The 114747-nt window shown below is 67.5% G+C and carries 96 protein-coding genes and 3 tRNA genes (1 of these 99 only partly in view); 70 read left to right on the plus strand and 29 right to left on the minus strand.

Features of this window, described 5'->3' with window-relative positions:
• The first annotated feature begins 300 nt into the window (after nt 1-300).
• On the plus strand, nt 301-1254 hold the full coding sequence (accA, locus tag DFP85_RS07365) for an acetyl-CoA carboxylase carboxyl transferase subunit alpha (RefSeq protein ID WP_133635664.1): 954 nt from the start codon (nt 301-303) through the stop codon (nt 1252-1254).
• Between the two features lie 9 nt (nt 1255-1263).
• Nucleotides 1264-2592, plus strand: a complete 1329-nt coding sequence (gene tilS / locus DFP85_RS07370) for a tRNA lysidine(34) synthetase TilS (RefSeq protein ID WP_133635665.1) — start codon at nt 1264-1266, stop codon at nt 2590-2592.
• Here the strand turns inward: tilS and ppx are convergent.
• Nucleotides 2525-4066 (minus strand): exopolyphosphatase, encoded by a 1542-nt coding sequence (ppx, locus tag DFP85_RS07375; protein WP_133635666.1) that lies wholly within the window; start codon nt 4064-4066, stop codon nt 2525-2527. The two genes, tilS and ppx, sit on opposite strands and share 68 nt — an antisense overlap.
• Before the next feature lie 458 nt (nt 4067-4524).
• Here ppx and rho point away from each other — a divergent pair, with 458 nt between their 5' ends.
• From rho to DFP85_RS07410, 9 genes are all read left to right on the plus strand, one after another.
• A complete protein-coding gene (gene rho / locus DFP85_RS07380; protein ID WP_133635667.1) occupies nt 4525-5784 on the plus strand; it encodes a transcription termination factor Rho in 1260 nt (419 codons plus the stop codon).
• Between the two features lie 214 nt (nt 5785-5998).
• Complete coding sequence (ubiD, locus tag DFP85_RS07385; RefSeq protein WP_133635668.1) at nt 5999-7486, plus strand: 4-hydroxy-3-polyprenylbenzoate decarboxylase; 1488 nt, start codon at nt 5999-6001, stop codon at nt 7484-7486.
• A gap of 18 nt (nt 7487-7504) precedes the next feature.
• Nucleotides 7505-8284 carry an NAD(P)H-flavin reductase gene (locus DFP85_RS07390; protein WP_133635669.1) on the plus strand — a complete coding sequence of 260 codons (780 nt, stop codon included), beginning with the start codon at nt 7505-7507 and terminating at the stop codon, nt 8282-8284.
• The gene (gene folM / locus DFP85_RS07395; RefSeq protein ID WP_133635670.1) at nt 8281-8994 is read left to right on the plus strand and encodes a dihydromonapterin reductase; all 714 of its coding nucleotides are present in this window, start codon (nt 8281-8283) and stop codon (nt 8992-8994) included. The genes DFP85_RS07390 and folM overlap by 4 nt, the downstream gene beginning before the upstream one ends.
• A gap of 97 nt (nt 8995-9091) precedes the next feature.
• Entirely contained in the window at nt 9092-9220 is a 129-nt protein-coding gene (locus DFP85_RS19195; RefSeq protein ID WP_278031879.1) for a hypothetical protein, read from the plus strand.
• A 64-nt stretch (nt 9221-9284) separates the two neighbouring features.
• Nucleotides 9285-9410 carry a hypothetical protein gene (locus tag DFP85_RS19200; RefSeq protein WP_279512924.1) on the plus strand — a complete coding sequence of 42 codons (126 nt, stop codon included), beginning with the start codon at nt 9285-9287 and terminating at the stop codon, nt 9408-9410.
• Between the two features lie 301 nt (nt 9411-9711).
• Nucleotides 9712-10776 carry a 3-deoxy-7-phosphoheptulonate synthase gene (locus DFP85_RS07400; RefSeq protein WP_133635671.1) on the plus strand — a complete coding sequence of 355 codons (1065 nt, stop codon included), beginning with the start codon at nt 9712-9714 and terminating at the stop codon, nt 10774-10776.
• A 76-nt stretch (nt 10777-10852) separates the two neighbouring features.
• On the plus strand, nt 10853-11365 hold the full coding sequence (locus DFP85_RS07405; RefSeq protein WP_133635821.1) for a DUF3087 family protein: 513 nt from the start codon (nt 10853-10855) through the stop codon (nt 11363-11365).
• Between the two features lie 146 nt (nt 11366-11511).
• Nucleotides 11512-13623, plus strand: coding sequence for a PhoX family protein (locus tag DFP85_RS07410; protein WP_133635672.1), 2112 nt, complete (start codon nt 11512-11514; stop codon nt 13621-13623).
• A 111-nt stretch (nt 13624-13734) separates the two neighbouring features.
• Here the strand turns inward: DFP85_RS07410 and ppk1 are convergent, their stop codons facing one another.
• Together ppk1 and hemB are read right to left on the minus strand one after the other, a co-directional pair.
• Complete coding sequence (gene ppk1 / locus DFP85_RS07415; RefSeq protein WP_133635673.1) at nt 13735-15927, minus strand: polyphosphate kinase 1; 2193 nt, start codon at nt 15925-15927, stop codon at nt 13735-13737.
• 46 nt (nt 15928-15973) lie between these two features.
• Nucleotides 15974-16975 carry a porphobilinogen synthase gene (gene hemB / locus DFP85_RS07420; protein ID WP_424955086.1) on the minus strand — a complete coding sequence of 334 codons (1002 nt, stop codon included), beginning with the start codon at nt 16973-16975 and terminating at the stop codon, nt 15974-15976.
• A 226-nt stretch (nt 16976-17201) separates the two neighbouring features.
• Here hemB and elbB point away from each other — a divergent pair, with 226 nt between their 5' ends.
• Entirely contained in the window at nt 17202-17864 is a 663-nt protein-coding gene (gene elbB / locus DFP85_RS07425; protein WP_133635675.1) for an isoprenoid biosynthesis glyoxalase ElbB, read from the plus strand.
• A 160-nt stretch (nt 17865-18024) separates the two neighbouring features.
• Here the strand turns inward: elbB and tatC are convergent, their stop codons facing one another.
• The 13 genes from tatC to DFP85_RS07490 all read right to left on the minus strand — a co-directional run bounded on the left by tatC (nt 18025) and on the right by DFP85_RS07490 (nt 30489).
• On the minus strand, nt 18025-18792 hold the full coding sequence (gene tatC / locus DFP85_RS07430; protein ID WP_133635676.1) for a twin-arginine translocase subunit TatC: 768 nt from the start codon (nt 18790-18792) through the stop codon (nt 18025-18027).
• Nucleotides 18789-19220 (minus strand): Sec-independent protein translocase protein TatB, encoded by a 432-nt coding sequence (tatB, locus tag DFP85_RS07435; protein ID WP_133635677.1) that lies wholly within the window; start codon nt 19218-19220, stop codon nt 18789-18791. Before tatB ends, tatC begins: the two co-directional genes overlap by 4 nt.
• Before the next feature lie 6 nt (nt 19221-19226).
• Nucleotides 19227-19505, minus strand: a complete 279-nt coding sequence (tatA, locus tag DFP85_RS07440; protein WP_133635678.1) for a Sec-independent protein translocase subunit TatA — start codon at nt 19503-19505, stop codon at nt 19227-19229.
• A gap of 52 nt (nt 19506-19557) precedes the next feature.
• Nucleotides 19558-19893 carry a phosphoribosyl-ATP diphosphatase gene (locus DFP85_RS07445; RefSeq protein WP_133635679.1) on the minus strand — a complete coding sequence of 112 codons (336 nt, stop codon included), beginning with the start codon at nt 19891-19893 and terminating at the stop codon, nt 19558-19560.
• A 43-nt stretch (nt 19894-19936) separates the two neighbouring features.
• Nucleotides 19937-21559, minus strand: coding sequence for a ubiquinone biosynthesis regulatory protein kinase UbiB (ubiB, locus tag DFP85_RS07450; RefSeq protein ID WP_133635680.1), 1623 nt, complete (start codon nt 21557-21559; stop codon nt 19937-19939).
• Nucleotides 21556-22212, minus strand: coding sequence for a ubiquinone biosynthesis accessory factor UbiJ (locus tag DFP85_RS07455; protein WP_133635681.1), 657 nt, complete (start codon nt 22210-22212; stop codon nt 21556-21558). Before DFP85_RS07455 ends, ubiB begins: the two co-directional genes overlap by 4 nt.
• Before the next feature lie 7 nt (nt 22213-22219).
• A complete protein-coding gene (gene ubiE, locus DFP85_RS07460; RefSeq protein ID WP_133635682.1) occupies nt 22220-22975 on the minus strand; it encodes a bifunctional demethylmenaquinone methyltransferase/2-methoxy-6-polyprenyl-1,4-benzoquinol methylase UbiE in 756 nt (251 codons plus the stop codon).
• Nucleotides 22976-23225: 250 nt separating this feature from the next.
• Complete coding sequence (locus DFP85_RS07465) at nt 23226-23609, minus strand: gamma-butyrobetaine hydroxylase family protein (RefSeq protein ID WP_133635683.1); 384 nt, start codon at nt 23607-23609, stop codon at nt 23226-23228.
• 123 nt (nt 23610-23732) lie between these two features.
• On the minus strand, nt 23733-25055 hold the full coding sequence (hslU, locus tag DFP85_RS07470) for an ATP-dependent protease ATPase subunit HslU (protein WP_133635684.1): 1323 nt from the start codon (nt 25053-25055) through the stop codon (nt 23733-23735).
• Between the two features lie 2 nt (nt 25056-25057).
• Nucleotides 25058-25576, minus strand: a complete 519-nt coding sequence (hslV, locus tag DFP85_RS07475) for an ATP-dependent protease subunit HslV (RefSeq protein WP_133635685.1) — start codon at nt 25574-25576, stop codon at nt 25058-25060.
• A 150-nt stretch (nt 25577-25726) separates the two neighbouring features.
• The gene (locus tag DFP85_RS07480; protein ID WP_133635686.1) at nt 25727-26455 is read right to left on the minus strand and encodes an SPOR domain-containing protein; all 729 of its coding nucleotides are present in this window, start codon (nt 26453-26455) and stop codon (nt 25727-25729) included.
• A gap of 3 nt (nt 26456-26458) precedes the next feature.
• On the minus strand, nt 26459-28144 hold the full coding sequence (argS, locus tag DFP85_RS07485) for an arginine--tRNA ligase (protein ID WP_133635687.1): 1686 nt from the start codon (nt 28142-28144) through the stop codon (nt 26459-26461).
• A gap of 101 nt (nt 28145-28245) precedes the next feature.
• Nucleotides 28246-30489: a primosomal protein N' gene (locus tag DFP85_RS07490; RefSeq protein WP_243737235.1), complete on the minus strand. Its 2244-nt coding sequence runs from the start codon at nt 30487-30489 to the stop codon at nt 28246-28248.
• Between the two features lie 159 nt (nt 30490-30648).
• Here DFP85_RS07490 and rpmE point away from each other — a divergent pair, with 159 nt between their 5' ends.
• Complete coding sequence (gene rpmE, locus DFP85_RS07495; protein ID WP_040185115.1) at nt 30649-30861, plus strand: 50S ribosomal protein L31; 213 nt, start codon at nt 30649-30651, stop codon at nt 30859-30861.
• A 263-nt stretch (nt 30862-31124) separates the two neighbouring features.
• Nucleotides 31125-32396: a malic enzyme-like NAD(P)-binding protein gene (locus DFP85_RS07500; RefSeq protein ID WP_133635689.1), complete on the plus strand. Its 1272-nt coding sequence runs from the start codon at nt 31125-31127 to the stop codon at nt 32394-32396.
• Nucleotides 32397-32476: 80 nt separating this feature from the next.
• On the opposite strand, the gene DFP85_RS07505 is transcribed toward DFP85_RS07500, so the two are convergent.
• Nucleotides 32477-33241, minus strand: a complete 765-nt coding sequence (locus DFP85_RS07505) for a DUF481 domain-containing protein (protein WP_424955085.1) — start codon at nt 33239-33241, stop codon at nt 32477-32479.
• A 108-nt stretch (nt 33242-33349) separates the two neighbouring features.
• Nucleotides 33350-35878, minus strand: a complete 2529-nt coding sequence (locus DFP85_RS07510) for a penicillin-binding protein 1A (protein ID WP_133635690.1) — start codon at nt 35876-35878, stop codon at nt 33350-33352.
• 265 nt (nt 35879-36143) lie between these two features.
• Between DFP85_RS07510 and pilM the strand changes: the two genes are divergently transcribed.
• The 12 genes from pilM to eno all read left to right on the plus strand — a co-directional run bounded on the left by pilM (nt 36144) and on the right by eno (nt 53302).
• Nucleotides 36144-37205 (plus strand): type IV pilus assembly protein PilM, encoded by a 1062-nt coding sequence (gene pilM / locus DFP85_RS07515; RefSeq protein ID WP_133635691.1) that lies wholly within the window; start codon nt 36144-36146, stop codon nt 37203-37205.
• On the plus strand, nt 37202-37762 hold the full coding sequence (locus DFP85_RS07520; RefSeq protein ID WP_133635692.1) for a PilN domain-containing protein: 561 nt from the start codon (nt 37202-37204) through the stop codon (nt 37760-37762). Before pilM ends, DFP85_RS07520 begins: the two co-directional genes overlap by 4 nt.
• Complete coding sequence (locus DFP85_RS07525; protein ID WP_133635693.1) at nt 37759-38391, plus strand: type IV pilus inner membrane component PilO; 633 nt, start codon at nt 37759-37761, stop codon at nt 38389-38391. Before DFP85_RS07520 ends, DFP85_RS07525 begins: the two co-directional genes overlap by 4 nt.
• Nucleotides 38388-38918: a pilus assembly protein PilP gene (locus DFP85_RS07530; RefSeq protein ID WP_133635694.1), complete on the plus strand. Its 531-nt coding sequence runs from the start codon at nt 38388-38390 to the stop codon at nt 38916-38918. The genes DFP85_RS07525 and DFP85_RS07530 overlap by 4 nt, the downstream gene beginning before the upstream one ends.
• A gap of 61 nt (nt 38919-38979) precedes the next feature.
• Entirely contained in the window at nt 38980-41064 is a 2085-nt protein-coding gene (locus DFP85_RS07535; protein ID WP_133635695.1) for a type IV pilus secretin PilQ, read from the plus strand.
• Nucleotides 41064-41606: a shikimate kinase AroK gene (gene aroK / locus DFP85_RS07540; RefSeq protein ID WP_133635696.1), complete on the plus strand. Its 543-nt coding sequence runs from the start codon at nt 41064-41066 to the stop codon at nt 41604-41606. The genes DFP85_RS07535 and aroK overlap by 1 nt, the downstream gene beginning before the upstream one ends.
• Before the next feature lie 4 nt (nt 41607-41610).
• Nucleotides 41611-42717 carry a 3-dehydroquinate synthase gene (gene aroB / locus DFP85_RS07545; protein WP_133635697.1) on the plus strand — a complete coding sequence of 369 codons (1107 nt, stop codon included), beginning with the start codon at nt 41611-41613 and terminating at the stop codon, nt 42715-42717.
• Between the two features lie 447 nt (nt 42718-43164).
• Nucleotides 43165-47613: a glutamate synthase large subunit gene (gene gltB, locus DFP85_RS07550; RefSeq protein WP_133635698.1), complete on the plus strand. Its 4449-nt coding sequence runs from the start codon at nt 43165-43167 to the stop codon at nt 47611-47613.
• A 50-nt stretch (nt 47614-47663) separates the two neighbouring features.
• Nucleotides 47664-49085: an FAD-dependent oxidoreductase gene (locus DFP85_RS07555; protein ID WP_133635699.1), complete on the plus strand. Its 1422-nt coding sequence runs from the start codon at nt 47664-47666 to the stop codon at nt 49083-49085.
• Nucleotides 49086-49374: 289 nt separating this feature from the next.
• Nucleotides 49375-51030 (plus strand): CTP synthase, encoded by a 1656-nt coding sequence (locus tag DFP85_RS07560; RefSeq protein WP_133635700.1) that lies wholly within the window; start codon nt 49375-49377, stop codon nt 51028-51030.
• A 14-nt stretch (nt 51031-51044) separates the two neighbouring features.
• Complete coding sequence (kdsA, locus tag DFP85_RS07565; protein WP_133635823.1) at nt 51045-51917, plus strand: 3-deoxy-8-phosphooctulonate synthase; 873 nt, start codon at nt 51045-51047, stop codon at nt 51915-51917.
• Between the two features lie 92 nt (nt 51918-52009).
• Entirely contained in the window at nt 52010-53302 is a 1293-nt protein-coding gene (gene eno, locus DFP85_RS07570) for a phosphopyruvate hydratase (protein ID WP_133635701.1), read from the plus strand.
• 499 nt (nt 53303-53801) lie between these two features.
• On the opposite strand, the gene fdxA is transcribed toward eno, so the two are convergent.
• Together fdxA and mutS are read right to left on the minus strand one after the other, a co-directional pair.
• Entirely contained in the window at nt 53802-54125 is a 324-nt protein-coding gene (gene fdxA, locus DFP85_RS07575; protein WP_133635702.1) for a ferredoxin FdxA, read from the minus strand.
• 163 nt (nt 54126-54288) lie between these two features.
• Complete coding sequence (mutS, locus tag DFP85_RS07580; protein ID WP_133635703.1) at nt 54289-56877, minus strand: DNA mismatch repair protein MutS; 2589 nt, start codon at nt 56875-56877, stop codon at nt 54289-54291.
• 144 nt (nt 56878-57021) lie between these two features.
• Between mutS and DFP85_RS07585 the strand changes: the two genes are divergently transcribed.
• From DFP85_RS07585 to DFP85_RS07625, 9 genes are all read left to right on the plus strand, one after another.
• Nucleotides 57022-57534 carry a CinA family protein gene (locus DFP85_RS07585; RefSeq protein WP_133635704.1) on the plus strand — a complete coding sequence of 171 codons (513 nt, stop codon included), beginning with the start codon at nt 57022-57024 and terminating at the stop codon, nt 57532-57534.
• Between the two features lie 177 nt (nt 57535-57711).
• A complete protein-coding gene (gene recA, locus DFP85_RS07590) occupies nt 57712-58779 on the plus strand; it encodes a recombinase RecA (RefSeq protein ID WP_133635705.1) in 1068 nt (355 codons plus the stop codon).
• Between the two features lie 3 nt (nt 58780-58782).
• On the plus strand, nt 58783-59271 hold the full coding sequence (locus DFP85_RS07595; RefSeq protein ID WP_133635706.1) for a regulatory protein RecX: 489 nt from the start codon (nt 58783-58785) through the stop codon (nt 59269-59271).
• Between the two features lie 210 nt (nt 59272-59481).
• Nucleotides 59482-62091, plus strand: coding sequence for an alanine--tRNA ligase (alaS, locus tag DFP85_RS07600; protein WP_133635707.1), 2610 nt, complete (start codon nt 59482-59484; stop codon nt 62089-62091).
• 105 nt (nt 62092-62196) lie between these two features.
• Nucleotides 62197-63447 (plus strand): aspartate kinase, encoded by a 1251-nt coding sequence (locus DFP85_RS07605; RefSeq protein ID WP_106230498.1) that lies wholly within the window; start codon nt 62197-62199, stop codon nt 63445-63447.
• A 199-nt stretch (nt 63448-63646) separates the two neighbouring features.
• Nucleotides 63647-63841 carry a carbon storage regulator CsrA gene (gene csrA / locus DFP85_RS07610; protein WP_089712664.1) on the plus strand — a complete coding sequence of 65 codons (195 nt, stop codon included), beginning with the start codon at nt 63647-63649 and terminating at the stop codon, nt 63839-63841.
• Nucleotides 63842-63953: 112 nt separating this feature from the next.
• Nucleotides 63954-64046, plus strand: a tRNA-Ser gene (locus DFP85_RS07615).
• 21 nt (nt 64047-64067) lie between these two features.
• Nucleotides 64068-64144: transfer RNA gene (locus tag DFP85_RS07620), tRNA-Arg, on the plus strand.
• A gap of 70 nt (nt 64145-64214) precedes the next feature.
• A tRNA-Arg gene (locus DFP85_RS07625) sits at nt 64215-64291 on the plus strand.
• Nucleotides 64292-64479: 188 nt separating this feature from the next.
• Here the strand turns inward: DFP85_RS07625 and DFP85_RS07630 are convergent.
• Nucleotides 64480-65466: a tRNA dihydrouridine synthase gene (locus DFP85_RS07630; protein WP_133635708.1), complete on the minus strand. Its 987-nt coding sequence runs from the start codon at nt 65464-65466 to the stop codon at nt 64480-64482.
• Between the two features lie 171 nt (nt 65467-65637).
• On the opposite strand from DFP85_RS07630, the gene DFP85_RS07635 reads away from it, so the two are divergent.
• The 3 genes from DFP85_RS07635 to DFP85_RS07645 are packed head-to-tail and all read left to right on the plus strand — an operon-like array spanning nt 65638 to nt 69122.
• Nucleotides 65638-65889, plus strand: coding sequence for an OadG family protein (locus tag DFP85_RS07635; protein WP_133635709.1), 252 nt, complete (start codon nt 65638-65640; stop codon nt 65887-65889).
• Between the two features lie 51 nt (nt 65890-65940).
• On the plus strand, nt 65941-67785 hold the full coding sequence (gene oadA, locus DFP85_RS07640; protein ID WP_133635710.1) for a sodium-extruding oxaloacetate decarboxylase subunit alpha: 1845 nt from the start codon (nt 65941-65943) through the stop codon (nt 67783-67785).
• Nucleotides 67786-67796: 11 nt separating this feature from the next.
• Nucleotides 67797-69122: a sodium ion-translocating decarboxylase subunit beta gene (locus DFP85_RS07645; protein ID WP_133635711.1), complete on the plus strand. Its 1326-nt coding sequence runs from the start codon at nt 67797-67799 to the stop codon at nt 69120-69122.
• 81 nt (nt 69123-69203) lie between these two features.
• On the opposite strand, the gene DFP85_RS07650 is transcribed toward DFP85_RS07645, so the two are convergent.
• The gene (locus DFP85_RS07650) at nt 69204-69824 is read right to left on the minus strand and encodes an IMPACT family protein (RefSeq protein WP_133635712.1); all 621 of its coding nucleotides are present in this window, start codon (nt 69822-69824) and stop codon (nt 69204-69206) included.
• The gene (lexA, locus tag DFP85_RS07655) at nt 69824-70294 is read right to left on the minus strand and encodes a transcriptional repressor LexA (protein ID WP_133635713.1); all 471 of its coding nucleotides are present in this window, start codon (nt 70292-70294) and stop codon (nt 69824-69826) included. Before lexA ends, DFP85_RS07650 begins: the two co-directional genes overlap by 1 nt.
• Before the next feature lie 205 nt (nt 70295-70499).
• On the opposite strand from lexA, the gene ccmA reads away from it, so the two are divergent.
• The 13 genes from ccmA to DFP85_RS07720 all read left to right on the plus strand — a co-directional run bounded on the left by ccmA (nt 70500) and on the right by DFP85_RS07720 (nt 85336).
• A complete protein-coding gene (gene ccmA / locus DFP85_RS07660; protein ID WP_133635714.1) occupies nt 70500-71144 on the plus strand; it encodes a cytochrome c biogenesis heme-transporting ATPase CcmA in 645 nt (214 codons plus the stop codon).
• Between the two features lie 28 nt (nt 71145-71172).
• Entirely contained in the window at nt 71173-71874 is a 702-nt protein-coding gene (gene ccmB, locus DFP85_RS07665) for a heme exporter protein CcmB (protein ID WP_106230490.1), read from the plus strand.
• Nucleotides 71875-71888: 14 nt separating this feature from the next.
• Nucleotides 71889-72629 (plus strand): heme ABC transporter permease, encoded by a 741-nt coding sequence (locus DFP85_RS07670; RefSeq protein WP_133635715.1) that lies wholly within the window; start codon nt 71889-71891, stop codon nt 72627-72629.
• The gene (gene ccmD / locus DFP85_RS07675) at nt 72629-72865 is read left to right on the plus strand and encodes a heme exporter protein CcmD (RefSeq protein WP_133635716.1); all 237 of its coding nucleotides are present in this window, start codon (nt 72629-72631) and stop codon (nt 72863-72865) included. The genes DFP85_RS07670 and ccmD overlap by 1 nt, the downstream gene beginning before the upstream one ends.
• Nucleotides 72855-73361 (plus strand): cytochrome c maturation protein CcmE, encoded by a 507-nt coding sequence (ccmE, locus tag DFP85_RS07680; RefSeq protein WP_133635717.1) that lies wholly within the window; start codon nt 72855-72857, stop codon nt 73359-73361. Before ccmD ends, ccmE begins: the two co-directional genes overlap by 11 nt.
• Nucleotides 73362-73385: 24 nt before the next feature.
• Nucleotides 73386-75377 (plus strand): heme lyase CcmF/NrfE family subunit, encoded by a 1992-nt coding sequence (locus DFP85_RS07685; RefSeq protein WP_166644622.1) that lies wholly within the window; start codon nt 73386-73388, stop codon nt 75375-75377.
• Nucleotides 75374-75901 (plus strand): DsbE family thiol:disulfide interchange protein, encoded by a 528-nt coding sequence (locus tag DFP85_RS07690; protein ID WP_133635719.1) that lies wholly within the window; start codon nt 75374-75376, stop codon nt 75899-75901. Before DFP85_RS07685 ends, DFP85_RS07690 begins: the two co-directional genes overlap by 4 nt.
• Nucleotides 75892-76359, plus strand: a complete 468-nt coding sequence (locus DFP85_RS07695; RefSeq protein WP_133635720.1) for a cytochrome c-type biogenesis protein — start codon at nt 75892-75894, stop codon at nt 76357-76359. The genes DFP85_RS07690 and DFP85_RS07695 overlap by 10 nt, the downstream gene beginning before the upstream one ends.
• Nucleotides 76356-77600 (plus strand): c-type cytochrome biogenesis protein CcmI, encoded by a 1245-nt coding sequence (gene ccmI, locus DFP85_RS07700; RefSeq protein ID WP_133635721.1) that lies wholly within the window; start codon nt 76356-76358, stop codon nt 77598-77600. The genes DFP85_RS07695 and ccmI overlap by 4 nt, the downstream gene beginning before the upstream one ends.
• A 4-nt stretch (nt 77601-77604) precedes the next feature.
• Complete coding sequence (smc, locus tag DFP85_RS07705) at nt 77605-81099, plus strand: chromosome segregation protein SMC (RefSeq protein WP_133635722.1); 3495 nt, start codon at nt 77605-77607, stop codon at nt 81097-81099.
• A 226-nt stretch (nt 81100-81325) separates the two neighbouring features.
• Entirely contained in the window at nt 81326-82897 is a 1572-nt protein-coding gene (zipA, locus tag DFP85_RS07710; protein WP_133635723.1) for a cell division protein ZipA, read from the plus strand.
• 124 nt (nt 82898-83021) lie between these two features.
• Nucleotides 83022-85067: an NAD-dependent DNA ligase LigA gene (gene ligA, locus DFP85_RS07715; protein ID WP_133635724.1), complete on the plus strand. Its 2046-nt coding sequence runs from the start codon at nt 83022-83024 to the stop codon at nt 85065-85067.
• Entirely contained in the window at nt 85064-85336 is a 273-nt protein-coding gene (locus DFP85_RS07720; protein ID WP_133635725.1) for a YheU family protein, read from the plus strand. Before ligA ends, DFP85_RS07720 begins: the two co-directional genes overlap by 4 nt.
• 8 nt (nt 85337-85344) lie before the next feature.
• On the opposite strand, the gene mnmC is transcribed toward DFP85_RS07720, so the two are convergent.
• Nucleotides 85345-87399, minus strand: a complete 2055-nt coding sequence (mnmC, locus tag DFP85_RS07725; RefSeq protein WP_133635726.1) for a bifunctional tRNA (5-methylaminomethyl-2-thiouridine)(34)-methyltransferase MnmC2/FAD-dependent 5-carboxymethylaminomethyl-2-thiouridine(34) oxidoreductase MnmC1 — start codon at nt 87397-87399, stop codon at nt 85345-85347.
• A gap of 179 nt (nt 87400-87578) precedes the next feature.
• Complete coding sequence (locus DFP85_RS07730; protein ID WP_106230478.1) at nt 87579-87878, minus strand: YciI family protein; 300 nt, start codon at nt 87876-87878, stop codon at nt 87579-87581.
• Between the two features lie 121 nt (nt 87879-87999).
• Between DFP85_RS07730 and DFP85_RS07735 the strand changes: the two genes are divergently transcribed.
• Nucleotides 88000-88902, plus strand: coding sequence for a PHP domain-containing protein (locus DFP85_RS07735; RefSeq protein ID WP_133635727.1), 903 nt, complete (start codon nt 88000-88002; stop codon nt 88900-88902).
• 70 nt (nt 88903-88972) lie between these two features.
• Nucleotides 88973-89596, plus strand: coding sequence for an L-threonylcarbamoyladenylate synthase (locus tag DFP85_RS07740; protein ID WP_133635728.1), 624 nt, complete (start codon nt 88973-88975; stop codon nt 89594-89596).
• 18 nt (nt 89597-89614) lie between these two features.
• On the opposite strand, the gene DFP85_RS07745 is transcribed toward DFP85_RS07740, so the two are convergent.
• Together DFP85_RS07745 and DFP85_RS07750 are read right to left on the minus strand one after the other, a co-directional pair.
• The gene (locus tag DFP85_RS07745; RefSeq protein WP_133635729.1) at nt 89615-90547 is read right to left on the minus strand and encodes an ion transporter; all 933 of its coding nucleotides are present in this window, start codon (nt 90545-90547) and stop codon (nt 89615-89617) included.
• Between the two features lie 29 nt (nt 90548-90576).
• The gene (locus tag DFP85_RS07750) at nt 90577-91461 is read right to left on the minus strand and encodes a CYTH domain-containing protein (RefSeq protein ID WP_133635730.1); all 885 of its coding nucleotides are present in this window, start codon (nt 91459-91461) and stop codon (nt 90577-90579) included.
• Between the two features lie 104 nt (nt 91462-91565).
• Between DFP85_RS07750 and DFP85_RS07755 the strand changes: the two genes are divergently transcribed.
• The 6 genes from DFP85_RS07755 (at nt 91566) to glrR (ending at nt 99414) form a co-directional block, all read left to right on the plus strand.
• Complete coding sequence (locus DFP85_RS07755) at nt 91566-92246, plus strand: TIGR00153 family protein (protein WP_106230474.1); 681 nt, start codon at nt 91566-91568, stop codon at nt 92244-92246.
• 73 nt (nt 92247-92319) lie between these two features.
• Nucleotides 92320-93585 carry an inorganic phosphate transporter gene (locus DFP85_RS07760; protein ID WP_133635731.1) on the plus strand — a complete coding sequence of 422 codons (1266 nt, stop codon included), beginning with the start codon at nt 92320-92322 and terminating at the stop codon, nt 93583-93585.
• A gap of 175 nt (nt 93586-93760) precedes the next feature.
• Entirely contained in the window at nt 93761-95074 is a 1314-nt protein-coding gene (gene argA / locus DFP85_RS07765; protein ID WP_133635732.1) for an amino-acid N-acetyltransferase, read from the plus strand.
• A gap of 852 nt (nt 95075-95926) precedes the next feature.
• On the plus strand, nt 95927-97432 hold the full coding sequence (locus tag DFP85_RS07770) for a sensor histidine kinase (RefSeq protein WP_133635733.1): 1506 nt from the start codon (nt 95927-95929) through the stop codon (nt 97430-97432).
• On the plus strand, nt 97429-98004 hold the full coding sequence (locus DFP85_RS07775; RefSeq protein WP_133635734.1) for a hypothetical protein: 576 nt from the start codon (nt 97429-97431) through the stop codon (nt 98002-98004). Before DFP85_RS07770 ends, DFP85_RS07775 begins: the two co-directional genes overlap by 4 nt.
• 15 nt (nt 98005-98019) lie before the next feature.
• Complete coding sequence (gene glrR / locus DFP85_RS07780) at nt 98020-99414, plus strand: two-component system response regulator GlrR (RefSeq protein WP_133635735.1); 1395 nt, start codon at nt 98020-98022, stop codon at nt 99412-99414.
• A gap of 81 nt (nt 99415-99495) precedes the next feature.
• Here the strand turns inward: glrR and DFP85_RS07785 are convergent, their stop codons facing one another.
• Both DFP85_RS07785 and xseA read right to left on the minus strand, forming a co-directional pair.
• The gene (locus DFP85_RS07785; RefSeq protein WP_133635736.1) at nt 99496-100149 is read right to left on the minus strand and encodes a peroxiredoxin; all 654 of its coding nucleotides are present in this window, start codon (nt 100147-100149) and stop codon (nt 99496-99498) included.
• Nucleotides 100150-100321: 172 nt separating this feature from the next.
• Nucleotides 100322-101698 (minus strand): exodeoxyribonuclease VII large subunit, encoded by a 1377-nt coding sequence (xseA, locus tag DFP85_RS07790; RefSeq protein WP_133635737.1) that lies wholly within the window; start codon nt 101696-101698, stop codon nt 100322-100324.
• Nucleotides 101699-101880: 182 nt separating this feature from the next.
• On the opposite strand from xseA, the gene guaB reads away from it, so the two are divergent.
• The 11 genes from guaB to DFP85_RS07845 all read left to right on the plus strand — a co-directional run.
• Nucleotides 101881-103350, plus strand: a complete 1470-nt coding sequence (guaB, locus tag DFP85_RS07795) for an IMP dehydrogenase (protein WP_133635738.1) — start codon at nt 101881-101883, stop codon at nt 103348-103350.
• A gap of 95 nt (nt 103351-103445) precedes the next feature.
• Nucleotides 103446-105023, plus strand: a complete 1578-nt coding sequence (gene guaA, locus DFP85_RS07800) for a glutamine-hydrolyzing GMP synthase (RefSeq protein WP_133635739.1) — start codon at nt 103446-103448, stop codon at nt 105021-105023.
• A 222-nt stretch (nt 105024-105245) separates the two neighbouring features.
• The gene (locus DFP85_RS07805) at nt 105246-108560 is read left to right on the plus strand and encodes an ATP-binding protein (RefSeq protein WP_133635740.1); all 3315 of its coding nucleotides are present in this window, start codon (nt 105246-105248) and stop codon (nt 108558-108560) included.
• A complete protein-coding gene (locus DFP85_RS07810) occupies nt 108553-109011 on the plus strand; it encodes a response regulator transcription factor (RefSeq protein WP_133635741.1) in 459 nt (152 codons plus the stop codon). Before DFP85_RS07805 ends, DFP85_RS07810 begins: the two co-directional genes overlap by 8 nt.
• Nucleotides 109008-110174 (plus strand): response regulator, encoded by a 1167-nt coding sequence (locus tag DFP85_RS07815; protein ID WP_133635742.1) that lies wholly within the window; start codon nt 109008-109010, stop codon nt 110172-110174. The genes DFP85_RS07810 and DFP85_RS07815 overlap by 4 nt, the downstream gene beginning before the upstream one ends.
• 175 nt (nt 110175-110349) lie before the next feature.
• On the plus strand, nt 110350-110607 hold the full coding sequence (locus DFP85_RS07820; RefSeq protein ID WP_133635743.1) for a VOC family protein: 258 nt from the start codon (nt 110350-110352) through the stop codon (nt 110605-110607).
• 471 nt (nt 110608-111078) lie between these two features.
• Nucleotides 111079-112392, plus strand: coding sequence for a carbohydrate porin (locus DFP85_RS07825; protein ID WP_133635744.1), 1314 nt, complete (start codon nt 111079-111081; stop codon nt 112390-112392).
• A 232-nt stretch (nt 112393-112624) separates the two neighbouring features.
• Nucleotides 112625-113047 (plus strand): VOC family protein, encoded by a 423-nt coding sequence (locus tag DFP85_RS07830; RefSeq protein ID WP_133635745.1) that lies wholly within the window; start codon nt 112625-112627, stop codon nt 113045-113047.
• 113 nt (nt 113048-113160) lie between these two features.
• Entirely contained in the window at nt 113161-113607 is a 447-nt protein-coding gene (locus tag DFP85_RS07835) for a DUF6789 family protein (protein WP_133635746.1), read from the plus strand.
• Between the two features lie 207 nt (nt 113608-113814).
• A complete protein-coding gene (locus tag DFP85_RS07840; protein WP_133635747.1) occupies nt 113815-114570 on the plus strand; it encodes a TIGR01458 family HAD-type hydrolase in 756 nt (251 codons plus the stop codon).
• A gap of 122 nt (nt 114571-114692) precedes the next feature.
• Nucleotides 114693-114747, plus strand: partial view of a phosphate-starvation-inducible PsiE family protein gene (locus DFP85_RS07845; RefSeq protein WP_208108467.1) — the 5' end (the start) only. The gene runs 416 nt beyond the window's last position; the window shows 55 of its 471 coding nt (coding positions 1-55); the start codon lies at nt 114693-114695; the stop codon falls past the right edge of the window.

A 114747-nucleotide genomic window follows, 5' to 3' on the forward strand; every position in this document is an offset into this window, starting at 1 on the left:
GGCTCGAGGCCATTCGGTCCTACTCGGGATACACCCAGGCTGTGAGCGGTGGTAGCTAATCACCCCTCACTGGAGAGACACAAGGTCCTACGCCAGGGATGGCGTCGGTAGCGCCCAGGGAGGGGTTCACAGCGCCTCCTCGAAGGCCTTCCCCCGGATCAGCCCCGAGCAGTTGCCAGCAGTCGATGTGCCGCCTTGCGTGGCGCGTTGAGGGTGCGATAATGCCAGCCACTTCACATTTTTCGCGCCGCGCCTGGCCTCGACGGGCAGGGCGGTGAAACACCACAAGGCCGCCCGCCAATGAATCCGAACTATCTCGACTTCGAACAGCCCATCGCCGAGCTCCAGGCCAAGATCGAGGAGCTGCGGCTGGTCGGCAACGACAGCCAGGTCAACCTGAGCGACGAGATCGGCCGACTCGAGGAGAAGAGCCGCAAGCTCACCGAGTCGATCTTCAAGGACCTCAGTCCCTGGCAGGTCTCGCAGCTCTCGCGCCATCCCCAGCGCCCCTACACCCTGGACTACCTGGAGCACGTCTTCAGCGACTTCGACGAGCTGCACGGCGATCGCAAGTTCGCCGACGATGCCGCCATCGTCGGCGGCGTGGCGCGCCTCGACGACCGGCCGGTGATGGTGATCGGCCACCAGAAGGGGCGCGACGTCCACGAGAAGGTGCGCCGCAACTTCGGCATGCCGCGCCCCGAGGGCTACCGCAAGGCCTGCCGCCTGATGGAGATGGCCGAGCGCTTCAAGATGCCGGTGCTGACCTTCATCGACACCCCGGGGGCCTATCCCGGCATCGACGCCGAGGAGCGCGGTCAGTCCGAGGCCATCGCCTACAACCTGGCGGTGATGTCGCGCCTGCGCACGCCGATCGTCGCCACCGTGGTCGGCGAGGGCGGATCCGGCGGGGCGCTGGCCATCGGCGTCTGCGACGAGCTGGCCATGCTGCAGTACTCCACCTACTCGGTGATCTCCCCCGAGGGCTGCGCCTCCATCCTCTGGAAGAGCGCCGAGAAGGCTTCCGATGCCGCCCAGGCCATGGGCATCACCGCCGAGCGCCTCAAGGAGCTGGGGCTGGTCGATACCCTGATTCCCGAGCCCCTCGGCGGCGCCCACCGCCACCCGGTGACCACCGCCGAGCGGATCAAGGCCTCGCTGCAGGCAAGCCTCGACCGCCTGGAGGCGCTGGACACGGACCAGATGCTGGCGCGTCGCTACGAGCGCCTGATGAGCTACGGGGCACCTGCCTAAGGGGAAACCATGCCCCTGCAACGCCGTATCGATCGCGCCCTGGCGGCTACCCCGCCGGGGCGCTGCGTCTGGGTGGCCCTCTCCGGGGGGCTCGACTCCTCGCTGCTGCTGGCGCTCACCGCGGAGGCCTGTCGGCGCCATCCGCGCCCCCTGCGCGCCCTGCATGTCCACCATGGGCTGCAGCCCGCCGCCGATGGCTTCGAGCGACACTGCCGGCGGCTCTGTTCGCGCCTCGGTGTGCCGCTGTTCGTGGAAGGTGTCGCCGTCGACCGGGCCGCCGGACAGGGCCTGGAAGGGGCGGCCCGGGAGGCGCGCTATGTCGCCTTCGCCCGGCGCGTGACGCCCGGCGAGAGCCTCTGGCTGGCCCAGCATCGGGATGACCAGGCCGAGACCTTCCTGCTGGCCGCCCTGCGCGGCAGCGGGGTGCGCGGCCTGGCCGGGATGGCGGCGTGTCGCGACTGGCGGGACCGGCGGCTCGAGCGCCCGTTGCTCGGTGTCGCACGCTCGACCCTCGAGGCCGAGGCGGGGCGCCGGGGCCTGGCCTGGGTGGAGGACCCCTCCAACGACGACCAGAGCCTCGATCGCAACTTCCTGCGCCATGGCGTGCTGCCACTGCTGGCGTCCCGCTGGCCCCATGCCGGCGCGGCCCTCTCCCGCAGCGCGGCGCTGGCCGGCGAGGCCGACGCCCTGCTCGACGACCTCGCCGAACTCGATCTCGAGCGCCTGGGCGGCGAGGCGGCGTGCCTGCCGGTTCCGGGCCTGGCAGCGTTCTCCGGCCCTCGACGACGCCTGCTGGTGCGCCACTGCTGCGCGCGGCTTGGCCTGGCGCGGCCGCCGTCGAGGCGTCTCGAGACGCTGCTGGCCCAGCTGGGTGCCGGGGAGGATGCCGAGGTGCGGGTGGCCTGGTCCGGTGCCGAGGCCAGGGTCTGGCGAGGGCGGCTCCACCTGCTCGTGCCCCCTGACGTCCTGCCGGCCGACTGGCAGACGGAGTGGGATGGCCATTCGCCGCTGGTGACGCCGCTCGGCGAGGTGCGGGTCGCGCTGGGCCGGGCCGACGGTGCAGCGGCGCGCCTGCGGATGGTGCCGCGGCAGGGAGGCGAGCGACTGCGGCTGCCCGGCCGTGGCCGGCGCGACCTCAAGCGGCTGCTGCAGGAACTCGGCGTGCCGCCCTGGGTGCGCGAGCGGCTGCTGGTGGCCCGGGCGGGCGACGCGCCGGTGGCGGTACTCGATCCGGTGGAGCAGGCGTGGCTGGCGCTCGCCGAGGGCTGGATCAGCCGCGCAGCACCAGGGGGAAGTCCGCGGCCTGCTGGTAGGCCGCTTCCTGCTCCAGGTCGTTGAGCAGCAGCGCCGGGGGCTCCTCGCCGGCCAGCGTCAGCGTCAGCGTCTCGCCCTCGGCCTCGAGCCGGGGCACGGCGGGGGGCTGCTCGGGCCGGGAGTGGTTGAGGATCACCGCCAGCCGAAGCAGCCGCGCCAGGCGGGCGTGGGGACGGCGTTCCGACTCGGGCAGGGCCTGCCACTCCTTGACCGGGAACTTGCGGCGGTGGGCGCGTACCAGGAAGGCCAGCAGGCGCTGCTCGGGACGCGAGAAGCCGGCCAGGTCGGAGTACTCCAGCAGGTAGGCACCATGGCGGTGGAACTGGCTGTGCGAGATGGCCAGGCCGATCTCGTGCAGGCGGCTGCCCCAGTCGAGGAAGCGCGCCTGGTCGTCGTCGAGCCCCCAGGCCCCGCGGACCTGCTCGAGCAGGGCACCGGCGGTGGCCGCCACGTTGTCGGCCTGGCGGCCGTCCACCTGGTAGTTGCGGGCCAGGCCGTCCAGGGTCTTGAGGCGCGAGTCCTCGGGACTGTTGCGCCCCACCATGTCGTAGAGCACCCCCTCGCGCAGGGCGCCGTCGGCATAGCGCATCCGCTCCAGCTCGAAGGCCTCAAAGATCGCACCGAGGATCGCCACCCCGGCCGGGAAGACCCGCGAGCGGTCGGCCTTGAGACCCTCCATGGCGACCTTGTCCAGCTTCTTGCACTTGATCAGGCGCTTGCGCAGGGCGGCCAGGCCGTCGCGGGTGATCACCCCCTCCGGGGCATCGCCGGCGGCCGCGATCACCGCGGCTGCCGCCTTGATGGTGCCGCTGGACCCGACTGGATCCGCCCAGCCCAGGCGCTGGTAGGGGCGCTGGATGTTGGCCAACTCCGAGAGGGCGGCGAGCTCCGCCTTGCGCATGCGCTTCTCGCTGATCTCGCCCCCCTCGAAGAAGCGACGGGTGAAGGTCACGCAGCCCATGCGCAGGCTCTCCAGCGCCAGGGGCTCGAAGCGCTCGCCGATGATGAACTCCGTGGAGCCGCCACCGATGTCGACGATCAGCCGGCGGCCGTCCTCGGCCAGGGCGTGGGCCGCGCCCAGGTAGATCAGGCGGGCCTCCTCGCGGCCGGCAATGATCTCGATGCGGTGGCCGAGCAGGGCCTCGGCGCGCTCGATCAGCACCTGGCTGTTGGTCGCGTCGCGCAGCGCGTTGGTGCCCACCACCCGCAGATGGCCCGGGGTGATGTCCTCGAGGAAGGGGGCGAAGCGGGCCAGGCAGTCCAGGGCGCGCTGCATGGCCGCCTCGCCGAGGTGGCCGTCGTCGTCGAGGCCGGCGGCCAGCTGGACCTTCTCGCCGAGGCGGGCCACCACCTGCAGGCGGTCGTCCTGGTAGTTGGCCACCAGCAGGTGGAAGCTGTTGGAGCCGAGGTCGATGGCGGCGAGCCGGGTGGGATCGCCGGCCACGGCAGCCGGAAGTGGGGCGGCAGCGGAGGGCGCCGGGTCCTGTGGCGAGGTCATGGCAGTTCCTTCGGATCGGTCAGGGGCAAGGGTGCGCGGCGCTCCCGGTCGTGTCAATTGTCGCCGGTCCCGGGGCTTGCGTTCGCCCGCCGCCTTGACTAGTATCGGGTCGTTCGCCTGTTCCGAATGCTTCCCGACCGTCTCGCGGCGATCCCGTCACGGTCAGTTTCCAAGTCGTCAGACAGCCCACTGCTTCAGCCCGCGATCCCGGCCGCCTGGCCCGGACCCGCAGGTCAGGCGAAAACGAACCTGCTTCCTCGCTTCCGATATCGGCCCGGCAACCCCAGAGTGCGGTCGCTAGCCCATGGCCATTCGATGCAGCATGACGAGAGGTAGCCTGTCCGGGCTCTGAACGCATCCACAGGGCGTCATCGTCTCGCCTCCTGTCTTTCCTCACGGCGCACTGCCCTCACGGCGCACTGCCGCCCGGCTTCCACGAGCGAATTCTGAACACACCGATGAATCTTACCGAACTCAAGCAAAAGCCAGTGCCGGAGCTTCTGGAGACTGCCCGCGAGATGGGCATCGACAACCTGGCACGCTCCCGCAAGCAGGACATCATCTTCGCCATCCTCAAGAAGCACGCCAAGAGCGGCGAGCCGATCTTCGGCGATGGTGTGCTGGAGATCCTGCAGGATGGATTCGGCTTCCTGCGCAGCGCCGACAGCTCCTACCTGGCCGGCCCCGACGACATCTACGTCTCGCCCTCCCAGATCCGGCGCTTCAACCTGCGCAAGGGCGACTCCATCTCCGGCAAGATTCGCCCGCCGAAGGAAGGGGAGCGCTACTTCGCGCTGCTCAAGGTCAGCGAGATCAACTTCGACAAGCCGGAGAACGCCAAGCACAAGATCCTCTTCGAGAACCTCACGCCGCTGTTCCCCCAGGAACGGCTGCGCATGGAGATCGGTAACGGCTCCACCGAGGACCTCACGGCGCGGATCATCGACCTGGTGGCGCCCATCGGCAAGGGCCAGCGCGGCCTGCTGGTCTCCCCGCCCAAGGCGGGCAAGACCCTGATGCTGCAGAACATCGCCACCTCGATCACCCGCAACAATCCCGAGTGCCACCTGATCGTGCTGCTGATCGACGAGCGGCCGGAGGAGGTGACCGAGATGTCGCGTACGGTGCGCGGCGAGGTGGTGGCCTCGACCTTCGACGAGCCGCCGGCCCGCCACGTGCAGGTCGCCGAGATGGTGATCGAGAAGGCCAAGCGCCTGGTGGAGCACAAGAAGGACGTGGTGATCCTGCTCGATTCCATCACCCGCCTGGCGCGGGCCTACAACACCGTGGTGCCGAGCTCCGGCAAGGTGCTGACCGGCGGCGTCGATGCCCACGCCCTGGAGAAGCCCAAGCGCTTCTTCGGTGCGGCGCGCAACATCGAGGAGGGCGGCAGCCTGACCATCATCGCCACGGCGCTGGTCGACACCGGCTCCAAGATGGACGAGGTGATCTTCGAGGAGTTCAAGGGCACCGGCAACATGGAGGCGCACCTGGACCGCAAGCTGGCCGAGCGTCGCGTCTACCCGGCGATCAACATCCGCCGCTCCGGCACCCGCCGCGAGGACCTGATCGCCTCCGAGGACGAGATGCAGCGCATGTGGATCCTGCGCAAGCTGCTCAACCCCATGGAGGACACCGCGGCCACCGAGTTCCTGATCGACCGCCTGAAGGATACCAAGACCAACCTCGAGTTCTTCGAGGCCATGAAGCGGCGCTGATCGCGATCGCCGGGAATGCCACACCGCGGCTTGCCCGGCGACAGGCCTGCGAGGGGGCGCTGTAAACCCGTCCCTGGGCGCTACCGATGCCATCCCTGGCATAGGACCCCCTCTTCGGCCTGTCCCCGGCGCCGCTCACCATGGCGATCCAGCAGACGTATTCAAGGGGCATGCTATGCTGCCCCTTTCGTCATTCCGGAACCGGGAAATCCGAATGAAGTACAAGGACCTGCGCGAGTTCATCGCGGTGCTCGAGGCCCAGGGCGAGCTCAAGCGCATCACCGCCGAGGTCGACCCCTACCTCGAGATCACCGAGATCTGCGACCGGACCCTGCGCGCCGGGGGCCCGGCGCTGCTGTTCGAGAACGTCAAGGGCCACACCATGCCGCTGCTCGGCAACCTGTTCGGCACCCCGAAGCGGGTGGCCATGGGCATGGGCCAGGACTCGGTCGCCGCCCTGCGCGAGGTGGGGGAGCTGCTCGCCTTCCTCAAGGAGCCCGACCCCCCCAAGGGCTTTCGCGACGCCTGGAGCAAGCTGCCGATCTTCCGGCAGGTGATGAGCATGGGGCCGAAGACGGTGCGCTCGGCGCCGGTGCAGGCGCTGGCCTTTGATGGCGACGAGGTCGACCTCGACCGCCTGCCGATCCAGCACTGCTGGCCTGGCGACGCCGCGCCGCTGGTCACCTGGCCGCTGGTGATCACCAAGGGGCCCCACAAGACCCGCCAGAACCTCGGCATCTACCGCCAGCAGAAGCTCGGCCGCAACCGCCTGATCATGCGCTGGCTCTCCCATCGTGGCGGGGCACTCGACTTCCAGGAGTTCCAGCAGGCCCACCCCGGCGAGCCCTTCCCGGTGGCGGTGGCGCTGGGCGCCGACCCGGCCACCATCCTCGGCGCGGTGACGCCGGTGCCCGACAGCCTCTCCGAGTACGCCTTCGCGGGGCTCTTGAGAGGCTCGCGCACCGAGCTGGTCAAGTGTGGTCATGCCGATCTGGAGGTACCTGCATCAGCAGAAATCATTCTGGAAGGCTTTATCTATCCCGACGACATGGCGCCCGAGGGCCCCTACGGCGACCATACCGGCTACTACAACGAGGTCGAGCAGTTCCCGGTGTTCACGGTGACGCGCATGACCATGCGCGAGAACGCCATCTACCACTCCACCTACACCGGTCGCCCGCCCGACGAGCCGGCGATCCTGGGGCTGGCGCTGAACGAGGTGTTCGTGCCCATCCTGCGCCGCCAGTTCCCCGAGATCGTCGACTTCTACCTGCCGCCTGAGGGCTGCTCCTACCGCATGGCGGTGGTGACCATGAAGAAGCAGTACCCGGGCCACGCCAAGCGGGTGATGATGGGGGTGTGGAGCTTCCTGCGCCAGTTCATGTACACCAAGTTCGTGGTGGTGCTCGACGACGACGTCTGTGCCCGGGACTGGAAGGACGTGATCTGGGCCATCACCACGCGCATGGACCCCGCCCGGGATACCGTGATGGTGGAGAACACCCCCATCGACTACCTGGACTTCGCCTCCCCCGTGGCGGGGCTCGGCTCCAAGATGGGCCTGGACGCCACCAGCAAGTGGCCCGGCGAGACCGACCGCGAGTGGGGCACGCCCATCGTCATGGACGAGGCCGTCAAGGCCCGCGTCAGCGAGCGCTGGAACGAGCTGGGCATCGACTCCCCGGACAACACGACATTCTGACAACTTCATGAGGCTTTCATGACGCCAAGGACCCTGACCTGCCTGGTCACCGAGGTCGAGGATCTCACCCCGGACGTCTTCCGCGTCCAGCTGGAGGGCCGGCCCGAGGCCGTGGCCCATGAGCCCGGCCAGTACCTGGAACTGAAGCTGGAGGAGGGCCTCTGGGTGCCGTTCTCCATCGCCAATGCCCACGGCGGCGATGGCGGGATCGAGCTGCACATCCAGCACTGGCCGGAGCGGGAGAACTCCGCCCGGCTGCGCGAGCTGATGCAGGTGGCCGAGCGGCTGACCCTGCGCCTGCCCGGCGGCGACTGCATCCTCGACCCGGACAGCACGCGCCCCCTGCTGCTGGTCGCGGCCGGCACCGGCTTTGCGCAGATGAAGGCGATCGTCGAGGCGGCGCTGCATGCCGACCCGGCACGCGAGATCGACCTCTGGTGGGCGGCTCGCGAGCGTCGCGACCTCTACCTGGAGCGCCTGCCCCGGGAGTGGGCCGAGGGCCATCCCAATGTCCGCTTCCATGCCGTGACCGAGGTCGCGCCCGAGGAGGCCCTGACGGGAGAGCGCGTCATCGGCCACCGCGGCCGCATCGACCACGCCCTGGCGACGGCCCTCGATGACATCTCGGGGCATGACGTCTATGTCTCCGGCTCGCCGGGCATGGTCTACGCCTGCGTGGACGTGCTCGCCTCGCTGGGGCTTTCGCCCTCACGAGTCTTCTCGGATGTCTTCGCCTATGCGCCGCGGGACCCCATCGTGCCCACCGCGGGCAGCCTGCGCCGGGAGTCCGGCCCATGAGCGCCTCGCCGATTCTGATCACCGGCGGCGCCCAGCGCCTGGGACGCCACTGTGCCGAGCGCCTGCGTGACGACGGCCATCCGGTGATCATCAGCTATCGCCGCGAGCGCCCCGAGCTGGACGCGCTGCGTGAGCGGGGCATCGTCACCCTGCCGGCCGACTTCGCGACGGAGGCGGGCATCCTCGATTTCCTCGCCCGGCTCAGGGCCGAGACGCCATCGCTGCGGGCCATCGTCCACAACGCCAGCGACTGGGCGCCCGACTCCAGCGGCCCCGAGGCGGGAGCCACCTTCGAGCGGCTGTTTCGCATCCACATGCTGGCGCCCTACCTGATCAACCTGCACGCTCGGGCGCTGCTCGAGGCGTGCAGCGAGCCCCAGCGCGACATCGTGCACATGACCGACTACGTGGTGCAGAAGGGCTCGCGAAAGCACGCCGCCTACGCCGCCACCAAGGCGGGGCTGGACAACCTGACGCTCTCCTTCGCCGCCATGTACGCCCCTGAGATCCAGGTCAATGCCATCGCCCCGGCGATGATCATGCTCAACGAGGGTGACGACGAGGCCTACGCCGAGAAGGCCCGCGCCAAGTCGGCGATGGAGATGATTCCCGGCCCCGGGGTGATCTATCAGAGCCTGCGCTACCTGCTCGACAATCGCTACGTCACCGGCGTCACCCTGCCGGTGGACGGCGGGCGCCACCTGCGCTGAGCCTGCGACCATCGGTGCCGTGCCGGAGGCGGCGATCTTCGCTAGAATGCAGCCCTAACCTGACAAGATAGCCTGACACGATAGTAAGGAGTGACACATGGCGGGACACGACACGAACTTCAAGGACGACAGCGGCCTGCTCTCCGTGGTGCTCGGCCTGGTGGTACTGGTGGCCATGAGCTGCCTGCCGGCCACCATCGGCTGGTACCAGCTGTTCGCCGGCTGAGCGGGCGGCCCTTGCCAGCCATGCCGCAATGCGGCAGGATGTGACGAGACCTCAGGAGCGCCCCATGACCATGCCCCGCCGTGCCCAGCCCACCTCTCGCGTTGCCTACCATGGCAAGGTGTCGTTCGCGGTGCGCGGCGACTGGCATGGCTATTGGTTTACCCCCGGGGTGCCCGTGGCCATGTCCTGAGCGCAAGACGCGACATCGCCGGGAGGCACCCCCCCACCAGGGCCGCCTCCGCCAGAACCCCCGGACGGCCGCCCCGCCCGGGGGTTCTGCGTTTCGGGGAGCGTGAACCACCAGATGACATCAAGGAGAGAGACCATGACTGCAGCCATCGCCATCCGCCAGACCCGGGGCTTCGCGGGCTATTACGGCTACTGGCGATTTAGCGAGCTGCGGTCGGCCCACTCCGCCATGCCCGGCCGTAGCGAGATCGATGGCACCCGACCGACACGATGTATGACCGCTACCCGGAGCTGATGACGCCATGAACGCTTCCCTTGCCGCCGCCCTCCCGACCGAGCCCCTGCACCGCGCCGCCGCCCCGGCCAGGCCGCTGCCCACCCCCGGCGAGCTGCGCCGCGAGCTGCCGCTCTCCCCGGCGCTGGCGGCCCGGATCGAGGCCCAGCGCCACGCCATCCACGAGATCCTTGCTGGCCGCGACGACCGACTGCTGGTGGTGGTCGGCCCCTGCTCCATCCACGATCCCGAGGCGGCCCTGGAGTATGCCCGCCGCCTGGCCGAGCTGGCCCCGTGCATCTCGGACCGGCTGCTGACGGTGATGCGGGTCTACGTGGAGAAGCCGCGCACCACCGTGGGCTGGAAGGGGCTGGCCTACGATCCCGATCTCGACGGCTCAGGCGACATGGCCCGTGGCCTGGCGGTCTCGCGGCGGCTGATGCGCGAGGTGGCCGAGCTGGGGCTGCCGGTGGCCACCGAGCTGCTGCAGCCGATGCTCTCTCCCTACCTGGAGGACCTGCTCTCCTGGGTGGCCATCGGGGCCCGCACCACCGAGTCGCAGCTGCACCGCGAGCTGGCCAGCGGCCTGGAGGCGGCGGTGGGCTTCAAGAACGCCACCAGCGGCGACATCGGCGTGGCGCTGGATGCCATGCGTGCCGCAGCGCACCCCCACAGCCACTTCGCCATGGATCCCGAGGGCCGCCCGGCGATCCGCGACACCGCGGGCAATCCCCATACTCAGCTGGTGCTGCGCGGCGGCCATGGCGAGCCCAACTACCAGGCCCCCCACGTCCATGCGGCGCGCCGCGCCCTGGAGGACGCCGGCCTGTCCCCGCGGCTGATGGTCGACTGCAGCCACGCCAATGCGCGCAAGGACCACCGCCGCCAGAGCGAGGTACTGCTCGACGTGCTGGCCCAGCGCCAGGCCGGCGAGACGGCGCTGGCGGGGCTGATGCTCGAGAGCCATCTCCACGAGGGAAAGCAGCCGCTGCAACCGGGCCGGCTGCGCCACGGGGTCTCGGTCACCGATGCCTGCCTTGGCTGGGAGACCACCGAGCACCTGCTGCTCACGGCCGCCGAGCGGCTGCGCTAGCCCTGTACCGCGGGGGGCGATGTCGGGATAATGCCGTCGATTGCCGATTCGCTACCCGGAGCTCCCCATGTCGTCCATGCCGTTCCAGTTCGAGGACCACGACCCCGAGACCTACCGCCGCAAGGGCCGTTTCATCAGCCTGGCCATGGCCGGCCAACTGGTCGTCTTCGGGCTGGTGTTCGTCCAGCTGCTGCAGGCCACCTTCAACGGCGGCTTCTGGCTCAACGTGCTGGGCGTGCTGCTGGGGCTGGTCGCGACCAGCCTGGTGTTCGCGGTACTGCGCGAGCGCCCCTGGATGGCCGAGGTGCGCTATGTCTGGCAGCTCAAGCACCAGCTCTCCCGGGTCAGCGGCTACCTGCCGGCGCTGCGCCGCGGCATGGCAGAGGGCAACGACACCGCAATGGCGGTGCTCGCCTTCTACCACCAGGGCATGGCCCAGCTCGCCGAGCTCAACGGCCGCACCCTGGATGACGATGCCGAGTTGCTCGCCGAGCGCGAGGTGGTGCGTGCCGCTCGTCGTGAGCGCGGCCTGCCCGAGCGCGTGGCCGGCCTCGACCCCCATGACCTCGATGCGTTCCGCAAGGGATAGGGAGCGGCCCCCTGTCCCCGACGAGCCCTTTGGCCCCGATGGCGGGCTGATCCCGGTGCTTCATCGCACTGTCACCTTCCTTGCCTAGGCTTTCCTCGTTCCTGAAGGCGTCCCGCACGTCTCGCCCAGCCGACGAGGAAACCCGCATGAGCAAGGAAATCGAGGATCACCGCGTCCTGAACCCCGGCACCAACGAGCCCTTCGCCTCCGTTCTCGAACGCCACGTCTCCCGGCGCAGCGTGATGCGCGGCGGCCTGGGGCTGGCGGCCGCCTCGATGCTGGGCTTCGGCGGCGCCGCCCAGGCGCTGGCCTCCGGGGCCATGCAGAAGACGCCGCTGAGCCTGGCCTTCGAGTCGGTCGCCGGGTCGCGCACCGACGCCGTGGTGGTGCCGTCGGGCTACACCGCCCAGGTGCTGGTGCCCTGGGGCACGCCGCTTTCGGGCGAGGCGCCAGCGTGGGGCGACGAGTTGGCCATGACCGCGGAACGCCAGGCAGCCAGCGTGGGCATGCATCACGACGGCATGCACGGCTTCCCTCTGGACGCGGAGAACGCCTCGCGGCGCTTCGTGCTGGCGCTGAACAACGAGTACATCGACCAGCAGGCGCTGTGGGCGCCCCAGGGTGGCCCCACCAATGCCGAGGCGGGCGCCCGCCCCGCCGAGGAGTCGCGCACCGAGATCAACGCCCACGGCGTGACCCTGGTGGGGGTGAGAAAGGGCGACGATGGTCGCTGGGCCCATGTGCCGGGCTCGCCCTACAACCGTCGCTTCACCAGCGCCACCGAGATGGAGCTCGCCGGCCCGGTGGCCGGCAGCGGCTACGTGAGGACCCGATTCTCGCCGGAGGGACGGCTGGCCCGCGGTACCAACAACAACTGCGGCAACGGCCTCACCCCCTGGGGCACCTACCTGGCCTGCGAGGAGAACTGGCCCAACATCTTCGTCAACACCGGCGAGCGCTTCCCCGATGATGCCCGCATCGGCATTCCCACCGAGCGCGGCCGCTACGGCTGGGAGACCTCGGCGGGCGACCCCTCCGAGAAGAACGACGAGTTTGCCCGCTTCGATATCACGCCGCGCGGCGCCGATGCCGGCGAGGATTACCGCAACGAGGCGCGCACCTTCGGCTACCAGGTGGAGATCGATCCCTACGATGGCAGTCGCCGCGCCGTGAAGCGCACCGCCCTGGGCCGCTTCCGCCACGAGGGGTGCTGGCTGGGCAAGCTCGAGCCGGGCAAGCCAGTGGTCTTCTATTCGGGCCACGATGCCCGCAACGAGTACATCTACAAGTTCGTCTCCGCCGCCGCCTGGGATCCGGCCGATGCCAACCGTCCCGGTGCGGCCTATGACCGCCTGGAGATCGGTGCCAAGTACCTGGATCAAGGTGTGCTCTACGCCGCCCGCTTCGATGCCGATGGCAGCGGCGAGTGGCTGGCGCTGACGCCGGATGCGCGGACCCGAGATGGCCGTCGCCTCCACGCGGCCCTGGGCCTGGCCGCCGACGACCTGGCCGGCATCATCATCAATACCTGCGACGCTGCCGACCTGATGGGGGCCACGCCCATGGACCGCCCCGAGTGGGCCAGCGTCGACCCCGCCTCCGGCGAGGTCTACATCACCCTGACCAACAACAGCCAGCGCACCGAAGCCGGCAGCGAGGCGACCTATACCAACGAGGGGAGCGCCATTGATGAACACGGAGTGGGCTTTGCCACCGCGCCGGTCAACGAAGCCAACCCACGCTCCGACAATGGCGCCGGGCATATCATCCGCTGGCGTGAAGGCAGCAATGGAACTCGCTTCGCGTGGGAGGTGTTCGTGTTCGGCGCCGCCGCCGCGGACGGCGACAACCGCTCCGGGCTGACCGCGGCTAACCAGTTCGCGAGCCCCGATGGCCTGTGGTACGACGACCGTGGCGATGGCCAGGGCATCCTGTGGATCCAGACCGACAACGGCTATGAAGGCGTCGCCGAGCACACCAACGACCAGCTGCTGGCGGTGGTGCCGGGCGCCCTGGAGGGCGGGGTAGTCACGGCAGAGAACCAGCAGCACCTCAAGCGCTTCGCCGTGGGTCCCAATGGCTGCGAGGTCACCGGGATCTTCGCCACGCCGGACAGGACCGCGCTGTTCATCAACATCCAGCACCCGGGCAACTGGCCGGCCTCGGAGGATGCCACCGAGGTCACCCAGGGGGACGTGCGCCCGCGGGCGTCCACCGTGGTGATCCAGAAGGAGGATGGCGGACAGGTCGGTGTCTGAGCCCTTCTTTGTCGGCAGCGTCAAGCCACAAGCTTGACGCTGCAATAAACATCGCCTCCGCGGCAAGCGCCGCGGAGGCGATGTCGTCAAGGCTTGGGCTTGCGTCGAACGTCAGGCCCTGGCGGCGTAGGCGAAGAGCAGGGTCTCCTGGGCGCTGATCGGTGCCGCGCCGCCGGGCTGCTGCTTGACATAGAGGCCGTCGCTGCGCAGCAGCCAGCTCTGGCAATTGTCCACCAGGTAGGTCTCGAGGTCCTTGCGGACCCGGGCGGCCAGCTTCCTGTCCAGCAGCGGGAAGCAGGTCTCCACCCGGTGGAACATGTTTCGCGCCATGAAGTCGGCGCTGGAGCCCCAGGTCTCCGGCTTGCCGTCGTTGTGGAAGTGGAACACCCGGGTGTGCTCCAGGAAGCGGCCGATGATCGAGCGCACCCGGATGTTCTCGGAGATGCCGGGAATTCCCGGCCGCAGGCAGCACATGCCGCGGATGATCAGGTCGCACTCCACCCCGGCCCGCGAAGCCCGGTAGAGGGCCTGGATCAGCTTCGGTTCCGTGAGCGAGTTGCACTTGATGATCAGGTGGGCGCGCTTGCCCTTGCGGGCATGCTCGGCCTCGCGGTCGATCCTGGCCACCATCTGCTCGTGCAGGGTGAAGGGGGCGTGGAGCAACTTCTCGATGTGCCGGGCCCGGCCCATGCCGGAGAGCTGCTGGAAGACCTTGTGCACGTCGGCGCAGAGTACCGGGTCGGCGGTCAGCAGGCTGTAGTCGGTGTAGAGCTTGGCGGTCCGCGAGTGGTAGTTGCCGGTGCCCAGGTGGGCATAGTGGCGCAGCTTGCCCCGTTCCCGGCGCACGATGTGCATCATCTTGGCGTGGGTCTTGTAGGCCATCACCCCGTAGATGACGATCGCCCCGGCCTCCTGCAGGCGCGAGGCCAGCGCCAGGTTATCGGCCTCGTCGAAGCGCGCCCTAAGCTCGATCACCACCGTGACCTCCTTGCCGTTGCCGGCGGCCTCGACCAGGGCATTGACGATGGGCGAGTCGGCACCGGTGCGGTAGAGGGTCTGCTTGATGGCCAGCACATCCGGGTCCCGCGCGGCCTCGCCAAGCATCTCCTCCACCGGCGAGAAGGATTGGAAGGGGTGGTGGAGCAGGATGTCGCCATCGGCGATCGCTGCCAGCACGCTGTCGGCCTTGCGCAGTGACTTGGGCAGGCCAGGCGTGAAGGGGCGGTAGAGCAGCTCGGGACGCTCCACGTCGCCCAGTACCGACATCATGCGGGTCAGGTTCACCGGACCGTTGACCCGGAAGAGGTCCGCCTCCTCGAGCTGGAACTGCCGGAGCAGGAACTCGGCCAGCTCGTCCGGGCAGTTGTCGGCCACCTCCAGGCGGACCCCGCTGCCGTAGCGCCGCGACAGCAGCTCGCCGCGCAGCGCCGAGGCGAGGTCGGAGACCTCCTCGGGGTCCACGGAGAGGTCGGCGTTGCGGGTCAGCCGGAACTGGTAGCAGCCGAGCACCGTCATGCCGGGAAAGACCTCTTCGGCATGGGCATGGATCATCGAGGAGAGGAAGACGTACTCGCTGAAGCCCGCCTCGCAGAGCGCCTCGGGCAGGGCGATCACCCTCGGCAGCGAGCGGGGGGCCGGCAGGATGGCCAGGCCTCCCTCGCGGCCGAAGGCATCCTTGCCTTCCAGCTGGACGATGAAGTTGAGGCTCTTGTTGACCAGGCGCGGGAAGGGGTGGGACGGGTCCAGGCCGATGGGGCTGATCACCGGCATGATCTCGGTCTCGAAGTAGTCGCGCACCCAGGCACCCTGGGCCTCGGACCAGTCCCCGCGGCGGCGGAAGCGCAGCCGCTGGGCCTCCAGGGCAGGAATCAGGACCTCGTTGAGGATCTGGTACTGACGCGCCACCTGGGCATGGGCGATCTGGGCGATCTCGGCCAGCACCGAGCGGGGCGAGCGGCCGTCGGCGCCGGTAGCGTCATCGCCGAGCAGGACCTGGTTCTTGAGGCCCGCCACGCGGATCTCGAAGAACTCGTCCATGTTGGACGAGAAGATCAGCAGGAACATCAGCCGGTTGAGCAGTGGATGGGCCTCGTCCAGGGCCTGTTCCAGCACCCGGACGTTGAACTGCAGGTGGGAGAGCTCGCGGTTGAAGTAGAGCCCGGGGTCGGCCAGGTCCGCCTCCGGGTCCGGCAGCGCCTTGGGCTTGATGCCGGTGCGGGTCTGGTTCAGCCGCGGGGCGGGAGGCTCGGGAGGCTCGCCGCCCTGGGGCGGGGAGGGCAGGTCGGGACCGCGTGTCTCTTCCATGGGAGTTCCCTGTCGTCGGGCGGAAGGGCGCTGTCCCTCCCGTCGTCTATGGCGTCGCGAGCAGCCGGGCCGCCCGCTTGGCGAAGTAGGTCAGCACGCCGTCGGCGCCGGCACGCTTGAAGCAGAGCAGCGACTCGAGGATCACCGCGTCCGCCTCCAGCCAGCCGTTCTCGAAGGCGGCCATGTGCATGGCGTACTCGCCGCTCACCTGGTAGGCGAAGGTGGGTACCCTCAGCTCATCCTTCACCCGGCGCACCACGTCCAGGTAGGGCATCCCGGGCTTGATCATCACCATGTCGGCGCCCTCGGCCAGGTCCAGGGCCACCTCGTGGAGCGCCTCGTCGCCGTTGCCCGGATCCATCTGGTAGGTGGTCTTGTCCGCCTTGCCCAGGTTGCCGGCGGAGCCCACGGCGTCGCGGAAGGGGCCGTAGTAGCGCGAGGCGTACTTGGCGCTATAGGCCATGATCCGGGTGTTGACCAGCTGCTCCTGCTCCAGCACGTGGCGGATCGAGCCGATGCGCCCGTCCATCATGTCCGAGGGCGCCACCACGTCGGCTCCCGCCTCGGCGTGGGAGAGTGCCTGCTTGAGCAGGGTCTCCACGGTGCGGTCATTGTGGACATAGCCCGCCTCGTCGAGGATGCCGTCCTGGCCGTGGCTGGTGTAGGGGTCGAGCGCCACGTCGGTGATGATGCCGAGCCCCGGGATCGCCTCCTTGAGGGCGCGCACGCTGCGCTGGACGAGACCCGAGGCGTTGTAGGCCTCCTCGGCCAGTTCGCTCTTCAGCTCCGTGCCCACCACCGGGAAGAGGGCGATGGCCGGAATCCCGAGGGTGAAGGCCTCCCGGGCCTCCTCGATCAGCAGGTCGAGCGACAGCCGCTCGACGCCCGGCATGGAGGGCACCGCCTCGCGCTGGCCCTCGCCCTCTAGCACGAACACCGGCCAGATCAGGTCGGCCGCGGTCAGGGTGTGCTCGCGCATCAGGCGGCGCGAGAAGTCGTCGCGGCGCATGCGGCGCAGGCGCGAGGTCGGGAACTGGCGTGTGGTCATGAAGCTCAAGGCGTCTCTCCGCATAGGGGGATCGGGACCGCCGTCCCGTCATTGTGGCGATGCAGGATGACGGATTGATGACAGCGGCAGTCGAATGCCTCGAGTATATCAGTGTCGCCCGGTGTCGAAAGCCGCGCCTTGTCGCACCCGGACCGACTCTCTAAAGTGAAGGCTTCCGGATTTCAGGGCCTGGCTTCGCCGGGCGCCTACCTTCAAGGAGAAAGGCATGAGCAAACAGGTGGCGGTCATCCTCTCGGGATGTGGGGTGCAGGACGGTGCCGAGATCTACGAGACCACCCTGACCCTGCTGCGCCTCGACCAGCTGGGCCTGGGCTATCGCTGCTTTGCCCCCGATATCGAGCAGCACCACGTCGTCGACCATCGTCGCGGCGAGGTGGCCGAGGGTGAGCGTCGCAACGTGCTGACGGAGTCGGCGCGCCTGGCCCGCGGCGAGATCTCGCCCCTCGACGAGCTCGAGGCGGACGACTTCGATGCGGTCATCCTCCCCGGCGGCTTCGGTGTCGCCAAGAACCTCTCTGACTTCGCCGAGGCGGGGGATGGCATGCAGGTGCTCGACGCGCTCAGCGAGGCGCTGTCCGGCTTCCACGAGGCGCGCAAGCCGATCGGCCTGATGTGCATCAGCCCGGTGCTGGTGCCGCGCCTGCTCGGCCCCGGCATTGCCGTGACCGTGGGGCATGACCCGGGCGTCGCCGGGGCGATCAGCGCCATGGGCGGCCTGCATCGCAGCTGCGGGGTCGAGGACATCGTGGTGGATTTCGAGAACCGCGTGGTGACCACCCCGGCCTACATGCTGGCCACGCGCATCAGCGAGGCCGCCACCGGCATCTTCAAGCTGGTCGATCGCGTCGACGAGCTGATGGATCTGTAAGCTACAAGCGCCGAGCTACAAGCAAACCCCCGAAGGCCGAGACCTTCGGGGGTTTGCTTTTGCTGGCTCGGGTCTTAATCCTGCTGGCCGCTTGGCCGCTTGGCCGCTTGGCCGCTTGGCCGCTTGGCCGCTTGGCCGCTTGGCCGCTTGGCCGCTGGCGCTATTGCTCCGCGTCCTCCTCGTCCTTCTCCCGCTTGCGGCGGACCAGGCGACCGAACAGCAGGCCGACCTCGTAGAGCAGGTACATCGGCACCGCCAGCAGGCTCTGGGAGACGACGTCGGGGGGGGTGAGCAGCATGCCGATCACGAAGCAGCCCAGCACCACGTAGGGACGCTTCCTCGACAGGCTCTCCACCGTGGTGGCGCCCGAGAGGATCAGCAGGAAGGTGGCGATGGGGATCTCGAAGGCGACCCCGAAGGCGAAGAACAGCTTGAGGACGAAGTTCAGGTACTGGTTGATGTCGGTCATCACCGCGACGTTCTCCGGCCCGGTCTGGGTGAAGAACTGGAACAGCAGCGGGAAGACCACGTAGTAGGCGAAGGCGGCGCCGCCGTAGAACAGCGCCACGCTGGAGGCCAGGATCGGCAGGGCCAGCGCCTTCTCGTTGTCGTAGAGCCCCGGGGCCACGAAGGCCCAGGCCTGGTGCAGCACATAGGGGATGGCGGCGAACACCGCCACCACCAGGGTCAGCTTGAAGGGCGCGAGGAAGGGCGAGGCCACCTCGGTGGCGATCATCTGCGAGCCTTCGGGCAGCAGCGCCATCAGCGGCTGGGCGACGAAGGAGTAGATGTCGTTGGCAAAGGCATAGAGGCCCAGGAAGATCACCAGGATCGCGATCACCGCACGCATCAGTCGCGAGCGCAGCTCGATCAGATGCTCGATCAGCGGGGCCTGGTTCTGCTCCTGGGGATCACCGGTCTTGCTCATCGGGGGGCAGAATCCTTGTCGGCGGTAGAGGCATCGGCGGAGCCCTTGGAATCATCGCCCTCGCTGCCCGTGCGGGCCCTGGCGAGGGCGTCGTCGAGCCGCTTCTCGGGCGGGGCAGTGGGCGGGGCCTCGCCGGCGTCGTCACCCGCCGAGCGCTTGCCGCTCTCCTCCTCGGCGATGCTCTCCACGCCGCGCTTGACCTGCTGGACGCCCTCGTCGAGCTTCTTCTGCTGCTCGTTGAGCTTCTGGCGCAGCTCCTCCGCCTCGAGCTGGGCACTGATCTCGCGCTGCATGCCCGAGACGGTGCGCTTGATCTTGCCGATCCACAGCCCCAGGGTGCGCGCGGCCTTGGGCAGGCGCTCGGGTCCCAGCACCAGCAGGCCCACCACGCCGATGAGCATCAGTTCGAGAAAGCCCATATCGAACATGGCGGGTTACTTGCGCTCTTCCTGGTGCTCTTCCTGGTCATGGGCCTTCTTCTCGGCCTTGACGTCGTAGGTGTTGACCTCCTCGTCATGGCTGACGCGGGCCTGGGGATCGTCCGCCTTCTCGCCCTCGTCCTTCTCCTTGTCTTCCTCGTGCATGGCCTTCTTGAAGCCCTTCACGGCGCCGCCCAGGTCGCCGCCGACGTTGCGCAGCTTCTTGGTGCCGAAGATCAGGATGATGATGCCGAGAACGATCAGCAGCTGCCAGATACTGATACCACCTAACATAGTTGCTTCCTCAGGTTGGGGCTCCGGGAGGTCCCGGAAGGGCCAGTTGACGCTAGGGTTGCCGTGCGGCCTTCTCGTCGTGTCCGGAGACACCGAAGCGGCGGGCCAGCTCATCCAGGACCAGGCGGTGGTCGAGGCCCAGGTGCGAGAGCATTACCAGGCTATGAAACCACAGGTCGGCCGTTTCGGCGATCAACGCTTGACGTGACGACGCGTCGCCATGCTCGGCGTCCTTGGCGGCCAGCAGGGTCTCGGTGGCTTCCTCGCCGACCTTCTCGAGTATCTTGTTCAGTCCCTTGTGATGCAAGGCCGCCACATAGGAATCCTGTGGCGCCGCGTGGCGGCGTTCTTCGAGCACAACGTGAAGATGGTCGAGGATGTCGCTCATGGGTGAAGGTTCCGTTGCAGTGGGTGGAAGGACGGGGCGACCCTCAGTGCCAGGCCATCAGCAGCACGCCGAGGGCGGCGGCGGCGAGGGCCGGCCAGGGCTGGCCCGCGGCCCACTCGCTGAGCGGCTGCCAGGCGAGCGCGCCCGCCAGCAGCAGCAGGCCCAGGCGCAGGCGTCGCTGGCTCCTGCCCCGTTGGCTCAGCGCTCGGGAGATACCGCCCATGGCGTCGACCTGGCGGCGCCGCTGGCGGTGCTCCAGCTCGGTGCGGGTGAGGACCTGGTGGGCGAGCACCGGCAGCTCGGGTAGCTGGCGGGAGAGCTCCGGGGCCTGCCGCTTGAGCGACTCCCAGAGGCCGCTGGCGCCGGCGCGCTCCTTCATCCAGCGCTCCAGGTAGGGCTTGGCGGTGCTCCAAAGGTCCAGGTCGGGGTAGAGCTGGCGGCCCAGCCCTTCGATGTTGAGCAGCGTCTTCTGCAGCAGCACCAGCTGTGGCTGGACCTCCATGTTGAAGCGCCGCGCGGTCTGGAACAGGCCCAGCAGCACCTGGCCGAAGGAGATGTCCTTGAGCGGCTTCTCGAGGATCGGCTCGCACACGGTGCGGATCGCCGCGGCAAACTCGTTGGCGCGGGTCCCCTCACCCACCCAGCCGGACTCGATGTGCAGCGCGGCCACCTCATAGTAGTCCTGGTGGAAGAAGGCCAGCAGGTTGCGCGCCAGGTAGTCCTGGTCCTCGCGGGTCAGGCTGCCGACGATGCCGCAGTCGATAGCGATGTACTGCGGGTCCTGGGGATGCTCGAAGGAGACGAAGATGTTGCCCGGGTGCATGTCGGCATGGAAGAAGTTGTCGCGGAACACCTGGGTGAAGAAGATCTCCACGCCGCGTTCGGCCAGCTTCTTGAGGTCGGTACCCTGGGCGAGCAGCGCCGCGGTGTCGGCCACCGGGACCCCGTAGATCCGCTCCTGCACCATCACCCGGCGGTGCGTCAGCCCCCAGTGGATGGCCGGGACGTAGAGCAGCGGCGAGCCCTTGAAGTTGCGCTTGAGCTGGGAGGTGTTGGCGGCCTCCTTGGTGAGGTCGAGCTCGTCGAACAGCGTGGCCTCGTAGTCGCGGACCACCTCCACCGGGCGCAGCCGGCGGGCCTCGGGAATCCGTGCCAGCACGCTGGCGAAGCGATACATCAGCGCCATGTCCTGGCGCATCACGCGCTCTATCCCCGGGCGGATGATCTTGACCACCACGGCCTCGCCCCCGTGCAGCCGGGCGGCATGCACCTGGGCGACGGAGGCCGAGGCCAGGGGCTCGGGCTCGAAGCCGGCGAAGGCCTCCTCCAGCGACATCGCCAGCTCTTCCTCGACCAGGGCCATGGCCTGGTGGCCGGGAAAGGGCGGCACCCGATCCTGGAGCCGCTGCAGCTCGTCGGCGATATCCTCGGGCAGCAGGTCGCGGCGGGTCGAGAGCATCTGGCCGAACTTGACGAAGATCGGCCCCAGTGACTCCAGCGCCAGGCGCAGGCGCTCGCCCCGGGAGCGTTCGCCGATGGGCACCAGGCGCAGCGGGGAGAGCGTGAACAGGCCGCGCAGCCACCAGGGCATCCGCTCCAGCGGCAGCAGGGTGTCGAGCCGGTAGCGGGTGATCACCCAGAAGATGCGCGTGAGCCGCAGGATCATGGGGTCGTCTCCGGCGCCGCCAGGCGGCGTCGCAGCCGCGCCAGGCGCGCCTCGAGGCGGTCGGTGGCGATCTCCATCTCGGTCAGGTGGTCGCGCAGCGCCTCGAGCTGGTGGCGCCCCGGCAGCAGCCGCGCCTCCTCGAAGACGTACTCGCCCACGTCGGCGCAGAACTCCTGGCGAGTGCGCAGGCCCCAGCGGGAGAGGCTGCGCAGCCCCTCGGCCAGGCTATGGGCCGGGATGTCGCCGAGCCAGCGGGCGAGTTCCGCCTCCCAGTCCAGGTCGAGGTCGAGCAGCAGGTCGCGGGTCGCTTCCAGCAGGTGGGTGCGCCCCCGCACGGCGAGCTTGCCCTGGAACATCAGGCGCTCGACGGAGGCCCCGCCCAGCAGTTCGCCGAGGGTCTCGGCATCCAGCTCGACCACCGCGTCGAAGCCCTTCTCGGCGAAGGCTGTCTCATCGGTCAGGTCGGGGCGCAACAGGTCGAGGCCGGCCGGATGGAAGTGGATGGCCAGCGCCAGGGCGGGGCGCTCCAGGCGCAGCAGGATGCGGTGACCGGCCAGCCGGGCCAGGCGCGACGGGGCCGCCGGGTCACGGGCGAGCAGGGCGTTCAGGGTGCGTTCCAGGCCGGCCAGCAGCAGGGTGGGAGACAGCGCCATCATGCCCTCACAGCTTGATGCCGCGGTGCAGGGCGACGATGCCCCCGGTGAGGTTGGTGTACTCGACCCGCTCCAGCCCGGCGGCCTCCATCATCGCCTTGAGGGTCTCCTGGTCGGGGTGCATGCGGATCGACTCGGCCAGGTAGCGGTAGCTGTCGGCGTCGCTTGCCACCAGTTCGCCGATCTTCGGCAGCAGGCGGAAGGAGTACTCGTCGTAGGCCCTGGAGAACAGCGGGTTGCCCGGCTTGGAGAACTCCAGCACCAGCAGCCGGCCGCCGGGCTTGAGCACCCGGGTCATGGAGCGCAGCGCGGCGTCCTTGTCGGTGACGTTGCGCAGCCCGAAGGCGATGGTGATGCAGTCGAAGGTGTTGTCGGGGAAGGGCAGGCACTCGGCGTTGGCCTGGACGTACTCGACGTTGCCGCCGACGCCGCTGTCGAGCAGCTTGTCGCGGCCGACCCGCAGCATGGACTCGTTGATGTCGGCCAGCACCACCCGTCCGCGAGGGCCCACCATGCGCGAGAACTTCCGCGTCAGGTCGCCGGTGCCCCCGGCGATGTCGAGCACGCTGTGGCCCGGGCGCACGCCGGAGCGCTCGATGGTCAGCCGCTTCCAAAGCCGGTGGATGCCCATCGACATCAGGTCGTTCATGACATCGTAGCGGGCCGCCACCGAGTGGAAGACATGGGCCACGCGTGAGGCCTTCTCCTCGACCGGGACTTCCTGGTAGCCGAAGTGGGTGGTGTGCTTGTCACTGGCGCTCATGCCGTGGGGCTCCCGAATCGCTGCAATGGGGGGAGGCCTGGCGGCCTCGCGATGGGCGCCATTGTAGCCTTCCCCGACGGCGATTGTCTTGACGCAGGGAATCACATGAACTGACTCCCGAAGGCGCCGGGGACAGGTCGTAGAGGGGGTCCTATGCCAGGGATGGCATCGGTAGCGCCCAAGGAAGGGTTCACAGCGCCCCCTCGGAGGCCTGTCGCCGGATCAGCCGAGGGGCAGGCTGGTTTTGCTTTCAGAGCTGTTTGATTTCGATGCCCAGTGGCTCCCGGGAGGCGCCGGCCTCTTCCAGGCGGCGCAGGTAGTCGGCCCAGTTGGCCTCGCGCCGCCGGATCAGATCAAAGAGGTAGTCCCAGCTGAAGAGCCCGCTGTCGTGGCCGTCGTCGAAGTGCAGCTTGAGGGCGTAGCGGCCGGTCTGGGTGATGTTCTTCAGGCCCACATGCTTCTTGCCCACCTGCAGGGTGGCGGTATCGGGACCATGGCCGCGCACCTCGGCGGAAGGTGAGAAGACCCGCAGGTACTCCACCGGCAGCCGGTAGCTCTCGCCGCCCTCGTAGGTGAGCTCGAGCTCACGCTCCTTGCGGTGGTAGTGCACTCGGGTGGGAATCGGGGCTGTCATAAGCACCTCCGGTGAGAGGTAAGTCGGAAGAGAGAAGAAGAAAGGCAAGCAGGCTGTGCTCATGCCTTCCCTCTTCAAGGCGCGAAGCGCCGCTCTTCCTCCTTGCAGCGGCGCAGCCGCGCCTTACAAGATATACCGCGACAGGTCCTCGTCCATCGCCAGCTCGCCGAGCTGGGAGTCGACGTAGGCGGCATCGATTGACAGCGGGCTGCCGAAGTCGCCGCCCAGGTAGGAGGCCTCCTCGAGCAGGCGCTCCATCACGGTATGCAGGCGCCGGGCGCCGATGTTCTCGGTGCCCTCGTTGACCTTCCAGGCGATCTCGGCGATGCGCGCGATGCCATCCTCGGTGAAGGCGACCTCGAGCCCCTCGGTGGCGAGCAGCGCCTGGTACTGCTTGGTCAGCGCGGCGGAGGGCTCGGTGAGGATGCGCTTGAAGTCCTCCGGCGTCAGGGCATTGAGCTCGACGCGGATCGGCAACCGGCCCTGCAGCTCGGGGATCAGGTCCGACGGGCGCGACAGGTGGAAGGCACCGGAGGCGATGAACAGGATGTGGTCGGTGCGCACCATGCCGTACTTGGTGGAGACCGTGGAGCCCTCGATCAGCGGCAGCAGGTCGCGCTGGACGCCCTCGCGGGAGACCTCGCCGCCGCTGGACTGGCCGCTGCCCTTGCACACCTTGTCGATCTCGTCGAGGAAGACGATGCCGTTCTGCTCGACCGCCTCGACGGCTCGGCTCTTGATGTCGTCCTCGTTGACCAGCTTGCCGGCCTCCTCGTCGCGCAGCAGGCCGAAGGCATCCTTCACCGCCACCCGGCGGGTCTCGCTCTTCTGCTTGCCCATGCCGGCGAAGAGGTTCTGCAGCTGGCTGGTCATCTCCTCCATGCCCGGCGGGGTCATGATATCGACGCCGGAGCCCTGGGGGGTGACCTCGATGTCGATCTCCTTGTCGTCGAGCTGTCCCTCGCGCAGCTTCTTGCGGAAGATCTGGCGAGTCGAGCTGTCCTGGCGGGGCGCGTCCTCCTGGCCGCGGGGCGGCGGCAGCAGGGCGTCGAGGATGCGCTCCTCGGCGGCGTCCTCCGCGCGGTGGCCCACCTCGGCCTTGGCCTGCTCGCGCACCAGCTTGATGGCGGCCTCGGTCAGGTCGCGGATGATCGACTCGACGTCGCGGCCCACATAGCCCACCTCGGTGAACTTGGTGGCCTCGACCTTGATGAAGGGGGCGCCGGCGAGCTTGGCCAGGCGGCGTGCGATCTCGGTCTTGCCCACGCCGGTGGGGCCGATCATCAGGATGTTCTTGGGCGTCACCTCCTGGCGCAGCTCGCCGTCGAGCTGCATGCGACGCCAGCGGTTGCGCAGGGCGACGGCCACGGCGCGCTTGGCGTCCTGCTGGCCGACGATGTACTGGTCCAGGGCGTGGACGATCTCGCGGGGGGTCATCCGGGTCATGGTCAGAGCTCTTCCAGGGTGACGTTGTGGTTGGTGAACACGCAGATGTCACCGGCGATGGACAGCGACTTCTCGGTGATATCGCGGGCACCGAGGTCGGTGTTCTCGAGTAGTGCTCGGGCGGCGGCCAGGGCGTAGTTGCCGCCGGAGCCGATGGCGATGATGCCGCCCTCGGGCTCCACCACGTCACCGTTGCCGGTGATGATCAGCGAGGCGTCCTTGTTGGCCACGGCGAGCAGCGCCTCGAGGCGGCGCAGGGCGCGGTCGGTGCGCCAGTCCTTGGCCAGCTCCACGGCGGCCTTGACCAGGTTGCCCTGGTACTTCTCCAGCTGCGCCTCGAAACGCTCGAAGAGGGTGAAGGCATCGGCGGTGCCGCCGGCGAAGCCGGCCAGGACCTGGCCGTGGTAGAGGCGGCGCACCTTGCTGGCGTTGCCCTTCATCACGGTGTTGCCCAGCGAGACCTGGCCGTCGCCGGCCAGCGCCACCTGGTCACCGCGGCGCACGGAAACGATCGTGGTCATGGAGGGGACTCCTTGGGGGAGCACAGGGCTCCCGATGACTGGCGGCGCCGCGGACAGGGCCGGGGCGCCGTGGATGAACTCAGCAAGTGAAGTGCGGGCGGGGGGCGAGGAATTCAACCTTGGTCGCGTCTACCTCGCCGGTCGGGCGGGTCAGTTCTGCAGCTGGATCAGCAGCGGCTCGATGCCCTGGGTGACCATCAGGTCCTGGGCGCGGGTGAGCTCGCGCCGGTCGCTGTAGGGGCCGACCTGGACCCGGTGCCAGGTGTCGCCGCCGCCGGCCTTCACCTCGCTGATCTTGGCGAGCAGGCCGAAGTCGCGCAGCCGGCCCGCCAGCCTGCTGGCATCCCCCGCCTCGCGGAAGGAGGCGGCCTGCAGCATGAAGCGGGCATCGGCCGGCGGCTCGTCCGTCGCCTGGGGGGGCGGGCGGTCCTCCTGCGCCGCTGCGTCGGTCTCCAGGTTGGCGGCGATCACCTGGGCGATGGGGTCGTCGTCGGTCGTTGCCGGCGGCGTCTCGGGACGCTCCGGCGGAGTGGCCGTGGAGGCCGGCACCTTGCCGCCCGGGGCGATCACCTCGGATTCCGGCAACAGGGTGTAGAACTCGAAGGTCGGCATCGGCGGCTCCTCGGGCGTGGCGGCCGGCTCGCCTTCCCGGGGCTCCTGAGGGGGAGCGGGCTTGGTCAGCACCGTGGCCAGCGGCGAGTCGCTGCCCTCCTGCCAGGGGGCGATACCCTGCTGGTGCTGGGCCAGCAGGAAGCCCGCCACCATGCCGACCAGCCCCCACAGCCAGCCCGGGATGCCGCGGCGCGGGGGTGGCGCGGCGCGGCGCCGCGGGGTGCTGGTGGCGCCGCGCTTCTTCGCTGGCTGCTTGCGGGTGGCCATGGCTTACATCTCCTCGGGCGCGCCGACACCCATCAGGTCGAGGCCGTTGCGCAGGACCTGGCGCGTGGCCAGCCCCAGCGCCAGCCGGGCGTTGCGCAGGGCGTCATCGTCGACCATCACCTTCACCGCGTTGTAGCAGGTGTGGAAGTCGGCGGCGAGGTCGAGCAGGTACTGGGCGATCTGCTGGGGCTCGTGGGCGGCGGCGGCGTGCTGGACCACCTCGGGATAGCGGGCCAGGCGGTTGAGCAGCGCCTTCTCCTGGTCGGCCTCCAGCAGGGCCAGGCTCTGCACGGCCAGGGCGTGGTCGAACGGCTTCTCCTCGGCCTCGGCCTTGCGCAGCATGCTGCACACCCGGGCGTGGGCGTACTGCACGTAGTAGACCGGGTTGTCGTTGGACTGGGAGCGCGCCAGGTCGATGTCGAAGGTGAGCTGGGAATCCGCCCGGCGCGCGGCCAGGAAGAAGCGGGTGGCGTCGTGGCCCACCTCGTCGATCAGGTCGCGCACCGTGACGTAGCTGCCGGCGCGCTTGGAGAGCTTCACCTCGACCCCGGAGCGGGTGACCATCACCATCTGGTGCAATACGTAGTCGGGCCAGCCCTGGGGGATGCCGGCCTCGAGGGCCTGGAGCCCGGCGCGCACCCGGGTCACGGTGGAGTGGTGGTCGGCCCCCTGCTCGTTGATCACCGTCTCGAAGCCGCGCTGCCACTTGTCCAGGTGGTAGGCGACGTCGGGCAGGAAGTAGGTGTAGTGGCCATCGGACTTGCGCATCACCCGGTCCTTGTCGTCGCCGAAGTCGGTGGTGCGCAGCCACAGGGCGCCGTCCTGCTCGTAGGTATGGCCCTGCTTGATGAGACGCTGGACCGTGGCCTCGACCTTGCCCTGCTCGTAGAGCGAGGACTCCAGGAAGTAGACGTCGAAGGTCACGCCGAAGGCCTTGAGGTCGAGGTCCTGCTCGCGGCGCAGGTAGGCCACGGCGAAGTCGCGGATGGCGTCCAGGTCCTCCGGGTCGCCTGCCGCCGTGACGTGCCGGTCATCGGCATGCACCGTCTCCCCGGCCAGGTAGGCGTTGGCCACGTCGATGATGTAGCCGCCGCGGTAGCCGTCCTCTGGCCAGCCCGGGTCGCCGGGGTCGATGCCCTTGACCCGCGCCTGCACCGAGCGAGCCAGGTTGCTGATCTGGGCGCCGGCGTCGTTGTAGTAGAACTCGCGGGTCACCTCATGGCCGGTGGCCTCGAGCAGGCGGCTGATGCTGTCGCCGATCGCCGCGCCGCGGCCGTGGCCCACGTGCAGCGGCCCGGTGGGATTGGCGGAGACGAACTCCACCTGCACCTTCCGGCCCTGGCCGGTGAGGTTGCGGCCATAGGCGTCGCCGGCCTCGAGCACCTGGCGCACCACCTGGGCGGCGGCGTCGGTGGCGGCGAAGAAGTTGACGAAGCCAGGGCCGGCGATCTCCACCCTCTGCACGGCATCGCTTGCCGGCAGGGCCGCGACCAGCGCCTCGGCCAGCTCGCGAGGCTTCCTGCCGGCCGGCTTGGCCAGCATCAGCGCCAGGTTGGTGGCGTAGTCGCCGTGGGCCTTGTCGCGGGTCGGGTCGACCTTGATGGTTGGCGCGAGTTCGGCGGGCAGCACGCCCTGCTGCCGGAGGTTGTCCAGGGCGCCCTCGAGCAGCGCGATGATGGTCTCTTTCATGGAAGTGTCCGGTGTCCTGTGGCGTGGGCGGTGCGAGCGACCGCCGGGCGAGTCTGGGGCGCCATTATCGGCAATCGGCGCCGGGCTTTAAAGGTGTGTGGTCAGGCCAGGGTCTGCGGGTCGATATCCAGCGACCAGCGTACCCGTCGCGCCTCGGGACGGCCCTCGAGCCAGGCGACCAGCCAGGCGCCGGCCTCGTGCAGCTGGCTGCGGCGGTCGGCGGCCAGCATCAGCTGCAGGTGGTAGCGGTTCTGGCGCCGTTCCATGGGGGCCGGGACCGGCCCCAGGCAGTCGACGGCGAGTCCACGCTCGCCGATCCGCTGACGCAGCGCCTCGGCGGCCAGGCCGCCCAGGGCGACCACGGCCGTCTCGTCGGGGGCCTCGAGGCGCAGCAGGGCGAGGAAGCGGAAGGGCGGCAGCCGGGCGGCCCGCCGCTCCTCCAGCAGCTGGCCGGCGAGGGCGTCGTAGCCCCGCTCGGCCAGCAGGCGCAGGTGCGGGTCGTCGGTGTGCAGGGTCTGCACCAGCACCCGGCCGGGATGGGCGGCGCGGCCGGCGCGGCCCGCCACCTGCTCGAGCAACTGGGCGCTGTGTTCCAGGGCCCGGAAGTCGCTGGCATAGAGCCCGGCATCGGCATTGACCACCACCACCAGGGTGACATGGGGCAGGTGGTGCCCCTTGGCCAGCATCTGGGTCCCCACCAGCAGGCAAGGATCGCCGCGGCGCACCTCGGCCAGCATCTGCTCGAGGGCGTCGCGGCGCCGGGTGCTGTCGCGGTCGATGCGGTGTACCGGCACCTCGGGGAACAGCGACGCCAGGGTCTCCTCGGTGCGCTCGGTGCCGCTGCCCAGCGGGCGCAGGTCGACGCTGCCGCACTCGGGGCAGGCGTCGGGGAGGGCGCGGCGCCGGTCGCAGTGGTGGCAGGCCAGCAGCGGCGGCTGCCGGTGCAGGGTCATGCGCGCATCGCAGTGGTCGCACTCGGCCATCCAGCCGCAGGCGTGGCAGGCCAGGGTGGGGGCGAAGCCGCGTCGGTTGATGAAGACCAGCACCTGGTGGCCGGCGGCCAGGGTCTCGCGCACCGTCTCGATCACTGGTGGGATCAGCCCGCCCTGTCGGCGCCGGCCGCGCAGGTCGACGAGCTCGAGGCGGGCCGGGGCATGGCGGCTCGCCCGGCGGGTCAGTCGCAGGTGGCGGTAGTCGCCGTGCTGCGCTCGCTGCAGCGACTCCAGCGATGGCGTGGCGCTGCCCAGCAGCAGCGGGATGCGGTGGTGGTGGGCGCGGGCCACGGCCAGGTCGCGGGCATGGTAGCGCAGGCCATCCTGTTGCTTGTAGGAGCCGTCGTGCTCCTCGTCGACGATTATCACGCCGGGGCGGGCCAGGGGGGTGAAGATGGCCGAGCGGGTGCCCAGCACGATGGGCGCCCGGCCGCTGGCGGCGGCCTCCCAGGCATCGAGGCGCTCGTGGTCGGTGAGCCCCGAGTGCAGCGCCACCACCGGTGCCCGGAAGCGGCGACGGAAGCGGGCGAGGGTCTGGGGCGTCAGGCCGATCTCGGGGACCAGCACCAGGGCCTGGCGATGGCGGGCGATGACCGCCTCGATCAGCTGCAGGTAGACCTCGGTCTTGCCGCTGCCGGTGACGCCATGCAGCAGGCAGGGGTGGAAGCCGTCGAGCCGCTCGTGCACGGCGGCCAGCGCCACGGCCTGCTCGCGATTGAGGGGCAGGGCGGGTTCGGCGAGCCCCGCGTCGCCCTCGGCCGCCGGCGAGGCCGCCAGGGGTTCCTCGTGACGCGCCACCAGGCCCTTGTCGGCTAGGGCGCGCAGCTGGTCGCGGCTGAACGACTGGGCGAGGATCGCCTGGCTGACCAGCCCGTGGGGATGCTGGCGCAGCATGCTCAGCAGCTCCGCCTGGCGGGGGGCCCGGGCCAGGCCCGGCGGGGCCTCCTGGCGGCCGGCGGCGGTGACGCTCCAGCGCTCGCGGGTACGGGCCTCGAGCGCCCGGCCCTGGCGCAGCAGCCCCGGCATCGCCTGGTGCAGGGTGTCGCCGAGGGCATGCTGGTAGTAGCGGGCGGCGAAGCGGCACAGCCACAGCCAGTCGGCCGGCAGCGGGGCGTCGTCCAGGCAGCCCGCCACCGGCCTGAGGCGCGACAGCGGCAGCTCGCTCTCGTCCCGGCACTCCGCCACCACGCCGACCACCTCCCGGCGGCCGAAGGGCACCGTCACCCGCAGGCCAGGCTGCCAGCCCCCCGGGGGTGACTCGCGGCAGGGGCGGTAGTCGAACAGCCGGCGCAGCGGCGAGGGTACGGCAACGCCCAGTACGCGTGGCACGGGCGGGCAGGGGGAATCGGGCAATTGGCCTCCGGCGTCGGCTCTGCTAGAATGCTTCGCCGCTGCGGACACCCTGGCCCTGTACAAGGGAGCGTGGCGGCAACCGGTTCGCATCTACAGACAACCCGTATGCGGTGCCTGGCAGAAGATCAGGTGGCGGCATACAGCTTCATGAGGCTCAAGATGAAACAAGGTATCCACCCGGATTACAAGACGGTCAACGCGACCTGTTCCTGCGGCGCCACCTTCGAGGTCGGCACCACCGCCGGTCACGACTTCTCCCTGGACGTCTGCTCACAGTGCCACCCCTTCTATACCGGCAAGCAGAAGCAGGCGACCACCGGTGGTCGCGTCGAACGCTTCAACAAGCGCTTCGGTGCCGCCATCAAGCGCTGAGCCGCCCGGCACGACGCACCATCGAGAAACCCGCCCATCGTGGCGGGTTTCTTTATGCCCGCTCGTCGGAGTGCCACCCGTCCCGTTGCCGGCCGCGAGGATAAGCAAAGCGTTATGGCTGGCGGGGTCAGCCATAAGTGTCGGCAAATGGCCGGCAACGTCTTCAAACGAGCGTACAACAGGGCGGATGTCTGGCGAGTTGAGCGCGACAGGCTTTTTGTATACGCTAGCCGACCTCCCACTGTTTACCGGATCCTCTCAGCATGACTGACGCGAAGAAGAAGGCGGCGCTGGATTACCACGCGAAACCCATCCCCGGAAAGCTGTCGGTGGAGCTCACCAAGCCCACCGCCACCGCCCGGGACCTCTCCCTGGCCTACAGCCCGGGCGTGGCGGAGCCTGTTCGCGAGATCGCCAGTGACCCGGAGAACGCCTACCTCTACACCGGCAAGGGCAACCTGGTGGCAGTGATTTCCGACGGCAGCGCCATTCTCGGCCTTGGCAACCTGGGCCCACTGGCGAGCAAGCCGGTGATGGAAGGCAAGGGGGTGCTGTTCAAGCGCTTCGCCGGCATCAACTCGGTGGACATCGAGGTCAATGCCGAGAGCCCGCAGGCCTTCATCGACACCGTGGCGCGCATCGCCGATACCTGGGGCGGCATCAACCTCGAGGACATCAAGGCCCCGGAGTGCTTCGAGATCGAGCAGGCGCTGATCGAGCAGTGCAGCATCCCGGTGTTCCACGACGACCAGCACGGCACGGCCATCGTCACCGCCGCGGGCATGCTCAATGCCCTGGAGATCGCCGGCAAGTCGCTGGACAGCGCCCGCATCGTCTGCCTGGGGGCCGGTGCCGCGGCCATTGCCTGCATGAAGCTGCTGGTCTCCTGCGGTGCGCATCCCGAGAACATCGTGATGCTCGACCGCAAGGGCGTGATCCACAGCGGCCGCGAGGACCTGAACCAGTACAAGGCGATGTTCGCCGTGGAGACCGACAAGCGCACCCTGGCCGACGCCATCGAGGGCGCCGACGTCTTCGTCGGCCTCTCCGGGCCGGGACTGATGAGTGCCGACCACATCCGCAGCATGGCCCCCAACCCGGTGGTCTTCGCCTGCACCAATCCCGACCCGGAGATTCATCCCGACCTGGCCCGGGAGACGCGCCCGGACGTGATCATGGCGACCGGCCGCTCCGACTACCCCAACCAGGTCAACAACGTGCTGGGCTTTCCCTTCATCTTCCGCGGGGCCCTCGACGTGCGCGCCACCCGCATCAACGAGGAGATGAAGGTCGCCGCCGTTCACGCCCTCAAGGACCTCGCCCGCGAGCCGGTGCCGCAGGAGGTGCTGGAGGCCTACGAGATGGACGAGATGACGTTCGGGCCGGAGTACATCATCCCCACCCCCGTGGATATCCGCCTGCTCGACCGGATCTCCTCGGCGGTGGCCCAGGCCGCGGTGGACTCCGGGGTGGCGCGCAAGCCCTATCCGTCCCACTACCCGTTGAAGACCGTGGATGACGTCTACGGCGGCTGAGCCCCGAAGACCTCCTCTGCCCCGCGACGACGCCGGCTCTCGAGCCGGCGTCATCGTCTGTGGCGAGGAGGGCTCGGGGCCTACCAGTCGTAGAGGAGGGAGGCGCTGGTGGTATGGTCGGTGCGGGCCTCGGCGCCCTGCGGAGGGCGGGAGTTGTCCCGGATCTCGTGGGAGAGCCGCAGGGCCAGGTGAGCGTTGAGCCGCGCGGTGAGCGAGGTCAGCGAGCGCGAGGTGGTGTTGTCGTCGGTCGCCTCCACCGAGAGTTCCTGTGCCAGGCTGGAGGTCTCCGAGAAGGCCCATTCGTAGGCCAGCGCCCCGTAGGCCACGCCCAGGGTGGCGTTCTCCTCCCCCTCGATGCGGTCATAGCGGTAGCCAGGTCCCGCCTCCAGCGAGAGCTTGTGCCTTTCGCCGTCGAGCAGGTCGCGGCCGTAGCCGCCGATGGTGGTGAACTGCTGGTCGTAGCCGCCGAAGCGGTCCTTCTCCCAGCGGGCAAAGCCGAACACGTAGTGGGGGCCGTCGAGCTCGTAGCGCTCTCGGCCGGCCACCAGGTACTGCTCGGCGCTGGTGTCGCCGTTGCGCGAGACGTTGCGTACCTCGCCGCGCAGGGTATGGGTCCAGTCGCCGACCACCCAGGTGAGCCGGCCCTTGCCGATCAGGGTCTGGCTGTCGGTGTTGCCCGAGAGGTGGGTGTAGCCCAGCTCGGCGCTGCCGCCGAAGCCCTGGTCATCCTCCTCGGGCGGCGGCGGGGCATAGAAGGGGCCGGCCTGGGTGCCGCCGGCGATCGTCAGCAGGCCGCAGAGGGCCGCCCATCGAGTCATCGAAGGGAGTGTCGCGGGATGCGGCATGGTGGTTCTCCCCGGGTTGCCGGATGTCGATAGCTGCCCGAAGCGGCGTGCGAGGTTGCGCTGCCCGGGCGGCGTCCCTGCCGCCCGGTGCAGGAGTCGGGTGTCGGCCTAGAAGATGGCCTCGTAGGCGCCGGTGCCCTGGGAGCCGCTCTCGCGCTCGACCTCACGCTCGACGCGACGCGGCTGGAAGTCCGGCAGGTGGTCGGCCATGAACAGCTCCTCGATGCCGCCGCCCTGTCCCTCACGCAGCAGGCGGCCGGTGTCGGGGTCGACCCGCTCGGTGACCACCTGCTCCGGCCGCTCGGGCCAGCGCTCGGGCTGGCCCTCCAGGGCCTGGCCCATGAAGTCCATCCAGATCGGCAGGGCGGCCTGGGCGCCGTACTCGGCGGTGGAGGAGTTGTCGTCCTTGCCCACCCAGGCGGTGGTCACCAGGTCGCTGTTGAAGCCGGCGAACCAGGCATCGCGCTGGTCGTTGGTGGTGCCGGTCTTGCCGACGATGTCGCTGCGGCCGAGCTCCAGGGCCTTGCGCGCGGTGCCGCGCTCGACCACGTCGCGCAGCATGTCGCGCAGGATGTAGACGGCGGCGGGGTCGGCGACCCGGGGAGCGACCTCGAAGGTCTCGCCGTCGCGCTCGACGGTCTGCTGGCCATCGCGGCAGTCGCGACAGGCGACGCGCGGGCTGGCCTCCTCGACGACGGTAGTGTCATCGCCGCGGGTCACCCGCTCGATGAACCAGGGCGACACCTGGAAGCCGCCGTTGGCCAGCACCGCATAGGCGTTGGTCATCTCCAGCGGGGTGAGGCTCGCGCTGCCGAGGGCCAGGGAGAGGCCGCGCGGCAGCTGGTCGGCGGCGAAGCCGAAGCCCTGCAGGAACTCGATGGTGCGATCCAGCCCCAGGGACTGCAGCACGCGGATGGTGACCAGGTTGCGCGAGCGGGCCAGGGCATCGCGCAGCCGGATCGGGCCGAGGAAGTCGCCGCTGGAGTTCGCCGGGCGCCACAGCTCGTCGCTACCGTCCTGCATCACCACCGGGGCATCGTTGACCACGCTGGCGGGGTTCATCTCGCCGCTGTCCAGCGCCGCCAGGTAGACGAAGGGCTTGAAGATCGAGCCGGACTGGCGACGGGCCTGGGTGGCGCGGTTGAACTTGCTGGCATCGAAGTCGAAGCCACCCTGCAGGGCCAGGATGGCCCCGGTGTCGGGGGCCATCGCCACCAGCGAGCCCTCGGCGTCGGGGCGCTGGGAGAGGCGCCAGCTGCCGTCCTCCCGCTGCAGGATGCGCACCAGGTCGCCGCTGCTGGCGATCTCGCTCGCCGAGCCCGGGGCGGCGCCCCGGCTCCTGGCGCTGCGATAGGGGCGCGCCCACTCCAGGCCGGCCCAGTCGAGGGAGTGCAGCTCGCCGCCGCGGGCCAGCACCCGCATCTCGCGGCCCTCGCTTTCCACCACGATGGCCGGCTTCAGGGGGCCGTAGGCCGGGGTGCGCTCGAGCACCTGCAGCCAGTTGCTGACGTCGCCCTCGATGCCCTCGACCTCGGTCTGGCTGCGCTCGGCGGCGCGCCGGGCGGTCTGCATGATCTCGGGCGACTCGGCGAGCTCCTCCTCCAGGCCCTCGCGTCCGGTCTGCTCCTGGGCCTCGGCCAGGCTGCGCGGGATGTCGGTCTGTTCGGGCCCGCGCCAGCCGTGCCGGGTGTCATAGGTGATCAGGCCGCCGGCCAGGGCCTGGCCCGCCAGCGGCTGGAGCTCGCTGTCCAGGGTGGTATGGATGCGATATCCCCCGGTGTAGGCCTGGTCGCCGTAGCGCTCCACCGCGAACTGCCGGGCCATCTCGGCGACGTAATCGGCCTCCACTTCCAGCTGGGCGAGGTGGCGGCTTGCGGTGACCGGGGCCTGCACGGCTTCCTCGTAGGCCGCCTGGTCGATGATCTCCAGCTCCCGCATGCGGAACAGGATCCAGTTGCGGCGGATCAGCGCCCGTTCGGCGTTGGCCAGCGGATTGAAGGCGGAAGGCGCCTTGGGCAGGCCGGCGATCATGGCCGTCTCGGCCAGGGTCAGCTCGGCCAGCGGCCGGTCATAGTAGACCTCCGCGGCGGCGGCGATGCCGTAGGCGCGGTTGCCCAGGTAGATCTTGTTGACGTAGAGCTCGAGGATCTCCTCCTTGGAGAGGATCTGCTCCATCTGCAGCGCCAGCAGGATCTCGCGGATCTTGCGGGTGAAGGTCCGATCCAGGGTGAGCAGGTAGTTGCGCGCCACCTGCATGGTGATGGTCGAACCCCCGGACTGGATGTCGCCGCCGCTGGCCACCAGTTCCACGGCGGCACGCGCCAGGCCCTTGGGATCGACGCCGCGGTGGTCGAAGTAGGTGGCATCCTCGGCGGCCAGCAGGGCCCCGATGAGCGCCTGGGGGATCTCCTCATACTCCACCGGCGTGCGGCGCTCCTCGCCGAACTCGCCGATCAGCTTGCCGTCGCGGGTGAAGATGCGCAGCGGGGTCTGCAGCTCGAAGTCCTGCAACTGGCGCACATCGGGCAGGCCGGGGGCGAAGTAGAGCGCGGCACCCACCACGCCCAGTACTCCGGCGGCGGAGAGCGAGACCAGCAGCCAGAGGACGGAGACAACCAGGGTTCTGAGTAACTTCATGAAAACGCGGTATCCATGCTGGGAACGGGGGCGGAGTGGTGGCGATGAGCGTGGCCTCCCCTTGCGGCGGCCATTATAGGAAGCCGAGGGGGTGGTCACCAGCGTTGACGCCTGGCGACACCGTCATTCGTGTGAGATCCGGAAATATCATGTAACCTTCGATTACGGATCGGGTATGATGAGTTTCATCTGTTCCGCCCCGGTTCGGAGTGGATAATCATAATGAGCGGCACGCCGCATGGATCAGGCAGGGGCATGACTCAAGATGCGACTGAGAGCATCCGGCAAGGGACTGGTCGGTGTCGACATCACCTCGGCAACCGTCAAGGTCATCGAACTCAAGCGCGCTGGTAGCCACTACCAGGTCGAAAGCTACGCCGTCCGGCCCCTGCGCGAGGGCGCCGTGATCGAGCGACGGATCCGCGACATGTCGGCCGTGGTGGACGCCCTGAAGCGTGCCGTGGACCATGCCCGGCCGGGCTCGCGCAACGCCGCGGTGGCCGTGCCGGCCAGCGCCGCCATCACCAAGACCCTCACCCTGCCCGCCTCGCTCGATGACGACGAGATCGAGGCGCGCATCCAGCTCGAGTCAGACAAGCACATCCCGTTTCCGTTCAGCGAGGTCGCCTTCGACTTCCAGCGGCTGGGGCTCAACTCGCGCTACGGCGACCAGCAGGACGTGCTGCTGGTCGCCTGCCGCCAGCAGGACGTCAACCAGCTGACCGAGGCCGTGCTGCAGGCCGGGCTGACCCCGGCGGCCGTGGACGTCGAGACCTTCGCCATGGAGCGCGCCTTCCAGGAGCTTCGCCACCAGCTGCCCGCGGACGAGGGCGAGCAGGAGTGCGTGGCCCTGGTGGATATCGGCGCCACCATGAACGCCTTCCATGTGCTGCGCGAGGGGCGCGTCACTTACAGCCGCGACACCGTGTTCGGTGGCCGCCAGCTGACCGACGAGATCCGCAACCGCTACGGGCTGAGCCTCGAGGAGGCGGGCCTGGCCAAGAAGCGCGGCGGCCTGCCCGATGACTACCAGCGCAGCGTGCTCGACCCCTTCCTCGACACCCTGGTCCAGCAGGTGGGCCGCTCGCTGCAGCTCTACTATACCGCCGGGCGCAAGCAGGAGGTGCGGCGGATGATCCTGACCGGCGGCACCAGCGTGCTCCCGGGGCTGGCCGAGCGCCTGGCCGAGGAGAGCGGCATGGAGGTGGTGATCGCCAACCCCTTCCGGCGCATGAAGGTGAACCCCCGCATCGACGTCCCGACCCTGGCCGGTGATGCGCCGGCCATGCTCACGGCCTGCGGCCTGGCGATGAGGGTAGGCAAATGACCATCGAGATCAACCTGCTCCCCTGGCGGGAGGAAGTGCGTGCCCGGCGCAGCAAACGCTTCTACCTGGCGCTGGCGCTGATGGCAGTGATCGGCCTCGGCGGCGGCTACGGCATGACCTGGTACTACGAGCAGCGGCTGGCCGACCAGCAGCAGCGCCATCAGCTGATCAGTGCCCGCACCGCCGAGCTGGATCGCGATATCCGCGCGGTGAGCCAGTACGAGGAGCAGGTCGCCTCGCTGAAGCGCCAGATCGAGGTCTTCGAGCAGCTGCAGATGGGGCGTCCACAGACGGTCCATGTCCTCAATGCCCTGGCGGCGAGCCTGGAGGAGGGCGTCTACTACTCGGGGCTCAACCGCCAGGGCAGCCAGCTGCGGCTCGCCGGCCTGGCCGAGGACAATCGGCGGGTCTCAGACCAGCTGCGCCAGCTGGAGGCCTCTCCGGTCTTCGACGTGCCGGTGCTCTCGGAGGTGGAGTCCACCGACGGCGAGATGCGCCGCTTCAACCTCAGCGTGAACCAGCAGATGCCCGACGCGGAAGGCACGGAGGCGCCATGAATCTGTCCACGGAAGTTCGTCGACTGCGCGACATGGACTGGGGGGAGCTGGACATCAAGGAGTCCGGCGGCTGGCCCTTCCTGCTGCAGCTGATCTGCTGCGTGCTGGTGCTGGGCCTGACCCTCGCCGGCATGTACTGGTACCTCGCCGCGCCCAAGGTCGAGGAGCTCGAGCAGGCCCAGCGCGAGGAGCAGCGCCTGCTGCGCGACTACCGCAGCAAGTCGGCCCAGGCGGCCAACCTGCCGGCACTGCGGGAGCAGGTCGAGGAGCTCGACCAGCGCCTGTCGGCACTGGTGGCCATGCTCCCGGGCGGCCCCGAGATCCCGTCGCTGATCGACGACATCAGCGAGACGGCGCTGGACAACCAGCTCTCCATCGACTTCATTCGCCTGCGCAGCCCGGCGCTGCAGGAATTCTACACCGAGCGTCCCTTCGATATCCGGGTGAGGGGCGACTACCACCGCATCGGCTCCTTCATCGCCGGCGTCGCCGACCTGCCACGCATCGTCACCCAGCACGACTTCAGCCTGGAGCCGGTCGACGGCGGCAACCGCTTGCAGCTCTCGATGCTGGCCAAGACCTACAGCTATCGCCCGCCCCAGGTCACCGCCGAGGAGGGAACGCCATGACGCACTGGCTGACCAGAGGCGCCCTGATGGCACTGCTGCTGACCCTGGGCGCCTGCCGCGACGCGGACTTGCCCGGCCTCGAGCGGGAACTGGAGGCGATGCGGGTCGACCCCGGCCAGGTGGACCTGGAGCCGGTACCGCCCATGCCGACCTACACCTCGGTGGACTATGACTTCGCCGACGAGCGCAGTCCCTTCCAGGCCCGCCTGCCGGAACCCGAGGAGCTGCCCGGCGGCGGGGCCGACAGTGACCTGTCACCGGATGAGTCGCGCCCCAAGGAGCCGCTGGAGGCCTATGACCTGAGCCAGCTCGAGCTGGTGGGCACCCTCACGGTGGGCGGTCAGCCCTCGGCCCTGGTCCAAGCGCCGGACGGTCAGGTGCACCGCCTGCGCACCGGCAACCATCTGGGGTCCGACTTCGGGCGCATCGTCAGTATCACCGGGGCCTCGGTCCAGCTGGTGGAGATCGTGCCCACCGGACGGGGCGGCTGGACCGAGCGCAGCACCCGGCTGACACTCGACGACTAGACAACATGACGCCATGCCGCCGGGCTGTAGGCGGCAGAGGCCAGCAGGGGGAAAGGGAACAATGCAACCGATGATTCGTGGTCTCGCAATCGTGGCACTGCTGGCGGTCTCCGCGGCCGCCACGGCGGCCTCCACTCTCACCGACCTGGCGTTCCGCCAGGGCAGTGACGGGGCGCTGGAAGTCGATCTCGACTTCCGGGGCCCGGTACCCGAGGTGCGCGGCTATCGCCTCGACGACCCGGCCCGGCTGACCATCGACCTGATGGAGACCGACAGCGCCCTGGAGCGCCGCCGCGAGGAGCTCGGCATCGGCGGGGTCGAGCGGGTCACGGCCCTGGAGGCCGGTTCGCGCACGCGCCTGGTCTTCGAGCTCGAGGGCCCCCTGCCCTACGATACCCGTCAGCAGGGCGACCGCCTGCGTCTCTCCATCGGCGGCGGGGCTGGCCAGCCGCCGGCGGCCATGACCGCCTCGACCACGGCCTCCTCTGCTACCGCCGCCCCGGCGAGCCCGAGCCGCGACACCGCTTCGGCCTACGATGAGCCGAGCATCCAGGACATCGACTTCCGCCGCGGCGACGGCGGGGCCGGGCGACTGGTGGTGACCTTCGACCGCACCGGGGTGGATGCCCGGGTGCGCGAGAGCGGACGCAACCGCATCGTCGCCGAGCTGCGCGGGGTCGAGCTGCCGGCCTCCCTGGACCAGGTCTACGACGTCAGCGACTTTGGCACGCCGCTCGACCGTGTCACGCCGAGGGTGGGGCGCGATGGCGTCACCCTGGACATCGAGGGCAGCGGCGACTTCGCCATGGTCTCCACCCAGAGCGGCCGCCAGCTGACCATCGAGGCCCAGCCGGTCACCCGGGAGGAGCGCGAGGAGCGCGTCCGCGAGCAGTTCCCCTACACCGGCGAGCGCATCACGCTGAACTTCCAGGATATCGAGGTGCGCTCGGTGCTGGCGATCATCGCCGACTTCACCGGCCTCAACCTGGTGGCCAGCGACAGCGTGACCGGCCGCGTCACCCTCAACCTGCAGGACGTGCCCTGGGACCAGGCCCTTGACCTGGTGCTCAAGAGCCACGGCCTGGCGAGCCGCCAGCAGGGCAACGTCATCGTGGTGGCCCCGGCCAGCGAACTGGCCAATCTGGAGCGCCAGGAGCTGGAATCCCGCGAGCAGCTCGAGACGCTGGCCCCGCTGGAGACCGAATACATCCAGGTGAAGTATGCCAAGGCCGATGACATGGCCCGCCTGCTGCGTGGCGAGAGCGGCTTCGGCCTGCTGACCGAGCGCGGCCGGGTGGCCGTCGACCCCCGCACCAATACCCTGCTGGTGCAGGATACCGCCGACCAGATCGATGCCATCCTGGCCACCCTGGAGCGCCTGGATATCGCCGTGCGCCAGGTGCAGATCGAGGCGCGCATCGTCATCGCCCGGGACAGCGCCACCCGCGAACTCGGGGTGAACTGGGGGCTTTCCAATAATGAAATTGGCTTGCCTGGTGGCGGCGGGACGCCCAATGGCCTCAATGCTCAGGGGGCGTCCGACGGCATTGCAGAAAACGGCGGCCTGGCGGTGGATATGGGCAGCTCCGATGTGGTGAACACCGCCTTCAGCTTCGGCTATCTCTCCGGCGATATCCTGCTCGACCTGGAGCTGCGTGCCCTGGAGAGCGAGGGCAAGAGCCAGACCATCTCCCAGCCGCGGGTGATTACCGCCAACCAGCGCACCGCGGTGATCAAGCAGGGTACCCAGATCCCCTACCAGGAGGGGACCTCCAGTGGTGCCACCAACGTCGAGTTCGAGGAGGCGGTGCTGGCGCTGGAGGTCACGCCGCAGATCACCCCGGACAACCGCATCATCATGGACCTGGTGATCAACAACGACACGGTAGGGGAGCTCTTCAACGGCGTGCCCTCCATCGACACTAACGAGATCGAGACCCAGGTGCTGGTGGACAACGGCGAGACCGTGGTGCTGGGCGGGATCCTCACCACCGAGGAGGTGCGCAGCCTGTTCAAGACTCCCTTCCTGGGCGACGTGCCGGTGCTGGGGAACCTCTTCCGCTATACCGAGGACACCAATGATAAGGTAGAGTTGCTGGTATTCATCACGCCCCGAATACTGGACGACAACCTGGCCATTCGCTGATGCAGGCACTTCCCAACCTGATACTGATCGGCCCCATGGGGGCCGGCAAGAGCACCATCGGCCGCCTACTGGCGGCCGAACTGTCACGCGAGTTCTACGACAGCGACCACGAGATCCAGGCGCGCTGTGGCGCGGACATCCCGTGGATCTTCGACGTCGAGGGCGAGTCGGGCTTCCGCGACCGCGAGACCCAGATGATCCGCGAGCTGACCCGCCACGAGGGCGTGGTCATCGCCACCGGTGGCGGTGCCGTGCTGCGCGAGGAGAACCGCCGGGTGCTGCGCGAGAGCGGTACCGTCATCTACCTGCTCACCACCGTGGAGCAGCAGCTCAGGCGCACCGCCAAGGACCGCAACCGCCCGCTGCTGCAGCGCGGCGACCGCGAGCAGCTGCTGCGCGAGATGTTCGCGCTGCGTGACCCCCTCTACCGTGCCACCGCCGATGTGGTGGTACGCACCGACCGGCGCGGCCCGCGTGCCGTGGTCAACGAGATCGTGCGGCGCGTCACGCGCCTGGTCGATCCCCTGCAATGCAAGGCCTGACGCCATGAGCGATTCCCGCAATGCCCCCAGCACCCTCGAGGTGGCGCTGGGCAGCCGCAGCTATCCCATCCACATCGGTCCCGGGCTGCTGGGCGATCCCCGCTGGTTGGCCCCCCACCTGGCGGGGCGTCAGGTCATGGTGGTGACCAACGAGACGGTGGCGCCGCTCTATCTGGAACGCCTCCGGCAGGGGCTTGGCGATGACCTCGACGTGCGCGAGCTGGTCCTGTCGGACGGCGAGGCCACCAAGACGCTGGCCAGCGTCGAGCGGATCTGGGATGCCCTATTGGCGGCCGGCTTCAATCGTCGCTGCACCCTCATCGCCCTGGGCGGCGGGGTGATCGGCGACATGGTCGGCTTCGCCGCGGCCTGCTACCAGCGCGGCGTGGCCTTCGTGCAGGTGCCGACCACGCTGCTCGCCCAGGTCGACTCCTCGGTGGGCGGCAAGACGGGGGTCAACCACCCGCGGGGCAAGAACATGATCGGCGCCTTCTGGCAGCCGCGGGCGGTGCTGGTGGATACCGACACCCTGGCGACGCTGCCGCCGCGGGAGCTCTCCGCGGGGCTCGCCGAGGTGATCAAGTACGGCCTGATCCGCGATGCCGACTTCCTGGCCTGGCTGGAAGCGGAGATGGAGGCGCTGCGCGGCCTCGACGCCGCCGCCCTGACCCGGGCCATCGAGCGCAGCTGTGCGCTCAAGGCCGAGATCGTTGCCGAGGACGAGACCGAGCAGGGGGTGAGGGCGCTGCTCAACCTGGGGCATACCTTCGGTCATGCCATCGAGGCCCACCAGGGCTACGGCAACTGGCTGCATGGCGAGGCCGTGGGCACCGGCATGCTGATGGCGGCCGAGCTCTCCCGACAACTGGGCTGGCTGAGCGACGCGGAGGTGGCGCGTACCCGGGCGATCATCGAGGCCGCGGGCCTGCCCCTGGCCGCCCCGGCCAGCATGGGCGTGGAGGACTTCCTCGCCATCATGCGCCTCGACAAGAAGAACCTCGACAGCCGCCTTCGCCTGATCCTGCTGCGCACCCTGGGCGAGGCCTGCATCCATGACGCGACGCCCCCCGAGACCCTGGCCGACCTGCTCGAGGCGTTTCCTCGTCGCTGACGCCTTCCTGCGTCGCCCTTCCTTCGTGCCGCCGACGCCCGCCCCGTGCGGGCGTCGTCATGTCTGGAGGAGGGAGGAGAGGGTGGTCGGCGGCCTCATCCTCAAGCATCTGCATGGCGTATGCCGCATCGGCATGGGGGAGTGGCGGCAATATAGACCAAAGTCTAGTGCGTTATCCGGCGCGTTGAAGCAGCGTGGTTGGTCCTTGCAAGCCCTTGAGTTAGCGGGTTTTTTCGGAATGTTGTTGGTGCAAGTCGCGGATTTGTCGATGGTTTTCCGGGGCGTGCCCGGGGCGGAATATTGCGCAGTGGGGGTGGCTCTGGCTATGCTGGTCGGCCTTTTGCCGAGCAGTCGTGCGCCCGATTCGGGGGCGGCATGAAAAAAACAAAACCGATTAAAATAGCATGTAATGACTGCCAAAGAAACCCTTCAACCCGAGGCACGCCCATGAACAGAGGTCTTCACCAGCCCGGCGAGTTCCGCGACAACTGCGGGTTCGGCCTGATCGCCCATATGGAGGGCCAGGCCAGTCACGACCTGCTCAAGACGGCCATCGAGTCCCTGACCTGCATGACCCACCGTGGCGGCATCGCGGCCGACGGGAAGACCGGCGATGGCTGCGGGCTGCTGCTGCAGATGCCCGATGCCTTCATGCGCGAGGCGGCCCGCGAGGCGCTGGGCGTCGCCCTGGGCGAGCACTACGCGGTGGGTGTGGTCTTCCTGCCCGACGACGACGCCCGCGAGGCTCGTGGCCGCGAGACCCTGGTCGCCGAACTCGAGGCGCGTGGCCTGCGGGTGGCCGGCTGGCGCGACGTGCCGGTGGATGCCAGCGTCTGCGGGCCCATGGCACTCGACTGCCTGCCCCGGATTCGCCAGCTGTTCGTCGAGCCGGGCAACGACGAGGCCGGCCACTTCGATGTGGACCTGTTCATGGCGCGGCGCTGCGCCGAGGAGAAGTTGCGCGACGACGAGGACTTCTATGTCTGCTCGCTCTCCCGCGAGGTGGTCTCCTACAAGGGGCTGATGATGCCGGTGGACCTGCCGGCCTTCTACCCCGACCTGGGCGACGAGCGCCTGGAGACCGCGATCTGCGTCTTCCACCAGCGCTTCTCCACCAACACCGCGCCGCGCTGGCCGCTGGCCCAGCCGTTCCGCCTGCTGGCCCATAATGGCGAGATCAACACCGTGGAGGCCAACCGGGGCTGGGCCAACTCGCGCAAGGAGAACTTCGTCAACGAGCGGCTTCCGGATATCGCCGGGCTCGACGAGATCGTCAACACCTCCGGGTCGGACTCCTCGAGCATGGACAACATGCTCGAGGTGCTGCTCACCGGGGGCATGGAGCTGCATCGCGCGGTGCGCATGATGGTGCCGCCGGCCTGGCAGAACGTGGAGCTGATGGACGGCGATCTGCGCGCCTTCTATGAATACAACTCCATGCACATGGAGCCCTGGGACGGCCCCGCCGGGGTGGTAATGACCGATGGTCGCCAGGCGGTCTGCATGCTCGACCGCAACGGGTTGCGCCCGGCCCGCTGGGTGATCACCCGCAATGGCTACATCACCCTGGCCTCGGAGATCGGTACCTACGGCTACAAGCCCGAGGACGTGGTGGCCAAGGGGCGTGTCGGCCCGGGCCAGATACTGGCCGTGGATACCGAGACCGGCGAGGTGCTGCATACCTCGGACATCGACGAGCGCCTCAAGTCCGCCTATCCCTACAAGCGCTGGCTGAAGCAGGAGGCCCAGTACCTGGAGTCGGCGCTGACCGAGCTCGCCAGCTTCCAGAACATGGATCCCGAGGCGCTGCTCACCCAGCAGAAGATGTTCCAGGTCAGTTTCGAGGAGCGCGACCAGGTGCTGCGCCCGCTGGCCGAGAGCGGCCAGGAGGCCGTGGGCTCCATGGGCGACGACACGCCCATGGCGGTGCTCTCCGGCAAGCAGCGCCTGCTCACCGACTACTTCCGCCAGAAGTTCGCCCAGGTCACCAATCCGGCCATCGACCCGCTGCGCGAGGCAATCGTGATGTCGCTGGAGACTTGCATCGGCGCCGAGCTCAACGTCTTCAAGGCGACCCCGGAGCACGCCCATCGCATCATCCTGACCACGCCGATCCTCTCGCCGCGCAAGTTCGCCGCCCTGGTGAACCAGGACGATCCGGCCTTCGCCAGCCACACCCTGTCACTGGGCTATGATCCCGAGGAGATCGGCCTCAAGGGCGCGATCCATGAGCTCTGCCGCCAGGCCGAGGAGGCGGTCAACGACGGCAAGGTGATCCTGGTGCTCTCCGACACCGAGCTGGGCAAGGGGCTGCTGCCCATCCATGCGGCGCTGGCGGTGGGCGCGGTGCACCACCACCTGGGCCGCCTGGCCCTGCGCCCGCGCTGCAACATCGTGGTGGAGACCGGCTATGCCCGGGACGCCCACCAGATGGCGGTGCTGTTCGGGGTGGGGGCCACCGCGGTATTCCCGTGGCTTGCCTACCAGGTCATGGCCGACATGCACCACACCGGCGAGCTGGTCGGCAACCCCGCCGATGCCCGGGAGAACTACCGCAAGGGCCTGCAGAAGGGGCTGTTCAAGATCCTCTCCAAGATGGGCATCTCGACGCTCGCTTCCTACCGTGGTTCGCAGCTGTTCGAGGCGGTGGGCCTCTCCTCGGAGGTGGTCGAGCTGTGCTTCACCGGTATGGCCTCGCGCATCGAGGGCACCGGCTTCAGCGAGCTGCAGCTGCAGCAGGAGCTGCTGGGGCGCGAGGCCTGGACGCCGCGCAAGGGGGTCGCCCAGGGCGGCCTGATGAAGTACGTCCACGGCCACGAGTATCACGCCTACAACCCCGATGTGGTCATGGCGCTGCAGGAGGCGGTCCAGGAGGGCGACTACGCCAAGTGGAAGAAGTTTGCCCGGCTGGTCAACGAGCGCTCCCCGGCTACCCTGCGTGACCTGCTCAGGCTCCGGCCCGCCGCCGAGCCGCTGCCGATGGAGGAGGTCGAGGCGGTCGAGGACCTGCTGCCGCGCTTCGACAGCGCCGGCATGAGTCTCGGCGCCCTGTCGCCCGAGGCCCACGAGGCGCTGGCCCAGGCCATGAACGAGGCCGGCGGGCGCTCCAACTCCGGCGAGGGGGGCGAGGACCCGGCCCGCTACGGCACCATCCGCTCCTCCAAGATCAAGCAGATCGCCTCCGGGCGTTTCGGCGTCACGCCGGCCTACCTGGTCAATGCCGAGGTGCTGCAGATCAAGGTGGCCCAGGGCGCCAAGCCCGGCGAGGGCGGGCAGCTGCCCGGCGGCAAGGTCAACGAGCTGATCGCCCGGCTGCGCTACTCGGTGCCCGGCGTGACCCTGATCTCGCCGCCGCCGCACCACGACATCTACTCCATCGAGGACCTGGCGCAGCTGATCTTCGATCTCAAGCAGGTCAATCCCGATGCCCAGGTCTCGGTGAAGCTGGTCTCCGAGCCCGGCATCGGCACCATCGCCACCGGCGTGGCCAAGGCTTACGCCGACCTGATCACCGTCTCCGGCTACGACGGCGGTACCGCGGCGAGCCCGCTGACCTCGATCAAGCACGCCGGCAGCCCCTGGGAACTGGGCCTGCCCGAGGTGCACCAGGCGCTGCGCATCAACGGCCTGCGCGACAAGATCCGCCTGCAGACCGATGGCGGCCTGAAGACCGGCCTCGACGTGGTGAAGGCGGCGATCCTCGGCGCCGAGAGCTTCGGCTTCGGCACCGCGCCGATGGTGGCGCTGGGCTGCAAGTACCTGCGCATCTGCCACCTCAACAACTGCGCCACCGGCGTGGCCACCCAGATGCAGTACCTGCGCGACGAGCACTTCCGCGGCACCGTGGACATGGTCAAGCACTACTTCCGCTTCATCGCCGAGGAGGTGCGCGAGCTGATGGCCCTGCTGGGGGTGCGTCAGTTGACCGACCTGATCGGCCGCACCGACCTGCTCGAGGTGCTGGAGGGCGTCACCGCCTCCCAGCGCAAGCTCGACCTGACGGGACTGCTGGGCAACGACTTCGTGCCGCAAGACGCGCCGCAGTTCTGTGCCGTCAGCCGCAACGTCCCCCATGACCCGGGCGCCAAGAACCAGGAGGTGCTCGAGGCCCTCGCGGATGCCATCGAGGCGAAGTCCGGCGGTGAGTTCGATTTCGCCATCACCAACTGCGACCGCAGCGTCGGGGCGCTGACCTCCGGGGCCATCGCCAAGCGCTACGGCGAGGCGGGGCTCGAGGACGCGCCGGTCACCGCGCGCTTCACCGGCGTGGCCGGCCAGAGCTTCGGTGTCTGGAACGCCCGCGGCCTCAACCTCTACCTGGAGGGCGATGCCAACGACTATGTCGGCAAGGGCATGAACGGCGGCAAGGTGGTGATCGTGCCGCCCGCCGGGAGCGCCTTCGAGAGCCACCGCACCGCCATCATCGGCAATACCTGCCTGTACGGCGCCACCGGCGGCAAGCTGTTCGCCGCGGGTACCGCCGGTGAGCGCTTCGGGGTGCGTAACTCCGGTGCCCATGCGGTCATCGAGGGCGCCGGCGACCACTGCTGCGAGTACATGACCGGTGGCCTGGTCTGCGTGCTCGGCGAGGTGGGCGTCAACTTCGGCGCGGGCATGACCGGCGGCTTCGCCTATGTGCTCGACGAGGACCGCACCTTCGTCGACAAGTACAACCATGAACTGGTGGAGATCCACCGGGTGAACACCGAGGCCATGGAGGCCCATCGGCGTCATCTGCGGGAGATCATCGAGGAGTACGTGGCCGAGACCGGCTCCGCGCGTGGCCACGCGATCCTCGAGGACTTCAGCGACTTCGTCCGTCACTTCTGGCTGGTGAAGCCCAAGGCCGCGAGCCTGGGCAGCCTGCTGGCTGAATCCCGGCGTCGGCCGGAATAAGTGACTGTCGAGACGACGATATCGCCACGCAGAGACCAGGAGAAGAGACCATGGCTAACCGCTTGAGCAACGATTTCCAGTTCATCGACGTGGGCCGCCAGGACCCGCAGAAGAAGGACGCCCGCACCCGCGCGCGGGAGTTCGCCGAGATCTACGAGCCCTTCAAGCCCCAGGAGGCGGCCAGCCAGGCGCATCGCTGCCTGCATTGCGGCAATCCCTACTGCGAGTGGAAGTGCCCGGTGCACAACTACATCCCCAACTGGCTGCAGCTGGTCAGCGAGGGCAACATCCTCGAGGCGGTGGAGCTGTGCCACAAGACCAACTCCTTGCCCGAGGTGTGCGGGCGGGTCTGTCCCCAGGACCGGCTCTGCGAGGGCGACTGTACCCTCAACGACGGCTTCGGTGCGGTGACCATCGGTTCGGTGGAGAAGTACATCACCGACACCGCCTTCGCCATGGGCTGGCGTCCGGACCTCTCCCGCGTCACCCAGACCGGCCGCAAGGTGGCGGTGATCGGTGCCGGCCCCGCGGGACTGGGCTGCGCCGACATCCTGGTGCGCAATGGCGTCAAGCCGGTGGTGTTCGACAAGTACCCGGAGATCGGCGGGCTGCTGACCTTCGGCATCCCCGAGTTCAAGCTCGACAAGACGGTGATGGAGCGTCGTCGGGCCGTGTTCGAGGAGATGGGCATGGAGTTCCGCCTCGGCGTCGAGGTAGGCAAGGACGTCGAGTTTGACCGCCTGCTCGAGGAGTACGACGCCGTCTTCCTGGGCATGGGCACCTACAAGTACATGGAGGGCGGTTTCCCCGGCGAGGACCTGCCCGGCGTGCACAAGGCCCTCGACTACCTGATCGCCAACGTCAACCACTGCCTGGGCTTCGAGAAGGACCCCCGGGAGTTCACCTCGCTGAAGGGCCAGCGCGTGGTGGTGCTGGGCGGCGGCGATACCGCCATGGACTGCAACCGCACGGCCATCCGCCAGGGTGCCACCAGCGTGACCTGCGCCTATCGCCGTGACGAGGAGAACATGCCCGGCTCCAAGCGCGAGGTGGCCAATGCCCGCGAGGAGGGGGTGGAGTTCCTGTTCAACCGCCAGCCGGTGGCGGTGGTCGGCGAGGGCAAGGTCGAGGGTGTCAAGGTGGTGCGCACCCGGCTGGGCGAGCCCGACGAGAACGGCCGGCAGCGCCCGGAAGTGGTGCCTGGCTCCGAGGAGATCATCCCCGCCGACGCGGTGGTGGTGGCCTTCGGCTTCCAGCCGAGCCCGGCGCCCTGGTTCGAGACGGTGGGCATCGAGCTCGACGAGCGCGGCCGGGTGAAGGCGCCGGAGGAGGGGGGCACCCATGCCTTCCAGACCACCAACGAGAAGATCTTCGCCGGCGGCGACATGGTGCGCGGCTCCGACCTGGTGGTCACCGCCATCTACGAGGGCCGCCAGGCCGGCGAGGGCATCCTCGACTATCTGGGAGTGTGAGCGCCGAGCCACAAGCGCCGAGCCGCCAAGGGGCGTGGCCAGCAGCCAGTAAAAGTGGCAAGTCAAAAGTAGCAAGAGGCGATGTGGCTCTAGCTACTTTCCACTTTTGACTTGAACCTCCGCTTGGTCGCTTGGTCGCTTGGTCGCTTGGTCGCTTGGTCGCATGGCCGCATGGCCGCATGGCCGCATGGCGCTGAAATTGAGCCTTTGGTCGTATTCTGCTAGTCTGTCGTCCCATCCTGGCGCGGCTTCCTGCCGTGCCTACCGATCACGTTTCGACAGGTTCTCCATGACACGATATATCTTCGTGACCGGCGGCGTTGTGTCCTCACTCGGCAAGGGCATCGCGTCGGCCTCGCTGGCGGCGATTCTCGAGGCGCGCGGCCTCAAGGTCACCATGCTCAAGCTCGATCCCTACATCAACGTGGATCCGGGCACCATGAGCCCCTTCCAGCACGGCGAGGTGTTCGTCACCGAGGATGGCGCCGAGACCGACCTGGACCTGGGCCACTACGAGCGCTTCATCCGCACGAAGATGACCCAGGCCAACAACTTCACCACCGGTCGCGTCTACGAGCACGTGCTGCGCAAGGAGCGCCGCGGCGACTACCTGGGCGGCACCGTGCAGGTGATCCCGCACATCACCGACGAGATCAAGCGCCGCGTCTATGCCGGCGGCGAGGGCTTCGACGTGGCGCTGGTCGAGATCGGCGGCACCGTGGGCGACATCGAGTCGCTGCCCTTCCTGGAGTCGATCCGCCAGATCAGGAGCGAACTGGGCGCGAGCCGGGCGATCTTCATGCACCTGACGCTGGTGCCCTATATCAAGACGGCGGGGGAGACCAAGACCAAGCCGACCCAGCACAGCGTCAAGGAGCTGCGCTCCATCGGCATCCAGCCGGACATCCTGATCTGTCGCAGCGAGGTGGAGCTCGAGGAGAGCGAGCGGCGCAAGATCGCGCTGTTCACCAACGTCGAGGAGCGGGCCGTCATCCCGCTGCAGGACGCCGACACCATCTATCGCATCCCGCTGATGCTCCACGAGCAGGGCCTCGACGATATCGTCTGCGACAAGCTGCGCCTCGAGGCGCACGAGGCCGATCTCGGCGAGTGGGTGAAGGTGCTCGATGCCAAGCTCAACCCGCTCAAGTCGATCAACATCGCCATGGTCGGCAAGTACATGGAGCTGCTCGACGCCTACAAGTCCCTGAACGAGGCGCTGATCCATGCCGGTATCCAGACCCGCGTGAAGGTCAATGTCGACTATATCGACTCCGAGGACATCGAGCGCCACGGCACCGAACGCCTGGCCGGCAAGGACGCCATCCTGGTGCCCGGCGGCTTCGGCGAGCGCGGCGTGGAAGGCAAGATCGCCACCGCACGTTTCGCCCGCGAGAACGGCATTCCGTATCTCGGCATCTGCCTCGGCATGCAGGTGGCGGTGATCGAGTTCGCACGCAACGTGGCCGGCTGGGCGGATGCCGACTCCACCGAGTTCACCCACGACACGCAGCACCCGGTGGTGGGCCTGATCACCGAGTGGTTGAGCCCCGAGGGCAAGGTCGAGCTGCGCGATGCCGCCTCCGACCTCGGCGGCACCATGCGCCTGGGCGGCCAGGTCTGCCAGCTCAAGGCCGGCAGCCGGGCGCGCGAGGCCTATGGCAGCGACGAGATCGTCGAGCGCCACCGCCACCGCTTCGAGGTGAACAACCAGTTCATCGACGAGCTCGAGCAGGCGGGCCTGGTGGTCTCCGGCAAGAGCGTCGACAACTCCCTGGTGGAGATGGTCGAGCTGCCGGACCACCCCTGGTACGTCGCCTGCCAGTTTCACCCGGAGTTCACCTCCACGCCGCGTGACGGCCATCCGCTGTTCACCGGCTTCGTCAATGCGGCGCTGGAGCACAAGGCGGCACGCATCCGTGCCCAGTCCTCCCACCAGGAGTGAGGCCCATGTCCGTGATGAGCGAGTCCGCCCCCGAACGGCAGGTCCCGGAGCGTCATATATCAGTCGCCGGCCTGAAGGCCGGCAATTCGTTGCCGCTGATGCTGCTGGGCGGCATGAACGTGCTGGAGTCCCGCGAGCTGGCCCTCGAGGTCGCCGAGACCTACGCGGCGGTGACGGGCCGGCTGGGCATGCCCTACGTCTTCAAGGCGAGCTTCGACAAGGCCAACCGCAGCTCCATCCACTCCTTCCGCGGCCCGGGCCTGGAGAAGGGGCTTGAGATCCTGGCCGAGGTGAAGGCGCGCTTCAACGTACCGATCATCACCGACGTCCACGAACCCTGGCAGGCCGCCCCGGCGGCCGAGGTCGCCGATATCATCCAGCTGCCCGCCTTCCTGGCGCGCCAGACCGACCTGGTGGTGGCCATGGCCGAGACCGGAGCGGTGATCAACATCAAGAAGCCGCAGTTCCTTGCCCCCCACGAGGTGCGCCACATCATTCGCAAGTGCGAGGAGGCGGGCAACGACCGGCTGCTGCTGTGCGAGCGTGGCTCCAGCTTCGGCTACAACAACCTGGTGGTCGACATGCTCGGCTTCGGCGACATGAAGCAGACCGGGTATCCCGTCTTCTTCGATGTCACCCACTCCCTGCAGCGCCCCGGGGGTCGGGCCGACAGCGCCGGCGGGCGGCGCCAGCAGGTGGCCGAGCTCGCCCGTGCCGGGGTGGCGGTCGGCCTGGCCGGCCTCTTCCTGGAGGCCCACCCCGACCCCGACAACGCCAAGTGCGACGGCCCCTGTGCCCTGCCACTGGATCGCCTCGAGCCCTTCCTGGCCCAGCTCAAGGCCATCGACGAGCTGGTAAAGGGGTTTCCCACATTAACAATCGAATAACCCGGTAAACCGAGCAGCGCTGGCAAGCCGAGAGAGCACGGCAGTTTCCCCATCGACTCAATCAACGCTGACAGTATGGAAGGACGACACAGATGACCAAGATCGTCGATATACGCGCCCTCGAGGTGCTCGACTCCCGCGGCAACCCTACCGTGCAGGCCGAGGTGCGCCTGGAGAGCGGTGCCGTGGGCGTGGCCTGTGCGCCCAGCGGGGCCTCCACCGGCTCCCGCGAGGCGCTGGAGCTGCGTGACGGCGACAAGAGCCGCTATCTGGGCAAGGGCGTGCTGAAGGCCGTGGAGGCCGTCAACACCACCATCCGTGAGCGCCTGGTGGGCATGGATGCCCGTGACCAGCGCGGGCTGGACGACGCCATGCTGGTGCTGGATGGCACCGACAACAAGGCCAACCTTGGTGCCAATGCCATCCTGGCGGTGTCGCTGGCGGCGGCCAAGGCCGCGGCCAATGCCAAGGGCATGCCGCTCTACGCGCATATCGCCGAGCTCTACGGCCAGCCCGGGAAGTACCTGATGCCGGTGCCGATGATGAACATCCTCAACGGCGGCGAGCATGCCGACAACAACGTCGACATCCAGGAGTTCATGGTCCAGCCGGTGGGCGCGCCGACCTTCCGCGAGGGCCTGCGCATGGGCGCCGAGATCTTCCATGCCCTGAAGAAGGTGCTCTCGGCCCGGGGGCTTGCCACCTCGGTGGGCGACGAGGGCGGCTTCGCGCCGAACCTCGACTCCAATGCCGAGGCCCTGGCGGTGATCCAGCAGGCCGTGGCAGACGCCGGCTACCGCCTGGGCGAGGACGTGACCCTGGCGCTGGACTGTGCCTCCTCCGAGTTCTACCGGGACGGCAAGTACGACCTTTCCGGCGAAGGCAAGGCCTTCGACGCCACCGGCTTCGTCGACTACCTGGGCGAGCTCTGCGAGCAGTTCCCGATCGTCTCCATCGAGGATGGCATGGACGAGTCCGACTGGGACGGCTGGAAGGCGCTGACCCAGCGACTGGGCGACAAGGTCCAGCTGGTGGGCGATGACCTCTTCGTCACCAACACCCGGATCCTCAAGCGCGGCATCGACGAGCAGATCGGCAACTCCATCCTGATCAAGTTCAACCAGATCGGCTCGCTCTCCGAGACCCTGGACGCCATCCGCATGGCTCAGGATGCCGGCTTCACCGCGGTGATCTCCCATCGCTCCGGCGAGACCGAGGACACCACCATCGCCGACCTCGCCGTGGGCACCTGCGCCGGCCAGATCAAGACCGGCTCGCTGAGCCGCTCGGACCGCGTCGCCAAGTACAACCGCCTGCTGGTCATCGAGCAGGAGCTGGACGGCGAGGTGGACTACCCGGGGCGCGCCGCGATCAAGGGGCAGTAAGCGAACAGCGTTGCCTTTTGCGTGACCTGCTGTAGGAGATCGCCTACAGCGTGGCGAGGAGATCCGCCATTCCTGCGTCGGACAGGCCCGACCCCTCAGGGGGCCGGGCCTTTTCATTTCATTGATTTTCAAGGGAGTTTGCTTTCCAGGCGGCAAGCGGGCTAGCCGGGATGGGCGTCGCCGGCGCGCGCCGGGCGGGGTTGTGCTGCACCGCGGCTATGCCACACTGCACTCGGGATGTGGGAGAGCGGGGATGCTCTTCCGGCAGGATGCAACGGGATGCGACAAGTGATGCGCTCGGTGCGGCAGGAGGCCGTTCCCGGGCAGGGAAGGCATCACGGGAGTCGGGCGGAGGGAGCCGCCCGAGGACTGGCTGGGAGCGGGCGGCCTGCGGGCCGCCTTTTTTGCCGAGTGTTCTCCTTCTTCGCTCAGGGCAGAGACGACGACGCCGGATGTCTTGCGACATCCGGCGTCGTCGTGTCCTGGCCGCGTCAGCGGCTCAGCGCTCGAGCAGCTCCAGCTTGCCCGGCTTGCCGTCCCACTCCTCGGCATCCTCCGGCGGGTCCTTCTTCTCGCTGATGTTGGGCCACACCTCGGCCAGCTCGGCGTTGATCTCGATGAACGCCTCCTGGCCATCCGGCAGCTCATCCTCCGAGAAGATCGCCTCGGCGGGACACTCCGGCTCGCACAGGGCGCAGTCGATGCACTCGTCGGGGTGGATCACCAGGAAGTTGGGGCCTTCGTAGAAGCAGTCCACCGGGCAGACCTCGACACAGTCGGTGTACTTGCACTTGATGCAGTTCTCGGTGACGACGAATGTCATGCCAGTCTCCCATTCTCTGGCCGTGGCAGGGCGCGGCCGGTAGTCGATGATGCTAGATGAGTTATAAGAAATAGAATTCTTATAATTTAAGGAATTTGATCGAGCCATTCTAGTCGCGGCGAGGGCCATCTCGCAAGCCGGGCTCGGCGCTATTGTCGGCCATTCACAGGGCCTCCTTCCAGCGGTAGAGCAACTCCAGGGCCTGGCGGGGCGACAGTGCGTCGGGATCCAGGCGGTCCAGCTGATCGACCAGCGGGTGGGGCGTGCTGGCAAAGAGGTCGGCCTGGCGGGGCGCCGCCGGCTGCTCTCCCTCGCGCGTCGCGGCGGCCGGCAGCCGGCTGCCCTGGTCGATCTCCTGCTGCTCCAGGCTGGCGAGCTTCTCCCGGGCGCGGGCGATCACCCCTTGGGGGACGCCGGCGAGCTGGGCCACCTGCAGGCCGTAGCTCTGGCTGGCCGGGCCGTCCTCCACGCGGTGCATGAAGACGATCCCGTCGCGGTGCTCCGCGGCCGTCAGGTGCACGTTGGCCACCCCCTCGGCCTGCTCGGCCAGCGCCGTCATCTCGAAGTAGTGGGTGGCGAACAGCGTGAAGGCGCGGGTGCGGGTCAGGTGCTCGGCGCTGGCCCAGGCCAGCGAGAGGCCGTCGAAGGTGCTGGTGCCGCGGCCGATCTCGTCCATCAGCACCAGGCTGTGGTCGGTGGCGTTGTGCAGGATGCTGGCGGTCTCGGTCATTTCCACCATGAAGGTGGAGCGCCCGCCGGCCAGGTCGTCCGAGGAGCCGATGCGGGTGAAGATGCGATCCACCGGGCCGATGGCGGCCGCATCCGCCGGCACGAAGCTGCCGGTGTGGGCGAGCAGGGTGATCAGCGCGGCCTGGCGCATGTAGGTGGACTTGCCGCCCATGTTGGGGCCGGTGATGACCAGCATGCGGCGCGCGTCGTCCAGCACCAGGTCGTTGGGCACGAAGGGCGTCTCGGTGACCTGTTCGACCACCGGGTGGCGGCCGCCGCGGATGTCGATGCCCGGCGACTCGGGCAGTGACGGGCGCACGAACTCCAGGGCCCGGGCGCGCTCGGCGAAGGCGCACAGCACGTCGAGGGCCGCCAGTGCCCGCCCGGTGCCCTGCAGCGCGGCGAGCTCGGCGTTCAAGGTGTCGAGCAGGCCGTCGTAGAGCAGCTTCTCGCGGGCCAGGGCGCGGGACTTCGCCGAGAGCGCCTTGTCCTCGAACTCCTTGAGCTCGGGGATGATGAAGCGCTCGGCGTTCTTCAGGGTCTGGCGGCGCACGTAGTCCACCGGGGCGTCCCGGGCCTGGGCGCGAGGAATCTCGATGTAGTAGCCGTGGACCCGGTTGTAGCCCACCTTGAGGCCGGGCAGGCCGGTGCGCTCGCGCTCCCGGGTCTCCAGGCGGATCAGGTAGTCGCCGGCATGCTCGGCGAGGCCTCGGTGCTCGTCGAGCTCGGCGTCGAAGCCCTCGGCGATCACGCCGCCGTCGCGGATCACCACCGGTGGGTTCTCCACCAGGGCGCGGGTCAGGGTGTCGGCCAGCGCCGGGAAGGGATGGATATGGTGGCGAAGCTCGTCCAGCGTGCTGCCCTCGCCGTAGGCCTCGAGGGCGGCCTGGAGGTCGGGCAGGGCGACCAGGGCGTCGCGTAGCCGCGCCAGGTCGCGCGGTCGTGCGCTATAGAGGGCCACGCGGGCCAGGATCCGCTCCACGTCGCCGATCGCCTTGAGCGACTCGCGCAGCGCCAAGAAGCCCTCGTCGTCGAGGAGCAGCGCCACCGCCGCCTGGCGGCCGCCGACCTGGGCGCGGTCGCGCAGCGGGCGGTTGAGCCAGCGCTTGAGCAGCCGCGAGCCCATGGCCGTGGCGGTGGTGTCGAGCACGCTGGCCAGGGTGTTATCGGCGCTGCCGCCGAGGTTCACGTCGATCTCCAGGTTGCGACGGCTGGCCGCATCGATCACCACGGCGTCGTCGCGGCTCTCCACGCCGATGGCGGTGACATGGGGCAGGGCCGTGCGCTGGGTGTCCCGGGCATAGTCGACCAGCACCCCGGCGGCGGTGATCGCGGCCTCCAGATGGGCGCAGCCGAAGCCGCGCAGGTCCTGGACCTGGAACTGGTCGCAGAGGGTGCGGGTCGCGCTCTCGAGGTCGAACAGCCAGTCGCTCTGGCGACGCAGGCCGCGACGCCCATCCAGCGCGGCCGGAAGTGCCAGGCTTTCGGCGACCAGCAGTTCGGCGGGGTCGAGGCGCTGGAGTTCGGCGAGCATCTCGCCCTCGCCCTCGACCTCCAGCACGTTGAAGCGGCCGCTGGAGAGCTCCAGCCAGGCCAGCCCCCAGCGCTCGCCGAGCGGGGCCACGGCGACCAGCAGGTTGTCGCGGCGGGCATCGAGCAGCGCCTCGTCGTAGAGGGTGCCCGGGGTGACGATGCGCACCACGCGGCGCTCTACCGGTCCCTTGCTGGTGGCCGGGTCGCCGATCTGCTCGCAGATCGCCACCGACTCCCCGGCAGCCACCAGGCGGGCCAGGTACCCCTCGGCGCTGTGGTAGGGCACCCCGGCCATGGGAATCGGCTGGCCCGCGGACTGGCCGCGCTGGGTCAGGGTGATGTCGAGCAGGGCGGCGGCACGCCGGGCATCGTCGAAGAACAGTTCATAGAAGTCGCCCATGCGATAGAAGAGCAGCACGTCGGGGTGCTCGCGCTTGATCTTCAGGTACTGGCTCATCATGGGGGTATGCTGGGCACTGGCCTGTGACATCGGGTTCCTGCTCTGGCTGTTGACGGATGGCTGGCGTCGAATGCGCCATGCATGTCGCTGGCAAAGCCGTTATTGTACGGAAAAGTCATCGCCCACGCGCGGCCGACGTCGCCTCGGCCGGTGCGAATGCCCAGGAGTCATGCCATGTCCCCCCGCGCCTCCCGCCTGGCCGAGCTCGACCTCGTGGCCCTCGCCGAGCGCCTTGGCGAACGGTGCCGCGAGAAGGGCATCACGGTCACCGCGGCCGAGTCCTGCACCGGCGGCGGGGTGGCCAGCGCCATCACCGCCGTGGCCGGCAGTTCGGACTGGTTCGAGACCGGCTACGTGACCTATGCCAATGGCGCCAAGAGCCGGCTGCTGGGCGTGCCGGCGGCGCTGTTGACCGAGCATGGGGCGGTGAGCCGTGCCGTGGTCGAGGCGATGGTGGCAGGCGCCTGCCGCGACAGCGGTGCGGCGCTCGGCGTGGCGATCAGCGGGGTGGCCGGCCCCGGCGGGGGCAGTCCCGACAAGCCGGTGGGCACCGTCTGGCTGGCCTGGGGCGATGCCGAACGGGCCGAGGCGGCGTGCCACCATTTCGCCGGCGACCGGGCGGCCGTGCGTGAGCAGGCCGTGCGCGAGGCGTTGATCGGCCTGGTGCGGCGCCTGGAGCAGCCTTGAGCGCCTGTAGACACCAAGGGGCGTCGGGTCAGCCCCGAGCCGCGCAGGCTATCTGTAATCGTCCTGCGACAATAGCCCTTCCAGCAGCGAATCGGCACTGGCCGCGCAGGCGATTTTTCGCCATACTACTGTGCAGTCATACAGTATTTCAGAGACCCCAGATTCAGGAGGCCCGTGATGGCTCAGGATGACAACCGTTCCAAGGCGCTGGACGCCGCCCTTTCCCAGATCGACCGCCAGTTCGGCAAGGGCACCGTGATGCGCCTGGGCGACGCCCCGCGCGTGGTGATGCCCTCGGTCTCCACCGGTTCGCTGGGCCTGGACATCGCCCTGGGGATCGGCGGCCTGCCGCTGGGCCGGGTGGTCGAGATCTTCGGCCCGGAGTCCTCGGGCAAGACGACCCTGACCCTGTCGGTGATCGCCCAGGCCCAGAAGCAGGGCAAGACCTGCGCCTTCATCGATGCCGAGCACGCCCTGGACCCGAGCTATGCCGAGAAGCTCGGGGTCAACCTCGACGACCTGCTGGTCTCCCAGCCGGATACCGGCGAGCAGGCCCTGGAGATCTGCGACATGCTGGTGCGCTCCGGCGGCGTCGACGTGATCATCATCGACTCGGTGGCGGCGCTGACCCCGCGGGCCGAGATCGAGGGCGAGATGGGCGACTCCCACGTCGGCCTGCAGGCGCGCCTGATGTCCCAGGCCCTTCGCAAGATCACCGGCAACATCAAGAACGCCAACTGCATGGTGGTCTTCATCAACCAGATCCGCATGAAGATCGGCGTGATGTTCGGCAGCCCCGAGACCACCACCGGCGGCAATGCGCTCAAGTTCTACTCCAGCGTGCGCCTGGACATCCGCCGCACCGGCTCGGTCAAGCAGGGTGACGAGGTCACCGGCAACGAGACCCGGGTCAAGGTGGTCAAGAACAAGGTCGCGCCGCCGTTTCGCCAGGCGGAGTTCCAGATCCTCTACGGCAAGGGGATCTACCATGCCGGGGAGGTGGTCGATCTGGGCGTGCAGTGCAAGCTGATCGACAAGGCGGGGGCCTGGTACAGCTACCAGGGCAACAAGATCGGCCAGGGCAAGGCCAACGCCGCCCAGTTCCTCGAGGACAACCCGGCGGTGATGGAGGAGATCGAGAGCCAGATCCGCGCCCAGCTGCTCGCGCCGGTGGAGCCCAGGAAGGAGGAGGCCGTCGACGAGGCGGTCACCGCCGAGGCCGGCCGCGACGACGACCCGTCATAAGCCATGCTGGGGCAGCCCTCCGGCGGCGAGTCGTCGCCCCGTGACGATGCCATCCGCCTGCTGGCCCGGCGGGAGCACTCGCGCCGGGAACTGGCCGAGCGCCTGGCGGCCAAGGGGCATGCGCCCGAAGCAATCGCCGAGTGCCTCGACGACCTGGCCGAGCAGGGCCTGCAGTCTGACGAGCGCTTCGCCGAGAGCTTCCTGCGCTCACGCATCCTGCGGGGCCAGGGGCCGCTGAAGATCCGTGCCGAGCTCGAGCGACGCGGCCTCGGCCGGGAGACGATCCAGCATGCCTTCGCCGAGAGCGAGCAGGCCGGCGAGGGCGACTGGTTCGCCCTGGCCGGCGAGGCCCTCGCGAGGCGCTTCACGGGCCCTGGCGAGTCGCCTCGCGAGCGCGCCCGCCGTGAGCGGTTCCTGGCCCAACGCGGCTTCGACTTCGACCAGGTGCGCCACGCCCTGGAGCACGCCTGGGATTCGGCACCGGATCAGTAGTCGTCCAGGCCTGCCCCCGCATCACCCCTGAGTGGTGCCGGCGCCGAGGCCCCTTCAGTCCCTTGACAACTGCGCTATAATGTCTCCCTTTGCGAACGCCCCGGGTGGCATCCCGCGGCACTGCGATGCGCCTGGAGATGGCGCCTCGTGGTGCCCGTCTCGAGCCAGCGTCGCCCGCCGGGTCACCCCGTTCATCGCCACGGATACCCCATGAAAAGCGCAGACATCAGACAGGCCTTTCTGAGTTACTTCGAGGCGCACGGCCACACCGTCGTGCCCTCCAGCTCCCTGGTTCCCGGCAACGACCCGACCCTGCTCTTCACCAATGCCGGCATGGTGCCGTTCAAGGACGTCTTCCTGGGTCGTGACCCCCGCCCCTACGTGCGCGCGACCTCGTCCCAGCGCTGCGTGCGCGCCGGCGGCAAGCACAACGACCTCGACAACGTCGGCTATACCGCGCGCCACCACACCTTCTTCGAGATGCTGGGCAACTTCAGCTTCGGCGACTACTTCAAGCGCGATGCCATCCGCTACGCCTGGGAGTTCCTCACCGAGACCCTGGGCCTGCCGAAGGAGAAGCTGTGGGTCACCGTGCACGTCAGCGACGACGAGGCCGAGCGCATCTGGAAGGAGGAGATGGGCATCGACCCCGCGCGCTTCTCCAGGCTCGACGAGGACAACTTCTGGCAGATGGGCGACACCGGCCCCTGCGGGCCGAGCTCCGAGATCTTCTATGACCACGGCCCCGAGGTGTGGGGTGGGCCGCCCGGCAGCCCCGAGGAGGACGGCGACCGCTACATCGAGATCTGGAACCTGGTGTTCATGCAGTTCGATCGCGACGCCGAGGGCACCCTGCATCCCCTGCCCAAGCCCTCCATCGATACCGGCATGGGGCTGGAGCGCATCGCCGCGGTGATGCAGGGCGTGCACTCCAACTACGAGATCGACCTCTTCCAGAACCTGCTGGAGGCGGCGGCGCGCCATACCGGCCATGCCGATACCCGCGCGCCCTCGCTGCGGGTGATCGCCGACCATATCCGCTCCTGCGCCTTCCTGGTCGCCGACGGCGTGCTGCCCTCCAACGAGGGGCGCGGCTATGTGCTGCGCCGGATCATCCGTCGCGCCATCCGCCACGGCCACAAGCTGGGCGCCCAGGGCAACTTCTTCCACAAGCTGGTGGGTGCGCTGGACGTGGAGATGGGCGACGCCTTTCCGGAACTTCGCGAGGCGCGCCAACAGATCGAGCGCGTCCTTCTCAAGGAGGAGGAGCAGTTCGCCCGCACCCTGGAGCACGGCATGGGCCTGCTCGAGGAGGCCCTGGCCGGCCTCGACGGCGAGGTGCTGCCCGGCGAGACGGTGTTCAAGCTCTATGATACCTACGGCTTCCCCTATGACCTGACCGCCGATGTCTGCCGGGAGCGCGGTGTGACCCTCGACGAGGTCGGCTTCGAGCGCGCGCTTGAGGCACAGCGCGAGCGCGCCCGGGCGGCGAGCCAGTTCGGTGCCGACTACGGCGCCGCCCTGGAGCTGGAAGGCGAGACCGACTTCACCGGCCATGAGCGCCTCGAGGACCGCGCCACCGTCACCGCCCTGGTCGATCGGGAGGGCAACCCCCTGGCACGGCTCGAGCCGGAGCAGCGTGGCGTGGTGGTGCTCGACCGCACCCCCTTCTACGGCGAGTCCGGCGGCCAGGTGGGGGATACCGGCTACCTGGAGCTTGAGGGTGGCCGCTTTTTGGTCACCGACACCCAGAAGCAGGGCGGTCACCACCTGCACCACGGCGTGCTGCTCGAGGGGTCGCTCGCGGTGGGCGCCGGGGTCCACCCGCGGGTCGACGCCAGCCTGCGCGCGGCCACGGTGCGCAACCACTCCGCGACCCACCTGATGCACAAGGCGCTGCGCCTGGTGCTCGGCGACCACGTGGCGCAGAAGGGCTCGCTGGTCACCCCCGAGCGCCTGCGCTTCGACTTCAGCCACTTCGAGCCGATGACGCCGGAGCAGCTCTCCGAGGTGGAGCGCCTGGTCAACGAGCAGATACTCGCCAACGCGCCGACCCGCATCGAGCAGATGACCCTCGATGAGGCCAAGGCCAAGGGCGCCGCGGCGCTCTTCGAGGCCAAGTACGCCGACAGCGTGCGGGTGCTGACCATCGGCGCCGAGGACTTCTCCATCGAGCTGTGCGGCGGCACCCACGTGGCGCGCAGCGGTGACATCGGCTGCTTCCATATCGTCAGCGAGGCGGGCATCGCCTCGGGCGTGCGCCGCATCGAGGCGATCACCGGCGAGGGGGCGCTTGCCTGGTTCCGTGAGCAGGAGGCGCGCCTGAATCGCATCGGCGAGCGCCTCAAGGCCAAGCCGGAGCAGGCCGAGGAGCGCGTCGAGTCGCTGCTCGACCGCAACCGCTCCCTGGAGAAGGAGCTCGAGCGCCTCAAGGCCAAGCTGGCCAGCGCCGCCGGCAACGACATGGTCGACGAGGCCCGCGAGGTCAAGGGCGTCAAGGTGCTGGCCAGGCGCCTCGAGGGCGTGGCCAGCAAGGAGCTGCGCGGCATGCTCGACCAGCTCAAGAACAAGCTCGGCTCCGGCATCGTGGTGCTGGGCGTGGCCGACGCCGAGGCCGGCAAGGTCAGCCTGATCGCAGGCGTCACCGACGACCTGACCGGCCGGGTCAAGGCCGGCGAGCTGGTCAACCACGTGGCGGGCCAGGTCGGCGGCAAGGGCGGCGGCCGGCCCGACATGGCCCAGGCCGGCGGCAGCGATGTCACGGCACTGCCCGGGGCGCTGGACAGCGTGCCGGCCTGGGTCGAGGAGCGGCTCCCGTAAGGGCTTGCAGGGCCGGCGGCAGCGATGCCCCGGCCCTCGTCATCTTCACTCACCTTTCACTCATCCGAGCGCGATTCGCACTCGACGCACGAGGGAAATCGGCATATGGCACTATACGTACAGAAATTCGGCGGCACCTCGGTGGGCTCCGTGGAGCGCATCAAGGCCGTGGCCGAGAAGGTCAAGGGCTTTCGCGACAACGGCCACCAGGTCGTCGTCGTGGTCTCCGCCATGAGCGGTGAGACCAATCGCCTGATCGGCATGGCCAACGAGATCAACGACGAGCCGACGCCGCGCGAGATGGACATGCTGGTCTCCACCGGCGAGCAGGTGACCATCTCGCTGCTGGCCATGGCCCTCCACAAGATCGGCGTGCCGGCCACCTCCTACACCGGCTCCCAGGTGGGCATCCAGACCGACAGTGCCCATACCAAGGCGCGCATCCAGCGCATCGAGACCGATGAGCTGCAGGCCGACCTGGACGACGGTCAGGTGGTGGTGGTCGCCGGTTTCCAGGGCGTCGACGAGGAGGGCAACATCACCACCCTCGGCCGCGGCGGCTCCGATACCACCGGCGTGGCGCTGGCGGCGGCGCTGAAGGCCGACGAGTGCCAGATCTATACCGACGTCGACGGCGTCTACACCACCGACCCGCGGGTCTGCTCCAGGGCCCAGCGCCTCGACACCATCACCGTCGAGGAGATGCTGGAGCTGGCGAGCCTGGGCTCCAAGGTGCTGCAGATTCGCGCCGTCGAATTCGCCGGCAAGTACAATGTTCCGCTGCGCGTGCTGTCCAGCTTCGAGGATGGCCCCGGCACCCTGATCGTTGCTGACTCCGACCAAGACGAGGATTCCATGGAAGAACCGCTGATCTCAGGCATCGCCTTCACCGCCAACGAAGCCAAGCTGACCCTGCTCAACACCCCCGATGTGCCGGGTGTCGCCTCGCGGATCCTGGGGCCGATCGCTGATGCCAACATCGAGGTCGACATGATCGTCCAGAACGTGGCGCCGGCTGGTGACTACACCGACTTCACCTTCACGGTGGCCAAGGGCGACTACAAGCAGACCATGAAGATCCTCCAGGAGCAGGTCATTCCCGACCTGGGCGGCGGCGAACTGCGCGGGGACGACAATATCGCGAAGGTCTCGCTGGTCGGGGTGGGCATGCGCTCCCATGCCGGGGTGGCGTCGAAGTTCTTCCGCGTGCTGGCCGACGAGAACATCAACATCCGCATGGTCTCGACCTCCGAGATCAAGATCTCCGTGGTGATCGACGAGAAGCACATGGAGCTGGCGGTCAAGGCGCTGCACAAGGCCTTCGGCCTCGACAAGAGCGATATCGAGGCCGAATAGGGCTCCCTTCGGGCGACGACACCTTCTACGCTTGTAGGGAAGGCCACGACACCCGTGCCACAGGGCTTCCTTTCAACGTGGTACGGGCGTCTCATGGGTCGGCGCCATTGGTCAGGGACGACGACTTGTCGCACAATGTAACTTCGTCGTCCCTGCCGGCGAGCATCCCGTAGCCAGAAGTCTGAGAAGGAGATCAGTCATGCTCATCCTGACCCGCCGCGTCGGCGAAACCCTGATGATCGGTGACGACATCACCGTGACCGTCCTTGGCGTCAAGGGCAATCAGGTTCGCATCGGCGTCAACGCCCCCAAGGATGTCGCCGTGCATCGCGAGGAGATCTACCAGCGCATCCAGCGCGAGAAGGCCGATTCCGGCCTCGAGAGCGATGACTAGCACCCGGCCGGTGCTCGAGGCGGGAGCGCCATCGCGGGGTCATGGTGAAAAATCGCCCGGGTCGCTGGACAATGGCCTTCTAAAACGGTAGGATACGCACCGTGCCGATGAGGGAGAGGTGGCCGAGTGGCTGAAGGCGCTCCCCTGCTAAGGGAGTAAGGGGTTTATAGCCTCTTCGAGGGTTCGAATCCCTCCCTCTCCGCCATTGTCGTCACGCGAAGGTCAAGCGCCCGTAGCTCAGCTGGATAGAGTACCTGACTACGAATCAGGTGGTCGGAGGTTCGAATCCTCCCGGGCGCGCCACCTTCACACTGGATATGGTCGGCGGTATCCCCTCCGGTTTATCCCTGCAACGACTCGCTTGTTGCCTTACGCGCCCGTAGCTCAGCTGGATAGAGTACCTGACTACGAATCAGGTGGTCGGAGGTTCGAATCCTCCCGGGCGCGCCAGATCTCGACCCGTCCTCCACGCGAGGGCGGGTCTTCTGCTTTCCGGGCCTGCTGTGCCCGACGTCCTGTGTTCTGCTAGCCGGGTCGACGCTTCTCGCGTGCCGACCCTGCGATCGTTTGAGGCGCCGTCGTGATGCGACGTGCGCCTCTTTTTTTGTGGGCGCCTGGCGCCTTGTCGTGACTCGCCGTCAGGCGGGCTCTGCGCGGTGGTCGGCGCGAACGGGGAAAGGGGGGCGGTTAGCGGTCGCAGGGGGCTCGAGGCCCGCCAGCAGGGCGTCGAGCTCGCGCAGGCGCTTCACGGCCTGGAAGCGGCGGGCCGCCTCGTGGTCGCGCTGGCGCATATGGTTGAGCCACTGCTTGATCAGGGCAGTGACGACACGCGTCGGAAGTGTGCTACGCTGCAATGCAGCAAAGTCGGCGAGGATCCGTGCCCGAGCCTCCCAGGGTGTGTCGGGCAGTCGCTCTCCCGTCGCCTGCCAGTGGCGGATGCGCGCCGCCAGCCAGGGGTCGGCCAGGGCGCCACGACCGAGCATCACGTCGCGACACCCGGAGAGGGTGCGGGCCTTCCAGTAGTCCTCCAGGGTCCAGATGTCGCCGTTGGCGACCACCGGGATGGAGAGGCGCTGGTGGATGCGGCCGATCCACTCCCAGTGGGCCGGCGGGCGGTAGCCCTCGTCGCGTGTCCGGCCATGGACCACGAGCCGCCGGGCGCCGGCCTCCTGGGTGGCCAGGGCGCAGGCCAGGGCCAGGCGTCGATCGGAGAAGCCCAGGCGGATCTTGGCCGTCACCGGGATCTCGTCGCCCACCGCCCGGGATACCGCCGACACGGCGGCGTGAACCCGTCGCGGGTCACGCAGCAGCGAGGCGCCGCCGTCGTGGCGATTGACGAGCTTGGCCGGACAGCCGAAATTGAGATCCAGGCCGGTAGCGCCGAGACGCAGGGCCTGGCGGGCATTGGCCGCGAGGGCCTCGGGGTCGGAGCCCAGCAGTTGCAGCTGCACGGGGACGCCGCTCGGCGTGGTGACGCCGGGGTGCGCCAGTTCCGGGCAGTGCCGGTGGAAGACGCGGGGCGGCAGGCGGGCGTCCACCACGCGCACGAACTCGGTCACCACCCAGTCGAAACCGGGTGTGCGGGTCAGCAGGTCGCGGGTCACCGCATCGATGACCCCTTCCATGGGCGCTAGGCCGATCCGCCCGTTATGTAGTAAATTAACAACGCTGACTTCCACCATGACGCCATTGCAATCTGTCGGGGATGTGGCAGGTTATAGCATCCTAAAAAATGCGCAAGCCGAGTTTTCTCGTGAGATCGAGGCCAACTCCGCGCAAGAAACAGGAGAATTCGCATGCAGGACACGCAGCTGCTCAACGAGGGGCTTGCCCTGATGGGCCTCGGCATGGGGTTTGTCTTTGTTTTTCTTACCGTGCTGGTGATCGTCACCACCCTGATGTCCAAGGCCATCGGCCGCTTCTTTCCCGAGCCGCCCGCCCCTGTCGCGACCGGCAACCGCCGCCCGCCGGCGCCTCGCCAGGACGATGACGTGATGGTCGCCATCACCGCCGCGGTGCACCGCTATCGCCGCCGCCACCGCCGCTGAGGCGGCCGCTCCCCCCTTTCCCCTTCCATCCATAACGACAAGGTCACGACCATGACTGACAAGACACGCCCGCTTGGCATCACCGATGTCGTCCTGCGCGATGCCCACCAGTCGCTGTTCGCCACCCGCATGCGCCTCGATGACATGCTGCCCATCGCCGAGAAGCTCGACCGTGTCGGCTTCTGGTCGCTGGAGTCCTGGGGCGGGGCCACCTTCGACGCCTGTATCCGCTACCTCGGCGAGGATCCGTGGGAGCGGATACGGGCGTTGAAGGCCGCCATGCCCAACACCCCCCAGCAGATGCTGCTGCGCGGCCAGAACCTGCTCGGCTACCGTCACTACGCCGATGACGTGGTGGATAGGTTCGTCGAGCGAGCCAAGACCAACGGTGTCGACGTCTTCCGCGTCTTCGATGCCATGAACGACCCGCGTAACCTGGAGCGTGCCATCCAGGCCGTCCGCAAGGTCGAGGGCCACGCCCAGGGCACGCTCTCCTATACCGTGAGCCCGGTGCACACCCTGGACGGCTGGGTCGAGCTCGGCAAGACCATCGCCGCCATGGGCGCCGACTCCCTGGCGATCAAGGACATGGCCGGCCTGCTCAAGCCCTACGACGCCTATGAGCTGGTCACCAAGCTCAAGAAAGCGGTGGATATCCCCATCCACATGCAGTGCCACGCCACCACCGGCATGTCCACCGCCACCGCCCTCAAGGCCGCCGAGGCGGGCATCGACAACGTCGATACCGCCATCTCCTCGATGTCCATGACCTATGGCCACAGCCCCACCGAGTCGGTGGTGGCCATCCTCCAGGGCACCGAGCGCGACACCGGCCTCGACCTCGAACTGCTCGAGGAGATCGCCGCCTACTTCCGCGAGGTGCGCAAGAAGTACGCCGCCTTCGAGGGCTCGCTGAAGGGCATCGACTCGCGCATCCTGATCGCCCAGGTGCCGGGCGGCATGCTCACCAACATGGAAGGCCAGCTCAAGGAGCAGGGCGCCGGCGACAAGCTCGACGACGTGCTCAAGGAGATCCCGCGGGTCCGCGAGGACCTGGGCTTCATCCCGCTGGTCACCCCGACCTCGCAGATCGTCGGTACCCAGGCGGTGATGAACGTGATGATGGGCGAGCGCTACAAGTCGATCTCCAAGGAGGTCCAGGCGCTGCTCAAGGGCGAGTACGGCGCGGCCCCGGCGCCGTTCAACAAGGAGCTGCAGGCGCGCGTGCTCGAGGGGGGCGAGCCGATCACCTGCCGTCCGGCCGACCGGCTCGACCCGGAGATGGAGCGGCTGACCGCCGAGCTCAAGGAGAAGGCCAAGGCCGAGGGCATCCGCCTGGCCGAGGGCGAGCGCGAGATCGACGACGTGCTCACCTATGCGCTCTTCCCGCAGATCGGCCTGAAGTTCCTCAAGAACCGCGACAACCCCGAGGCCTTCGAGCCGGCGCCCCAGGCCCCCGGGAAGGAGGCGGCCGACGCCAGCTTGCCGGTCTCGTCGCAGAAGGGCGGGGCCGAGGCCAAGGCGCCGGCGACCCAGGGCGCGGTCCCGGCCGGCCCCGAGACCTATACCGTCAAGGTCAACGGCAAGCAGTACGTGGTCGAGGTCGCCGAGGGCGGCGAGGTCGGTGCCGTCCAGGAGCAGGCCGCGGCCGCCCAACCCGCCGAGAGTGCCCCCGCCGCCCCCAGCGGCGAGGCGATCACCGCGCCGCTGGCCGGCAACATCTTCAAGGTCAACGTGCGCCCCGGTGACGCGGTCGAGGAGGGCGATGTGGTGATCATCCTCGAGGCCATGAAGATGGAGACCGAGGTGCGCGCCACCGGTGCCGGCACCGTCTCCTCCGTCAATGTCAGCGAGGGCGACAGCGTCGCCGTCGGCGATGTCCTGATCGAGCTCTGAGGAAGGTACCCATGACGGAGAAGATACTGACGCTCTGGTACGGCTCGGGGCTCTACAACCTGAGCCCCGGCCAGGCGGTCATGGTGCTGGTGGGGCTGGGATTGCTCTACCTGGCCATCGCCAAGAAGTTCGAGCCGCTGCTGCTGGTGCCGATCGGCTTCGGCGGCATCCTGGCCAACATCCCCGAGGCGGGTCTGGCCCTGTCTGCCGCCGAGCAGGCGGCGCACCTGGCGCGGCCGGCGCTGCTCGAGCAGATGGCCGCGACGCTGCAACTGGGCCTCGACCCGGCCGCCGGCATCGAGGCCTGGCGCCACACCCTGACCGAGGCCCTGCATGGCGACCTCTCGCCGGCGCTGCTGCGCTCCGCCAACGACGTGGCCATGGACGCCGGCTTCGCCCACGGCATGCTCTACCAGTTCTACAGCGTGGCGATCGCCTCGGGCATCGCCCCGCTGGTGATCTTCATGGGCGTGGGGGCGATGACCGACTTCGGTCCGCTGCTGGCCAATCCCCGCACCCTCTTCCTGGGCGCGGCGGCGCAGTTCGGCATCTTCGCCACCCTGCTCGGCGCGGTGGGCATGTCGGCCATGGGCTGGATGGACTTCTCGCTCAACCAGGCCGCCGCCATCGGCATCATCGGCGGCGCCGACGGCCCCACCTCGATCTACGTGTCGAGCATCCTGGCCCCGGAGCTGCTGGGTGCCATCGCCGTGGCCTCCTACTCCTACATGGCGCTGGTGCCGCTGATCCAGCCGCCGATCATGAAGGCGCTGACCTCGAAGCGGGAGCGCGAGATCGTCATGACCCAGCTGCGGCCGGTGTCGAAGCTCGAGAAGATCGTCTTTCCGCTCAGCCTGCTGATCCTGGTGGTGCTCTTCCTGCCGGATGCGGCGCCGCTGCTGGGGATGTTCTGCTTCGGCAACCTGATGCGCGAGTGCGGGGTGGTGGAACGGCTCTCCGACACCGCCCAGAACGCGCTGATCAACATCGTGACCATCTTCCTCGGCCTCTCGGTGGGCTCCAAGCTGATGGCCGACCGCTTCCTGGCCCTGGAGACCCTGGGGATCCTGGCGCTGGGCATGGTGGCCTTCGCCATCGGCACCGCCTGCGGGATCCTGATGGCAAAGCTGATGAACACCGTGAGCCGCATGCCGATCAACCCGCTGATCGGCTCGGCGGGGGGCTCGGCGGTGCCCATGGCCGCAAGGGTCTCCAACAAGGTGGGGCTGGAGTCCAATCCCCACAACTTCCTGCTGATGCACGCCATGGGGCCCAACGTGGCCGGGGTGATCGGCTCGGCGGTGGCCGCCGGGGTGATGATCAAGTACCTCGGCTGAGGCCGGCGGTCCTGCCCCATCGAGAACGGCGCCTGCGGGCGCCGTTTTTGATGGTGGTGGCCGGGGAGCAGGATAGGGCGCTCAGTCGTCCGGGAGCAGGGCCAGGCGGCCGCGCAGGCGGGTCTCCAGCGCGCTGAGGTCGGCCGGCACGTCGCTGGGCCAGCCCACCGTGAGCACCACCCCGTCGGCGCCGTAGTCGGCCTGCGCGACCGGCACCTCCTGCTCGGCCAGCCAGGCCCGGGCCTCGGCCTCGCCGGCGAAGTCGACCCGCAGGCGCAGCGGGGTGCGCTCGACCACCGTGCGGCGCGGCAGGGCCTCCAGGCCTTCGGCGACGGCGCGGGAGTAGGCGCGCGCCAGGCCGCCGGTGCCGAGCTTGGTGCCGCCGAAGTAGCGGGTGACCACGCAGCCCACCTGGCCGAGGCCGGCGCCCTCCAGCACCTGGAACATGGGGCGCCCGGCGGTGCCGCCGGGCTCGCCGTCGTCGGAGAAGCCGATGGCGGTCTGCTCGCCGGGCGGGCCGGCGATGAAGGCGCTGCAGTGGTGGCTGGCGCCGGGGTGGGTGCGGCGCGCCTCGGCCAGCAACGCCTCGAAGGCGGCGCTGTCCGGCGCATGGCAGAGCCAGGTGATGAAGCGGCTCTTCTCCACCTCCAGTTCGCTCTCCTGCCAGCGTCCGGCGGGGACATCGGGGACGGCATAGCGCATCAGGCGGCCAGCTCCGCCTGGCGCACCACGCCCATCACCAGGCCGATCACCTGGATATCGTCGTTGCGCAGGTAGATGGGCGCCATGCGCTCGTTGGCCGGCTGCAGGCGCACGCCGGACTTCTCGATGTAGAGCTTCTTCAGGGTGACCTCCTGGTCGTTGATCATCACCACCGCGGTCTCGCCGTTCTCGGCGCTCTCCCGGCGCTCGATGATGATCACATCCCCGTCGAAGATGTTGCAATCGACCATGGAGTCGCCGCGCACCCGCAGGGCATAGGTATTGCGGCGCACCATCCGCGTGGGCACCTGGATGCTGCCGGCCTCGGGACAGGCCTCGATGGGCATGCCCGCCGAGACGCGACCGAGCAGCGGGATCTCGGTCAGGTCGTCCGCTTCGATGGCCGCCCAGGACCGGGCCAGCGGGAGGTTGGGGCGGCGTTCCAGGTACTGCGGTGTGACGTTGGGCATGCGATGTCTCCCCTGTCGTCGAAACCTGTCGATACATACAGTGTTTCACGAGCATAGCAGCGGGCCCGGATCTGGCAAGGGCTGGCGGTCCACGCAAGGCTTGACCCAGGGCAAGTGCGACCGGCTGACGCAGACGGCGCGACTGGTAGCCAGGGCCCTTTCCGTGTAGAGTTCCGGGCGAAATTACCCATGCCGGGAGAGTGCCTTGAGCCTGCGTCTGCAAGCCCGAAAGCTGGCCTGTGAGCGGGACGATCGCTGGCTGTTCCGGGACCTTGACCTGGACATCCATGCCGGCGAGATCGTGCGTGTGGAGGGTCCCAACGGCAGTGGCAAGACCACCCTGCTGAAGATCCTTTCCGGGCAGCTGGCCGACTTCCAGGGCGAGCTCTACTGGAACGACCATCCCATGCGGCGCACGCGCCAGGACTTCCTGGCCAACCTGCTCTACCTGGGCCATGCGCCGGGGGTCAAGGCGGCGCTGACGCCGCTGGAGAACCTGGCCTGGTACCAGGCCCTGGCGGGCGAGCCCGACGACGAGGCCGCGCGCTTCAAGGCCCTGGCGGCGGTGGGGCTCGCCGGTTTCGAGGACCTGCCCGCCGGCCAGCTCTCCGCCGGCCAGCAGCGCCGGGTGGCCCTGGCCCGGCTGGAGCTGATCCCGCGTCCGCTCTGGGTGCTCGACGAGCCTTTCACCGCCATCGACCGCGACGGCGTGGCGGCCCTCGAGGGCCGCCTGGCGGCCCATGCCCGGCGCGGCGGTTGCGTGCTGGTCACCACCCACCACGAGCTGGCCGATTCTCCGGCACTGCGGCGCATCCGGCTGGGGCAGGGGGGTGACGATGCCGCACTCTGAGTCGCGCCTTGCGCAGGAGCCGGGTGACATGCCGCTGTTCCGGGAACCCGAGGGCGGCGCCGGGGTCGCAATCCGAGCGACGCTGAAGCGTGACCTGGTGCTGATGATGCGCCGGCGCAGCGAGGTGCTCAACCCGCTGGTGTTCTTCGCTCTGGTGATCACCCTGTTCCCGATCGGCATCTCGCCGGACCCTGAGCTGCTGGCGACCATCGCCCCGGGCCTGCTGTGGGTCGCGGCGCTGCTCGCGGCGCTGCTCTCCCTGGACAGCCTGTTTCGCAGCGACTACGACGACGGCTCCCTGGAGCAACTGCTGCTCTCGCCCCAGCCGCTGCCGGCGCTGGCGCTGGCCAAGGTGGCGGTGCACTGGCTGCTCACCGGCCTGCCGCTGGCGCTGATGGCGCCGCTGCTGGGCATCATGCTGTCGCTGCCGGCGGGCAGCTATGCGGTGCTGGCACTGTCGCTGGCGCTGGGCAGTGCCAGCCTGAGCCTGATCGGTGCCATCGGGGCGGCGCTGACCGTGGGGCTCGCGCGGGGTGGCGTGCTGCTCTCGCTGCTGGTGCTGCCCCTCTACATCCCGGTGCTGATCTTCGGCGCCGGGGCCGTGCAGGCGGCGATCCTCGGCGATGGCGTCTCCGCGCACCTGGCCATCCTGGGTGCGCTCCTGGCAGTGGCGCTGAGCCTCGCCCCCTGGGCGATCGCGGCGTCACTGCGCATCAGTATCAACGGTTGAGGACAACAATCGGCATGTGGGCCTTCATACACAAGCTCGGCTCCCCCAAGTGGTTCTACGCCATCAGCGAGCGCCTGCAGCCCTGGTTCTGGGTGGCGGCGGCGGTGCTGATCCTGGTCGGCAGCGCCTGGGGGCTGGCCTTCGCCCCGGCGGACTACCAGCAGGGCAACAGCTTCCGCATCATCTACGTGCACGTGCCGGCGGCCTTCCTGGCCCAGTCGATCTTCGTCAGCATGGCGGTGGCCGGCTTCATCTATATGGTCTGGAAGATCAAGATCGCCGACATGGCGGCAGCGATGATGGCCCCGCTGGGCGCCGCCATGACCTTCGTGGCGCTGTTCTCCGGCGCGGTGTGGGGCGTGCCGACCTGGGGCACCTGGTGGATGTGGGACGCGCGCCTCACCTCGATGCTTATCCTGCTGTTCCTCTACTTCGGCGTCATCGCCCTGCGTGGCGCCTTCTCCAGCCGCGACAGCGCCTCTCGGGCCGCCTCGGTGCTGGCCATGGTCGGGGTGATCAACATCCCCATCATCAAGTACTCGGTGGACTGGTGGTACACCCTGCACCAGCCGGCCACCTTCAGCGTCACCTCGCGTCCGGCCATGCCGATGGAGATGTGGGCCCCGCTGCTGATCATGGTGCTGGGTTTCTACAGCTTCTTCATCGCGGTGACCCTGATGCGCACCCGCAGCGAGATCCTGCGTCGTGAGGCGAGCAAGCGCTGGGTGCGCGAACTGGCCGGGGAGGTGAGCTGATGGCATTCGATTCCCTGTCGGCCTTCCTGGCCATGGGCGGCCATGGCGTCTACGTCTGGGCGGCCTGGGGCGTCACCGGGCTGCTGCTGGTGGGCGTGGTGCTCCATGCCCGAGCCGAGCGTCGCGCGCTGCTGCGCGACCTGCGTCGCCGGGCGCGTCGCGCGCAGCACCACGGCGCCCCGGGCGCCGCCGCGACACCGGTTTCACATCAAGAGGGCCATGCCCGTGAGAGCTAAACGCAAGCAGAAGCTGTTCGTGATCCTGGGGCTGGTCTCGCTGGCCGCCATCGCCGTGGGCCTGACCCTCTACGCCCTGCGCAGCAACATCAACCTCTTCTTCAGCCCGGTGCAGATCGCCGCCGGGGATGCCCCCCTGGAGCGCCAGATCCGTGCCGGCGGCATGGTCAAGGAGGGCTCGGTGGATCGCGACAAGGAGAGCCTCGAGGTGACCTTCACCGTCACCGACTATGTCGACGACCTCGAGGTGCGCTACAGCGGCATCCTGCCCGACCTCTTCCGTGAGGGGCAGGGCGTGGTGGTGGTCGGCCAGCTCCAGCAGGGCGGCTGGCTGCGGGCCGACCAGGTGCTGGCGCGTCACGACGAGAACTACATGCCCCCCGAGGTGGCCCAGGCGCTGGAGGAAGCCGGCTACTCGCCGGAGGACTACCAGGCCAAGGCGGCCGAGGTGGGCAAACGACTGGACGCCCAGGGCGACGGCGCCAGCCAGAACTGATCCGGAGTGCCCATGCAGACCCTGATGATCCCCGAAATCGGCCACTACGCCCTGATCATTGCGCTGCTGATGGCGCTGGTCCAGGGGGTGATGCCGCTCGCCGGGGCGGCCACCCGCCGCCCGCTGTGGATGGCCTACGCGCGTCCCATGGCCACCGGCCAGTTCCTCTTCCTGGCCATCGCCTACGCCTGCCTGACCGCCAGCTACCTGCTGGACGACTTCAGCGTGGCCAACGTGGCCAACAACTCCAACTCGATGCTGCCCTGGTACTACAAGGCCAGCGCCGTATGGGGCAACCACGAGGGGTCGGTGCTGCTGTGGAGCTTGATCCTGGCCGCCTGGGGCTTCGCGGTCAGCCGCTTCTCGCGGGAGCTGCCCCGCGACATGCTGGCCCGGGTGATGGGGGTGATGGGGCTGGTCAGCGTCGGCTTCCTGGCCTTCGTGCTGATCACCTCCAACCCCTTCGAGCGGCTGCTGCCCAACGTCCCCCAGGATGGCGCCGACCTCAACCCGCTGCTGCAGGACTTCGGCCTGATCGTCCACCCGCCGATGCTCTACATGGGCTACGTGGGCTTCTCGGTGGTCTTCGCCTTCGCCATCGCCGCCCTGCTGGGCGGACGCCTGGATGCGGCCTGGACCCGCTGGGCGCGGCCCTGGACCAATATCGCCTGGGCCTTCCTCACCGTGGGTATCGCCCTGGGCAGCTGGTGGGCATACTACGAGCTGGGCTGGGGCGGCTGGTGGTTCTGGGACCCGGTCGAGAATGCCTCGCTGCTGCCGTGGCTTGCCGGCACGGCGCTGATCCACTCCCTGGCGGTGACCGAGAAGCGCGGCGCCTTCAAGAGCTGGACGGTGCTGCTGGCGATCACCACCTTCTCGCTGTCGCTGATGGGGACCTTCCTGGTGCGCTCTGGGGTGCTCACCTCGGTACATGCCTTCGCCAACGACCCCTCCCGCGGGCTCTTCATCCTGGTGCTGCTGGGCATCACCGTGGGGCTCTCGCTGCTGCTGTTCGCGCTGCGCGCCCCGCGCGTCAGCCACCAGGTGGGCTTCAGCTGGCTCTCCCGTGACGCCCTGCTGCTGATCAACAACATCCTGCTGGTGATCATGACCGTCACGGTACTGCTCGGCACGGTCTACCCGCTGCTGCTCGACGCCCTGAACCTGGGCAAGATCAGCGTGGGCCCCCCCTACTTCAATGCGCTCTTCGTGCCGCTGACGGTGATCCTCTGCCTGTTCATGGGGCTGGGTCCCCTGGCGCGCTGGAAGCATACCCCGGCCCGCGAGCTCTTCCGGCGCAGCTGGATTGCCGGCCTGGCGGCCCTGGTGGTCGGCGCGGTCGCACCGCTGCTCTATCGCGGCGAGTGGAACCTCAAGGTGAGCCTGGGCGTGGTGGTCGCCCTGTGGATCGTGCTGCCCATGGCCCGCGACCTCTGGGCAAAGTCTCGCCACTCCGGCGGCCGCGTGGCCGGCCTCCGGCGCCTCTCGCTGGCCTATTGGGGCATGATCCTCGGCCACCTGGGCATCGCGGTGACCATCATCGGCGTCACCGTGGTCTCCAACTACGCCATCGAGCGCAACGTGCGCATGGGCGTGGGCGACAGCGTCGAGGTGGTCGGTTACACCTTCACCATGACCGAGCTCGCCAACCGCCGGGGGCCGAACTACCTGGCGGACGCCGCCGAGATCGAGGTGCGACGCGGCGACAGCCAGCGCAGCTTCACCATGACCCCCGAGAAGCGCCTCTACATCGCCCGCGGCATGCCGATGACCCAGGTCGCGCTGCGCCCCGGCCTGTTCCGTGACCTCTACGTGGCCATGGGCGAGGACCTGGAGGACGGCAGCTGGGCGATGCGCATCCAGTACAAGCCCTTCGTGCGCTGGCTGTGGCTCGGGGCGCTGCTGATGGCCGCCGGCGGGGTGCTGGCCGTGGCGGACCGCCGCTACCGGCGCACCGTGACGGCCCGCGACCCGGAGCGCGCCGTGGCCGCCGAGCCCCGGGAGGCCACCACATGAAGCGTCGCCTGCTGCTGCTGCTGCCGCTGGCCGGCTTCCTGGTGCTCGGCGCCTTCCTCTACATGGGGCTCTCGATCAATCCCTTCGAGCGCGACTCGGCGCTGATGGCGAGGGAGTTCCCGGCCTTCGAGCTCACCACCCTCGAGGATCCCGAGCGGGTGGTGGATGCCTCGCTGCTCGAGGGCGAGGTCACCCTGGTCAACGTCTGGGGCGAGTGGTGCCCGACCTGCAAGCAGGAGATGCCGCAGCTGCTCGATCTCGCCGAGCGCGGCGTGCGCCTGGTGGGGGTCGACTACAAGGACACCCGGGAGAAGGGGCGCGAGTTCCTCACCGAGTTCGGCAACCCCTTCGAGGTCAACATCTTCGACCCCGAGGGCAGCCTGGGCTTCGACCTGGGCGTCTACGGCGCCCCGGAGACCTTCCTGGTCGACCGCGAGGGCATCATCCGCTATCACCATACCGGCTACATCCGGCCGGAGGACGTGCGCGAGACGATACTGCCGGAGGTGGAAAGATGGCGCTGATCACCCGACTGCTGCTGTGTGCCCTGCTGCTTTGGCCTGCCCTGGGCCAGGCGGCGGTGGAGGTGCGCGAGTTCGACGACCCGGTCACCGAGCAGCGCTACCGCGACCTCACCGCGACCCTGCGCTGCCCCAAGTGCGAGAACCAGGCTATCGACGACTCCGACTCGCCCATCGCCGGCGACATGCGTGAGCGGGTCTATCTCCAGCTCCAGGATGGCCGTTCCGACAAGGAGATCCTCGACTTCATGGTCAACCGCTTCGGTGACTATGTGCTCTACAACCCGCGTCTCGAGGGCCGCACCCTGCTGCTGTGGGGGCTTCCCGCCGGCCTGGTGCTGCTGGGCGCCCTGGTGGTGGTGCTCATGGTGCGCGCCCGTCGGCGCACCTCGGCCCGCGACCTGAGCGCCGAGGAGCGGGCGCGACTGGATGCCCTGATCAAACGCGAGAGGACCGAATGACCCTGCTATGGATCGCCCTTGCCGTCCTGCTGCTGCCGGCCCTGTGGCTGCTGGTGGCTCCCCTGCGGCGTGCCGCCGCCGTGAGCGCCGCCCAGCGCGACCATGAGGCCAACGACCGCACGACCGACCAGAACCTGGCCATCTACCGCCGTCGGCTGGCCTCGCTGGAGGCGGCCCGGGAGCGGGGCGACATCGACCAGTCACGCTTCGATGAGGACCGCCTGGAGCTCGAGCGTAGCCTGCTCGAGGATACCGAGCGCCTGCAGCGCGCGCCGCTGAAGCCGGCCGCGTCCGGCAAGCTGGCGGTGCCGGTGGTGATGGTGGCCGTGGTGCTGGCCAGCCTCGCCTGGTACCTCCAGGAGGGGGCGGAGGGCGACCTCACCCTCTACACGGTCCAGCAGCAGGTGATGAACGACTCCGAGGCCTCGCTGCCGATGCTGATCGAGCGGCTCGAGGGGCAGGCCGCCCGTCAGCCCGACAACCCCAATGTCTGGCGGGCACTGTTCCCGCTCTACCGGGACAGCGGACGCATCGCCGAGGCCACCCGCGCCCTGGAGCGACTGATCGAGCTCGAGGGGCGCCAGCCCTGGCTGCTGGCCGAGCTGGCCCAGATCCGCTATTTCGCCGCCGGCCGCGAGATGACCGACGAGGTCCAGGCGCTGGTCGACGAGGTGCTGGAGATGGATCCCGCCCAGCCCACGGTGCTCGGCATGCTCGGTATCGATGCCTTCGAGAGCGGCGACTTCGAGACCGCCATCGACCGGTGGCGCCGGGCCATCGCCGGCATGGATGACCCCGACACCGCCGACGCCCTGCGCCAGGGCATCCGCGTCGCCCAGCAGCGCCTGGGGATTGCCCCGGAGGAGTCCGAGCAGGCCGTCGCCGAGGGGCCCGGCATCGCCGTCCGGGTTCGCCTGGCGGATGACCTCGCCGGCCGGCTCGACGATGGCGCCACCGTCTTCGTGGTGGCCCGCGACCTCGAGGGGGAGCTGCCGCCGCTGGCCGTGGCCCGGGCCCGGCTGGACGAGCTCCCGCTGACCGTGGTGCTTGACGACTCTCGCTCCATGTCTCCCCAGGCGCGGATCTCCCAGGTGGACCAGGCGCGGCTGATGGTGCGTGTCTCGGAGAGCGGCCAGGCCACGCCCCAGCCCGGCGACCTGCTCGGTACCCTCGAGGGGGCGACGGTGGGGGAGACCGATGGCGAGCCCGTCGAGGTGGTGATCGACCGGGTCGTCGAGTAAGCCCATGCGCCTGAAGTCGATCCGCCTGGTGGGGTTCAAGTCCTTCGTCGACCCGGTCAGCGTGCCCTTCGACGGCAACATGACCGCCATCGTGGGGCCCAACGGCTGCGGCAAGTCCAACATCATCGACGCAGTGCGCTGGGTGATGGGGGAGTCGTCGGCCAAGACCCTGCGCGGCGAGTCGATGACCGACGTCATCTTCAACGGCTCCACTGGCCGCAAGCCGGTGGGGCTCGCCTCCATCGAGCTGCTCTTCGACAACCGTGACGGCGCCATGGGCGGCGCCTATGCCCAGTACGCCGAGATCGCCGTCAAGCGCCAGGTCACCCGCGACGCCCAGTCCAGCTACTTCTTCAACGGCCAGAAGTGCCGTCGCCGCGACATCGCCGACCTCTTCCTGGGCACCGGCCTGGGGCCGCGCTCCTATGCCATCATCGGCCAGGGCATGATCTCGCGGCTGATCGAGGCCCGCCCCGAGGAGCTGCGCGCGACCCTCGAGGAGGCCGCCGGCATCTCGAAGTACAAGGAGCGTCGCCGCGAGACCGAGAACCGCATGCGGCGCACCCAGGAGAACCTGGAGCGCCTGGAGGACATCCGCGAGGAGCTCGACAAGCAGCTCGAGCGGCTCAAGCGCCAGGCCGAGGCGGCGCGTCGCTACCAGACCCTCAAGCAGGAGGAACACCGTCTCAAGGGCGAGCTGGCGCTGCTGCGGGGGCGCGCCCTGCGCGCCAGCCAGACCGAGGAGGAGACCCGCGTCCGCGAGCTGGAGACCGCCGTGGAGCGCGAGGTGCTGGGCATGCGCCAGGCCGAGAGCCGCCTGGAGGAGGCCCGCGCCGAGCATGACCGCCTGGCCACCGAGCTCGACGGCCGGCAGTCGCGCTTCTACGAGACCACCACCGCCATCGCCCGCCTGGAGCAGGACCTGGAGCACACCCGTGCCCGGGACCAGCAGCTGGCCCGGGACCTCGAGGCCGCCCGAGGCGAGCTCGCCGAGCTTGCCCGCCTCGGCGACGACGACGGCGAACGCCTGGCTCGCCTGGACGAGCGCCTCGAGACCCTGGGGCCGGAGCAGGAGGAGGTGGCCGAGCAGCTCGCCGAGCTGGAGGCCGCCCTGGAGGAGGCCGAGCCCCGGACCGAGGAGGCCGACGCCGCCTGGGAGAGCTTCGGCGAGCGCTGGCAGGCACAGAGCCGCGAGGCGGAGCGCGCCCAGGACCGGCTTCGCGACCTGGAGAGTCGGCTCGAGCAGCTGGCCACCGACGAGCGCCGCCGTCGCCAGCAGCACGAGGAGCTGCCCGATATCGCCGGCCTGGGTGAGCAGCGCCGTGAGCTGGCCGAACGTCATGCCGAGCTCGAGGAACGCCTGGCCGAGCTCGAGGCGCAGCGCGGCGAGCACCAGGCCAGCCGCGACGGCGCCCGGGAGCAGGTGCGGGAGGCCGAGGCGGCCCGCGAGGCCGAGCGCCAGCGGCGCAGCACCCTGCAGGGCGAGCTGGCCTCGCTGGAGGCGCTGATCCAGGCGGCCCTGGCCGACCACGACGAGGCGCTGGATGCCCACCTGGCCGCGCATGGCCTGGCACAGCAGCCCCGCCTCGGCGAGGCCCTCGAAGTCGAACCCGGCTGGGAGGAGGCGGTCTCCTGGGTGCTGGCGCCCTGGCTGCGTGCGCGACTGGTGTCGCTGCCCGGGGCCCGCGAGGCCCTGGCCACGCCGCCGGACGCCGAGCTCGGCCTGCTCGAGGCCGAGGCGTCGCCTGCCCCGGCCGACAGCCTGGCGGCCCGGGTGCGCGGCGCCGGTGCGGCCGGCCAGTGGCTGGCCGGCATCCGCTGCGTCGCCGACCGCGAGGCGGCCTGGTCGGGCCGAGAGGGCCTGGCAGCCGGCGAGAGCCTGGTTACCCCCGACGGTCTCTGGCTGGGACGTGGCTGGGTGCGCCACCGTGGCGCCGGCAACGGCCCGGATGCCCTGCTGGTCAGCCGGCGCCGCGAGGCGGAGGTGCGCGAGGCGCTGGCTGAGGTGGAGGCCCGCCTCGCCGACCAGGACCGCCACCTCGAGGCGGCTGCGGCCAAGGTCGAGCAGGCCGAGGCGGACCTGGAGCGGGCACGACTCGAGGAGCGCGAGCTCGAGCAGCAACGCCAGCAGCTGGCGGTGCAGGAGAGCGGGCTGGCCAGCCGGCTCGAGCACCTGGAGGGGCGCGCCGCCGAACTCGCCGAGGAGCTCGAGGGCATGGCCGAGTCCCGCGAGGAGGCCCTGCTGGCCCTGGAGGAGTCACGCGAGCAGTGGCAGGCGGCGATGGCGCGGCTGGAGGAGGGGGCCGAGACCCGCGAGAGGCTCGAGCGGGAGCGCCGCGAGGCCCGCGAGGCGCTGGCCGCGCTGCGGGCACGGCAGCGCCCCCTGGCCGAGCAGGTCCAGCGCCTGGCCCTGGAGCAGGAGCGCACCGCCACTGAACGCAACGGGCTGGCCGAGCAGCTGGGCCGGGCCGGCGAGTCGCGGGAGCGCCTCGCGTTGCGCTGCGCCGAGCTCGAGGAGGCGCGCGAGGGGCTTCATGAGCCCGACGAGGAGCGTCGCGAGCGACTCGACGAGCTGCTGGAGCGCCGCGAGCGCGAGGAGCGGGTGCTCAACGAGACCCGTACCCGGGCTGCCGAGCTGGTCGAGCGGCTGCGCGAGGACGAACAGGCCCGCCAGGGCCACGAGCGCAGCCTCGAGGGCATCCGCGAGCGCCTCCAGGAATCGCGCATGCAGGTCCAGGCGCTCTCCCTCAAGGCCGAGGCCCAGGACGAGCAGCTCGCCGAGCTGAACCACGACCCCGCGAGCTTGTCCGATTCCCTTGACCCCAACGCCACCGAGTCCGCCTGGCAGGCCCGGCTGGAGGAGGTCGGCGAGCGCGTCCGCCGGCTGGGGGCCATCAACCTGGCGGCCATCGAGGAGTACGACCAGCAGGCCGAGCGGCGCGACTACCTGGAGGCCCAGCATACCGAGCTCTCCGAGGCACTGGAGACTCTGGATCGGGCCATCCGGCGTATTGACCAGGAAACCCGGACGCGATTCCGCGACACCTTCGAGCGAGTCAATGCCGGCCTGCAGGCACTTTTCCCACGGGTATTCGGCGGGGGAACCGCGTGGTTGACCCTGACCGGCGAGGATTTGCTGGAAACGGGGGTGGCCATCATGGCGCGGCCCCCCGGCAAGAAGAACAGCACCATTCATCTCCTGTCCGGTGGGGAAAAGGCCCTCACCGCCCTGTCGATGGTATTTGCCATCTTCCAGCTCAATCCGGCGCCCTTCTGCATGCTCGACGAGGTGGATGCCCCGCTGGATGATGCCAATGTGGGGCGCTACGCCAAGCTGGTGAAGGAGATGTCCGACACCGTCCAGTTCATCTACATCACCCACAACAAGATCGCCATGGAGGCATCGGAACGCTTGATGGGGGTGACCATGCAGGAGCCCGGGGTGTCACGCCTGGTGTCGGTCGGCGTCGAGGAGGCCGCAGCCCTGGCCGAGGCCTGACGGGCTTGAACGTGAACGGCAAACGGGTTAACAAGGAAGACAATGTATACTGCAATGCACGGAAGCACGGGGAACCTGAAGGGCGATTGCGAAGGGCCCAGTCGGGTTGCGGCAGGAAAATGCCGAGCTTGACAAATAAAAAAAGTGGCCCTTTTTTTGGCAATCGCGCTATGCTGTTGACGGACAACCATCAGGCATGGCGCCTTAGCAAAAGGCATGACGACCCATGGAACTAAGAGAGTGGCTGATCATACTAGGGCTGGCGCTGGTGACCCTCATCGTCATCGATGGTGTGCGTCGCCTGCAGCGTCAGCGTCGCGTTCCACGTCTCGACCAGGTCTCGGACCGTGACGAGCGTGGCCCCACGGGGAGCGACGAGGACCCTGAAGCCGCGGCCCGTGCGGCCGAAATCAACTGGGAGCTGCCCAACGGAGGGGCGCGGGTCGTCAGGCCGGCTGACGACCGGGGGGTACAACCCAAGCCCAAGCTGCAGCGCCAGGAGCATCCCGGTCCCTCGCGGGTGCTGGCGGAGTTCCGGCGCCATGCCGACGGCCCCGAGGCATCGGGCCCCCGGCCGGTCGGCGAGCGTGAGCCGAGCGTCGCCCGGCCTGCCGCCGAGTCGCGGGAGACCGTCCGGCCGCTGAGCCGTGAGCCCGAGCCCAGGGCACAGCATGACCCCGCCCCCGAGCGCAGCGCCCAGGCGCCTGCCTCCCGGGGCCCGGTACCGGAGCCGGCGGATCAGGAGGCGGCGAGTCTCTACCCCGAAGCCGACGAGCGCCGCGAGCCAGGGCTCTCGAGCCTGGATGGCCTGGACGAGACGGCCATGGAGTCCGCCACGTCAAGGGACACCCAGCCCCTGGCGGCCGACCCCGAGGATCACGACACCTACGCCGACGAGGAACACTACCGCCTGGTGGACCTCGAGGGCATGGGCGACTCCCTCAAGAGCGGCTCGAAGCGGGTGGGTTCCTCCATGCAGCGCTTCGGGGCCTCCCTGCAGAAGAGTCTCGCCGAGCGGCGCGAGCACAAGCGCAGCGAGAAGGTTCGCCGCGAGCAGGAGCGCGCCGAGAAGGCGGCTCGCGAGGCGGCGCGTCGCCAGCGGGCCGAGGACGAGAAGGCCGTCCAGGAGGCCGAACGGCGTCGCCTGGAGGCGGAGGCGGTCGCCTCTGCCGATGACGACGACCCGCTCTTCACGCCCTCTCGTGACCAGTACCAGGCGCACGAGCAGGCGCCGGTCGAGGCCGCAAGGGACGACGTGGCCCCGCGCGACGACGTGGTGCGCACCCACCCGGTGCTGGAGCGGGCCCTGCGCCACGACGTCAACGCCGAGCATGCCCGCGAGACCCTGAGCCACTCCGACGAGATCATCGTCATCAGCGTGATGGCACGGGACGAGGAGGGCTTCTCCGGTACGGCACTGCTCGACCTGATGCTGGCCTGCGGGCTGCGCTACGGGCGCGACATGGGCATCTTTCATCGCTTCGAGACGGAGGACCCGGAGAGCCGACTGCAGTTCTCCATGGTCAACGTGGTCAAGCCGGGGACCTTCCCCATCGAGGCCATGGACGACTTCCAGACCCAGGGCATCACCCTGCTCATGCCGCTTCCGGGCGCCAGCGATACCGCGGCCGCCTTCGAGGCGATGGTCGAGACCGCCATGGTCATCGTCCGCCACCTCGGCGGCGAGCTGAAGGACGAGAACCAGAGCGTGATGACCGCCCAGACCGTGGAGTTCGCCCGCCAGCGGGTCCAGGAGTTCGAGCGACGCAATCGCCTCAACCGCTATCAGGTGAACTAGCGGCAAGCCTGAAGCTGGAAGCCGGACGACAACCCCCGTGAGCTGACCCCACGGGGGTTGTTGCTTTGGTAAGCTAGGCAACCATGCCGGCCTTGAGCCTTCACGCAACCAGACCACGGACGCCATGACCCAAGCCGACCCGCAGATCCTCGACGAGGTGGCGCGCCTGCGTGCCGAGCTCGACGACGCCAACTACCGCTACTATGTGCTCGATGAGCCGCGGCTCACCGACGCTGACTACGACCGCCGCCTGCGCCGCCTGCAGGAGCTCGAGAAGGCCTATCCGGACCTGGTGACCCCCGACTCCCCGACCCAGCGGGTGGGGGCCGCGCCCGATTCCGGCTTCCCCGAGGTGCGGCATGCCGTCCCCATGCTCTCCCTGGACAATGCCTTCAGCGAGGAGGAGATCAAGGCCTTCGTCAGGCGCGTTGCCGACCGCCTGGAGGCCCATGGCGAGCCGCTGGCCTTCTGCTGCGAGCCCAAGCTTGACGGGGCCGCCGTGTCGCTGGTCTTTGAGCAGGGTATGCTGGTCAGCGGTGCCACCCGCGGCGACGGCCGCACCGGCGAGGGCATCACCTCCAACCTGCGCACCCTGCGCTCCATCCCGCTGCGGCTGCGCGGCGACGACCCGCCCGCCCTGCTGGAGGTGCGCGGCGAGGTGATCATGAGCCATCGGGGCTTCGAGACACTGAACGAACGGGCCCGGGAGTCGGACGGCAAGGTGTTCGCTAACCCCCGCAACGCCGCTGCCGGCAGCCTGCGCCAGCTCGACCCCAGGATAACGGCGACGCGCCCGCTGGAGTTCAGTGCCTACCAGGTGGCGCGCATCGAGCCGGAGCCGGGCGACGCCAGCCACAGCCAGCTGATGGCCAGGCTCGGCGAGTATGGCTTTCGCACCAGCCAGGAGCTGGCGGTGGTCGAGGGGGCCGAAGGGATCATCGACTACTGCCGACGGCTCGGCGAGAAGCGCGACGGCCTCGGCTACGACATCGACGGGGTGGTGATCAAGGTCGACGACCTGCGCCTGCAGCGCGAGCTCGGTTTCGTGGCGCGCGCCCCGCGCTGGGCCATCGCCTTCAAGTTTCCCGCCCAGGAGGAGACCACCCGGCTCAACGACGTGGAGTTCCAGGTCGGCCGCACCGGGGCGATCACCCCGGTGGCCCGGCTCGAGCCGGTCTCGGTAGCCGGGGTCACCGTCTCCAATGCCACCCTGCACAATGCCGACGAGATCGCCCGGCTCGGCGTGATGATCGGCGATACCGTGGCGATCCGTCGGGCCGGCGACGTCATTCCCCAGGTGGTCCGGGTGCTGGAGGAGCGCCGTCCGGCCGATGCGCGGGCGATCGTCTTTCCCGGGCACTGTCCGGCCTGTGGCTCGGACATCGAGCACCTGGAGGGCGAGGTGGTGGCGCGCTGTTCCGGGGGCCTCTACTGTCCCGCCCAGCGCAAGGAGGCCCTCAAGCACTTCGCCTCGCGCCGGGCGCTGGACATCGACGGCCTGGGCGAGAAGTTGATCGAGGCGCTGGTCGAGCGTGAGTGGGTGACCACCCCGGCGGACCTCTTCCGGCTCGAGGCCGAGCGCCTCGCCGAGCTGCCGCGCATGGGCAGGAAGTCCTCCGAGAACCTGGTGGCGGCACTCGAGAGGGCGAAGCAGACGACGCTTGCCCGCTTCGTCTATGCGCTCGGCATCCGCGAGGTGGGGGAGGCCACGGCCGCCAACCTGGCACGCCACTTCGGCACCCTGAAGGCGCTGATGGCGGCCGACCACGAGGCGCTGGAGGCCGTGGAGGACGTGGGGCCCGTCGTCGCCGCCCACGTGCATACCTTCTTCCGCCAGCCCCACAACCGCGAGACCATCGACGACCTGATCGCCTGCGGGCTGAGCTGGGACGAGGAGGAGGTCGGCGAGCGCCCCCAGCCGCTGGCCGGCCAGAGCTGGGTGCTCACCGGCACCCTGGAGAGCATGACCCGCGACGAGGGCAAGGCGCGACTCCAGGCCCTGGGGGCCAAGGTCGCCGGCAGCGTCTCCCGCAAGACCGCCTGCGTGGTGGCCGGCGAGGCCGCCGGCAGCAAGCTGGAGAAGGCCGAGCAGATGGGGGTCGAGGTCATCGACGAGGCCGCCTTGCTCGAACGGCTGGCCGTCTGGGAAAAGGGGGAGACCGACGCATGAACGGCGACCGTTTCATCGAGGTGCCCTACCGCATGCTGCCGGGCGAGACACTGGACGCCCTGCTGGAGGCCTTCGTCACCCGCCAGGGCTACGACACCACCGACACCGGCGAGGGCATGCGCGGCTGGGTGGCCCAGCTCAAGGCCCAGCTCGAGCGCGGCGAGCTGCTGATCGCTCATGACCTCAGGACCGAGACCACCGAGGTGATGACCCTGGCCCAGTGGCGCGCCTTCGGCCGCGACCTGGCCGACGACGAGGAGGAGGGGTAGCCTCCCCTCTACGAGCTGTTCCCGGCGCCTCTCGCTGATGCTGATTCATGCTTCCCTTGTATCAGGTCGCGGATGATTCTTCGGCCCGGGTGCAGGTGGTCCACCAGCGGCTGTTCCAGCGGCAGCGGCTCGTCGCAGATCCGTGATGCGAGAAGCTCCGCGCACAGCGGCGCACTGGCCAGGCCCCGGGAGCCGTGGGCGGCACTGATCCACAGCCCCCCATGGTGCCGGCCGGGCGTGTCGGGCACCCGGGTGGCGTCCCTGGCCAGTCCCGCATAGTCGGCCTGCCAGGCCTCGGCGTCGGGCACCGGGCCGGCATAGGGCGACTTGTCGGGGCTGGCGGCGCGCACCGCGGCCCGCCCCTCCAGATGACCGGGTTCGAGCTCGGCCCCCGCCTCGCGCAGGGCGGCCACGAAGGCGGGCAGGGTGGTCGCAAGCTCCGCCAGGTTGGCCGCATGGTCGGCCTCGCGAATTCCGGTGTCCGTTTCGCGAGGCGCGAAGCTGGCACCGAAGGTGAGCACGCCGTCCATCGCCGGCGACACATAGCCGCCCGCGCAGATGACCCGCCCCAGCGCGGGGGCGCCCCGGGGCAGGGCGAGCCGGCTGACCTGGCCGCGCACCGGCTGCAGCGGGAGCCGCGTCGTCGGCACGAAGCGGTTGGCCAGTGCCGCGTTGGCGACCACCACCTGGTCGGCGGAAAGGCACTCGCCGTCGGCCAGCGCCAGCGACCAGCCCTGCTCGTCCGGGGTCATGCCGACCACCTCCGCGCGGCGCAGCTCGACGCCCGGCATGGCGGCGAGCCGGTCGCAGAGGGCGGCCGGCCGCACCCAGCCCGCCTGGGGGTACTCCAGCCCGCCGTGGGCGATCGGGGTGCCGGCCAGCCGCGAGGCCTCGCCCGCCGTCACGCCCCGCACCACGCCCTCCGGCAGCGTGTGGTGGGCCAGGAAGCGCGCCTGGCGGGCTTGCTCCTTCTCGTGGGTGGCCAGCTGCAGCACGCCGCAGGGCGACCAGAGTTCCCGGGCGGGATCGAGGACCTCGAGCCAGCGTCGGCTGTGCAGCAGGCCGGCGAGGTAGACCCGGCTCTGGAAATTGGTGTCGGCGGCGAGCTTGACGTAGAGCGCCCCCTGGGCGTTGCCGGAACCGCCGCTGCCGGGTCCCTCGCGGTCGATCAAGGTGACCGTCACGCCGCGCCGCGCCAGGGCAGCGGCGGTACTGGCGCCGGCGATCCCGGCGCCGATCACCGCGACGTGGCGGGCGCGGCGCGGCGCCGGGGGCGAGAACCAGGGCGTGCGCTCGCGGCGGCGATCCGTGGTGGGCTCGGCGATCTCGCCGGCCAGCATCTCGCGCTTGCGCCCGAAGCCCGGCACCTTGCGCCAGGCGAAGCCGGCGGCGGCGAGGCCCCGCTTGACCACCCCGGCGCAGGTGAAGGTGGCCAGGGTCGCCCCGGGGCGCGAGCGGGCGGCCATCGCCTCGAACAGCTCGGGTCGCCACATCTCGGGATTCTTCGCGGGGGCGAAGCCATCGAGGAACCAGGCGTCCACCCGGCCGTCGAGCAGCGCCAGCCGCTCGACGGTGTCGCCGAGGTGCAGGTCCAGGGTGACCCGGTCATCGAGCCACAGCCGGTGCACGCCGGCCACCGCCTGGGGCCACTGGGTGACCAGGCGCGCGGCCCGCTCGGCCAGGTCCGGCCAGGCCGACAGCGCCCGGGCCAGGTCGTCGCGGCGCAGCGGGAACTTCTCGGTGGAGACCAGGTGGAGCCGGGCGGCCGGCGGGGCATGGGCAGCGAAGCAGGCCCAGGCGCAGAGCATGTTGAGCCCGGTGCCGAATCCCGTCTCGCCGATCACGAAGGGGCGTGTTTCCTGCCAGCCGGCAAACCGCTCGGGGAGCCGGTTGGCGGCGATAAAGACATGCTCGGTCTCGGCGCGGCCGTCATGGCGCGAGAAGTAGACGTCATCGAAGGCCATGGAGTGGGGCGCCTCCTCGCCGCCTTCCTCCCGGCGCCACGCCAGGTTGGCGCTTTCCAGGCCGGACAGCGGGGGCAGGGCATCGGGGGCAGCGGTCACGGCAGGGCTCCGGGTCTGGGTTCCAGGGGTTGGGGTCGAAGGGGCGGGCTGGTCAGGATTTGATCGATCGCGTCACGGCGGCCTGTCGACCGGGATGGCGCAAGGCGTCCGCGGCGTTTCAACAGACTTGTCCACAGCAGCTGTGGGAAACCCGCTGTGGACAGTCGGAGGGGCAGGGCTCAGGGCAGGACCTTCTTGAAGGGCTTCACGCTGGCCCGGGCATAGACGCCAGCGATCATGTAGGGGTCGGCATCGGCCCAGGCCTGGGCACTCTCCAAGTCCTCGAACTCGGCGACCACCAGGCTGCCGGAGAAGCCGGCCTCGCCCGGGTCGTTGCTGTCGATGGCGGGGTGGGGGCCGGCCAGCACCAGGCGGCCCTCATCGCGCAGCGCCTCGAGGCGGGCCACATGGTCGGGACGGGCGGCCAGCCGCCGCTCCAGGCTGTTGTTCACATCTTCACTGATGATGGCGTAGAGCATCTCGGGTCTTCCTCGCTGGTAGGCGGCTCGCGCCGCGGGTGCGACCGGCGCCCGGCATTGACCGTCACCGGTCGGGCACGCAACATGGAAGGATATTCTGACAAAGTCACCTGCCGGCGTCATGCCCATGCCAGCACTTCCCGTGCGCTTCGGGGGCGAGCCCCTCACCATAGACCTGCACATGCATTCCACGGCCTCCGACGGCGCCCTGCCGCCGGCCGAGGTGGTGGCGCTGTGCCGTGCCCGCGGGCTGAGCCACATGGCGCTGACCGACCATGACACTATGGACGGTATCGCGGAGGCACAGGCGGCCGCGCGTCGCGAGGGGATCCGGCTGATTCCCGGTACCGAGCTCTCGACCCAGTGGCGCGGCATCAATATCCACGTGGTGGGACTGCTGCCCGAGGGGCCCCGGGGCGACCTGGTGGCCGGGCTCGCCGCCCAGGCCCAGGCCCGGGAGTCCCGCGCGCTTAAGATCGCCGAGCGCATGGAGAAGGTCGGGCTCACCGATGCCCTGGCGCGGGCACGCGAGCAGGCCGGCTCACCGCGCCCGCTGGGCCGGCCGGACTTCGCCCGGGCGCTGGTCGCGGCGGGGCTGGTGCCCGATATCGGCACCGCCTTCAAGAAGCACCTGGGCAACGGCAAGGCCGGCGACATCAAGGCCCACTGGCCCTTTCTCTCCGCGGCGGTGGGCTGGATCCTCGATGCCGGCGGGGTCGCGGTGCTGGCCCACCCGCTGCGCCACGGCCTGACCCGGCGCAAGCGCGGCCTGCTGCTGGACGACTTCGCCGCCGCCGGGGGCCAGGCCGCCGAGCTGGTCAGCGGCTTCCAGAATGCCGACGTGACCCGCGACCTGGCGCGCCAGCTGCAGGAGCGCGACCTCTACGGCTCGGTGGGCAGCGACTTCCACTTCCCCGGCGGCCACCTGGCGCCGGGCAGCATGAGTCCGGTGCCGCGCACCGCCACGCCGCCGGTATGGACCCACCCGCGCCTGGCCGGCCTTGCCGCCCCGGTGGCCGCCTGAGGCGGGGAGCGGGACAGCGACGCGCTATAGTGACAGACACCTTCCACCGGCCACCGAAAAGGGAGCTCGCATGAGCCAGTTCTTCCAGATCCATCCCGACAATCCCCAGAAGCGCCTGATCGACCAGGCGACCCAGATCATCCGTAACGGCGGCGTGGTCGCCTACCCGACGGATTCGGGCTATGCCCTGGGCTGCCACCTGGGCGACAAGAAGGCCATCGAGAAGATCAAGTGGCTGCGCTCGCTGGATGACAAGCACAACTTCACCCTGGTCTGCTCCGACCTCTCCGAGATCGGCACCTACGCCAAGGTGGACAACGACGTCTTCCGGCTGCTCAAGGCTCACACCCCGGGGGCCTATACCTTCATCCTGGACGCCACCAGCGAGGTGCCGCGGCTGCTGCTCCACCCCAAGCGCCGCTCCATCGGCGTGCGCGTGCCCGACCATGCCATCACCCGGGCGCTGCTCGCCGCCCTGGGCGAGCCGCTGATGAGTGTCACCCTGATCCCGGTCGGCGAGGAGCTGCCGATGACCGACGCCGAGGAGATCCGCGAGCGTTTCGGGGCCCACCTCGACCTGGTGATCGATGGCGGCGCCTGCCACCTGGACGCCACCAGCGTGATCGACCTGCGCGACCTGCCGCCGAGGATCGTCCGCGAGGGGCGTGGCGATATCACCCCCTTCCAGCTCTGATCCCTGCCCGCCGCCGGCTCACTGGGCCGGCGGCGACCCTCCATCGTCTTCCTCCTCGCCGCCATGTTCGTGCCACCAGGCCTCCTGCTCCTCCTCGGGCAGGCGCGGGTCGGGGGAGTTCTCGTCCAGCCAGGTACCGCACCGCAGGCAGTACTTGGCGCGCTGTTCGTGGCGGTCGTGGCCGCACCCCGGGCAGGCCTCGTCGGAGTAGCGGTCGGCGCGGATCGAGCGGATCACCTCGGCCGAGAAGACCCCGGTGGGCACGGCGATGATCGAGTAGCCGATCAGCATCACCATCACCGAGATCGCCTGGCCCAGCGGGGTCACCGGCACGATATCGCCGAAGCCCACCGTGGTGAGGGTGACGATGGCCCAGTAGATCGCCATGGGGATGCTGGTGAAGCCGGCCTCACGGGGTTCGATCAGGTAGACGATCGAGGCGAAGATCGACACCAGCATGAAGACGGTGAACAGGAACAGGAAGATCTGGTGGCTGCTGCGCTTCAGTGCCCCCACCAGCAGCCGTCCCTCGCCGACGAACTCCATCAGGCGCAGCACCCGGAAGATGCGCAGGGTGCGCAGCAGGCGCACCATCACCAGGGTCTGGGCGCCGGGCAGGATCAGCGTCAGCCAGGTGGGCAGGATGGCGATCAGGTCGACGATCCCGTAGAAGCTCTTCAGGTATTGCAGCGGGCGCTCCAGACAGTAGAGGCGTACCGCCAGCTCCAGAGTGAAGGCGATGGTGAAGCCCCACTCCAGCCAGAAGAAGAGGGTGCCGTAGTCGGCGCGCAGGCTCTCGATGCTCTCCAGCATCACCACCAGCACGCTGGCCAGTATCGCCACGATCAGGGCGATGTCGAAGCCCTTGGCCAGCGGGGTGTCGGACTCGAAGATGATCTGGAAGACCCGGGTGCGCAGGCCTTCGCCGGCGGGCTTGGGGAGGTGGTTCACGGGGGCGTCCTTGTGGTGGCCGGGGCCGGTCAGGCCAGGTCGACGTCGCCGGGCAGCCGGCGGGCCAGCCGCAGCATCCGGCGACCGAAGGCCGGGGTCAGCCAGGCCTCGGTCTCCAGCGCCTCGGCGAGGGCGCGGGCGTCGTCGCGCAGTGAATCATCGTCGCGGGCATCATCGCCCGGGTCGGCCAGGCGTTGGAAGGCCTCGCGCGCCTCGTCCCGCCAGGCCGGCTGTCCGGTATCGGCCAGGGCATCCAGCGCCACGCTGGCGCGATGCAGCCAGGCCGCCGGGGGGGTGCCCTCGGGCAGGGTCCAGCCGCCGCCGAGCAATGCCCCGCCGCGGGCCGCCTTGCTGGTGTCCGAGGGGCGCAGCGCCACGTCTTCGGCCAGCGTCTCGGCCAGCGACCATAGCGCCGCCGGCTCGCCTGCCTTGAGCTCAAGCTCCAGTTCGCGGATCGCCACCGCCTGCTCCCCCGCGCGGATCTCGCCCAGGTCCAGGGCCAGTTCCACGCTCAGCCCGTCCTCCTCCAGCCACCAGGTCTCGCGCATGAAGTCGGTGGCAAAGCGTGGCACCAGGCGCTCGAGCAGGGCCGGGTCACGCTCGGCCATGGGCGGCAGGGTGGCCAGCCCGGCGAGGTCGAGCCCCGGGCCCGGCACCTCCCACTCCCACTCGCCGCGGGTCGAGAGGCCGCCACCGCCCTGGCCGCGGGTCTTCAAGGTCTGCAGCAGGCGGTCGCCGGCGCGGCGCAGGCGCAACGCCATGCGCGCGCCCTCCAGCTCGCCCTCGGGGGTGTCGTAGTAGGTATTGCCCAGGCGCGTGAGCGTGGGTACCAGGCCGGCCAGGCGGGGGTGGCGTCGCAGGGCCTCGGGCGCCTCGGCCCCCAGGGCCAGCTTGAGTTCGATCTCGTCTGCCATCGGGGCGCCACCTCGGTTTGATGAATATTGGATGATTTTTTCATGACGGTGACAGTGTCAGTCACTATACTGACGCCGCCATTTTCCAGGTTCACAGATGCCCCATGGTGACATCCAATCCCTTCTCCGCGATGTTCGGTCGCTCGCCATTCCATCCGCTGCTGGCCCATATCGTCAAGGCCAATGAGTGCGCCGACGAGCTGCTGCCCTTCTTCGAGGCCTCCCTCGTGGGCGACTGGGACACCGCCGCCCAGCATCGCGAGACCATCACCCGACTCGAGCACGAGGCCGACGAGCTCAAGACCGACCTGCGCCTCAACCTGCCCAATACCATGTTCCTGCCGGTGTCGCGCTCCGACCTGCTCGACCTGATCAGCGTCCAGGACAAGATCGCCAACAAGGTCCGCGACATCACCGGCATCATGCTGGGACGCCGGATGCAGATGCCCCAGGAGCTGGCCCAGCCGATGCGCGACTACATGCGCACCTCGGTGGCCTGCGTGGCCCAGGCACGCCATGCCCTGGAGGAGCTCAAGGACCTGCTCGAGTCCGGCTTCGGCCGCAACGTCTCCGATGTGATGCAGAAGCTGATCCGCGAGCTGCACGTGCTCGAGCAGCAGGCCGACAGCCAGCAGGTGGCCATCCGTCGCCAGCTCTTCGAGCTGGAGGACCGCCTGCCCCCGGTGGACGTGATGTTCCTCTACAAGATCATCGACTGGGTGGGCGAACTCTCCGACCGCGCCGAGCGCGTCGGCAGCCGCCTGCAGATCATGACGGCCAACTGAATACCGCGGCCCCGGCGATCCCGGGGCCGCCTCGTGTCGACCTTCTTCTGACCGCAACAAGGGAACCCTCCCTATGTCGATCATTGCGCAGCACGGTGAGATCTTCATCATCCTCGCCTGTCTCTTCGGCTTCTTCATGGCCTGGGGCGTCGGGGCCAACGACGTGGCCAACGCCATGGGCACCTCGGTGGGCTCGCGGGCCATCACCATCAAGCAGGCGATCATCATCGCCGTGATCTTCGAGTTCCTCGGCGCCTGGCTGGCCGGCGGCGAGGTCACCAACACCATCCGCAAGGGGATCATCGACCCCGAACTGCTGCAGGAGGACCCGCAGCTGCTGGTCTACGGCATGCTCGCGGCACTGCTGGCGGCGGCCACCTGGCTGCTGGTCGCCTCCATGAAGGGCTGGCCGGTCTCCACCACCCACTCCATCGTCGGTGCCATCGTCGGCTTCGCGGTGGCGGGCCTCGGCGCGGCCGCCGTGGACTGGGCCGCGGTGGGTACCATCGCCGCTAGCTGGGTGGTCTCGCCGCTGCTGTCCGGCACCATCGCCTTCACCCTCTTCAAGTCGGTGCAGCACCTGATCTTCGAGGCCCGCGACCCCTTCGCCGCGGCCAAGCGCTACGTGCCCATGTACATCTTCCTGGTGGGCTTCGCGGTGACCATGGTGACCCTCACCAAGGGCCTCAAGCACGTCGGCCTGGACCTCGGCTTCGGCGCCAGCCTGCTGCTCGCCATCCTCGCCGGCCTGCTGATCGCGGGGCTCGGCGTGGTCATGGAGCGTCGCGTCAAGGCGTCGAGCCGCCAGTCCGACCAGTTCGGCTTCTCGGGCGTGGAGCGCGTCTTCGGCGTGCTGATGATCTTTACCGCCTGTGCCATGGCCTTCGCCCACGGCTCCAACGACGTGGCCAACGCCGTGGGCCCGCTGGCGGCGGTGATCAGCGTGGTGCAGACCGGCGGCGAGATCGAGGGCGCGGCCCTGGTGCCGTGGTGGGTGCTGGTGCTGGGCGGCGGCGGCATCGTCGTCGGCCTGGTCACCTACGGCCACAAGGTGATCGCTACCGTGGGCACCGGCATCACCGAGCTCACCCCGAGCCGCGGCTTCGCCGCCACCCTGGCGGCCGCCGTGACCGTGGTGCTCGCCTCGGGCACCGGCCTGCCGATCTCCACCACCCATACCCTGGTCGGGGCGGTGCTGGGCGTGGGCCTGGCCCGTGGCATGGCGGCGCTCAACCTGCGGGTCATCGGCACCATTGCCATGTCCTGGCTGATCACCCTGCCCGCCGGGGCCGGCCTTGCCATCTTCTTCTTCTTCACCTTCAAGGGCATGTTCGGTTAAGCGCCGAGCGACAAGGCCGAGCGACAAGAAACCCCGACGGCCGAGGCCCTCGGGGTTTCTTTTGTTGCGGCTGATTCCATGCTGCGGCTTGCAGCTGACCGGTGCCGCCGTTTTCGTCGCTCTGATATAGTGGCTATCGACTCCCCCTTCGTTCACCTGCTGCCGGAGTGCGGCCTTGGATACTCGTTTCCCCTTCGTCGACTGGTTCCGCAATTCCTCCCCCTACATCAATGCCCACCGCGGGCGTACCTTCGTGATCCTGATCGAGGGCGAGGCGATGGCCAGCGGGCGAGGGGAGCAGCTGGTCCAGGACCTGGCGCTGCTGCACACCCTGGGCGTGCGGCTGGTTGTGGTGTTCGGTATCCGGCCCCAGGTGCAGCAGGCCCTGGATGAGGCGGGCATCACGCCCCGGCGCCACCAGGGGCGCTGGGTGGCCGACGAGGCGATCATGGAGAGGGTCGAGCGCATCGCCGCCGAGCAGCGGCTGTGGCTGGAGGCGCGGCTCTCCCCGGGGCTACCCAACACCCCGCTGCATGGCATCGAGATGACCGTGGTCTCCGGCAACCTGGTGATGGCCAAGCCACTGGGCGTGCGCGAGGGTGTCGACTTCGACCACAGCGGCGAGGTGCGCCGGGTGCGGGCGCAGGCCATTGAGGGACTGCTCGAGCGCGGGTCGCTGGTGGTACTGCCGCCGCTGGGCTTCTCCAGCACCGGCGAGGTCTTCGACCTGGATGCCGCCGAGGTGGCCCGCCACGCCGCCACCGCGCTCAGCGCCGACAAGCTGATCCTGCTCGGTGAAGCCAGTGGGCTCTTCGATCGCAGCGGCCAGCTGCAGCGCCAGCTGACCCCGGGGGAGGCCGAGCCGCTGCTCCGGCAGGCCGCCCCCGCCAGCGAGCTGGCCCGTCACCTCGGGGCGGCCTGTGCTGCCGCGCGGCACGGCGTGGCCCGCACCCACCTGCTCTCCTGGCACGACCACGACGCTCTGCTGGGCGAGCTGTTCACCCGCGACGGCGTGGGCACCATGATCACCGAGCATCGCTACGAACAGCTGCGTGCGGCGGAACTCGGCGACATCGGCGGCCTGCTCGAGCTTCTCGAACCGCTCGAACGGCGGGGCATGCTGGTGCCGCGTTCCCGGGAGCGGCTGGAGTACGAGATCGACGACTACCAGGTGATCGAGCGCGACGGCATGATCATCGGCTGCGCCGCCCTGCATACCTTCGGTGAGGCCACCATGGGGGAGCTGGCCTGCGTGGCGGTCCACGACGACTATCGGGGTGGCGCGCGGGGCGAGCTGCTGCTCGCCGAGATCGAGCGGCGGGCCCGCCGACTGGGGCTCTCGGCGCTGTTCGCCCTGACCACCCACACCACCCACTGGTTCTTCGAGCACGGCTTCCGCCTGGCCGGCATCGAGGTCTTGCCGCCGCTGCGTCGCGACACCTACAACCACGCGCGCAAGTCCAAGATCCTGGTCAAGACCCTCGCCTGAGGGGCGCGCTGTCGCCATGAGGCGTCGCCGGGCCATCCGGCGTCGCCATTGTGAGACGCGACAAGTGGCTGAAAATAGAGCCTTTTCATTTAAGCGTCAGAAAGGCGTCGCCATCTGGCGACGAAAATCCCGCCATTTCCCCCGCCTATTGGCGGCTAGGCCGGCCGTTTCCCGCCTGGCCCCTTTCTTTTCAATTTTAACTAACTGATATTGAACGGATAGTGGGATTCCTGGCACGCCGTTGGCAATAGTCAGGGCGAGCAAGGGAAAACGGTTCATTCGGCTCGAACCGTTTCCCGGTCGCCGAAGGGAGGCGGGCCATCACTGCCTTGTGCTCCCGCTCCCCGAGGCGGCCAGTGTCTGCTCCAAGCGATGTGTGACTTTAGGTTGCGATGAGACGGTACCGCCGCCAGGCAAGGATCGGTATCGAGAGGGCAAGGATGCCCTGGCATGGATGCCTCTCCCCCGAACGGGGGATCGAATCGCGCAGCATCGCCGTCGGCCTTCGGCCGAGGCGGTGCTGCCAGGAACGGAGCAGGGCGGTGCGCCACGCGATGGCGTGCCACCCGCATGAGGATGACCAGCCCCTGGTGGCAGATGGCACCTCATGGCTTCGGGGCCTCCCCGGCCCATGGACATTCGGGCAATGGACGGACCAGGCCGTCGATTGATCGGATGTCCGGACCCTTCAGTTCCCTGCGTATTGGGCCGGCTCTGCCGGCCCTTTTTTTTCCCTTCGCGTTCTAGCCGGTGGGGTTGCGCCGATTGGCCGCGGGGCGCTCGGCTGAACTCTGGTATCCTTAGGGATGGACGATGGTGGTTTCCGTTACCCTTCTGCAAAGAACACTGTCCATGACCTCAGCCGTTACGCGTCGCTGGAGGCCGCGCTCGCTGTTGCAGCTGGTGCTGCTGGCCTTCCTGGTGGTGATGCTGCCGCTGGCCGTCCTGATGATCCAGGCCGGCCAGGCCCTCTCCGAGCTTTCCCGACTGGCCGATGTCAGTGCCCGCCAGGCGGTGGAGGAGACCCGGCGTGCCCGTTCGCTGGGTGCCCTGGCGCTGGAGATGGAGCGCGGTGCCCGCCAGTATGCCGTGGTCGAGGAAGAGAGCCTGCTGGAGATCTTCGACGACCGTCTCGCGGAGTTCCGTGAGCTGCTGGCCCAGCAGAGTCGGCTGCTGCCCGATGATCCCGATGTGGCGGCGCTGGAGGAGGAGCTCGACGACCTCGCCGAGCTGCCCGAGCTGCCGCTCGAGGAGTTCACCGCCCGGCTCTCCGACTTCCTGCCCTTCGCCCAGCACACCGAGGCGATGCGCCGCGCCACCAACCGTCGCATCGACGAGCGCATCGAGGGCATCCGTGCCCGCGCCGAGGGCGTGCAGGTGCGCCTCTGGTGGCAGACCGCGGCCCTGGTCTCGGCGAGCCTGGTGCTGATGCTGCTGTTCACCCGGCTGATCATCCACCCGATCCGCCAGCTCGAGCGCCGCATCCTGGGGATCGGCAGCGTGGGCGGCGACCCGGCGCAGAAGCCGCCGCCGCTCAAGGGCCCCTCGGAACTGGTGACCCTGGACGAGCGGCTGGACTGGCTGGCCTCGCGGCTCGACGAGCTGGAGGCCCAGAAGCAGCAGTTCCTGCGCCACATGTCCCACGAGCTCAAGACGCCGCTGGCCAGCGTGCGCGAGGGCTCGTCGCTGCTCGCCGACGGCGTGGCCGGCGAGGTCACGCCGCGCCAGCGCGAGATCCTCGACCTGATCGATGCCAGCGGGCGGGAGCTCCAGCAGCTGATCGAGCAGCTGCTCGACTACAATCTGCTCCAGCACAACCGCCAGCTCGACATCGAGCGGCTGGACGTCGCCACCGTGGCCAAGGAGGTGCTGGCCAAGCACCGCCTGGCACTCGACAACAAGGAGATGCGCGTCAGCTGCTTCGATGGCCCCCTGGCCTGGGAGCTCGACCGCACCGCCACGGCCCGGGTCCTCGACAACCTGATCTCCAATGCCGTCGCCTATGGCGAGGATGGCGGTGTGCTGGAGATCCGTGCCCGGCCGCTGCGCGACCGGCTGGTCATCGAGGTGGCCAACAGCGGCGAGCCGATCGCCGAAGCGGATCGCGAGCGGCTCTTCGAGGCCTTCTTCCAGGGCAGCGTTCGCCGCAAGGGGCCGCTCAAGGGCTCCGGCATCGGTCTCTCGGTGGCCGCCGACTGTGCCCGGCTCCAGCATGGCAGCCTGGCGCTGGTGGACGATGCCCGGCTGGCGGTGTGCTTTCGCCTGACCCTGCCTCGGCAGGTGCCGGTGGCCGAACCGGATCACGATCACCCGACGCTCGCCCTGGCGAGCGCTCACTCAAGGAACGATACTCCATGACCGCACGCCCCTGGCTCCTGTGCCTGGCCACGGCCTGGCTGGCCGGCTGTCAGTACCTGCCCGAGCAGTTGCAGTCGTCGCCTTCCGGCCCTTCGCCCATCCAGAGCCCTACCGCCGGGTCGGCGTTCTGCCATGCCGAACTGCCCGACTTCGACAACCTGCCCTGCCTGCTCGACGACTGGATCGCCTTCGGCCTGGCCTCACAACGCGGCGACCGGGTGTGGCGCGAGGCCACCCTGACGCGCCTGGGCGGCGAGAGCACCGAGCGTCGCCTGGCCCGGGCCGTGCTGCTCGCCTGGGGCGACGTGCAGCAGTGGAACCGCGCCTCGGAGCTCTACAAGGCCCACCTGGCCGGGGCGCCAACCGAGCTGCAGCCGCTGCTGCGCTACTGGCTCAACGAGCTGGAGGGGCGTCGCCGCCTGGCCGGCCAGCTGGCCGAGAGCCAGGGCGAGCACCAGGCCATCGTGGAGGAGAACGAGGCCCTCACCGAGGAGCTCGAGGCCATGGCCGAGAAGCTCGAGCAGCTCACCGCCATCGAACAGAGCATCAATCTGCGACAGCAGAATGAATGAACCGGGAGAGACGACATGAAGCAGACCGGACGCCTGCCCAACGCCGGTGACCACGGCGCACACATCCTGCTGGTGGATGACGACGTCAGCCTGTTGAAGCTGCTGGGCATGCGGCTCGAGAGCCGCGGCTACCGTGTCACCACCGCGGAGAGCGGCCGCGAGGCCCTCAAGCGGCTGGAGGTCGCACGCCCCGACCTGGTGCTGTCGGACCTGCGCATGGACGAGATGGACGGCCTGGCGCTGTTCCAGGAGCTCCAGCGCCGGGTGCCGGGCCTGCCGGTGATCATTCTCACCGCCCACGGCTCGATTCCCGATGCCGTGAGCGCTACCCGCCAGGGGGTGTTCAGCTTCCTCACCAAGCCGGTGGATCGCGACGAGCTCTTCAACGCCCTCGACGATGCCCTGGCCCAGACCTCTACCTCCGCCACCGACGGCGACGACCGCTGGCGCGAAGCGATCATCACCCGCAGCCCCGAGATGGAGCGCATCCTCGAGCAGGCCCGCATGGTGGCCGCCTCCGACGTCAGCGTGCTGATCACCGGCGCCTCGGGGTCGGGCAAGGAGCTGCTGGCCGGCGCCATCCACAAGGCCAGCCCGCGGGCCGACAAGCCCTTCGTGGCGATCAACTGCGGCGCGCTGCCCGAGCAGCTGCTGGAGAGCGAACTCTTCGGCCACGCCCGGGGCGCCTTCACCGGGGCGGTGAGCGAGCACCGCGGCCTCTTCCAGGCGGCCGATGGCGGCACCCTGTTCCTCGACGAGATCGGCGACATGCCGCTGACGCTGCAGGTCAAGCTGTTGCGCGCCCTGCAGGAGCGCCAGATCCGCCCGCTCGGCTCCACCACCTCGCTCCCCATCGACGTGCGCATCATCTCGGCCACCCACCGCGACCTCGACCGCGCCATGCACGAGGGGGAGTTCCGCGAGGACCTCTACTACCGCCTCAACGTGGTGAACCTGCGGCTGCCGCCGCTCAAGGAACGCGCCGAGGACGTCCCGCTGCTCGCCAAGCACCTGGTCGCCCAGGCCGCCGCCCGCCACAAGCCCTTCGTCAAGGGCTTCTCCCCGGAGGCGCTCAACCTGCTGGCCGCCTCGGCCTGGCCCGGCAACGTGCGCCAGCTGGTCAACGTGGTGGAGCAGTGCGTGGCCCTGACCACCTCGCCGATGATCCCGGAGGGCCTGGTGGCCCAGGCGCTGGCCGCCGAGGACAACGCCCTGCCGACCTTCAACGATGCCCGCGCCGGCTTCGAGCGCAGCTACCTGGTCAAGGTGCTCAAGATCACCGAGGGCAACGTCACCCAGGCGGCGCGCATCGCCGGGCGCAACCGCACCGACTTCTACAAGCTGCTGGCCCGCCATGAACTCGAGCCGAGTGCCTTCAAGCCGGCCGCCCGTCAGGCCGAGCACCACTAGGTTTCGTCCGAAAACACGCCCCCAACGCAAGACCCCCTGCCGGGGCAGGGGGTCGTCGTGGGGCGAGTTTAACCGCCCGCCTTACTTGGGCAGCTTGGCCCGGCGCAGGTAGGGGAAGATGGTCTCGTACTCGCCGAACTTCGCCTTGGCGTCCTCGTTGGAGACCGTCGGCGGGATGATCACGTCCTCGCCGGTGGTCCAGTCGGCCGGCGTGGCCACGCCCTTGCCGTTGGCGGTCTGCAGGGCGTCCAGGGCGCGCAGCACCTCGGCGAAGTTGCGGCCGACGTTCATCGGGTAGGTCATGGAGAGCTTGAGCTGCTTGTCCGGGCCGATGATGAACACCGAGCGCACGGTGGCGCTGTCGGCCGGGGTGCGGCCGTCCGGCAGGTAGGCGTCGGCCGGCAGCATGTCGAACAGCTTGGCGACCTTGAGGTCCTCGTCGGCGATGATCGGGAAGCCGACATTGCAGCTGGCGAAGCTTGCGATGTCATTGATCCACTTCTTGTGATCTTCCACGCCATCCACCGAGATGCCGATCACCTTGGTATCGCGCTTCTTCCACTCCTCGCTGAGCTTGGCGACGGCGCCGAACTCGGTGGTGCAGACCGGGGTGAAGTCCTTGGGGTGGGAGAAGAGGATCGCCCAGCTGTCGCCGATCCACTCGTGGAAGCGGATCGGGCCCTGGCTGGTATCGGCCTCGAAGTCGGGTACGACGTCATTGATGCGCAGTGACATGGTGATACTCCCTGGTTGGTGGGATGTGACGCCCCGGGCGTCCGGTTGTCTGGCCGGGGAAGTGCCTGGCTCCTTGGGATATGGGTATGGGCCCGCCGTCCTCAAGGAGATGGCATCAGTTTAGTTATCATGTAATGGAATATCTATATTCCAAAATCTATCGCTTCGATGGCTATCCGCCATGGGACCTCGGATCGTCGGCGTCAACGTCGGCCTCGATGCCGGTCACCGTGAGGGCGAGCCGCCCCTCGCCCAGCCGTGCCTCCAGCGCCTGGCCGGGCGTGGTGTCAGCGGCCCGGCGGACGACCCGGCCCTCCGCGTCCTCGAGGATGGCGTAGCCGCGCCCCAGCACCGCCAGCGGGCTGACGGCCTGCAGCTCGCGCACGAGCCCGCCCAGCCGCTCGCGATGGCGGGCCAGCGCCCGCGGCATGGCCTGATGGAGCCGCCAGCGAGCCCGGGTGAGGCGCTGCCCGGCCTGTTCCACCAGCCGGTCCGGCGAGCGCAGGGCGAGGCGCTGGCGCAGGTGGTGCTCGCGGCGCCGTTCGGTGGCGAGCCGCGCCTGCATGGCGCGCTGCAGCCGGCCCTCAAGCTGGTCCAGCTGCCCGCGGCGCGCGGCCAGCACCTCGCCGGGGTGGCGCAGCCGGGCACGCAGGTGGTCCAGGCGCTGGGCCTCGGTCTCCAGGCGGGCGCGCTGGGCGCGGGTGAGCCGTTCGGCCAGTCGCTCGAGGCGGTGGCGCCGTTCGCGGCGGTCGGGCACCAGCTGCTCGGCGGCGGCCGAGGGGGTAGGGGCACGCACGTCGGCGGCGAAGTCGGCCAGGGTGACATCCACCTCGTGGCCCACCGCCGACATCACCGGCAGCCGCGAGTGGAAGATGGCGCGGGCCAGGTGCTCGTCATTGAAGGCCCAGAGGTCCTCGAGGCTGCCGCCGCCGCGGGTGATCAGGATGGCGTCGCGGGCCGGGTCCAGTGCCTGCTGGCGGTTGAGCAGGCCCAGCGCCGAGATCATCGCCGGCGCCGCCTCGCGCCCCTGCACCGGCACCGGGATCAGCGTCACCTGGGTAAGCGGCCAGCGCGCCGCGAGCACCGCCAGCACGTCGCGGATCGCCGCGCCGGTGGGCGAGGTGAGCACCAGCAGGTGGCGCGGCGGATAGGGCAGGGGGCGCGCATTGGCGAACACCCCCTCGGCGGCGAGCCGGGCCTTGAGCCGCTCGAAGGCCGCCAGCAGCTCGCCTTCGCCTGCCGCCTGCACCGCCTCGACGACCAGCTGGTAGTCGCCGCGGGGCTCGAACAGCGACACCTGGCCGCGCACCTTGACCCGGTCGCCGTCGCGCAGGGGGGCGGCGACGAAGCGCGCCCGGGTGCGGAACAGCGCGCAGCGCAGCTGGGCCCGCTCGTCCTTGAGGGTGAAGTAGATGTGCCCAGAGCCCGGCCGCGACACCCCGGAGAGCTCGCCCTCTACCCATACCTCGCCGACATCCTGCTCCAGTGCCTGGCGGGCGCGGCGGTTGAGCTCGCTGACGGAAAGCGGGGTGTCCTCGGGGCGGGGCATGGCGCGATCATCCCTGGCGGGTGGAGGGGAATACCCTAGCACGCGCCGCGGCCCCGGTGGCAGCGCCCGGGGTGGCAGGGGCGCCGGATAGCCGCCACGCGGATTGCCGGCCCCCGGCCAGGGTCGCTATAATGGGGGATTAACTTCACTCCCTCCCACCAGTTCACTGGGTGTTGCCGCATATGCTACGTATGGCCCAAGAAGCTCTTACGTTCGATGACGTATTACTCGTGCCCGGGTATTCAGACGTCCTGCCCAACGAGGTCAGCCTCCGGACCCGCCTGACCCGCGACCTCTTCCTGAACATCCCGCTCGTCTCCGCCGCCATGGACACCGTCACCGAGGCGCGCCTGGCCATCGCCATGGCCCAGGAAGGCGGCATCGGCATCATCCACAAGAGCATGACCATCGCCCACCAGGCGGCCGAGGTGCGCAAGGTCAAGAAGCACGAGAGCGTGATCGTCAAGGACCCCGTCACCGTGGGGCCCAAGGCCAAGCTGGCAGACCTGCTGGCGATGGCCGAGGAGCACGGCTTCTCCGGCTTCCCGGTGGTGGAGGGCGAGACCCTGGTGGGCCTGGTGACCCAGCGCGACATGCGCTTCCAGCCCAACCACGGCGACAGCGTGGCCGACATCATGACTCCCGGCGAGAAGCTCGTCACCGTGCCGGTGGGCACCAGCCTCGACATCATCAAGGGCAAGATGCAGGAGCACCGCGTCGAGAAGATGCTGGTGGTGGATGACGACTTCCGCCTGCGCGGCCTGGTCACCTTCCAGGACATCGAGAAGGCCCGCACCTTCCCCCTCGCGGCCAAGGACGCCGACGGCCGCCTGCTGGTCGGCGCCGCCGTGGGCACCGGCCCCGAGACGCCGGACCGCGTGGCTGCCCTGGCCGAGGCCGGGGTCGACGTGGTGGTGGTCGACACCGCCCACGGCCACTCCAAGGGTGTGATCGAGCGCGTGCGCTGGGTGAAGGAGCACTTCCCGAAGATCCAGGTGATCGGCGGCAACATCGCCACCGCCGACGCGGCGAAGGCGCTCGCGGAAGCGGGTGCCGATGCCGTCAAGGTGGGCATCGGCCCCGGCTCCATCTGCACCACCCGCGTGGTGGCCGGCGTGGGCGTGCCGCAGATCACCGCCGTCTCCAACGTCGCCGCGGCGCTGGAGCCCTACGACATCCCGCTGATCGCCGACGGCGGCGTGCGCTTCTCCGGCGACCTGGCCAAGGCCGTGGCGGCCGGTGCCAGCACCGTGATGGCCGGTGGCCTGCTGGCCGGCACCGAGGAATCCCCGGGCGAGATCGAGCTCTTCCAGGGCCGCACCTACAAGGCCTACCGCGGCATGGGCTCGATGGGCGCCATGTCCCAGACCCAGGGCAGCGCCGACCGCTACTTCCAGGACAAGAGCGAGGGCGCCGAGAAGCTGGTGCCGGAAGGCATCGAGGGCCGCGTGCCCTACAAGGGCATGATGAGCGCCATCGTCCACCAGCTGATGGGCGGCCTGCGTGCCTCCATGGGCTACACCGGCTGCCGCGACATCCAGGAGATGCGCACCAAGCCGCAGTTCGTGAAGATCACCGGGGCCGGCTTCAACGAGTCCCACGTGCACGACGTTCAAATCACCAAGGAAGCCCCGAACTACCGCGCGGGCTGATACACGCTTGAAGCCGGAAGCTTGAAGCTGGAAGTGGCCGCGCCGCTTCCAGCTTTCGTGTTTCCGGGCCGTTCGCCTCTCAAAGGAAAGGCCAGATGACCGACATTCACGCCCACAAGATCCTGATCCTCGACTTCGGCTCCCAGTACACCCAGCTGATCGCCCGCCGGGTGCGCGAGATCGGCGTCTACTCCGAGGTTCGCGCCTTCGACATCACTGAGGCCGAGATCCGCGAGTACGCCCCCAACGGCATCATCCTCGCCGGTGGCCCGGAATCCGTCACCGAGCTGGACTCGCCCCGCGCCCCGCAGTGCGTGTTCGAGATGGGCCTGCCGGTGCTGGGCATCTGCTACGGCATGCAGACCATGGCCGAGCAGCTCGGCGGTGCCGTGGAGGGCTCCCACATCCACGAGTTCGGCTACGCCCAGATCCGCCTAGATGCCGAAACGGCGCTGTTCCGCGACATCTCGGACCACATCGACCACGAGACCGGCCGCAACCTGCTCGACGTCTGGATGAGCCACGGCGACAAGGTCTCCCGGGTGCCCGACGCCTTCACCGTCACCGCCTCCACCCCCAGCTGCCCCATCGCCGCCATGGCCTGGGAGGAGAAGCGCTTCTATGGCGTGCAGTTCCACCCCGAGGTGACCCACACCCTGCAGGGCCTGCGCATCCTCGAGCACTTCGTGCTGGAGATCTGCGGCGCCGAGCGCCTCTGGACCCCGGCCCAGATCATCGAGGACCAGATCGCCCGCGTGCGCGAGCAGGTGGGTGATCGCCACGTGCTGCTCGGCCTCTCCGGCGGCGTGGACTCCTCGGTGGTGGCAGCACTCCTGCACAAGGCCATCGGTGACCAGCTGACCTGCGTGTTCGTCGACAACGGCCTGCTGCGCAAGGCCGAGGGCGACCAGGTGATGGAGACCTTCGCCCGCCACATGGGCGTGAAGGTGATCCGCGTGGACGCCGAGGAGCTGTTCCTCGACAAGCTGAAGGGCGAGGCCGACCCCGAGGCCAAGCGCAAGATCATCGGCAACACCTTCATCGATGTCTTCGATGACGAGGCCGGAAAGATCGAGGGCGTGGACTTCCTGGCCCAGGGCACCATCTACCCGGACGTGATCGAATCCGCCGCCGCCAAGACCGGCAAGGCCCACGTGATCAAGTCGCACCACAACGTGGGGGGCCTGCCCGAGACCATGAAGCTCAAGCTCGTCGAGCCGCTGCGCGAGCTCTTCAAGGACGAGGTGCGCAAGCTCGGCGTCGAGCTCGGCCTGCCCTACGACATGGTCTACCGCCACCCCTTCCCGGGGCCGGGCCTGGGCGTGCGCATCCTCGGCGAGGTGAAGAAGGAGTACGCCGACATCCTGCGTGAGGCCGATGCCATCTTCATCCAGGAGCTGCACAACGCCGGCTGGTACCACAAGACCAGCCAGGCCTTCGCCGTCTTCCTGCCGGTGCGCTCCGTCGGCGTGGTGGGCGATGCCCGCCGCTACGAGTGGGTGATCGCCCTGCGCGCCGTGGAGACCATTGACTTCATGACCGCCCGCTGGGCGCACCTGCCCTATGAGCTGCTGGAGAAGGTCTCCAACCGCATCATCAACGAGATCACCGGGGTCTCCCGCGTGACCTATGACGTCAGCAGCAAGCCGCCGGCGACCATCGAGTGGGAGTGAGGTAAGAGCAATCTCACTCAAATTTAACTGCATCAAGGGCTTACCAAAGGGTAGGCTCTTTTTTTGCAATCTGTTATAGAGTTCGTTGTACTGGAGCTAAGGTTGCTAAGATGTCAGCGGATCCTTGCATCAGAGGCGCGAATGGTCCGATTTTACGGCAAATATTTTACGGCAATTATTAGTTTTATCATGTTTTTATAATTTTTTTGGGGAATGCTTTTTATGCAGAATTATCAAACTATTTTGAATGGGTTTGCTTTGAAGTTCGTTCCGGCCGATAGGGTTGTTAATATATTGTCCGATTTTATTCGTGGCGCGCCGCAGAATGTTTATGAAAAGAATATAGTTAAAATATTACAAAATAAAAAGGTTAGGGCTTCACTGAATAGCAATGCGCACGCTATTGAAGAATTCGCTAAAGGAAAAATAATTGCTGGTCTTTCAGACGAAAGGCTTCTGTCACTATATTTTTCTATATTCATTGCATACAGTGATAAATTATCAGCATTCGCAAAGATAAAAGAAGACTTCGAGAGGTGTTTCTTTTCAGGTGATTACTACCTAGCGGCTAGCAAGCTAGATGAGGCTGAAAGATTGTTTGGAGATAGCATATGGCTAATTAGAAGCAGATTGTTGCTTTTATCACGCTCCGCAATGCAAGATGAGCTTCAGGAGTACTGTGACAATATTTCCAATAGGAACGAAAAACCATTTATCAAGCATATATTGAATTGTCTGATATATATCTATAGCTCGCCCAATAAAAAAGGAATAATTAAAAACTTGGTCTTGCGGACCACAAAGGAACTTAGAGGTGGAGGCCTAGTCGAACATGCTCAATTCCAAGAAATGCTTTTCATGCCTACTCTAGAAAGAAGGATTGTTGACGGTTTAAGCCATTTGTATTTAGCCCAACTTTTACCCGTTGTGGATCAATATGAAATAACCATCGCGGAGATAGCCAGGTTTCTTCCTAGTAAAGCCCACGAAGAGTCAAGTGTTCACCAAAGAATTAGGTCGCTTGTAAAGAATACAGCTGATGTGATAAATGATTGCCGTCTTTACAATATTATAGACTATTTCGAAGAGGCCAGAAAGGTAATTACAAAAGGTCGTGGGAGTGAGGTTTTAGAGCTGTATGAGGAAGGTGATTACGCACAAGTCGTAAATTTATTTCTGCGAAGTAAAAGTTATACTATAAGGGCTGGTTATGAATTTGGTTTGGTGTCGAAGTCTTTGGCTTATAATCCAGCATTTGATTTTTATAGCAATGAGAGTCTTTTCCTGGATATAGTAAATAATTTTAAGAAAATATATTGTGCAGAGAGCGATGTAGATAAAGCACTTGATGTCCTAAGCTCGTACATTATCGAGTTTCATGGCTTTACTTTTGGAGACGAACTTCAGCTTGCCTTGCTAACGTCTTTGCCATACCAGAAAGAATTAATTGATCTACAAAATAACATCATAGGCCTCTCTTTTCATGTTGTTGAGCTTCCACCACTCCTAGTTAGTATTTTGTCGTCCAGAGAGGTAGTGTACGACAAAGGTCTCTGCTTGTTGGATCTTGAGGCCGCAAGTGATCAGAGGAAAGAAAGAAGTTTCGCGTTGGTTAAGGATGAGTTTCTAGAAGGAAAAGATGAAGTTGATTGTATAATTCCAAAAGGGTGTTTATATAAAGACTTAATGGAGCTTAAAATTGGTTTTTATCTAAAGAGCCAGAAGGCTGATAAGCTGCTTTCTTATGCGGCGGAAGAGTTATCAGTTAGCCCCTATCTTCACCCTATGCTTCCTATGTATCTTATGGTGAGGCAGATTGAGGAAAACCTACTTTGCAATATTGACGCAGTTATTATTTTGCACGTTTTTTCAAAGCATATTTCACAAGAAAAAAATATGCTATTAAATGAAGTTTTTGATGAATATATCAATGTTTCTGGCTTTGAATTGCCCAGTAAAGGGCTTTCAGAGGCTGGGAGTTTGGAGGCTAAGGACGTTTATTTTTTTAAAAATGTTTGTACGCTAGATGTAATGGATTCATTGTCTGTGTTTTGTGATAGCCTTGAGTTGCGAACTGAGAGGCTAAGGATCATTGATATACTAAATGAGCGTGAGCTGATTACTTCTTCTGAATTCAACTCCGAAGCAGAAAGAATCGTAGACCAAATTATCCAAGATGTCTCAGTTAGTCAAATCAATACAAGTAAAATTTATGTAGATTGTAATGCTATTGTAAATATCCTTGATGAGGAAGTTTCTTCTTTGTTTGATATGTATAAAAACGATAAAACCATATCAGATAACTCCGATAAGTTGGTGTTGTTGAAGAAAAGTTCAGGTCGCGTTGATGAGACTGATCCAGACCAGGTTTTTATTTCTGGAGGAAAAAAGTCATTAATTAGTAAGATCATTGATGCTGTAGTTGAGTCGTACCTTTTTGATGAAAACTATGGCTTAGATGCAAATCTTTCAACCGAGATAAGGCACGGTTTCTTCTCCAATCTAATTAGGGCTAGTGCTGAAAGTAACGAACTGATAACTGAGCTAGGGGACGATGGTGAGTATGAGGAAAATACACACTGGGAAAAATATTATGAGCACCTGCTCACCCCGCAAACTCTAGTTTCAATTGATGAAAAATTAAAATTGTTCTCATCAGGATTTAATGACCTTGTATCTTCTGCCAAAAAGTGGATGCACGTAACTATGAATGGTGAGTTATCCTCGGCAGTGTTTGACTATTCATTTGATATCAGAGAGCTAGATGTTTTGGAGAGTGAGCTTGATGCTCTCGATTCGCATAATGAAGTATTAATGCTAATGATGGAAGTGATGAATAGTAAGACTGATCGTAACATAATGTTGATGCAAGAGAAGTTGAATGTAGACTTTCGAGACGAATGCTCGAAGCTATATGATAAACTGCAATCAGATATGCAGGATATTATAGGAGGGGATGGTTTAAAAGATCTTAAGGTAAAGATAGAGGAAAGCAAAGCTGAAACATTAGAGAGTATTGGTATTATTTCTGAATGGTTTAACAGGAGCGGAAGTAGCAATTTTGCCGCTCAGCGGATGAGCCAAGTAATTAATGTTGCCATAGACTGTTTTGTGAAAACCAAGGTTATGAAAAGGGTGCCAGCTTTGGACCTAGAGAAAAAAAGCGATTCAAAAGTTGTTCTTGGTAGCCATGTTAAGTCGTTAGTTTTGGCGTTGATAAATCTGTTAGATAATGCTTATCGGCATGGCGGGTTTTCACGAGAGGCTATTATTCATATTAGAGAGATTAATGGTGATGGGTATAGCGAAGTAGAGGTGGTGAATAACTTGAGCCAAGGAAACAGTATATTCGACCCAGGTTGCATTGAAAGAATAAATTCTGAAAATTTCGAAGATGCAAGTGAAACATTAATGAGGACTGAAGGGGGTACAGGCGTCGCTAAGATTAAATCTTATTTGAGAAGAATAAGTGATGGGTGCTCAATTATTTTCTTTATAAGAGATGAACAGTTCGTGGCGAGAATTCATTATGAATAAAAAAATTTTAGTTGTGGAGGATAATTCCCACAAAAGCGATAAGATAATTAATCACATAGAGAATGAGCTTCCGGCTTGTAATGTTTTATTGGCCAAGTCTTTTTCTTCTGGTGCAAGCCTTGCTCTTGATGGTGGGTTTGATATTGTGATCATCGATATGAGCCTGCCGACCTTTGATAGAAGCGATCAGGAGTCAGGGGGAAGAAATAGGCCATTTGGAGGTAGAGAGCTGGCAAGGAAAATCATAAGGAGGAAGATTAAATCTAAGCTAATTTTCATAACACAGTATGAATCTTTTAGCGATCATGGTAGAACATTTACCTTTTCTTCATTAAGGGATGAGGTGGAAAAGGAGTGTGGATATTATTACTGTGGGTTTATCATGTATGATAGTTCTAAAATGTTATGGAAGTCTGAGTTATCGTCTTCTTTGGAAAGGGCTTTAAAATGAGGGTTCTGATTGTTGATGATGATGTTGAACGATCAAATAAAATGAAGGTCTTCATCAAAGAAGCCAGTGAATTTGTTGATGAGGTTTTCGAGGTTATTTCGACAAGTGAAGCTAAAGAGGCTTTGAAAAGGACATACATAGATGTTCTTATCTTGGATGTCGTCCTTCCTTATAGGCCTGGTGGAAAAGCCGCTGCAAGTAATGGGCTTAACTTTCTTGAGATGGTTTTCACATCGCCGTTTATAAGGAAGCCTGAAAAGATTATTGGGATAACAGGGCATCTTGATGATATTGCAAATTTCAAAGAAAAATTTGAAGAGAAGTGCTTGACTGTTATGGAGGTTTTTCCTGGCGGTGAGTCGTGGAAAAGAAAGTTAGGTGGAGCTTTAGCTCATACTGCAGATTCAAAGATCTCTAGGGTGGTATCTGAAAGAGATGTGGTTGTTGTCACGGTCCACGGGATAAGAACTTTTGGTAGTTGGCAAGACAGGCTGAAGAGATTGATAAACTCACATGTTGGCTTTGTGGATTATAACAGTTATAAGTATGGTTTCTTTTCTTTGTTTTCTTTTTGTGTTCCTTTTCTGAGGGATAGGGAAGTTAGAGTTTTAAAAGGAAAGTTATCTGATTTGATTTCTTCTGGGAAAGATGTCTATATATTTAGCCACAGCTTTGGTACATATTTGGTTGCAATGTCATTGAGAGGGCTGGTTGAGGATAAAAATGTTGAGAGCTTAAGAAGAGTTGTTCTTTCGGGTTCCGTGTTAAAAAGAAACTTTGATTGGAGTTTTTTGGCTGGTTGTGAAAATTGTCAAGTGGTTAATGATTGTGGTGACAGCGATAGTGTGCTTCTACTAAGTGAGGCTATTGTGGTTGGTACGGGAATGGCCGGAAGAAGCGGGTTTAAAGGGTTTGAAAATAAAAAAGTGGTTAATAGGTTTTTTCAAGGAGGTCATAGCTTTTATTTTGATGGTGATGATTTCATGAAGAGGTTTTGGGTGCCAATGTTAGAGAGCGAGAATCCTGTAGAAAGCTATGATGATAGGAGGTATAAGGTTTTTAAGAATGACTTTGTTGACCAAGTTGTCATTGCTTTAGGACAGGTGAAGTGTGCCGTTTATTTCTCGGCGGTTATTTTCGTTGCGTTTCTTATCTACATGTAGTGGCCAAGGGCAGTCAGGGGGACAGATCCTCATTATTGTTATTGTAGGACCATCGTCCCCCCTCGCTCGTGGTTGCGTTTTCAAAAATGGGCTGATCCCTTGGCACTGAGTCTCGTTAGCCCGCTATGGTGATCGATAGGGCACAGCCCGGGAGGGAATCGCGATGGAACAGAGCATGAGTCTGATCACCCTGGGCGTCAGCGATTTGGCGCGGGCGCGGCGCTTCTATGAGGGGCTGGGCTGGCAGGCGGGCATGACGGTGGATGACGAGGTGGTCTTCTTCCAGCTCAACGGGCTGATCCTGTCGCTCTATCCTCGCGCCGCCCTGGCCCGTGATGCCAGCGTGGTCGACGCGGGGGGCTTTGCCGGCATCACCCTGGCCCACAACCCGGGCTTCCCCCTCGATGCCGAGGGCAATACCCGGCTCGGCTGAGCGATATTCCAGGGTCTGACTCTCATTCTGTGACCCACATTCTGCGCTGGGCGCACCTGCCCCATGAGCTGCTGGAGAAGGCCTTCAGCCGCATCATCACCAGGATCACCGTCTTCAGCCGCCCGACAGTGCCGTGTAACGCGTATGCCTCCTCCAGTGGCGACAGACATGACTCGCCCAGGAGGTTGGGCCGGGGCGGTACCACGCGCATCCTTGCCGACCCAGTGGTGAAATGGGATGACCATGCCGATGTCATCGCAGGGGGCATGATGGCCAGGTATCCGGTCCGGCCCCTGCTGTAACCTGCCGCCAGGGGCACCTCCAGGTCACTGTAAGCATATACATGAGGCGAATGTCTAATTTCATCATGAAACCGGTTTCATGATCATCAGCAGGGCATTCCCTTGCGATACGTCAGCTCTCAAATGAAACCGCTTTCATTTGCGTGTGCTTCAACCTGGTGGAGTTACCATGAAATTAACAAAAATGTCTCTCGCGTTTCTCGCCGTGTCGGCGGGCATGACTTCCGTGCCGACCTACGCAGAGAAGTCGGAGGGATTCGAATTCCACGGCTACTTTCGAGCAGGCGTTCTGCTTGAGGCGAATGATGATTTCAAGCGCTCAAAGTTTCCCGCCTCGAAGGAGCGGTTGGGGCGGCTGGGTATCGAGTCGGATAATCACTTTGAGCTGGCCCTGCAAAAGAATTTCGAAAACGACAGGGGCCAGCAGGTTCGCATCAAGACGCGAGCCGGAGCAGATAATTCGCAATATGCCACCAACCAGCTGGGTGCCAATGCCGACGCGGCAAACAGCGAGATCGGCATGATCGAGACCTTTGTCGAGTTCGATGGCTATACCGAGACCGGCACCGTCTGGGGCGGTAAGCGGTTCTATGGCAAGGATAACTACATCTTCATGACCGACTTCTTCTACACCGACATGTCGGGCACGGGCGCGGGTGTGGAAGGGATCGAGCTGGGTGGCAACAAGTGGGACTTCGCCTATATCGCCAGCGATGACTCCGGGGACACGGGGTTCTGGGGAGACAGCAACAACATCATGAATGCAGTCCATGTTGGCGTTGACCTGGACGGTGTCGAATTGCACGCCATGGCCAAGTACCTGCCCGATAACATCGTCGAAGAAGACGGTGTGGCCAACGAGTACGCCTCAAGTGGCTATGATCTTACTGCCATCGTCCATTCCGAGAGTGTCTATGGCCTGTCCGAAAAGGGATTTACCAAGTACATCGGCCAGGTGGGTCAAGGGCTGGGGTCCGGACAGTTGCTGGGTGGCACGCTGACAACGTACAACACCTACGCGCCGGGCAGTAACGTGACAGGCAACAAGATAACCGGAACCGACTGCGGCACCTCATGCGTGAAAGCGGTGGAAAGCGGTGATATGTCCGCGCGTGCGCTGGTCTGGGGTGGGTACTTCTTCGATAACGGTGTCAGCGTGTTCCATTCCCTGCAGGGGCAATATAACGACAAGGAGGATGGAAGCACGGACAGCTGGGCATCGGCGATGGTTCGTCCCACGTTTCCCATCAGCGACAACCTGGATTTTGTCACGGAAGCCGGCTATCAGTATAACCGCGAAAAAGATGCTTCAGGTGTCAAATCGACCAGTTACGATTACAAGCTGACGGTAGGGCCCAAGCTTAAAGTCGACACCGGTTTCGGTCCGACGCCGGAGATTCGTTTCCTCGCCACCTATCTGGATGGTGATCAGCGCGACGAGAGCGACATCCTCGTGGGTGTTCAAGCCGACATGTGGTGGTAACCATGTACTGAAGTGATATCCACCTCGCTGCCATGGAGCCTGCTTGCAAGCAGGCTCCTTTTTTCGACCCGGCAGATGGCTTGGCCCCTGATTCTTAGGGCAACCGGGGACAGACCTTATTCCTGTCTCGAAAAAGCCACCGTCGCATAGGCTGAATGTGCTGACCCCGTGGCCCTGAATCTCGTCTGCCCGCTATGTTGATTGATAGGACACAGGTCGGGAGGTAATCGCGATGGAACAACGCATCAGTCTGATCACCCTGGGCGTCGGCGACTTGGCGCGGGCGCGGCGCTTCTATGAGGCACTGGGCTGGCAGGCGGGCATGGTGGTGGACGACGAGGTGGTCTTCTTCCAGCTCAACGGGCTGATCCTGTCGCTCTATTCTCGCGCGGCCCTGGCCCGTGATGCCGGCGTGGTGGACGAGGGCAGCGGTTTCGCCGGCATTACCCTGGCCCACAACGTGCGTTCGGAGCCCGAGGTGGATGCGGTGCTGAGCGAGGCCGAGCGCGCCGGCGGGCGGGTCGTCAAGCCGGCCAGCCGGGCAGAGTGGGGTGGCTACTCCGGCTATTTCGCCGACCCCGACGGCCACCTCTGGGAGGTGGCCCACAACGCGGGCTTCCCCATCGATGCCCAGGGCAATACCCTGCTTGGCTGATCGAAGCCTTCCTGTGTCACCGCTGGAGCGAGGCTTGCGGGGCGCCTGGCCCTGTGCATCGTCTCCGAGGGCGCGACTACACTGAAAGGCACAGCCACAGCAGGGAGGACGCCATGAGCACTCGCCTGTTACGAGGGTTGATGGCCGGGTTCGCGGCCACCCTGGTCATCTCCTTGATCCTGATTCTGCGCCTGGCGGCGGGCATTATCCCCTGGTACGACCCCATCGAGGTCATGAACCTGGCCGCCCAGGACCTGCTCGGCGCGCCGGACAGCCGTTTGCTGGCCTGGGGCATCCATTTCGTGGTGGGCACGCTGATCTGGGGGCTGCTGTTTGCGCTGCTGGTCCCCTATCTCCCGGGCCGCACCCCCACCCGGCGGGGCCTGGAGTTCGGCGTGGGCAGCTGGCTGGTGGTGATGGTCACGGTCTTCCCCCTGGCGGGCTCCGGCCTGTTCGGCCTGGGCTTCGGGCTGGTGGCCCCCCTTTCCATGCTGATCGCCCATCTCATCTTCGGCGCGGTGATCGGGGCCGTCTATGGCTGGGGGAAAGGCGTGGTCTAGCTCCGGAGTAGGCCACCACGTTGCCGAGCCCGACGGCCACCCCTGGGAGGTGGCCCCCAACCCGGGGCTTCCCATCGATGCCGAAGGCGATACCCGGCTCGGCTGAGCGGGGCAGGGCGCCGGCCGTTGCCTGGGGCCACCGTGCCTCGAGGGGCGGCCGGGAAGCCTCCTTCGTCTAGTCTGGTAGGGGGCGAGGAGGAGGCGACGATGCTCAAGGCGATACTGTTCGATATCAGTGGCGTGCTGAGCGAGGATGGCGAGGCCCTGCCGGGTGCCGTGGAGGCGGTGGCGCGGCTGCAGGCGAGCGGGATGGCGCTGCGCTTTCTCACCAATACCTCGCGCAAGACCTCGGCGGCGGTCTGCGAGGAGCTCCAGCGGCTGGGCTTCGCCGTCGAGCCGGCACAGGTGTTCACCGCCCCGGGGGCGATTCGTCGCTATCTGGAGCGACATCGGCTCTACCCCTACCTGCTGATCCACGAGAAGCTCGAGCCGGAGTTCGCCGACCTGCCCCGGGGAGAACCCAACGCCGTGGTACTCGGCGATGCCGAGCAACGCCTGGACTATGCCCACCTCGACGAGGCCTTCCGCCTGTTGCTGGAGGGGGCGCCGCTGCTCGCCGTGGGCACCAATCGCTACTTCCGTCAGGCGGGCACGCTGCACCTGGATGCGGGGCCCTTCGTGCGTGCCCTTGAGTACGCCGCCGGCGTCGAGGCGCGGGTGCTGGGCAAGCCCGCGGGCGATTTCTTCGATGCCGTGCTCGAGGAGGCCGGGGTGGCGCCCGGCGAGGCGCTGATGGTGGGCGATGACGTGGAGTGCGACGTGGCCGCCGCCATGGCGGTCGGGCTGCAGGCGTGCCTGGTGCGCTCCGGCAAGTATCGCCCGGGCGACGAGGAAAAGGCGCCCGAGGCACGCTGCGAGGCGAGCCTCGCCGACCTGGTCGAGGCACTGCTGGCAACCCGGTAGTCGCTGGCGCGCTAACCGGTTCCCTCCATGCCGTCTGGTGTCCTCCTGCGCGGCGCCATATGCTGGAGCCGCGCACCGGGCCGGCACGTTCGCTTGCCGGCAAGCCGCTCAGGAGATACGCCATGGAACACGAGGAGAGAAACGAGGGCCGTTCGCCGCGGCTGATGCACGACGAGC

The sequence above is a fragment of the Halomonas ventosae genome (genome assembly GCF_004363555.1).
Taxonomy (GTDB): domain Bacteria; phylum Pseudomonadota; class Gammaproteobacteria; order Pseudomonadales; family Halomonadaceae; genus Halomonas; species Halomonas ventosae.

Bases quoted from the DNA above. Each gene is read 5' to 3' on its own strand.
- accA (WP_133635664.1), top strand. From the start codon at position 301: ATGAATCCGAACTATCTCGACTTCGAACAGCCCATCGCCGAGCTCCAG.
- tilS (WP_133635665.1), top strand. From the start codon at position 1,264: ATGCCCCTGCAACGCCGTATCGATCGCGCCCTGGCGGCTACCCCGCCG.
- ppx (WP_133635666.1), bottom strand. From the start codon at position 4,066: ATGACCTCGCCACAGGACCCGGCGCCCTCCGCTGCCGCCCCACTTCCG.
- rho (WP_133635667.1), top strand. From the start codon at position 4,525: ATGAATCTTACCGAACTCAAGCAAAAGCCAGTGCCGGAGCTTCTGGAG.
- ubiD (WP_133635668.1), top strand. From the start codon at position 5,999: ATGAAGTACAAGGACCTGCGCGAGTTCATCGCGGTGCTCGAGGCCCAG.
- DFP85_RS07390 (WP_133635669.1), top strand. From the start codon at position 7,505: ATGACGCCAAGGACCCTGACCTGCCTGGTCACCGAGGTCGAGGATCTC.
- folM (WP_133635670.1), top strand. From the start codon at position 8,281: ATGAGCGCCTCGCCGATTCTGATCACCGGCGGCGCCCAGCGCCTGGGA.
- DFP85_RS19195 (WP_278031879.1), top strand. From the start codon at position 9,092: ATGGCGGGACACGACACGAACTTCAAGGACGACAGCGGCCTGCTCTCC.
- DFP85_RS19200 (WP_279512924.1), top strand. From the start codon at position 9,285: ATGACCATGCCCCGCCGTGCCCAGCCCACCTCTCGCGTTGCCTACCAT.
- DFP85_RS07400 (WP_133635671.1), top strand. From the start codon at position 9,712: ATGAACGCTTCCCTTGCCGCCGCCCTCCCGACCGAGCCCCTGCACCGC.
- DFP85_RS07405 (WP_133635821.1), top strand. From the start codon at position 10,853: ATGCCGTTCCAGTTCGAGGACCACGACCCCGAGACCTACCGCCGCAAG.
- DFP85_RS07410 (WP_133635672.1), top strand. From the start codon at position 11,512: ATGAGCAAGGAAATCGAGGATCACCGCGTCCTGAACCCCGGCACCAAC.
- ppk1 (WP_133635673.1), bottom strand. From the start codon at position 15,927: ATGGAAGAGACACGCGGTCCCGACCTGCCCTCCCCGCCCCAGGGCGGC.
- hemB (WP_424955086.1), bottom strand. From the start codon at position 16,975: ATGACCACACGCCAGTTCCCGACCTCGCGCCTGCGCCGCATGCGCCGC.
- elbB (WP_133635675.1), top strand. From the start codon at position 17,202: ATGAGCAAACAGGTGGCGGTCATCCTCTCGGGATGTGGGGTGCAGGAC.
- tatC (WP_133635676.1), bottom strand. From the start codon at position 18,792: ATGAGCAAGACCGGTGATCCCCAGGAGCAGAACCAGGCCCCGCTGATC.
- tatB (WP_133635677.1), bottom strand. From the start codon at position 19,220: ATGTTCGATATGGGCTTTCTCGAACTGATGCTCATCGGCGTGGTGGGC.
- tatA (WP_133635678.1), bottom strand. From the start codon at position 19,505: ATGTTAGGTGGTATCAGTATCTGGCAGCTGCTGATCGTTCTCGGCATC.
- DFP85_RS07445 (WP_133635679.1), bottom strand. From the start codon at position 19,893: ATGAGCGACATCCTCGACCATCTTCACGTTGTGCTCGAAGAACGCCGC.
- ubiB (WP_133635680.1), bottom strand. From the start codon at position 21,559: ATGATCCTGCGGCTCACGCGCATCTTCTGGGTGATCACCCGCTACCGG.
- DFP85_RS07455 (WP_133635681.1), bottom strand. From the start codon at position 22,212: ATGGCGCTGTCTCCCACCCTGCTGCTGGCCGGCCTGGAACGCACCCTG.
- ubiE (WP_133635682.1), bottom strand. From the start codon at position 22,975: ATGAGCGCCAGTGACAAGCACACCACCCACTTCGGCTACCAGGAAGTC.
- DFP85_RS07465 (WP_133635683.1), bottom strand. From the start codon at position 23,609: ATGACAGCCCCGATTCCCACCCGAGTGCACTACCACCGCAAGGAGCGT.
- hslU (WP_133635684.1), bottom strand. From the start codon at position 25,055: ATGACCCGGATGACCCCCCGCGAGATCGTCCACGCCCTGGACCAGTAC.
- hslV (WP_133635685.1), bottom strand. From the start codon at position 25,576: ATGACCACGATCGTTTCCGTGCGCCGCGGTGACCAGGTGGCGCTGGCC.
- DFP85_RS07480 (WP_133635686.1), bottom strand. From the start codon at position 26,455: ATGGCCACCCGCAAGCAGCCAGCGAAGAAGCGCGGCGCCACCAGCACC.
- argS (WP_133635687.1), bottom strand. From the start codon at position 28,144: ATGAAAGAGACCATCATCGCGCTGCTCGAGGGCGCCCTGGACAACCTC.
- rpmE (WP_040185115.1), top strand. From the start codon at position 30,649: ATGAAACAAGGTATCCACCCGGATTACAAGACGGTCAACGCGACCTGT.
- DFP85_RS07500 (WP_133635689.1), top strand. From the start codon at position 31,125: ATGACTGACGCGAAGAAGAAGGCGGCGCTGGATTACCACGCGAAACCC.
- DFP85_RS07505 (WP_424955085.1), bottom strand. From the start codon at position 33,241: ATGCCGCATCCCGCGACACTCCCTTCGATGACTCGATGGGCGGCCCTC.
- DFP85_RS07510 (WP_133635690.1), bottom strand. From the start codon at position 35,878: ATGAAGTTACTCAGAACCCTGGTTGTCTCCGTCCTCTGGCTGCTGGTC.
- pilM (WP_133635691.1), top strand. From the start codon at position 36,144: ATGCGACTGAGAGCATCCGGCAAGGGACTGGTCGGTGTCGACATCACC.
- DFP85_RS07520 (WP_133635692.1), top strand. From the start codon at position 37,202: ATGACCATCGAGATCAACCTGCTCCCCTGGCGGGAGGAAGTGCGTGCC.
- DFP85_RS07525 (WP_133635693.1), top strand. From the start codon at position 37,759: ATGAATCTGTCCACGGAAGTTCGTCGACTGCGCGACATGGACTGGGGG.
- DFP85_RS07530 (WP_133635694.1), top strand. From the start codon at position 38,388: ATGACGCACTGGCTGACCAGAGGCGCCCTGATGGCACTGCTGCTGACC.
- DFP85_RS07535 (WP_133635695.1), top strand. From the start codon at position 38,980: ATGCAACCGATGATTCGTGGTCTCGCAATCGTGGCACTGCTGGCGGTC.
- aroK (WP_133635696.1), top strand. From the start codon at position 41,064: ATGCAGGCACTTCCCAACCTGATACTGATCGGCCCCATGGGGGCCGGC.
- aroB (WP_133635697.1), top strand. From the start codon at position 41,611: ATGAGCGATTCCCGCAATGCCCCCAGCACCCTCGAGGTGGCGCTGGGC.
- gltB (WP_133635698.1), top strand. From the start codon at position 43,165: ATGAACAGAGGTCTTCACCAGCCCGGCGAGTTCCGCGACAACTGCGGG.
- DFP85_RS07555 (WP_133635699.1), top strand. From the start codon at position 47,664: ATGGCTAACCGCTTGAGCAACGATTTCCAGTTCATCGACGTGGGCCGC.
- DFP85_RS07560 (WP_133635700.1), top strand. From the start codon at position 49,375: ATGACACGATATATCTTCGTGACCGGCGGCGTTGTGTCCTCACTCGGC.
- kdsA (WP_133635823.1), top strand. From the start codon at position 51,045: ATGAGCGAGTCCGCCCCCGAACGGCAGGTCCCGGAGCGTCATATATCA.
- eno (WP_133635701.1), top strand. From the start codon at position 52,010: ATGACCAAGATCGTCGATATACGCGCCCTCGAGGTGCTCGACTCCCGC.
- fdxA (WP_133635702.1), bottom strand. From the start codon at position 54,125: ATGACATTCGTCGTCACCGAGAACTGCATCAAGTGCAAGTACACCGAC.
- mutS (WP_133635703.1), bottom strand. From the start codon at position 56,877: ATGTCACAGGCCAGTGCCCAGCATACCCCCATGATGAGCCAGTACCTG.
- DFP85_RS07585 (WP_133635704.1), top strand. From the start codon at position 57,022: ATGTCCCCCCGCGCCTCCCGCCTGGCCGAGCTCGACCTCGTGGCCCTC.
- recA (WP_133635705.1), top strand. From the start codon at position 57,712: ATGGCTCAGGATGACAACCGTTCCAAGGCGCTGGACGCCGCCCTTTCC.
- DFP85_RS07595 (WP_133635706.1), top strand. From the start codon at position 58,783: ATGCTGGGGCAGCCCTCCGGCGGCGAGTCGTCGCCCCGTGACGATGCC.
- alaS (WP_133635707.1), top strand. From the start codon at position 59,482: ATGAAAAGCGCAGACATCAGACAGGCCTTTCTGAGTTACTTCGAGGCG.
- DFP85_RS07605 (WP_106230498.1), top strand. From the start codon at position 62,197: ATGGCACTATACGTACAGAAATTCGGCGGCACCTCGGTGGGCTCCGTG.
- csrA (WP_089712664.1), top strand. From the start codon at position 63,647: ATGCTCATCCTGACCCGCCGCGTCGGCGAAACCCTGATGATCGGTGAC.
- DFP85_RS07630 (WP_133635708.1), bottom strand. From the start codon at position 65,466: ATGGAAGGGGTCATCGATGCGGTGACCCGCGACCTGCTGACCCGCACA.
- DFP85_RS07635 (WP_133635709.1), top strand. From the start codon at position 65,638: ATGCAGGACACGCAGCTGCTCAACGAGGGGCTTGCCCTGATGGGCCTC.
- oadA (WP_133635710.1), top strand. From the start codon at position 65,941: ATGACTGACAAGACACGCCCGCTTGGCATCACCGATGTCGTCCTGCGC.
- DFP85_RS07645 (WP_133635711.1), top strand. From the start codon at position 67,797: ATGACGGAGAAGATACTGACGCTCTGGTACGGCTCGGGGCTCTACAAC.
- DFP85_RS07650 (WP_133635712.1), bottom strand. From the start codon at position 69,824: ATGCGCTATGCCGTCCCCGATGTCCCCGCCGGACGCTGGCAGGAGAGC.
- lexA (WP_133635713.1), bottom strand. From the start codon at position 70,294: ATGCCCAACGTCACACCGCAGTACCTGGAACGCCGCCCCAACCTCCCG.
- ccmB (WP_106230490.1), top strand. From the start codon at position 71,173: ATGCCGCTGTTCCGGGAACCCGAGGGCGGCGCCGGGGTCGCAATCCGA.
- DFP85_RS07670 (WP_133635715.1), top strand. From the start codon at position 71,889: ATGTGGGCCTTCATACACAAGCTCGGCTCCCCCAAGTGGTTCTACGCC.
- ccmD (WP_133635716.1), top strand. From the start codon at position 72,629: ATGGCATTCGATTCCCTGTCGGCCTTCCTGGCCATGGGCGGCCATGGC.
- DFP85_RS07685 (WP_166644622.1), top strand. From the start codon at position 73,386: ATGATCCCCGAAATCGGCCACTACGCCCTGATCATTGCGCTGCTGATG.
- DFP85_RS07690 (WP_133635719.1), top strand. From the start codon at position 75,374: ATGAAGCGTCGCCTGCTGCTGCTGCTGCCGCTGGCCGGCTTCCTGGTG.
- DFP85_RS07695 (WP_133635720.1), top strand. From the start codon at position 75,892: ATGGCGCTGATCACCCGACTGCTGCTGTGTGCCCTGCTGCTTTGGCCT.
- ccmI (WP_133635721.1), top strand. From the start codon at position 76,356: ATGACCCTGCTATGGATCGCCCTTGCCGTCCTGCTGCTGCCGGCCCTG.
- smc (WP_133635722.1), top strand. From the start codon at position 77,605: ATGCGCCTGAAGTCGATCCGCCTGGTGGGGTTCAAGTCCTTCGTCGAC.
- zipA (WP_133635723.1), top strand. From the start codon at position 81,326: ATGGAACTAAGAGAGTGGCTGATCATACTAGGGCTGGCGCTGGTGACC.
- ligA (WP_133635724.1), top strand. From the start codon at position 83,022: ATGACCCAAGCCGACCCGCAGATCCTCGACGAGGTGGCGCGCCTGCGT.
- DFP85_RS07720 (WP_133635725.1), top strand. From the start codon at position 85,064: ATGAACGGCGACCGTTTCATCGAGGTGCCCTACCGCATGCTGCCGGGC.
- DFP85_RS07730 (WP_106230478.1), bottom strand. From the start codon at position 87,878: ATGCTCTACGCCATCATCAGTGAAGATGTGAACAACAGCCTGGAGCGG.
- DFP85_RS07735 (WP_133635727.1), top strand. From the start codon at position 88,000: ATGCCCATGCCAGCACTTCCCGTGCGCTTCGGGGGCGAGCCCCTCACC.
- DFP85_RS07740 (WP_133635728.1), top strand. From the start codon at position 88,973: ATGAGCCAGTTCTTCCAGATCCATCCCGACAATCCCCAGAAGCGCCTG.
- DFP85_RS07750 (WP_133635730.1), bottom strand. From the start codon at position 91,461: ATGGCAGACGAGATCGAACTCAAGCTGGCCCTGGGGGCCGAGGCGCCC.
- DFP85_RS07755 (WP_106230474.1), top strand. From the start codon at position 91,566: ATGGTGACATCCAATCCCTTCTCCGCGATGTTCGGTCGCTCGCCATTC.
- DFP85_RS07760 (WP_133635731.1), top strand. From the start codon at position 92,320: ATGTCGATCATTGCGCAGCACGGTGAGATCTTCATCATCCTCGCCTGT.
- DFP85_RS07770 (WP_133635733.1), top strand. From the start codon at position 95,927: ATGACCTCAGCCGTTACGCGTCGCTGGAGGCCGCGCTCGCTGTTGCAG.
- DFP85_RS07775 (WP_133635734.1), top strand. From the start codon at position 97,429: ATGACCGCACGCCCCTGGCTCCTGTGCCTGGCCACGGCCTGGCTGGCC.
- glrR (WP_133635735.1), top strand. From the start codon at position 98,020: ATGAAGCAGACCGGACGCCTGCCCAACGCCGGTGACCACGGCGCACAC.
- DFP85_RS07785 (WP_133635736.1), bottom strand. From the start codon at position 100,149: ATGTCACTGCGCATCAATGACGTCGTACCCGACTTCGAGGCCGATACC.
- xseA (WP_133635737.1), bottom strand. From the start codon at position 101,698: ATGCCCCGCCCCGAGGACACCCCGCTTTCCGTCAGCGAGCTCAACCGC.
- guaB (WP_133635738.1), top strand. From the start codon at position 101,881: ATGCTACGTATGGCCCAAGAAGCTCTTACGTTCGATGACGTATTACTC.
- guaA (WP_133635739.1), top strand. From the start codon at position 103,446: ATGACCGACATTCACGCCCACAAGATCCTGATCCTCGACTTCGGCTCC.
- DFP85_RS07805 (WP_133635740.1), top strand. From the start codon at position 105,246: ATGCAGAATTATCAAACTATTTTGAATGGGTTTGCTTTGAAGTTCGTT.
- DFP85_RS07810 (WP_133635741.1), top strand. From the start codon at position 108,553: ATGAATAAAAAAATTTTAGTTGTGGAGGATAATTCCCACAAAAGCGAT.
- DFP85_RS07815 (WP_133635742.1), top strand. From the start codon at position 109,008: ATGAGGGTTCTGATTGTTGATGATGATGTTGAACGATCAAATAAAATG.
- DFP85_RS07820 (WP_133635743.1), top strand. From the start codon at position 110,350: ATGAGTCTGATCACCCTGGGCGTCAGCGATTTGGCGCGGGCGCGGCGC.
- DFP85_RS07825 (WP_133635744.1), top strand. From the start codon at position 111,079: ATGAAATTAACAAAAATGTCTCTCGCGTTTCTCGCCGTGTCGGCGGGC.
- DFP85_RS07830 (WP_133635745.1), top strand. From the start codon at position 112,625: ATGGAACAACGCATCAGTCTGATCACCCTGGGCGTCGGCGACTTGGCG.
- DFP85_RS07835 (WP_133635746.1), top strand. From the start codon at position 113,161: ATGAGCACTCGCCTGTTACGAGGGTTGATGGCCGGGTTCGCGGCCACC.
- DFP85_RS07840 (WP_133635747.1), top strand. From the start codon at position 113,815: ATGCTCAAGGCGATACTGTTCGATATCAGTGGCGTGCTGAGCGAGGAT.